The organism is Paracoccus methylovorus (assembly GCF_016919705.1).
Lineage (GTDB): Bacteria > Pseudomonadota > Alphaproteobacteria > Rhodobacterales > Rhodobacteraceae > Paracoccus > Paracoccus methylovorus.
The window spans coordinates 1,340,996-1,454,427 of record NZ_CP070368.1; the positions used below are offsets into that span (position 1 = coordinate 1,340,996).

A 113,432-nucleotide genomic window follows, 5' to 3' on the forward strand; every position below is an offset into this window, starting at 1 on the left:
TGGCGATCAGCACCGCCTTGCCCGAACGGTTCAGTTCGATCAACAGCTGCAAAAGCCGCATCGACATATCCCAGTCAAGGTTGCCAGTCGGCTCGTCGGCAAGGATCAGGTCAGGCGACATGATGACGGCACGGGCAAGCGCGGCACGTTGCCGCTCACCCCCCGACAGTTCGGGCGGCATGGCGCGGGCATGGCCCGACAACTGCACCCATGCCAGCAGATCCCCCAGCGCATCCATGTCCACCTGCTGCCCCGAAACCAGCAGCGGCAGGGCGATGTTTTCCGCCACCGGAAGATGGTCAAGGAACTGCGTGTCCTGATGCACCACGCCCACCCTGCGGCGCAGCACCGCGATGGCGTCGCGCGACAGCGACCGCACGTCCTGACCGAATGCCGTCATGCGACCCGCGCTTGGCAGCAGTTCGGCATAACACAGCCGCAGGAAGGTGGTCTTGCCCGCGCCCGAAGGTCCGGTCAGGAAATGGAACGAACCCGGCTGCAACGTCAGCGACATGTCGGCCAGCAGCGGATCGTTGCCGCTGTAACCGAAGGACAGGTTCTGCATCTCGATCACTGGTCGTCCCTTTCCGTGCGGGCTGCTTGGCGCGCGGTTCGTGGCTTGATAGAACAGTCGCGCGGCAAATGCGAGACGCCCGCGTGATCGAAACCGCCCCTGACCGGAGCCGAAAGACCAGCCCATGCGCCTGACCTGTCCCCGTTGCGCGGCCCAATACGAGATCGCGGAATCCGCCATTCCAGCCGCCGGGCGCGAGGTCGAATGCTCGTCCTGCGGCCATGTCTGGCGCCAGCCGGGCCCGGGAAATTCCGCCCCGCCAAGCCAGATGGGCCCCCGCAACCCCTATGATCCCGAGGCGCGTCCGGCCCTTAGCCGGCAATTGGACGAATCGGTGCTGGCCATCCTGCGCGACGAAGCCGCGCGCGAATTACGCGCCCGCGAAACAGAAACCCGCCGCGTCACCCCCGATCACATTCGCGCGACAGCAGATGCCCAGATGCTGGAAGCGCAGCCAGAGACCAAACCGGAATCTGTGGACAGAGATATTGATGCCACAGCCGGCTCGCAGGTCGACTGGCCGGCTCTGACCGTTACCGGCTCCTCGCCGGACGGGGCCGCTGACGCTGCCCCCCTCCAAAGAGGGGCGGAAGCAGAAACGCCCGACAGCGCGCCAGCGCTAGAAACCCCGATCGCAGAGGACATCACCAAAGACCCGGTGGCCAAGGCCGCGCCGCAGGATCAGGACTCCACGCCGCCGTCCGACTGGCAAGAGCCCCTCGCCCGCGCCCTGCCCGATGCCGAGGAACTGGCCGCAACCCTGACCCGCACCGGTCCGCCACAGCCCGGTCCAAATCCGCATGCGGGCGACGACGCAGGGGAGGAACCCCAGGCCGCGCCGCTGATCCGCCCCGCCGCGTCGGAAGATATGCCCGTTGAAACAGCCCCACCCGAAGCGCCCGTGCCCGCCATCGTGCCGGCGCCCCGGCGAACGGGCTATGCCTCGGGCTTCGGTCTTGCGGCCATGTTGGCGCTGGGGGTGGTGCTGCTCTATACGCTGGCGCCCAAGATCCCGGCCGAGGAAGGCGGCGGCTTGCTGGCCGGATGGCGTCAGCAGATCGATCACGGCCGGCTCTGGCTGCATGATCGCATCCTTGGCGAATAGCCCTCGTCAGTTCTCCAGCAGACGGCCCAGATAGTCGCGCTCATCCCGCGGCCGCTCGCGTTCGCCGCTGCGACGGCGGATCTCGTCCTGCAACTCGCGAGCCTTGCGCGAGGGATCGCCCCCTTCGGCCAGAGGGTCGCCCGAGGTAATCGAGCCGCCGTCGCCCGACAGCGCCCGACCCAGCGGATCGGTCGGCGGCTGGTGACTATAGGGCTGGGCCAGTCCGCGCTGGCCGCGTGGATCGCCCGAAGGCCCCTCGGGCCCGTTTTCCTGCCCGCCCTGCTGCGGTTGTCCGTCCTGTCCCGGCTGCTGGTTCTGGGCCATCATGTCACCCAGCGCCCGCATCCCCTCGCGCATGGACTGAATGGCCTGAGCCTGACGCTCCAACGCGCCGGCGGCATCACCCTCGCGCAGCGCCTGCTCGGCCTCTTCCATGGCGCGGCCGGCGTCATCAAGCTGCCGACCGGCCTCGTTGCCCTGCGGCGTGCCACGACCGGGCAATAAGCCGCGCTGGCGGCCCAGATCCTCGCGCAGCCCGCGCTGACGGTCGGCAAGCTGCTGGTTGTCCTGGCTGCCTTGCCCCTCCTGGCCCTGCTGCCACTGGCCGTATTGGTCCTGCATCTGGCGCATCGCCTCGTCCGCCAGCTTTTGCTGTTCGCGCAACGTCTCGGCCAGCCGGTCGGATGGACGTTGGCGTCCACCCTCGCCCCCTTCGGATTGCGTCACCTGCATGTTCTGCATCATGCGGTTGAACTGCTCCAACAGTTCCTGCGCCTCCGCCATGCGGCCCTCGTTCATGAGGCGCTGGATTTCATCCATCATCTGCTGGATCTGGTCGCCGGTGATCTGCTGACGATCCTGCGGCGAGCGGTCGAAACGCTGCGCCGGATCCTGCCCTTGTTGCTGGGCAAGCATATCCAGATAGTCGTCAGTGGCCTGCTTCAACTCGTCCATCAGGCGCTGGATCTCATCCGGGCTTGCGCCGTTGCGGATCGCCTCGGACAGACGCTCTTGCGCCTGCTGCATGCGTTCCAACGCATCGGCAAGACCGCCGTCCTCCAGCGCCACGGCGGCATCCCACAGCACCTGTGCCAGCTTGTTGCGCGCCTCCTCGCTGAGGTTGCCGGATTCCAGCGTGCCGATGGCGCCCTGCAAACCCGTGTAAAGCGCCTCGTCCATCAAGCCCTCGGGCTGCCAGCTGGCAGCGCGCAACACCTGTGCGCTGCGGGCGGCATTCCCGCGTGACCACAGCAGGTCACGCCGCACCTCGATCAAGGCCGCCGCCAAGGGATCGAAAAAACGCCGCCCGGGCAACACCATGCGCATAGCGTGCGACACCCCCTGCTGCGCAATCCCATCCTCGACCTTCAGCGAGATGGTCACCGGCAGGTTGGCCCAGGGGTGGCGCGCCAGATCACCGACCAGCCGACCCCGGACCTCCTTGCGGCTGCCGGTGGCGGGCAAGGGCAGGTCCAGTTCGACCGGCTCGCGCGGCTCGGGCTCCATCGCCAGACCAAAGCGCCTGTCCACGGCGGCAAGGTCCAGATGGATGACCGCCTGCCCCGCTGCAATGCCATTATCGTCGCTGGCGGTGAATTCCTGCACCAGCCGGCCGTCGGCGCGGCGCTCGGGCGCCTTGCCGGGCGCCACCACTGGTTCCGCATCTGGCAGCACGGTCACGTCGAAACGTCGCCCCGCGACTTCGATCACCCCATCGCGTTCAGCCATGAACTCCGGGGCCGAAGGCTCCCCGCCCGCAACCGCAGCGCCGATGTCCTGCGAGATTGCAGCACCTTCGCCATAAAGCCTGAAACTCAGCTTCGACCCCTTGGGCAGTTCCAGCAACTGCCCCTCGGGCAAGGCGTTCAGATACAGCGTCGGGCGCCGCGTATAGGCGGGGGGCTCGGCCCAGCCCTCCCACGAAGGCCCCGCCTCGGCACCGGGACGCACCTCGGGCAAAGGCCGGAAGGTTGCGCCCAGGGCGGCGATCCCCTGCCCCAACTGTCCGGTCGGGGCAAAGACCAGCGCCATGACCAGCGCCACCATCCCAACCAACCGCAACGCGACCGGATCACGCCAGCGCAACCGGGCATCCGGGGCAATCGGACGCGCCGCAGCCGCAGCCGCCTGCATCCGCGCCAGATGCGCCCGCCACAGCGCCGTCGAGCCATCGTCCTCCGCGCCCACCGCGACCCGGTCGCGCAAGGCCGAAAGCGGTCGGCCCGGCAGGTTCATATCCACCCGCACCCGCGCAGCCTCGGCCAAGGGGCGCCGGAAACGCCGCAGGCCCCAGCCCAAAGCCAGAATGCCCCCCAGAAACACCGCAGCCATGATCCAGAACAACAGGCGCGAAGACAGCAGGTCGGTCACGCCAAAGGCCAACGCCGCCAACACCAGTGCCGACAAGACACCCAAAGGCCAGAACGCACCGGCCAAGGCCTCCCACCACATGCCGGCGCGGGTCAGGCCGATTGCCCAGCGGATCTTGCGCGGCTCAGGTTGCCCCATGACCCCGTCCCATCATTCTTCCGTGGTCAAATATCCCACGGGGGTCCGGGGGTGTGAAACCCCCGGCAACCACGCAGCGGGAAACGATACCTAAAGCCATTCGGGGATGGTATCGCGTCCCAGCATTTCCTCAAGCGTCGGTCTTGCCCGAATGACGGCGAATTGATCGCCGCTGACCAGAACCTCTGGCACCAGTGGCCGCGAGTTGTATTCCGAGGCCATCACCGCGCCATAGGCTCCCGCCGAACGCAGCGCGACCAGATCGCCCGATGCCAACTCCGGCAGATCCACCGCCTTCTGGAAGGTATCGCCCGTTTCACACACGGGGCCCACCACGTCGAACGGGGCAACTTCAGCGCCCGGCACGGCCTCGCGCACGGACACGATGTCGTGATGCGCGGAATACATCGCCGGCCGGATCAGGTCGTTCATCGCCGCATCGAGGATCAGGAAGTCGCGCCCCTCGCCCTGTTTCAGATAGACCACCGAGGCAAGCAGGATCCCGGCATTGCCAGCGATATTGCGGCCCGGTTCGATCTCGATCTCGCAGCCCAGATCCCCAACGGCCTCGCGGATCACATGCCCATATTCGATGGGCAAGGGCGGCGCATTGTTGTCGCGCCGATAAGGGATGCCCAAGCCCCCGCCCATGTCGAGCCGGGTAATGTCGTGTCCCTCGGCGCGCAGGGCCCGGGTCAGCCCGGCCATCTTGGCATAGGCTTGGCGATAGGGGTCCAGATCGGTCAACTGGCTGCCGATATGCATGTCGATGCCCACGACCTTGATACCGGGCAGGCGCGCTGCATGGGCATAGACCCCGCGCGCACGGGCGATGGGAATGCCGAACTTGTTTTCCGACTTGCCGGTCGCGATCTTCTCATGCGTCTTGGCATCCACGTCCGGATTCACCCGGACGGCGATCGGCGCCTCGACCCCCATGGAAGAGGCCACGCGCGACAAAAGCTCCAGCTCCGGCTCGGATTCGACGTTGAACTGGCGGATACCGCCTTCCAAAGCCATGCGCATCTCGGATTCAAGCTTGCCGACGCCCGAAAAGACGATGCGGCTTCCGGGTACGCCAGCCGCCTTGGCCCGGGCATACTCCCCACCCGAAACGATATCCATGCCGGCGCCCAGATCGCCCAGCAATTTCAACACCGCCAGATTCGAATTGGCCTTGACCGCAAAGCAGACCAGATGATCGGTCCATTCCAATGCCTGCTGGAACAGCTTGAAATGCCGGGTCAGCGTCGCGGTGGAATAGACATAGACCGGGGTTCCGACCTGGGCCGCAATGCGGGTCAGTGGCACGTCTTCGGCATGAAGCCAGCCGTCGACATAGTTGAAGTGATCCATCAGGTGATCCTGCGAGAGCGGATGAACAGATAAAGCGGCAGCGCGCAACCAAGCCCGAACGCCAGCGCCGGAAGCGTCAGAAGCGCCGCCCAGTTGCGGCGCAGCATGGTCTCGATCAGGCACCATAACGCCAGCGTGGCCTGCGCCACCAGATCGGATCCGCCGACGCCCTGCCAGAACGCCTCGCCCCGCCACAGCGCCACGATCAGGCCGGTCAGGGCAAGCAAGGCCCAGACCAGCCGCAGCGGTGTCAGTTCAGAGTTCAGTGACGACACCGACAACTGCCTCACCGCTGATATGCACCCCGGGTTTGCGGGCAGGTTCGGGACGGGTCGGCGCACCATCGACACCGCAAGCCGCAAGGCTGGTCAGGATCAGGGCGAATACGGCAAAGATCAAATGCTGCGTCATGCGGATTTTTCCTCCAGTTTTTCTTTCCAGCGCGCGATCTGGGCGCGGACTTGTGTCGGGGCGGTGCCGCCGTAGCTCAGGCGCGAGGCAACCGAGTTATGCACGCCAAGCACCGTATAGACATCGGCGGTAATCGCTGGGTTGACCGATTGCATCTGCTCCAGCGTCAGTTCCGGCAGATCGATGCCCGCCTTCTCGGCCATGGCGACCAGCGCGCCGGTGACATGATGGGCGTCGCGGAAGGGCAACCCGGCCTTTCGCACCAGCCAGTCCGCCAGATCGGTCGCGGTCGAAAAGCCCGAGCCCGCGGCCGCCTCAAGCCGGTCGCGGTTGGCGGACAGGTCCGACAGCATCCCGGTCATCGCAGCCAAAGCCAGCATCAGGTTGTCGGCGGCATCGAAGACCTGTTCCTTGTCCTCCTGCATGTCCTTGGAATAGGCCAAGGGCAGGCCCTTCATGACGACGAACAGCGCGACCGTGGCGCCCAGGATGCGGCCGATCTTGGCGCGGATCAGTTCGGCCGCGTCGGGGTTTTTCTTTTGCGGCATGATCGACGAGCCGGTCGAAAACCGGTCCGACATGGTGACGAAACGGAACTGGGCCGAGGACCAGATCACCAGTTCCTCTGCCAGTCGCGACAGATGAACGGCACAGATCGCGGCACTCGACAGGAACTCCAGCGCGAAATCCCGGTCGCTGACCGCATCAAGGCTATTGGCCATCGGCCGGTCGAAGCCCAACTCCCGGGCAGTCGCCTCGCGATCGATGGGAAACCCTGTGCCCGCCAGCGCCGCCGCCCCAAGGGGTGATTCGTTCATGCGCTTTCGCGCGTCCTGAAAACGCGACAGGTCGCGGCCGAACATCTCGACATAGGCCATCATGTGATGACCCCAGGTTACCGGTTGCGCGGTTTGCAGATGCGTAAAGCCCGGCATGACCCAGTCCGCACCCTTTTCTGCCTGCGACAAAGCGACGCGGATCAGCGCACCCAAACCCTCGATGGCGGCATCGCATTGGTCGCGCACCCACAGCCGGAAATCCGTCGCAACCTGATCGTTGCGCGAACGCGCCGTATGCAGCCTGCCGGCGGGTTCGCCGATGATCTCTTTCAGCCGCGATTCCACGTTCATATGGATGTCTTCCAGCGCGGTCGAAAAGGGAAAGCCGCCCTTTTCGATCTCTGACAAGACCGTGAGCAGCCCTTCCCCGATGGCCTCGGCATCGCTAGTGCTGATGATACCTTGTGCGGCAAGCATCGCCGCATGGGCGCGGCTGCCCCGGATGTCCTGGGCATAGAGCCGTTGGTCGAAGCCGATCGAGGCATTGATCGCCTCCATGATCGCGTCAGGGCCTGCGGCGAAACGTCCACCCCACATCTGGTTGGCGGTGCGGCTGGGCTGCTCGGTCATAACTTGTCCTTCGGGGGGTGGAATGCGTTGGTTGGTTCTTTATACGGCGCTGCTGATCGGTGCAAATGCGGGTTTCAACCCGGCATTTTCCGGTGAAATCGACTGGCAGGCCGCACACGACGGCGGGCTGGCCAAGCTGGCGCAGACGGAACCGACGCCTGTGCCCGCGACGACCTTCACCGATCCTGACGGCGGCACGCACAGCCTTGCCGACTGGAAAGGCAAGGTGGTGCTGCTGAATTTCTGGGCCACATGGTGCGCCCCCTGTCGCGAGGAAATGCCCTCGCTCGACGCGCTGCAGGCGGAAATGGGTGGCGAGGATTTCGAAGTTCTGGCCATTGCAGCCGGCCACAATCCGCCGCCCGCAGTAAAGAAATTCCTGGATGAAGAGGGCATTACCCACCTGCCGGTGCGGCTGGACCCGCGTCAGCAACTGGCGCGCGAAATGGGGGTGATGGGCATGCCGGTGACCATCCTGATCGACCGCGACGGCAATGAGATCGCGCGGCTGATCGGCGGCGCCGACTGGTCCTCGGACACCGCGAAAGAGTTGATCAGACAGGCGACAGCGCCTTGATGCGCGCGTGACATGGGCAATGGGTCATGTGGTCGTTGACCAGCCCGCAAGCCTGCATGAAGGCATAGATGATCACCGGACCGCAAAAGTTGAACCCCCGTTTTTTCAAGGCTTTGGCCATTGCCTCGGATTCAGCGGTCTGGGTCGGCACCTGGCTTGGGCCCGAAAACTCGTTCTGAATCGTCCGGCCGTCGACAAAGGACCAGATAAAGGGCGAAAAACCCTCGCTCCCCTCGATGTCCAGAAACAGCCGTGCTCCCTTGACCGTCGCCTCGATCTTGCCGCGATGGCGGATGATACCGGGGTTTTGCAGGGCACGCGCGATCTCATCCTCGCCCCAGCGGGCGACGCGTTCGGGATCGAAACCTTCGAAAACCTCGCGAAAGGCGTCGCGTTTGCGCAGGATGGTGATCCAACTTAGCCCAGCTTGAAAGCCGTCCAGCACCAGCTTTTCCCAAAGCGCGCGGGAATCACGCTCTGGCACGCCCCATTCGTCGTCGTGATAGGCGACATAAAGCGGGTCGGAACCGCACCAGCCGCAGCGTTCGGTCATATTGGGCAAGGATCCATTAACCTCGAGTCGGGAAATCCTTCGCAGTTTACGCGATCTTAGGACCTGATCGCCAGAGTGCCCCCAATGACAGGAGGCTTGGCATGACCGACAATATTGATTCACAACCGGAAATGGGCTCTCCGCTGGATTTCGCCATGGATCAGCAGTCGCGAATGACCATGGCGACGGTGCGGCGCGCGGTGTCGCGCGGCGATGCGATTCTGGCCTATCAACCGGCGGTGCAGGCTGACCGCCCCGCACATGTGGCCTTTTACGAAGGGCTGATCCGAATCATCGACGAAACGGGGCGTATCGTGCCGCTACGCGATTTCCTGCCGCTTGCCGAGACGACAGAGCTGGGACGCCAGATCGACTGCCTTTCCCTGTCACTGGGCCTGAAAACACTGGCCGAGGAACCCTCGCTTCGGATTTCAGTCAACATGTCGGCGCGCTCGATCGGTTATCCGGCGTGGCTGCGCACATTGCACGATGGTATTGCCGGGGACGACAGTATTGGCGAACGGCTGATCCTTGAAATCACCGAAAGCTCTGCGATGGGCCTGCCCGAACTGGTGGGGCATTTCATGCAGGAATTGCAGGGCCGGGGTGTCAGCTTTGCGCTGGATGATTTCGGCGCGGGCTATACCTCTTTCCGTTATCTGCGCGACTTCTGCTTTGACATGATCAAGATCGACGGTCAGTTCATCCGTGAAATCGCCTTGCAGCGCGACAATCAGGTGCTGACGCGGGCGTTGCAATCCATCGCGCATCATTTCGACATGTTCACCGTCGCGGAATCGGTCGAGACGGCAGAGGACGCTGCCTTTCTGATCGACATGGGAATCGACTGCCTGCAGGGTTATTATTTCGGGGCGCCGACCATCGTGCCGCCGTGGAAATCGCCGGGCTCGACCGTCAGGCGCAACTGAACCGGTTCGCCCGAAGGCCGCATCTTGCCGGGATCTGCGCAGCATCATTTGAACCGCCTCGCGCAGCGCCTCAGCCAACCACGGTTCGCCGGGACAAGCCCGCCCGGGCGAGTCCACAAAGCCCTGCCACCCGCCTTCCTGCGTGACGCACCGCCGCCAAGTCCGCTTGACCTCGGGGAACGAAACAGCAAACAGTTCCCCTGTAACCGATATTCTCGGACATCTGGGAAGGAGCCCGTCATGACCAAAGCCGTAATCGTTTCTGCCGCACGCACACCCGTCGGCAGTTTTCTGGGGTCCTATGCGAACCTGCCAGCGCATGAACTTGGCGCCATCGTCCTGAAAGCCATCGTCGAGCGCGCCGGCATCGATCCTTCCGAAATCTCCGAAACCATCCTAGGCCAGGTATTGACAGCCGCTCAGGGCCAGAACCCCGGCCGGCAGGCGCATATCAAAGCCGGATATCCGCGGGAATCGGCGGCCTGGATCATCAATCAGGTCTGCGGCTCTGGCCTGCGCTCGGTCGCGCTGGCGGCGCAGCAGGTGCTTTTGGGCGACGCCACTGTGGTCGCCGCGGGTGGTCAGGAATCCATGTCGCTGTCTCCCCATGCCGCTTTTATCCGCAGCGGGCAGAAAATGGGCGACATGAAAATGCTCGACACCATGATCCGCGATGGACTTTGGGATGCCTTCCACGATTACCACATGGGCCAGACCGCCGAGAACGTCGCCGCGAAATGGGAAATTTCCCGGGCCGAACAGGATGAGTTCGCCGTCGCCTCGCAAAACAAGGCCGAGGAGGCGCAGAAAGCCGGGCGCTTCGCCGACGAAATCGTTCCGGTCACCATCAAGACCCGCAAGGGCGATACCGTGGTCGACGCCGACGAATACATCCGCCACGGCGCCACGCTGGAGGCGATGGCAAAGCTGCGGCCCGCATTCGCCAAAGAAGGCAGCGTGACCGCCGGCAACGCATCGGGCCTGAACGACGGTGCCGCAGCCGTGCTGGTGATGACCGAGGACGAGGCCGCGCGGCGCGGCCTGACCCCGCTGGCCCGGATCGCCTCTTACGCGACCGCAGGCGTCGATCCGCAGATCATGGGCACCGGCCCGATCCCTGCCAGCCGCAAGGCGTTGGAAAAGGCCGGTTGGACGGTGGGTGATCTGGACCTGGTCGAAGCCAACGAAGCCTTTGCGGCACAGGCCATCGCCGTCAATCGCGACATGGGCTGGGACCCTTCGATCGTCAATGTGAATGGCGGCGCCATCGCCATCGGCCACCCGATCGGGGCATCGGGCTGCCGCATCCTGAACACGCTGCTGTTCGAAATGCAGCGCCGCGACGCGAAAAAGGGCCTTGCCACGCTGTGCATCGGCGGCGGCATGGGTGTTGCCCTGTGTCTTGAACGCCCCTGACTAAAATGCGCGCGCAACTATCTTGCGCCCGCTACCTCTGTTCGGTAACACTATTTCACAACCATTTTTGAAGGGGGACGGAAAATGGCAAAAGTGGCTCTTGTGACCGGCGGCTCGCGCGGCATCGGCGCAGCGATCTCAAAAGCACTGCAGGCGGCCGGTTATACCGTCGCGGCGAATTATGCCGGCAATGACGACGCCGCGCGCGCCTTTACCGAAGAAACCGGCATCAAGACCTACAAGTGGTCGGTGGCGGATTACGACGCCTGCGCGGCAGGCATCAAGCAGGTCGAGGACGAGCTTGGCCCAATCGCGGTGCTGGTCAACAACGCCGGTATCACGCGCGATTCGATGTTCCACAAGATGACCCCGCAGCAGTGGAAAGAGGTGATCGACACCAACCTGACGGGCCTGTTCAACATGACCCATCCGGTCTGGTCGGGGATGCGCGACCGCAAGTATGGCCGTATCGTCAACATCAGCTCGATCAACGGGCAAAAGGGCCAGGCGGGTCAGGCGAACTATTCCGCGGCCAAGGCGGGCGATCTGGGCTTTACCAAGGCGCTGGCCCAGGAAGGCGCCCGCGCCGGTATCACCGTAAACGCCATCTGCCCCGGCTATATCGGTACCGAAATGGTCCGCGCCATCGACGAAAAAGTGCTGAATGAACGCATCATCCCGCAGATCCCCGTTGGACGCCTTGGCGAGCCCGAAGAGATCGCGCGCTGCGTGGTCTTCCTAGCTTCCGAGGATGCCGGCTTCATCACCGGTTCGACCATCAGCGCCAATGGCGGCCAGTTCTTCGTCTAAGGCGATACCCTGACAGACAACGGCCCGCGATATTTCGCGGGCCGTTTCTGATTGGTCGGCTTGTTGGGCGGGACCAGCCCGCCCATGCCGCAGATCAATGCGACAAGCGTGTGATCTCTTCCTTGAGGCGAAGTTTTTCCTTCTTCATCTGGGCGATGGCAAGGTCATCCATGCCGGGGCTGCGGTGCGCGGCCTCGATGGCGTTCGAAAGCGACAGATGTTTGCGGCGGAGCTCCTGCACATGGGATTCAACCGACATTACGTCCTCCTCTTGGATTGATCGAACCAAGGGATTGCAGCACAGAATCGTCACATTGTCACCGAAAATTCGGGCTTCCGAGCGAAAGTGCCGCACCCCCGCGCAAAACCGCCTGTGCGGCCTTCGTCAGGTCCTCCTGATCGGCGGAATGTGACGGTTTGGCATGCATGACAAAGGGGGAAAGCAGCCGCAGCGGCGCCCGCGCGCCCTTGCGGGCCAGGACGATGACACGCCCCGCCTCGCGCCCCTCGCGGGCGGCAATCGGCAGGATGGTGATCGCCCCTGCCGAGGCAGAAAGCGCCACCAGAATATCCGCCAGACGGTCGGCGCGCTGGATCAGCGTCATCCAGCCGCCCGGCCGCAGGCGGCGCAGCCCGGACGCGATCCACATCGGCAACGGCGTCGCCTCATGCCGGGCACGGCCGCGACCGGAATCGGGCGCCGGCATGCCTTGGGTGAAATAAGGCGGGTTGGCAATGACATGGTCGAAACTCTGCCCCCGCAACGCATCCGGCATCCGCGCCAGATCGCCCTGATACAACTCGGCGGGGATTGCGTTGGCGGCGGCATTGCGCTGCGCAAGCTGGGCATAGGTTGGCTGCAATTCCAGCCCGGTCAGCCGGACGCCCGGCACGCGCGCGCCCAGACAAAGCAGCGCCACCCCTGCCCCGCACCCCAGTTCCAGCACAGTGTCGCCGTCGCACGCCGGGCAGGCGGCTGCCAGCATCACCGCATCGGCGCCGGCGCGATAGCCGCGCATGGGCTGCAAAATCCGCAGCCGACCCCCGAGGAAAGCGTCCTCGCGCAACTCAGTCATGATGGATGCGATTATCCCGCAAAATGGCACGCGCCATGAAAAGGTCGCGATCCGCTACCATAAGCCGTCGCGGCAGAATACCCAATGAACCTTCGAGAACGCTCATGTGCTGGTCCAGCGGAAAAGATTGGATCCCCTCGGCCGCAAGCAGGTCGGTCGCGCGGGTGATGGTAAGCGGATCGGTGGTGCGAAGAAGCTCTTTCATGACTTGCGAAAGTACGCGGCTGTTGCGCATGTGTCCATGGCATGGCAATGGCTTGCGGCGAAAGGGGATCGGTGATGGGCATGAACGAAAACGTCTCCAAGCCACTCGACCGGCTGGCGGCCGAACTTGATGGGGATATGGACCGGGTCAATACGTTGATCCAACAGCGTATGGCCAGCCGCCACGCCCCACGCATTCCCGAAGTCACAGCGCATCTGGTCGAGGCGGGCGGCAAGCGTCTGCGGCCCATGCTGGTGTTGGCCGCCGCACGGCTTTGCGGCTATGCGGGCGAAAGCCATGTGCTGCTGGCGGCCGCCGTCGAGTTCATCCATACGGCCACGCTGTTGCATGACGACGTGGTCGATGAAAGCCAGCAACGGCGCGGCCGTCCGACAGCCAACCTGCTGTGGGACAACAAGTCCAGCGTTCTGGTCGGCGATTATCTGTTCGCCCGCAGCTTCCAGTTGATGGCGGACACGGAAAGCATGCAGGTCATGCGCATCCTGGCCAATGCCAGCGCCACGATTGCCGAGGGCGAGGTTCTGCAACTGACCGCGGCCCAGGACATCTCGACCACCGAGGACACCTATATCCAGATCGTGCGAGGCAAGACGGCGGCGCTGTTTTCTGCCGCGACCGAGGCGGGCGCGGTGGTTGCCGGTGCCGATACGGCCGTGCAACAGGCGTTGTTCGACTATGGCGACGCCTTGGGGATCGCCTTCCAGATCGTCGACGACCTGTTGGATTACGGCGGCTCGACCACCACCATCGGCAAGAATGTGGGCGACGATTTCCGCGAGCGCAAGCTGACGCTGCCGGTCATCAAAGCCATCGCCCGCGCCGACGCCGAAGAGAGCGATTTCTGGGAACGCACCATCGCTCAGGGCCAGCAACAGGACACCGACCTTGCCACCGCGCTGGAGATCCTGCACCGGCGCGAGGCCCTGGACGCCGCCCGCGCTGACGCAATCGCCTGGGCCGAGCGTGCCAAGTCGGCACTGTCGGCCACGCCCGACCGGCCTTTGCGCCGGATTCTGGCGGATCTGGCAGATTTCGTCGTCTCTCGCCTGTCCTGATCGCATAACGAAAAAGCCCGGCGCTGTGCCGGGCTTTTCCTTTTGCCTGAAACTCTGTCCTAGCTGTTATAGGCATTCTCGCCGTGGGTGGTGATGTCCAGACCCTGCCGCTCGTTATTACCCGCAACGCGCAGCCCGATCACCGCCTTGACGATCATCAGCGCGATGAACGAAACCACAGCCGACCAGACCACCGCCACGGCCACGCCCAGCACCTGGGTCATCACCTGACCGGCCATGTCATAGCCGGCCACGACCGACTCGGTCGCATAGTCGTAGAGGCCCGAACCGCCCAGCGACGGCGCCGCGAATACCCCGGTCAGAATGGCCCCGACGATGCCTCCGATCCCATGGATGCCGAACACGTCTAGGCTTTCGTCCACACCCAGCCGGACCTTCATGCTGATGACGAACCACATGCACAGGAAACCGGCGGCAAGACCGATCACGATGGCGCCCATCGGGCCCACGAAACCGGCAGCCGGAGTAATGCCGACAAGACCGGCAATCGCCCCCGAGATACCGCCCAGCAGCGAGGGATGACCCCGGAACAACCATTCGCCAAAAGCCCATGCCAGTGCGGCGGCGGAGGTGGCCACGGTAGTGTTCAGGATCGCCATGGCGGCGGTGCCGGTGGCCTCCATGTTCGAGCCGGCGTTGAAACCGAACCAGCCGATCCACAGCAGGCAGCCACCCAGGAAGGTAAAGGGCAGATTATGCGGTGCCATCAGCTCTTTGCCATAGCCAAGACGCGGACCGACGACCAGCGCGGCGACCAGACCGGCGATACCCGCGTTGATGTGGATGACCGTACCGCCGGCAAAGTCCAGAGCGCCATGGCCGAACAGAAAGCCGCCGGGCGCGTCATAGGCACTGGGACCGCCCCACCACCAGACCATATGCGCCATCGGCAGGTAAGAGAAAAAGAACCAGATCACCACAAAGAGCAGGACGGCCGAATATTTCATCCGCTCGACCGTAGCGCCGACGATCAGCGCCGGAGCGATGCAGGCGAAGGCCATCTGAAAGATGATAAAGGCATATTCGGGCACATAGACATTGGTCGTGAACGTCTCGGCCAGCGACGAGGTGTCCACCCCCGCCAGAAACGCCTTGGAAAAACCACCGATAAGCGGGGTAAGCCAGGTTGCCTCATCAGCCGAGCCGGCACCGGTGAAGGCAAGCGAATAGCCAAAGCAGACCCACAGGATCGACATGATGCAGAAGATGGAAAGGACCTGCATCAGCACCGAAAGCATGTTTTTGGCGCGGACAAGGCCGCCATAGAACAGCGCCAGTCCCGGGATGGTCATGGCCATGACCAGTATGGCCGAAATCATCATCCAGGTCGTGTCACCCTTGTCCACGATGGGCGCGACGGTTTCGACGATGGCTTCGACCGCGGCCCCGGGGGTCTCGGCATCCTGCGCAAGGGCCGGCACCGCCAGCCCGACAAGCGGGAGGGCGAAAGCCGGGATCATGGGTTTGATCGCGGTAGGTCTCATCATGTTTCCTGCACCTTCTTTCTGCGTTGCAGCAGTTCCATGTCCCGCTCAGAAAACCCGCCGTTCTCTGCCCGGCACAAGGTTTGTGCAGCTTTCGGCCAAGCCCACCCGTTGTCTGCCCGAAATAACGGCAAAGATGCCGGGTTTTGCGCCCTGTTGGGGCAGTTCACTGATAGGTCATCTCGGTTCTCAAGCCCGGGGCTTTGATGTATGTTGCGCGCCAAAGGGCCGGAGCACTCGGCCGGGCAGGAAAGCAGGCATGAAGAAACCGACCGGCACAGGCCGCATTGTCGCAGACAAGCGCAATTTCGACCAAGCCCCTCAGAAAAAGCAAAAACAATCCGGCACCCCGCCGCGCAAACCGGCAAAACGGCCCCGTCGCGGCAATGTCGTCACGCGGGGAATCGCCGGAATGGTCCTGCTGGCCTGGCGGGTAACTTGGGGCGCCTTCTGGCGGCTTGGGCTGACGGTGGCCCTGATTCTGTTTGCAGCCACCTTTTATTACTACACGACGCTGCCTGAACCTGCGGCGCTGTTCGACGGCCGTGCCCGCGGTTCGGTCACCATGCTGGATGCCGAGGACAGGGTTTTCGCCTGGCGTGGCGAAACTTTCGGCATGGTCAGCGCCGACAAGATCGCGCCTGTATTGAAAGACGCGGTGGTCGCGACCGAGGACAAGCGATTCTATCGCCATCTGGGGGTGGACCCTCAGGGCATCGCCAGCGCCATCAAGATCAACATGGCCGCAGGTCGCGGCCCGCTGGAGGGCAACGGCGGCTCGACCATCACCCAGCAGGTGGCGAAACTGCTGTGTCTGGGCGAGACCTTCGACCCGATCCGCTGGAAATCCGAGGCCGAGTTCGAGGCGGAATGCCGCGAGTCCTCGATTTGGCGCAAGGTCAAGGAAGTGCCCTATTCGCTGGCGATGGAAGCGAAATACTCCAAACAGGACGTGCTGAACATCTACATGAACCGCTCCTATCTGGGCGCAGGTGCGCGTGGGTTCGAGGCCGCGTCGCAGCGTTACTTCGATAAATCGGCGGCCGATGTGGACGCTGCCGAAGCCGCCATGCTGGCCGGGTTGCTCAAGGCGCCCAGCTATTTCGCCCCGACCTCGAACCTGCAGCGCGCACAGGACCGCGCCTCGGTTATCCTGAGGCTGATGCATGAGCAGGGCTATCTGGACGACAAGCAATTTGCCGAGGCCAAGGAACATCCCGCAGCACTGTCCAAGGCGGCTGCGGCGCGGGCCGGCGGCTATTTCGCCGATTGGGTGATGGAATCCGGCCCCGGTTTCCTGACCAGCGAAACGACCGAGGACGTCACCATCAAGACGACCTTCGACCAGCGCGTCCAGCGCGCCGCCGAACGGGCGCTGAAGCGGATATTCGACGAAAAGGTCGCCCCCGGCTCCAAGGCGCAGGCGGCGGTGGTCATCATGTCGCCGGACGGCGCGGTGCGCGCGATGATCGGCGGGCGCGACAATACCGCGACCGGCACCTTCAACCGCGCGACGCAGGCCAAGCGGCAGCCCGGTTCCAGCTTCAAGCCTTTCGTCTATGCCGCCGCACTGGATCAGGGCTACAGCCCGAACGACATGATCCTGGATGCGCCGCTGACGATCAATGTGCGCGGCTCTGGCCCTTGGTCGCCGCAAAACTATACCCGCCGCTACTCGGGCGAGGTCACATTGACCCGGGCGCTCACGCAATCGCTGAACACCGCCACGATCCGCCTGCAAGAGATCGCCGGACGCGATGCCGTGCGTCGCGTGGCGCAGGACTTCGGCTTTGCCAGCAATCTGGCCACGGGTCCCTCGCTGGGTCTGGGGGTGTCGGAATCGACGCTGCTGGCCATGACCGGCGCCTATGCCGGCATCCGCAACGGCGGCACCGCCGTCAGCCCCTATGGTCTGGTCGAATTGCGCATCAAAGGCGACGATCAGGCGCTGATCGGTCAGGCTGGCGGCATGGGCCAGCGTGTCATCTCGCAAAAGGCGGCCCGGGAATTGATCGGCATGATGGAGCAGGTGATCGAGCGCGGCACCGGCTCTCGTGCAAAACTGCCGGGCCGTCCGGCAGCGGGCAAGACCGGCACCACCTCCAGCTATCGCGATGCGTGGTTCATCGGCTTTACCGGCCAATATGTCACCGGCGTCTGGATGGGCTATGATGACAACACCCCACTGAAGGGCGTGACCGGCGGCGGGCTGCCGGCCGAAATCTGGCAGGCGGTCATGGCCGAAATCCACGAGGGCCTGCCAGTTGAATCGCTGGGTAGTTTCGCCTTTGATCCCGACAGCGCCGTGCCGCAGGTGGTCAGCTCTGGCGGCGAAGGCGCAGCCGATCCGCTGGCCGCGGCATTGTCCGAGGCGCTTGGCCAGCCCGCGCCCCAACAGGGTCAGGCGCAACCGGTCGAAGGCGGGCGCACCCTGCCCGATCCCGGCGTTCAGACCCCCGGAGGCCCGCCCACCTTCCCGGCCGAGACCATCACCAGCGGTCCCGAGGCCGAGATGCCGCCACCCGGTGCCGATGGCGGGACCGAAGATGCGCTGACCCAGGCGCTGCGCGGCATCCAGGGGGTCTATCAGGAATGACAAAGGCCGGTCTCGCGGGACCGGCCTTTCCTTATCTGCTGCGGGGGGCGGTTCAGCCGGCCTGTTGCAGATCGGCCGTCAGCGCCGTCAGATCGCCCTTGCGGCGCGCCAGCATCGCCCCAATCTCGGCCCGCTCCGAGGCAAGCATGTTCACCCCCTCGATAATGATGTTGAAATAGCGACTTTTCCCGGATTTGTCCGAGACGTGCCATTCCACCTCCATCGGGCTGCGCCCCTTGAGACGCGCGACCGAGGTTACGGCAAAGAAGGATTTCACCGGCTTGGCACCCGTCACCTCGATCTTCGAGCCGATGAATTCATGGAAACGCTTGCCGTATTTGCGCCCGATATAGCCTTGGAACGCCTGCCGGTAGGCGGCGAATTCCGCCGCCCCTGCCTGACGCGCCGCCGGACCCAACGCCGAGCGCGCGATGATGTCCACGTCGGCATAGCGGGCAAAGATCGCCTCGAAGGCGCGATACATCTGCGCAGGCGGCTGGCCGGAATTGATCACGGCATAGACTTCGGTCAGCGAGGTTTCGATCAGCGCCCGCGCCTCATTGGTGTCCAGCGCCCAGGCGGGCCGGGCGGCGACGGCAATGCCGGCTCCAATCAGGCCCAGAAATCCGCGGCGCGTCTCATTCGGCATAAGGGTCAATATGCTCTCCTTCTTCGCCAAGTTCGTGGCGGCGATGCTGCAGCCAGATCAGCCGCGTCTGGGCATAACTATCGGCACTTTCGTGCAGGATGGAATCGACAGAATCGCCAAAACGCCCCCGTTCACCGGCTTTTGAGGCCACGCGCGCGCCCATTCCGATCAGATATTGATCCCGGTTCAGCCAACTCCGCATCGGATCGATCACCAGATCGACAACGCGCCCCACCGCATCACGCTCGGTCGAGGGGCCGATCAGCGGCAGTTCCAGATAGGCGCCCTCGCCCACGCCCCAGACGGCAAGCGTCTGCCCGAAATCCGTATCCTCCTCGGGCAAGGCGAAACCTTCGGTGGCCGGATCCAGAAAACCCGCCAGCCCGACCGTCGTGTTCACCAGAAAGCGCAAGGTCGTGCGCGCGGCCGGACCCGGCTGGCCTTGCAAAAGATGGTTCGCCGCCTTGCCGGGCTGCGCAAGGTTCGAGCCGAAATTGCCAACCGCCGCAATGGCATGACTGCCAAAGCCGTCCCCGCCGCCAGACGACATGCCCGCCCCCAGCGGCTTGACCACATGCGCATCCAACCCTCGATTGAAGGCATGGGCTTTGCGGTTCATCGGCTCATAGGGGTCGTTGATACCATCCTCGCCATGCCCCGCCGCGCAGGCCGCCAGCAACATGGTCGCGAAAAGAAGGGTGGAAAAATTCCTCGCGGGCAAGCTTCTGATAACCTTCTATAGCTAAGTCTGTCGAACCGGCAGGGATTCGCCCAAGCAGCGGAAAATGGCGACCGCACTGTTGCGACGCTGTGCTTTGGGATATGCGCTGGGACGATTCCGGGCAAGCCCGGTCAGGTTGACGAGGAAGGAACCGGCATGGGCTTGCCGCCGATGCGACATGACGGCCAACGCGAACTGCAATCCGCGCGCGGCAGGGCGTGGCAGCTTTATGCCGCGGTCGGCCTGTTCTCTTTCGCAGTGAACCTGCTGATGCTGACCGGACCACTGTTCATGATGCAGGTTTATGACCGGGTCCTGTCCAGCCGCTCGGTCGAGACGCTGACGGCGCTGTTTCTGCTGGTGGTGTTCCTGTTCGCACTGATGGGGGTGATCGATCTGGCGCGCAACCGCGTCATGGCCCGAATCGCCGCCCGTTTCCAGGAACGGATGGAGGGGCGGGTGTTCACCGCCGCGCTGCAGGACGGACAGGCCGCAGGTTCGGACCTTGTGGCACGCGGCGGCATGCGCGATCTGGAGGCGGTGCAGCGGCTGATCGCCTCACCCGTCCTCATGGCACTGTTCGACCTGCCATGGGCGCCGTTCTTTCTGGCCGCAGTGTTCATCTTCCACCCGATTTTGGGGGCAGTGGCCCTCGCGGGAATGCTGGTTCTGGTGGCAGCAACGCTATTGAGCCAATGGCTTAGCCGCGAAACCCTGCAACGGGCCTCCATCGCCGGTCAGTCGGCCGAGCGCATGTCCGACCTCTACCGCGACGAGGGCGAAGTGATCGGTTCGCTTGGTATGCGGGCCTCGGCCTTTCGACGCTGGCAAGCGGCCCGAGATACGGCATCCGAGGCGACGGTGCGCGCCAGTGACCGCGCGACCGGCTTTACGGTATTTTCCCGCACCTTCCGGCTGTTCCTGCAAAGCGCACTTCTGGCTGCCGGCGCGTGGCTGGTGCTGCGACAAGAAGTGACGCCGGGCGCCATGATCGCCTCATCGATCCTGATGGGACGGGCGTTGGCCCCGGTCGAACAGGTCGTGGGGGGTTGGGCCGTCGTTCAACGCGCGCAGGACGGGTGGAAAAGGCTTTCCGAGTTGCTGTCGCGACGCCCGCCTGTGCAGCAGCGCACCCCGCTTCCCCGCCCCGAGGCCCAGCTTGAGGTGCGCAACCTGACCATCATACCCCCAAGCCAGCGGGCGGCAACGCTGCGCGGGGTCAGTTTCGATCTTGGCCCCGGTCAGGCGTTAGGGGTGATCGGCCCTTCGGGCGCCGGCAAGACCACACTGGCCCGAGCGCTGATCGGGGCATGGCCCATTGCCTCGGGTTCGATCCGGTTGGGCGGCGCGACGCTGGATCAATATGACCCGGACGTGTTTGGCGGGCTGATCGGATATCTGCCGCAGCAAGTCACGCTGTTCGACGGCACCATCGCCGAAAATATCGCCCGCCTCTTGCCCGAGCCCGATCCGCAACGCGTCGTCGCCGCCGCCATGGCCGCAGCCGCGCATCAGATGATCCTGGATCTGCCTCAGGGCTACGACACCCGCGTCAGCCAGACCGGCGGGCAGCTTTCGGGCGGCCAGATTCAACGCATCGGACTGGCGCGGGCGCTATACGCCGATCCGGTGATCTTCGTTCTCGACGAGCCCAACTCCAACCTCGACAACGAGGGCTCGACCGCATTGAACCTGGCGATCCGCAGCATCAAGGCGCGCGGCGGGGCTGTCATCATCATGGCCCATCGCCCCGCCGCCATCACCGAATGCGAGCTGCTGCTGGTGCTGGACATGGGCCAGCGGCGCGCATTTGGGCCACGCGACGACGTTTTGAAATCGCTGGTCAAGAACGCAGACCAGATTGCCCGTGCCCAGGGCCACGGCGGAGGCGTGACATGACCGAACCCACCCCGCTTGGCCGCGCACCGGTCGAAAAACTGCCCGCTGGTTCGGCAAAACGGTCGGCTGCATATAGTTCGCGCCGCACGCAGCAGTTGGCCGAGGTTTCTACGCCGTCCCCGCCCCTCCCGCCAAAACGGCCCGAATGGTCGGCACGCGGCCCGGTCCTGCTCGGTTTCATGGCGATGCTGGTATTGATTGGCGGTTTTGGACTATGGGCCGCAACCGCGCGGATTTCAGGCGCCGTCGTTGCCCCCGGTCAGGTCGAGGTCGAACAGCGCCGCCAGATCGTGCAGCATCCCGATGGCGGTGTCGTCGCGGAAATCGTGGTCCATGAAGGCGAAGACGTGTCGGCAGGCCAACCGCTGATCCGGCTTGATGGTGCGCTGCTGGACACTGAGCTTGCCATCGTCGAAGGACAGTATTTCGAAATACTCGCTCGTCGCGGCCGGCTCAACGCTGAGCGGGCAGACGTCAAGGACATCACATTCCCGCAGGAATTGACCGAGGCCGCAGCAAACCGACCCGAGCTTCTGGCCCTGATGGAGGGGCAAACCAGCCTGTTCCGAGCCCGGCTCGACACACTGGAACAATCCTTGGGCCAGTTGGCGAAACAGGTTGAACAGGTGCAATCGCAGATCGACGGCGTGGATGCGCAGACCGTGGCGCTGCAACAGCAACGCGGGTTTATTTCCCAGGAATTACGCGACCAGAGATCACTGTTGGAAAAGGGTCTGGCACAAGCGCCACGCGTGCTGGCGCTTGAACGCGAGGCGGCCCGGCTCGACGGTCTTCTGGGCGAGGCAACCTCCACCCGCGCCCGCGCCGTGACGCAGCTGGCCGAAATCGACCTGTCGCGGCTGGAGAAAACCGCCACCCGTCGCGAAGCCGCCGAGACAGAACTGCGTGAACTTGGCTATCGCGAGCTGGAACTGGCCGAACGCCGCCGCTCGCTGATCGAACGCATCACGCGGCTGGAAATCCGCGCACCCGTCTCGGGCGTGGTGCAGGAATTGCAGATCACCACGCCGCGCTCGGTGATTCGGCCGGCCGAACCGATCATGTTCATCATTCCTCAGGACCGGCCGCTGGTGGTGGCCGCGCGCATAGCACCGATCAATATCGACGAAGTTCACCCGGGGCAGGAAGTGGTGTTACGCTTCTCGTCCTTCTCGTCGCGCACCACACCCGAGATCGACGGGGTGCTGAGCCGCGTCACCCCCGACACGCTGACCGATCCAGTCACGCAGGCGCCCTATTACCGCGCCGAAGTAACGATCGCAGCGACCGAGGTGGAAAAGCTCAAGGGGCTGGAGCTGGTGCCCGGCATGCCGGTCGAAGTCTATGTCCAGACCGGAGAGCGCAGTCCGATGGCCTATCTGGTCAAACCGCTGTCGGATTACTTCACCCGCGCATTCCGCGAGAACTGAACCTCCCGCAGCCCGGCCGCAGCCCTCCCTTTTCCCAGAAGGGGCGGGCTGTAATGGCCCCTCCGATATTGGAGCACGCGGTATCACAGGTGAAAAAGCCGGGCGCGTCAGCGGCCCAGCTTACTTTGCAAATCACATTCATCAGGCGGAAAGCGGGGGAATCAATGCGTCCCGCATTTCCGAAACCGGGCCGCCCGCTGGTATCTTAAAGACCCAGACACCAGCGCATGACGGCCTTTTGCGCATGCAATCGGTTCTCGGCTTCATCGAAGATGACCGAATTCGGACCATCCATCACCGCGCTGGTCACCTCGTCGTCGCGATGCGCGGGCAGGCAATGCATGAACAGCGCGTCGGGTTTGGCCTGGGCCATCAGCGCCTCGTTCACCTGATAGGGGCGCAACTGATTGTGCCGACGCTCGCGGGCCGATTGCGGATCGTGCATCGAAACCCAGGTATCCGTTACCACCAGATCCGCGCCCTCGACGGCTTTTGCCGGATCGCGTTGGATCTGCGCCTGCACGCCCTGGGCACGGGCGAATTCCAGCGCCTCGCGCTCGGGATCCAGCGTCGGGGGGCCGGTAAAGGTAAAGTCATAGCCGAACTGGCCCGCGGCATGGATCATCGAGCAGCAGACGTTGTTGCCATCGCCCGACCAGACCACTTTCTTGCCGGCGATGGGACCGCGATGTTCCTCGAAGGTCATCACATCCGCCATGATCTGACAGGGATGCGTGCGGTTCGTCAGCCCGTTGATGACCGGAACGCTGGCATATTCCGCCATTTCCAGCAGGGTCGCCTCTTCAAAGGTGCGGATCATGATCAGATCGACATAGCGCGACAGCACCCGCGCGGTATCGGCTATGGTCTCGCCATGGCCAAGCTGCATCTCCTTGCCCGACAGCACCATGGTCTGGCCGCCCATCTGCCGTACGCCGAGGTCAAAGCTGACGCGGGTCCGGGTCGAGGGCTTTTCAAAGATCAGCGCCACCATGCGGTTCTTAAGGGGTGAATCGGCGTCCGGCGCACCCTTGGGCTGACCATCGCGTGCATCCTTCATCCGGCGCGCAGTGTCGATCATTCCGCGCAGATCTGCCTTGTCGGTGGTATGGATGTCGAGGAAACTGTTCATATGTGACTGTCTTTCGGATTGATCTGGCAAGCAAGCCGCGTTGCCGAAGGGAGGTCAAGGCCAAAGGCCCAGAGTCGTTGCGGAATTCGACATCCCTCATCGGTGCCGTGTCATGATGCGCGCAAGCGTTCCGTCCTCGGATGGCCGCAATTCCTCGCCCCGAAATCCCGCCTTTTCATAGGCGCGAATGGCGCGCAGGTTCCTGGGGTCCGGGTCGATAACCAATAGCGCCGCCTGCTCCAGCAGGCTGTCGGACAGCGCCCGCAACCAATCCCCGCCGCGGCCAAATCCTTCGGGGCCCGAGAAGCAGTCGACAGCGATGGCATCGGGGGCAAGATCGGCGAAATGCGGCGCCGACCAATGATGCGCGGGGTAATGCTGCGCATAGCCCAACGGGACATCATCGCCAAGCGCGATCACCTGGCGCATTGCGGGTTCGTCCAGATCTTGCTCGATCCCGGCCAACTCGTCAGACCCCGGCCACCAATGCGCGACCTCGGGCTGGCGCAGCCAATCCGCCAGCATGGGCAGATCGGCGCGCGTAACCGGCCGGAAACCGAACTCAGCCATCCAGCCTGCCGGCAGCCCGGTCCAGCCGGACAACCGCCTCGGCGATCTCGTCGTCGCTGATGGTCAGCGGGGGCAGCAGGCGCAAGGTGTTGTCCGCTGCGGCCACGGTCAGGATATGTTCGCCGTAACCGGCATTGACCAGTTCGCCGGGCGCGATTTTGCATTTCAGGCCCAGCATCAGGCCCTGACCGCGCACCGTTTCGAAGATATCGGGATGCGCGGCAACCAGCCCCTCCAGCTTTTGGCGGAACAGGGCGGCCTTGCGGTTGACCTCGGCCAGAAACTCAGGGCAGGCAATGATCTGCATGACCTTGGCGCCGATCGCGCAGGCCAGCGGATTGCCGCCATAGGTCGAGCCATGCGAACCCACCGCCATACCTGCAGCGGCCTTTTCCGTAGCCACCACCGCACCCAGCGGGAAGCCGCCGCCGATGCCCTTGGCGATCATCATGATATCGGGGGTGATGCCGGCATATTCATGCGCAAACAGCTTGCCGGTGCGGCCCATGCCGGACTGCACCTCGTCCAGAACCAAGAGCGCGCCGGTCTGGTCGCACAACTCGCGGATCAGGCGCAGGTCGGCGTCGGGCAGCGGACGAATGCCACCTTCGCCCTGCACCGGCTCCAGCATGACGGCGGCGGTGCGGTCGGAAATCGCAGCCTTCAGCGCCTCCATGTCGGCCCATGGCAACTGGCGGAAACCGGGCATCAGGGGGCCAAAGCCCTTGACCATCTTTTCCGAACCTGCCGCCGCGATGGCGCCGGTCGAACGGCCGTGGAAGGCCCCTTCGAAGGTCAGGATCTCATAGCGGTCGGGATCGCCCTGTTCGGCCCAGTATTTACGCACCATCTTGATCGCCAGTTCTGCGGCCTCGGTGCCAGAGTTGGTGATGAAGGCAGTGTCGGCAAAAGTGTGCTCGGTCAACAGATCCGCCAGCCTTTCCTGCTCGGGGATCTGATACAGGTTCGAAACATGCCAGATCCGGTTCGCCTGTTCGGTCAAGGTGGCGACCAGTTCGGGATTGGCGTGACCCAGTGCGTTCACGGCAATACCCGCCCCAAGGTCCAGATATCGCGTCCCATCCGTCGCGATGGCCCAAGAGCCCTCACCCCGCTCAAATGCAAGGGGTGCGCGGTTGTAAGTCGGCAGGACGTGCGAAATCATGGGGTTACCCTCTCTGGGAACGGCCGCTTGGCGGCACCATGGCTGACGGAAAGGCAGGGGGGATCGGACGTCGAAGCGTCAACGTCGGGGACGGGCGATATATGCGGTCCGGGCGATCATGGGCCGTCGCATAGCGCGGAATCGGGCCTTGCGCAACGGTCATTTCAGGGCTTCATCCGATAGCCCGAGGCCAGCCAGCGCCATGCGATGAACAGCACCAGCCCCACCGTCAGCATGCTGACCGCCAGCCCGCGCAGCACCGGCGCATCCGAAACCCCGACAAAGCCGTAACGCGCACCGTCGATCAGATAGAAGATCGGGTTCCAATGCGCCAGCGTCCGGAACGGCTGGGGCAGCGCCTCGACCGAATAGAAAGTGCCCGACAGAAACGAAAGCGGGGTGACGACAAAGTTGGTGATCGCCGCCATCTGGTCGAATTTCTGCGCCGCGATCCCGGCCAGCAGGCCCAGCCCGCCCATCAGCAGGGCCCCCAGCACGACGAAGGTCAGCACCCACAGCGGATGGGCCACGCCCTGCCCGATCACCAGCGCCATGCCGACGGCGATAGCGAATGCAACGATCAGGGCACGTGTCACCGAACCGATCAGATAGCCGGCCAGGATCTCGACCGCCGACAGGGGCGGCATCAGCGTATCGACGATATTGCCCTGCATCTTGGCCGAGATAAGGCTGGACGAGGTGTTGGCAAAGGCGTTCTGGATCACCGTCATCATCAGGATGCCGGGGCCAAGAAATGCCAGATAGGACAGGCCCATGATCTCGCCCCGGTTCCGGCCAAGCGCCAGGGCAAAGACGATCACGAACAGCGCCGAGGTCATCAGCGGCGCAAATATGGTCTGTTGCCAGACGCTGAGAAAGCGCATGATCTCGCGCCGGCACAGCGTATAGAGGCCCAGCCAGTTCACCCGGTCAAAGCGGCGCACGCCCATTTGACGGAATCCGGGGCGGTTCTGGACGGGCTGCATCGGTGCTCCTTGAACTTACGGGCGCGGACGAGTAAATCTGGCTATCCCCGGATTTAAGGCCGGATCTTGCGGAATTGAAGCCACTAGCACGAAGGGCACCGGGTTGCACCCCCGGTGCAGGAAAGGCAAACCATGTCCTGGACCGACGAGCGCGTCGAGACGTTGAAACGCATGTGGGCCGAGGGCCAGTCTGCCAGTCAGATCGCCAAGGAGCTGGGCGGCGTGACCCGCAACGCGGTGATCGGCAAGGTTCACCGGCTGGGCCTGTCGAATCGCAGCGAAGAGGGGGCGGAAGCCGCCCCGGAACCCGTGGCAAAACCCGCCGCCGCCGCGCCGGCGCCCGAGCCAAAGCCGGCACCCGAGCCGGCGCCCGCGCCGAAGCCCAAACCCGCTGTCGCAGCCGCCCCGGAACCGACCCCCGAGCCCGCGCCGCAAGTGGCCACCTTCAACCGCCGACCCATCGTTCCGGCGGGCCAGCCTCTGCCGCCGCAGCCCTCGGCCAACGAGATCAGCCCCGAGGCGCTGGCCTCGGTGCGCGAGGTCGAAAAGCGCGCCCGCAAGCTGACCCTGATGGAACTGACCGAGCGCACCTGCAAATGGCCCATCGGTGACCCGGCGACCGACAAGTTCTGGTTCTGCGGCCTGCCCTCGGTCCCCGGCAAGCCCTATTGCGAGGCGCATGTGGGCGTGGCCTTCCAACCGATGAGCTCGCGCAGGGATCGCAGGCGTTAGGTGCCCCGCTTTCCCCGGCTCGCTGCGCTGGCCGTCACGCTGGACGGCTCTGGCGACACGATGCGGGCGCTGCTGGTTCAGCGCCGCAATCCGCCGGATGCGGGCCTTTGGGGCTTTCCGGGCGGCCATGTCGAACCCGGCGAAACCGCGCTTGAGGCTGCCGCCCGTGAACTGGCCGAGGAAACCGGCATCATCGGCCAGCCGCGCGCCTATCTGGACAATGTCGACGTGATCGAACGCGATGCGAATGGCGCGCTGCGGTTTCATTTCCTGCTGGCAGCGGTGCTCTGCGACCATGTCGCGGGCGAGCCGGTCGCGGCGGATGACGCGCTGGACGCGCGTTGGGTGACGGTCGGGGACATTCTGGCCGGCCGCCTGCCGCTCAGCGCCTGCGTGGCCGACGTGATCCGCAAGGCGCTGGCCTGCCGGCAGGCCGGTTAAAACAAGCCCGCCGCCCTTGCGCCGTTGCGTCAGGCATCTCCCCCGCAGCGGTGACAGCCCCGAGGTGCTGGTCTTCGCCGCCCACGCTGGATAAAGAAGCGCAGTAACCCAACAGGACCCGATCATGGCGCGGCATCTCATCACTTCGGCGATCCCTTACATCAACGGGATCAAGCACCTCGGCAATCTCGTCGGCTCGCAACTGCCGGCGGATCTTTACGCCCGTTACCTGCGTGGCCGCGAGAATGAGGTGATGTTTATCTGCGCCACCGACGAACACGGCACCCCGGCCGAGCTTGCCGCCGCCAAGGCAGGCAAACCGGTCGCTGTCTATTGCGCCGAAATGCACGAGATACAGGCCGGGATCGCCCGCAACTTCGGCCTGTCCTTCGATCATTTCGGCCGTTCCTCGTCCGAGCGCAACCATGTGCTGACGCAGCATTTCGCCGGCAAGCTGGACGAGAACGGTTACATCTCCGAGGTCGAGGAACGGCAGGTCTACTCCATCGACGACGGCCGCTTTCTGCCCGACCGCTATATCGAGGGCACCTGCCCCAACTGCGGCTATGACAAGGCGCGCGGCGACCAGTGCGAGAATTGCACCAAGCAGCTTGATCCGACCGATCTGATCGAGCCGCGCTCGGCCATCTCTGGCTCGACCAATCTGGAAGTGCGGTCGACCAAGCACCTTTACCTGCGCCAGCGCACACTCAAGGACCAGATCGCCGCCTGGATCGACAGCAAGACCGACTGGCCGATCCTGACCACCTCTATCGCCCGCAAGTGGCTGAACGATGGCGACGGCTTGCAGGACCGCGGCATCACCCGCGATCTGGATTGGGGTATCCCGGTGAAAAAGGGCGACAGGCCCTGGCCCGGGATGGAGGGCAAGGTCTTTTACGTCTGGTTCGACGCGCCCATCGAATATATCGCCGCCACGGCCGAGGGCGCCGACAAGCGCGGTGCGCCCGACAGCGACTGGCGCCGCTGGTGGCGGCTGGACGAGGGCGCGGACGACGTGACCTATACCCAGTTCATGGGCAAGGATAACGTGCCCTTCCACACGCTGTCTTTCCCGGCGACGATCATCGGTTCGGGTGAGCCGTGGAAGCTGGTGGATTACATCAAAAGCTTCAACTACCTGACCTATGACGGCGGCCAGTTTTCGACCAGCCAGGGTCGCGGCGTATTCATGGATCAGGCCCTGTCGATCCTGCCCGCCGATTACTGGCGCTGGTGGCTTTTGTCGCACGCGCCCGAATCGGGCGACAGCGAGTTCACCTGGGACAATTTCCAGCAATCGGTAAACAAGGATCTGGCCGATGTGCTGGGCAATTTCGTCAGCCGCATCACCAAGTTCTGCCGCAGCAAGTTCGGCGAAACGATCCCCCAAGGCGGCAGCTACGGCCCAGAAGAGGAAGCCCTGCTTGAGGCCCTGACCACCCGCATCCGTGCCTATGAAGGCTTCATGGACCATGTCGAGGTCCGAAAATCCGCAGCCGAGCTGCGCGCAATCTGGGTTCTGGGCAACGAATACCTGCAATCGGCCGCCCCTTGGTCAACCTTCAAGACCGACCCGGAAAAGGCTGCGATGCAGGTGCGTCTGGGCCTGAACCTGATCCGGCTCTATGCGGTCTTGTCTGCACCCTTCATCCCCTTCGCGGCGGATGCGATGCTGGCTTCCATGCAAAGCGATAACCGTAACTGGCCCGATGACGTTCGCACCGCGCTGGAGGCCCTGCCCGCTGGACACGGTTTTTCCGTGCCCGACGTGCTTTTCGCCAAGATCACCGACGAACAGCGCGACGAATGGCAGGACCGCTTCAAGGGCATTCGCAGCTGATCAAATCAGCCTGATGGTAAAACACAATATATTTGTTGTATTTGCGCAACAAACCATACCACTGGCGGAACAGTCCCTTGCCCCTTCGGGCGGGGGCTGATTAATCGCCGCCAGTTACCCAGGTCACGGCGGCTCCCTCCCGCATCTCGGCCCAGGCAGAAATCTTGCTCCTGCTGTTCCGAGGTGACGATGCCGTCCTTTCATGTAATCCGCCCCACACATTCGCGTCATGGCCGCAGCATTCGCGCGGCTTCCCCCTCCGCCGGCCGACTTCCTGCCCTGCTTCTTGGCCTGACCGCCCTGACCGCGCCAACGATCGCACTGGCACAGGCCGAAGTGGTCGAACTGGACACCGTCATCGTAACCTCGGCCTCGTCCATCGCGACATCGATTCAGGATGCGCCCGCTTCGATCACCGTGATCGACCAAAGCGACATCCGGGCCAAAGGCGCACGCGACATCAAGGATGTGCTGCGCACGGTCCCCGGTCTCAACCTGACGCGCGGGAACGACGGCAATTCGCAAGTCTCGTTCCGCGGCCTGTCCTCCAGCCGCACGCTTACGCTGATCGACGGCAAGCGGGTCAGCACCCGCAACACCTTTGCCCGCCACTACGGGGGCGACCTGCAAATCGTGCCGTTGGATGCAATCGAACGTATCGAGGTCGTGCGCGGCCCGATGTCCACGCTTTACGGCTCGGACGCGATGGGTGGTGTCATCAACATCATCACCAAGAAAGCGACCGAGACCTGGTCGGGTTCGCTGACCACCGATTTCGCTTTCGCGGACGAAAACAGCACCGCCGACAGCCGTGCAATCTCGGGCTACATCTCTGGTCCGCTTGGCAACAACCTCAGCCTTTCGGCCTGGGGCAAGCTGGGTGAAACCGACGCGCCCGATGCACCCTATGCCTATTCCGAAGGCCGCGGCGGCGTGCTCACACCACTTTACACCTCGAACGGTATGCGCACCAAAACGCTCGGCACGCGCCTGACCTGGGCCCCGCAAGAGGGGATGGAATGGGGTGCCGAAGTCCAAGGCTCGGTCGACAATTATCTGGGCAACGTGGGCGAGCCCGATTCCAGAAAGGTGTCCAGGACAAGCTATGGCCTGACCAATGAGTTGCAGTTGGGTCAGGGTCACCTGTCCAGCTACCTGCGTCACGAAACATCCGGCAACGAGAGCTGGAACGCGACAACGGGGACGTGGGACGACCCCATCGACTATGACACGACCACACTGGAAAGCCGCTATACCTCGCAGACGACGCTGGGTGGCCGTCAGTTCGATTACACCATCGGCGGCCTTGTGGCGCATGAAAAGCTGAGCGACCCGCAGACCTCGGCCGAACTCATCGAAGGTTCGGTCGACACCGCGGCAATCTATGCCGAAGGCCGCTGGCAGGCGACCGACATGCTGAGCCTGACCACCGGCCTGCGTGTGGACCATCACGAGCGGTTCGGCACCCATGTCACCCCGCGCATCTATGCCAACTACGACTTCGGCAACGGGCTGATGCTGAAGGGCGGCTATTCGCAGGCCTTCGTGGCGCCCGACCTGCGCAACCTGAACCCGAATTACGAGATGGGCTCGCGCGGCAACGGGTGCAAACCCTACCAAGGCCCCTGCACCATCGTCGGCAATCCCGATCTTAAGCCCGAGACCTCGGACAACTACGAGATCGGCCTGAACTACCAGGGTGAACGCAGCAGCTGGGAGGTCACCGCCTTCTACAACGACGTTCAGGACATGATTAGCGCCCGCAGGATCCGGCCTGCCACGCCCACGGAATCGGCACTGTTCCAGCGTGACAACTTCGACTACGGCAAGACTGCGGGTATCGAGTTCGGACTGGATTACCAGATCAACGACGATCTGACCTGGACCACCTCGGGCACCTATATTGCCAAGTCCGAGTTCAAATACGGCGACTTCGACACCGCCTATCCGATGGCCACGACGCCCAAGTGGAATATCACCACCGGTCTGGGCTGGCAGGCAAACGACAAGCTGAACCTGTCGGGTGAGGTGACCTATGTCGGCAAGCAGGCGGGCTATGTCGTCGAAGACGGCCTCGTGGTCGGCGGTGACGAGCAGGCCTCAGTGCCGGCCGGTCAGAACAGCAAAGCCTATTATCTGGTCAACGTGGCCGCCGCCTATGACCTGAACGATATGGCGACGCTGAATGTCGGCATCGACAACCTGTTCAACGGTCAGCCCGAATCCGATGTCTCTTATCGCGAGAACGGCCGGCTGTTCACGCTGGGCATCACCACCCGCTTCTGATCCCGTTCAAGCTGGAAAACGAAAGGCCGTCCCAATCAGGGGCGGCCTTTTTTGGTAACGGGCATATGGAACCTGCCGGCCGCGCAGCGCATGGTTGTTCAGGACAGGCAGAATAACGGAGATGGCCCCATGACCCATTGCATCCTGATCGGCGCCCCGGTGGACGAGGGGCAGCGCCGCCCCGGCTGCCTGATGGGTCCCGCCGCCTATCGCGTAGCAGGGCTGGCCCATACCCTGAACCAACTGGGCCACACGGTCGAGGACCGCGGTGATCTTCGTCCCACCCCGGGCCGCAGCCAGGTTTGCGCCAACCCTGCCGTGCATCACCTGTCAGAGATCATCGCCTGGACCGAGGTGCTGCGCGCCGCCGGCACCACGGCGATGGAAGAAGGAATGCCCATCTTTCTGGGCGGCGATCATTCGCTGGCGCTTGGGTCGCTGGCCGGCGTGACGGCCCATGCCCATGCCTTGGGGCGGCCGCAATTCGTGTTGTGGCTGGACGCGCACAGCGACTTCCACACTGTCGAGACCACAGCCTCGGGGAACCTGCATGGCACGCCGCTGGCCTATGCCTCGGGTCGGGCGGGTTTTGGTCCCTTTCCCGCCTTTCCGGCACCGATCCCGCCCCGAAACATCTGCATGTTCGGCATACGCAGCGTGGATGGCCCCGAACTGGCCGCGCTGCGCGAAACCGACATCGTCGTGAACGACATGCGCGTTCTGGACGAGCGCGGCATCATTGCGCCCTTGCGCGAATTCCTTGACCGGGTGCAGGCCGAAAACGGCTTGCTGCATGTCAGTCTGGACGTGGATTTCCTCGATCCGTCGATCGCCCCCGCCGTCGGCACCACCGTTCCCGGCGGTGCCACTTTCCGCGAGGCGCATCTGGTCTGCGAACTGCTGCATGAAAGCGGGCTGATGACCTCGCTGGACCTGGTCGAGTTGAACCCGTTTCTGGACGACCGTGGCCGCACGGCAATGCTGATGGTCGATCTGGTCGGCTCGCTGATGGGGCGCAAGGTATTTGACCGGCCCACACGCAGCTACTGAGGCTTGCCAATTCCCGCCCGGCCCGCTAGCCAATTCCCGGCGCGGGCGTGGCGGAATGGTAGACGCATGGGACTTAAACTCCCTGGGGCGCAAGCCTGTGCGGGTTCGAGTCCCGCCGCCCGCACCAGATAACCTCATTTCGTGTATTTCCGACGACAAGGGCAACGACCCTGCAAGCCCCTCAGTCAGGGCGACGGGTTGCCATAAAGCTGACCGCCCTTATTTCCGCCGCAGATTTTCCAGTTCCGGGAACGGCTGCCACTGCACGTCCGGACGGTCGCAGATCGGATGGTCCAGACTGCCGCCGGCAACCTTGCCGTCGCGGATTGGAACTCCGATGCTGTGCACCCCAAGGTAATTGCCCGATACATCCTTGCTGTCCCCGCGCACGCAAACCCCTTGCAAACCATCCGGCAGGGTCGCCACGTTGGAAATCTCGGCATCCCTGATCGAGGACGGATCATAGATCAACTCTTGGGCGGCGGCGACAATCTGCGCCTTCAAGGCGGCATCCGGCGGCGTGGCCCGCGCGATGACATCGCCGTAATTGTCGGTCGCGGCGCAGGCGGTCAGAAGCAAAGTGCCGGTGATCAGAACAAGTCTTTGGCGCATAATCATTTCCCCATCAGGCTTACAGCCATCGTAGGTAGCATCCATCGGGAATGGAAGGCCCGCGCACCGGCAAAGAGAAGAACCCGCACCAGAGGTCGAACCGCCACGAGGCGCTGAACGCTTCTGCGATTTCCCTTGATCCCTTGAAATTGTCTCATCGTCGCGCTGTCTGCACATCCCATTACCCATGAGGCAGGATCGACCGGTATTTGCAGAAGGAAACCGATGGTGGTCGATGACAAAAGGACCGATGCGCTCAGGGCGTTCCTGATGGACTTGTTGCTCAGTTCGCCGCTGCTGCGACCGGGCCGCGAACATGAAACCGCCCGCGCTTATCAGGATAAGGCGGCCGTTTCCCATCCCGAGGTGGCAAGCATCCTTCACGAAGCGGCCGACCGCCTGCTTCACGGCTGATATCGGCGGCTCAGGGCGGCAGGTCCATTTGCACCAGCGCCACCAGATAGAGCAGCCAAGGGGTCAGCACCGCACCGCCCAGCAGAAAAAGCACGTCTCTGCGCCATCCATGACGGACCAGAGCCATCGAGATGGCGACCGCTGCGGCGATGGGTAATAGCATCAGAATCGGCATGCAGCCATGATAGCCAGCCCCTGCGCCCGAGACTTCGCAAAACGAAACATTCTCAAAGCGATGGCCAAAATCTGCCGGAACCTTGCAGGCAGTTCGGCAACCACCCGCCACCCAAGGGTCGAAACGGTCCGGCAAACCGCTGCTGTTCCGGCGTCACTTCCGGTTGCCTCCACCGCGGCACAGGCATACAGGGGGCGGGCTCAATTCACCAAGTTACCAGGCATTATGATGAAGCAGATTCTGTTCCCGATCCTCGCCGCCCTTGTGGTCGGTTTTGGCCTCATGGCCTATGACAAGTCGCGCGGCGCGGAATGGGTGGTATCCCCGGAAGAAATCGCCCAAGCTCAAGCTGCCGGCAAACCGGGCGTAGACTCTCGGCCCGGCACGGTGACCGTCCTGCCGATCCGCAGCGAGACCGCCGACGCGTTGCCTTTCAAATGGGCGATGGCTGGCATTGCCGCTGGTTTGGTCGCTTTCAGTTCCATGCGCCGCAAGAAAAAGGCAGCGTAGGGTCGCCATTCTGCGAAAGGATATCTATCCTTCCCTGAACCGAATGAAACCGCAGGCACTCTCCGCCAGACAAATGAGATCTGCGCGGATGCGGCCAGATGCCTCGATTTCACTTTACTTTCATCATATAAGCATATCGTTTATAATAAACTTTCCTCTGTCGCAGATTGCAATTAACCCCGAAGACCATCTGCTGGTGAATTTGAATGAATCGGCTTGGTTCCCCCGCAAGGCTCGGTTAGTTTCGCGCCGAAATCCGAACCTTAGGAGAATAGGATGGCACAGCGCCTTCACCTCGTTTTCGGTGGTGAGCTTACCGATCCCACCCGCACCGAGTTCCGTGATACCAAGGACATCCATATCGTCGGCATCTACCCCAACTATGCCGAAGCCCATTCCGCTTGGAAGGCCGAGGCGCAGCGCACCGTGGACAGCGCCCATACCCGTTATTTCATCGCCCACCTGCACCGGCTGCGCGACGAAGAACGCGAGGTCAGCCCGACCGAGGAACTGGGCAGCTAAGCCGCCGCCAAGCGCGATGCCCCCCCCTGACGCGACCGCATCCCTCGCCCTGTGGCTTCATCTGCGGCGCGCGGCGCTGTCGAGCGGGCCGGTGCCGCCTATTGCTACGCCATCGGGCGACGGGCCGCTGGTCTTGGTACATCTTTCAGAGCAGGCCGAGGACCCGCCGCAACCCGCCGCGCTGATCAAGGCGTTGCTGGCGCGGCGACCGGGGCTGCGCTTTGCCTTTTCCGGCGCGCCCCTGCCGTCCGACCATCTGCCCGCGGGGCTGCGCTCCGTCGCCCTGCCGCCCTGCCACGATCCGGCAGTCGCGCACGAGGCGATCCAGACGCTCAGGCCACGGGTGGCGTTGATCCTTGGTGATCAGCTTCCGGCCTCGCTGATCTCGGCCATGGCCGAGCAGCACCTGCCGGTCATCCTGTGCGAAGCGAGGCTGGTGGCCTATACCCGACGCGGATCGTGGCGTGGGGCCGTCAATCGCGGGCTGATCGGCAAGATCACCCGCATCCTTGCCCCCGACCCGACCGCCGCCGCCGCCGCCCGTCAACTTGGTGCCGCGCCGGATCGGGTCGAGCTGACCGGCCCGATCACCGAGACGCGGCCTCCCTTGGCTGCAAACGAGGCAGAGCGCCGCGCGCTGGCCCAGATTCTGGCCGGTCGCCACACCTTGCTGGCTGCCTGCCCCACCCTGCCCGAGGCCAAGGCGGTGCTGGCCGCCCATCAGGCGGCGCTGCATCATAATCATCGCGCGCTGCTGATCCTGGCCGGCCTGTCAGAGGAGATCCTTCCCCAGATCCGCGCCGAGGTCGAGGCGCTTGGCCTTGCCGCCGTGCTGCGCTCGGACGACGAGGATCCTTCGCCGGACGATCACGTTCTGATCGCCGAGGATACGCAAGAGATGGGTCTGTGGTATCGTCTGGCTCCGGTCAGTTTCATGGGAGGCACCCTTTTGCCCGGTCCCGGGCTTGCGCCCCGTCATCCGTTCGAGCCGGCTGCCCTTGGCTCGGCCATCATCCACGGTCCCATTGCAGGCCCGCATGGGCCGGAATGGGTGCAACTTGACGGCGCCTCGGCCGCGCGGCTGGTTACGGATGCGGTTGGCCTGACCCGTGCGGTCACAGATCTGTCTGCGGCGGATCAGGCAGCGATGCTGGCCGGCAACGCCTGGTCGGTCAGCACCGGCGGCGCCGCCGTGCTGGGCCGCATCGCCGATACCGTCATCGAAGCCATGGAGACCGCACAATGAGCCGGCGCGCACCCGCCTTCTGGTTCCAGCCGCCGGGGCTGCAGGCACGTTTACTGTCCCCGCTTGGCGCGCTTTACGCCGCGGCCACCGCCCGCCGCCTGGCCCGGGGCGGGCGCACAAAGCCGGGTGTCCCGGTAATCTGCGTTGGCAACCTGAACGCCGGCGGCACCGGCAAGACACCCACCACGATCATGCTGGCCCAGCTTTTGCAGGCGCGCGGCGTCGAGGTGCATATCGTCTCGCGCGGGTATGGCGGCAGTGAAAAGGGCCCGCTGCGGGTCGAGGAATCGCGTCATAAGGCAAGTCGCGTCGGCGATGAGCCGTTGCTGATGGCGGCTTTTGCGCCGGTCTGGGTCGCGGATGATCGCCGCGCAGGTGCGAAAGCTGCGGTGGATGCTGGTGCTCGGGCGATCCTGCTGGACGACGGCTTTCAGGACCCGGCCTTGGCGCATGATCTGTCGCTGATCGTGGTGGACACGGCCAAGGGCTTTGGCAACGGGCTTTGCCTGCCTGCCGGGCCGCTGCGCGAGCCGGTGGACCGCGGACTTGCCCGCGCCGACCTGCTTTTGTCGATCGGCGATGCCCCGGCTCAGGCGCAATTCGCGACTGCCTGGGATAAGCGCCTGCCCCTGCCGCATCTGACCGGCCACCTCGCCCCGTTACAGACTGGCATGGATTGGCAGGGGCAGCCCGTGCTGGCCTTTGCCGGCATCGGCCATCCCGAGAAATTCTTTGCCACCCTGCGCAGCCTTGGCGCCAAGGTGCTGCGGGCCGAGGCGCTGGAGGATCATCAGCCCTTCACCCCGCAACTCCTGACGCGGCTGGAGACCGAATCGCGGCTGATCGGTGCGCAATTGGTAACGACGGAAAAGGATGCCGTGCGGCTGCCGCGCAGCTTCCGTCCCAAGGTGTTGGCCCTGCCGGTCCGGCTGCAATTGGACGATGCCGCACCGCTTACCGGACGGCTGGCCGCTTTGGGCCTGTAAGACCCCGGCCGCCGCCGGCCGGAGTCGCTGGGCAGGGGCGCTCAGCCCTTGTTTTCGGCCTCGACCAGTTTGGCGTCGATGATCTTTTTCAGATCGTCCCAAGGCTGGTTTTGCACCTTCTCGCCGGCGATGATGAAGGTCGGCGTGCCCTCGATACCGTCGGCACTGGCGTTGGTCTGGAATGTGGCAACCAGATCGGCGACCTTTTGCTTGTCGTTCCAGCAAGCATCCATCTGCTCGGTGGTCATGCCGGCCTTGGCGCCAATTTTGCGCAGGTTAGCGGCAATCTCATCGCCAGATTTCGCATCCAGCCAGTTCTTTTGGTCCGAGAAGACCAAGTCCGAAACAGCGTAATATTTCTCATCCCCGCCACAACGGGCCAGGATGCCGGCCCAAAGCCCGACCGCGTCGAAATAAACATCGCGCTGGATGAACCGGACCTTGCCGGTATCGATATATTCCGCCTTCAGCTTGGGCAGGTTCTGGTCGTGGAACGCCGCGCAATGGCTGCAGGTAAAGCTGGCGTATTCGATGATCGTGACCGGCGCGTCTTCTTGACCCAGCGCAATATCGGGCAGGACATTGCCCTCAAGCGATTGCTCGGCGGCATTGTCGGCGGATTCCGCCTCTTGCGCCAGTGCGGGCAGCGCAGATGCGGTCAGCGCAGCCACGGCGGCGGCAATCAGGGAACGGCGAAGCAGCATCATGGATTGGCCTTTCGGTCGTTAGCGTCCCGGCGGGACAGGATGTTCAGCGCCAGCCGCCGCATGGCTGCGGAAAGCGCGGGATTGTCGAACTCCGAGGCGATATCCTCGGCCTGGGCTATCTTTTGCGGATCGGGGGGGGCGTCGCGGCGTGGCGCGGCGACGAATTCGGCCTGCCCTTCGGAAAAACCAATGGGCGCGGTCTGGGTCAGCACGATGCGCGAAACGGCGTTAAAGCCATAGCAGGCATTCACCTTGTCCCGGATCTGTTCAAGCTGCATGCCGATCAGCGGGGCCTGCGCGCCCGGAACCAGCAAGGTCAGCGTGGCGCCAAAACCCTTGCCGTGATTGATCCTGACCGGGCGGGTACGGGCGGCAAGTTCAGGCCCTACCACGTCCTGCCAATGGGTCAGCAGGCGCGCGACGGCAAACCCCCGGCCTTCGCTCACGGTCTTTACCCGTTGCGCGACCAGTTGCGCCGCGGCCTCAAAGCCGCGCATACGGCGGCGGGGCTGGGTCTCGGGTTTCTTCTGGGCCATCGGGCAACCATATGGTTTATCTGGCGCACAGTCTGGACCGCGACGCGTCCGGATGCCAGAGAAACGAGGCTGAAAATTGCGTGACCTGACGGTGATCCCGACCCAATTGCTGGCATGGTACGACCGCCACGCCCGGGTCTTGCCATGGCGGGTCCCCGCGGGTCACGGTCCGGCCGATCCATATCGCGTCTGGTTGTCCGAGGTCATGCTGCAACAGACAACCGTCGCGGCGGTCAAATCCTATTTCCAGCGGTTCACCAGCCTGTGGCCCACCGTCCACGATCTTGCCGCGGCCGAGGATGCGCAGGTCATGGCGGAATGGGCCGGGCTTGGCTATTACGCCCGCGCCCGCAACCTGATCGCCTGCGCCCGTGCGGTATCCGCGATGGGCGCGTTCCCCACCACGCGCGAGGGGCTGGCGGCGTTGCCCGGCATCGGCCCCTATACCTCGGCCGCCATCGCCGCCATCGCCTTCGACCAACCCGAGACCGTGGTGGACGGCAATGTCGAACGTGTCGTGGCGCGGCTCTTCGCGGTCCAGACGGCACTGCCCGCCGCCAAGCCGGAATTGGTCACGCTGGCCACCAGCCTGACCCCGTCCCAGCGACCCGGAGATTTCGCGCAGGCCATGATGGATCTGGGTGCGACAATATGCTCGCCTCGGAATCCCGCCTGTGGCATCTGCCCGATCAACGACGACTGCGCGGCCCGTGCCCAAGGTATCGCCGCCGATCTGCCGCGCAAGGCGCCCAAGAAGCCCAAACCCCTGCGTCACGGCACCGTCTGGATCGGTTTTGCCGATGAGAGGGTTCTGGTCGAAACCCGGCCTGAAAAAGGTCTGCTGGGCGGCACGCTGGCTTTCCCCTCGACAGGTTGGGACGGCTCGGCGCTGCCACCGCCTGCACCCGCCGACTGGCAGGCAATCGGGCTGGTCCGCCATGTCTTTACCCATTTCGCGCTGGACCTGACGGTCATGACCGCCTGGTTGACCGCCGCGCCCGAACGAGGAAGCCTGACGCCGCTAAGCAAGTTCAGACCAACCGCTCTGCCGGGGCTGATGCGCAAGGCATGGGTGCTTGCCCGCCCCGCGACCACAGTCGTACCGGACCAGCAACGCTAACCGTCGCCCGGCAGGGCAGCGCGGCCCATGCCGACCCAACCTCCGGCGACACCACAAACGCCGATCCATTCACACAGACAGATCGCAAAAGGCCCCGCCCGGCGGCGGAACCGCAGGACGGGGCTAGGCGGTCCCGGCCGCGCCAGAGCTCGCGGAGCCTCGGGACTTGGCGAAACCGGGAATCAGTGGGTGCGGCCCTCGTCCGCCTCCATTTCAGCGCGGATCTGCTGGCGCAGGATATCGATGGGCACCATCCGCCCCTCGCGCCGGAAATGCCAATAGGTCCAGCCATTGCAACTGGGTGCGCCCTCCAGCGCGGCCCCGACCTGATGGATCGAACCTTTGACGTCATTGCCGATCAGGCTGCCGTCGGCGCGCACCTTGGCCTTGTGGCGGTTGTTCATCGAGAAAAGCTCTTCGCCCGGACGCAGCATGCCACGCTCAACCACCTGTCCAAAGGGAACGCGCGGCTCGGCGCGCTTGGGTTTGATGGTGGCGATGGCGTCGCTGTCGAATTTGCGGATGCGGCTGATGCGCTTTTCGGCAACCGCGCGATAGGCTTCCTCGCGTTCGATCCCGATAAAGTCGCGGCCCAGCATCTTGGCCACAGCCCCGGTGGTGCCGGTGCCAAAGAACGGGTCCAGCACCACATCACCCGGGCTGGTCGAACCGACAAGGATACGGTGCAAAAGCGCCTCGGGCTTTTGAGTCGGATGCGCCTTGGCGCCGCCGTCGTCCTTCAGCCGCTCGCCGCCGGTGCAGATCGGCAGCACCCAGTCGCTGCGCATCTGCACGCCTTCGTTCAGCGATTTCAGCGCCTCGTAGTTGAAGGTGTATTTCGCACCCTCGGATTTGCTGGCCCAGATCATCGTCTCATGCGCATTGGTCAGCCGCTTGCCGCGGAAGTTCGGCATCGGATTGGCCTTGCGCCACACCACGTCGTTCAGGATCCAGTAGCCTTGGTTCTGCAGCTCTGCCCCGACCCGGAAAATGTTGTGATAGGACCCGATGACCCAGATCGCCCCGTCCGGCTTCAGAATGCGGCGCGCGGCGGCCAACCAGTCGCGGGTAAACTTGTCATAGGCGGCAAAGCCCGAGAACTGGTCCCAATGGTCGTCCACCGCATCGACACGAGAGTTGTCGGGCCGGTGCAGCTCGCCTTTCAATTGCAGGTTATAGGGCGGATCAGCAAAGATCAGATCGACGCTGGCCTCGGGCAGCGCGTTCATGATCTCGATACAATCACCGGCCAGAATCTGGTTGAGCGGAAGGGTTCGCGCCGCAGCGCGGGATTTCATGTCAAGTTTGGTCATCACTGCCTCGGGTTTCGGCTATTTGGTTGCCGATTTGATGAAGCGATAATGAGTCAGACATGATTCGCCGTCAAATTGTTTTTCGAATCAATATGTTGCGGTTTGTTCTTTACACAATATGTTGTGGACGGGGGCGAAGCTGCGCCTATGATGTGGGGTTACGCCCAAATCTAGCAGCGCCTGACGATGCGCGGGCGTCGGATAACCGGCGTTCGCTTCCCACCCGTATCCGGGATGCTGTTGCGCCAAATCCACCATGATGCGATCGCGCAACAGTTTCGCCAGGATCGAGGCCGCCGCGATGGACAGGCTTCGCGCATCGCCCCCGACCACCGCCTGCCCCGGCAAGTCCATATCGCGGGGCAGCATATTGCCGTCGACCAACACCAGGCAGGGCCGCTGTCGCAGCCCGGCGATCGCCCGCAACATCGCCAGATGCGAGGCACGCAGGATGTTAAGCCGATCGATCTCTTCGACACTGGCATGGCCCACGGCCCAGTCGCAGCGCGCCATGATCAGCTCCGACAGCATCTCGCGACGCTTCGCCGTCAGCTTCTTGGAATCGTTCAGCCCCTCAGGAATGCAGGTGACATCCAGAATCACCGCTGCCGCCGTAACCGGCCCCGCCAAAGGCCCACGGCCCACCTCATCGACACCCGCGACAAAGCGCGCGCCCGACCGCAGGGCAGCCTCTTCGAAAGAATAGTCCGGCAGGCTCATGCCTCGATGGTGACGGGGGCGATCTGGACCTCTTCCAGGTTCACGCCCGCACCCTCGCGGTCCACCACCAGAAAATCGGCCGGATGATCCAGCGGCGTCAGGACCCCATGCCAGACCCCTGCGCGCAGGTTCACCCCCACGCCGGCAGGCACCAGAAAGGCAATCGGCGCGCCCGGCCGGCCGGCCTCATCCGGCGCCACGACCGACAGCCAGGGATCCGGCCCCAGCGGCATGAAAGCCTGGCTGCCCAGCGGATGCCGCTCCAGCAGCGTGCAATCATAAGGCAGACTGACGGCTTGCGAACGAAAGATCGAGATAATCGCCTCGCCGCCGCTCCGCTCGACCATGGCCAGCGCATGATGCCGCTCGCAACGGCCGGCGTTGATCATCTTGCTGGGCGTTTCGCGGGGGGTCAGCAACTCGCCGTATGGGGCGAACTCCTCGGCCGCAATGGGCCTTGCCTTGATCCTGTTCATGTTTCTTCCGTGTTCAAATATCCCGGGGGTCCGGGGGCGGCGCCCCCGGTCCGGCAGCTACAGCCGCTCCATCCGCGGCAGAAAGATGGTCAACAGCCCCATCAGCGGCAGATAAGAGCAGATCTGGTAAACGAATTCGATCCCCCTCGCATCCGCGATTATTCCCAGCACCGCAGCGGCGATCCCGCCCATGCCGAAGGCGAAGCCGAAAAAGATGCCGGCGATCATTCCGGTCCGCCCCGGCACCAACTCTTGCGCGAATACCACGATGGCCGGAAAGGCCGAGGCCAGAATGATCCCGATCACCACGGTCAAAAATCCGGTCGCGACCAGTCCCACATGCGGCAGCATCAGCGTGAACGGCAGGATACCCAGGATCGAGAACCAGATCACCTTCAGTGGCCCCACACGGTCCCCGATCAGCCCGCCCAGCATGACGCCTGCGGCCATGCCGCCCAGAAACAGGAACAGCATCAGCTGCGCCTGCTGGGTGCCAAGCCCGAATTTCTCGATCAGGAAGAAGGTGTAATAGCTCGAAATGCTCGCCGTATAAATGTTCTTGGTAAATGTCAGCAGCGCCAGTACCACGATGGCGACCGTGACCCGCCGACGCGAAAACGGCAAGGCCGTTGTCGGCCGCGCACCTGCCGCCTTGCGCCGCCCCTCGGCCCAATTGCCGATACGCGACAAGACCACCGAACCGACCATGGCCGCGATCGAGAAAATCGCCACCGAGGGCCGGCCCAGCGGCACCACGATAAAGGCGGCCAGCAAGGGCCCCAAGGCGGTGCCGAAGTTTCCGCCCAGTTGGAACACCGACTGCGCGGTTCCAAATCGTCCGCCCGAGGCGATTCGCGCCACGCGCGAGCTTTCGGGATGAAATACCGCCGAACCGATCCCGATCAGCATCGCGCCCGACAACAGCACCCAATACTCATGCGCCAACGCCAGCAGCAGGACACCGACAAAGGTCGAGCCCATGCCAAGAGCCAGCGAACGCGGCATCGGATTGCGATCCGTCACCATCCCCACCACCGGTTGCAACAGCGATGCCGTGACCTGGAAGGCAAAGGTCATCATGCCGATCTGCCAATAGGACAGCGAGAATTCCTCGCGCAGCAAGGGATAGATCGCGGCCAGCATGGACTGCATGATGTCATTGATCATGTGGCACAGGCTGATTGCGATCAGCACCGTCCAGGCCGTGGTGGAAACACCCTGGCCGCGGAACAAGGAAGCTTCCGACACGGCATCACCTCTTGAGAATCGCCCGATTTCTCCTGCCCGGTCGGCGGAATGTCAACCTGGACAGGCGGAACATGGCCGGTCGCGGCAATTGACCTTGACCCCCGCGGAAATTTGCAATCAAAAACTAAACCGATGAGTTTACCGAAGTTCCCCCGGTCAGGCAGTCCTGCCGCTTGCCTTCATCGTCGCCGGGGCGACACAGACCCGTTTGATCGAACGTATCGAGTTTCGCCGCAACATCGACGCAAAGACATATTTTAGACATGATTGAACTTCCCCGCCCCTTGGCACAGGCCCTTTCGGTGGAATCGCAGCAGCGCAGGCGCCGGAACATGACCTGGCAGGCCGTCCAGGAAGAGGTTCTGACCCGCATCCACAACGGCGATTGGCCCGAGGGAGAGTTGATTCCGACCGAAGCGGAACTGGCTACCGAGTTCGGCTGCGCCCGCGCGACGGTGAACCGTGCCTTGCAGACTCTGGCGCAAAGCGGCGTGCTGGAACGCCGGCGCAAGGTCGGCACCCGCGTGGCGCAACATCCCCGGGTGCAGATGGTGCGGTTTCTGTTGCGCCGCGATATCGAGGCCGCAGGCAAGGTCTATGGCTATACGCTGCTGGACTACAAGGAATGCCCGCCCCCCGCTGATGTTGCGCAATCGATGCTGCTGCGGACCGACGACAGCCTGCTGCGGGTCAAGACCCGGTTCACGGCCGATGACGCGCCCTATTGCTGCGAGGAACGCTGGATCAACAATTACGCCGCCCCCGGCCTGACGCAGCAGGCATTGGAGCAATTAAGCCCGTGCGAGTGGCTGCTGGGCCATGTGCCGATCAACCGCGCCAGCATGGCCATCGGCGCGGCGCTGGCCGGCTCGGGGTTCGTGCCCGAAGCGCTGGGTCTGGCGCCGGAAGATCCCGTCCTGCTGGTCGAGCGGATCGACTGGCTGAACAACATGCCGGTGTCCCTGACGCGGCGCTATTTCCCACAGCATCACCGCTTCGCCGCGACGATCTGAGGGCTGCGTTCAAGCCGAGTTGACCGCGTCTTGCTTGCTTTGGTCGGCATATTTGGCCAAATGTGCCGATAACCAGAACACTACAGGCAAACAAACCGGATCCGAGCATGTTTTTGACCCGATTCCGTACGGGCCTTTCGTCGCGTCTCGCGCTGGCGGCCGCGATCGTTGCGCTTCCGCTTTCGCCCGGCTGGGCACAAGCCGCCCCTCCGGCTCAGGGTGCCGGCGTGCAGGCCGCAGCGCCAAAGCCCAAGGCGCTCATCTCGATCACGCCCACCGAAATCGAGACGGCCAGTTATGACGGCGGCGATCTGCCTGCAGGACAATCCGCACTGACCGCCAAGGTGCAGATCCTGCTGGACCGCGCAGGCATCTCGCCCGGCGTAGTGGACGGCTGGCGCGGCGGCATGAGCGAAAGCGCCATCATGGCCTTTCAACGCCGGTCCGGCCTGCCGATGAACGGTCGCATGGATCATGCGGTCTGGGATCTGTTGCAGGGCTATGCCCCCGCGCCCCTGACCATGGCCTATACCATCACCGAAGAGGACGCGGTCGGGCTGGTGGACAGCATCCCCAAGGACTACGCCGAAAAGGCCGCCATGACCTCGCAGGGCTATACCAGCGTGCTGGAAAAGCTGGCCGAGCGTTTCCACATGGACGAAAAATTTCTGGCCAAGCTGAACCCCGGCGCCGCCTTCCAGCCCGGCGAGACCATCCATGCCACCGTCCCTGCCAAGCCGATCCGCGCCACCGTCACCCGCATCATCGTGGACAAGGAAACCCGCCGCGTCGCGGCCTATGACGCCAAGGGGAATATGGTCGCGGACTATCCGGCGACCGTCGGTTCGTCCGACACCCCCTCGCCGCATGGCAATCACGTCGTGGATGCCGTGGCGCTGAACCCGACCTATACCTATAACCCGCACCGGAATTTCAAGCAGGGCGAGAACGACAGGGTGCTCATCATCCCGCCGGGGCCGAACGGGCCGGTCGGCAATGTCTGGATCGACCTGTCCGAACCGACCTATGGCCTCCACGGAACCGCGACGCCTTCGCAGTTGTTCCTGCACCAGTCGCATGGTTGCGTGCGGTTGACGAACTGGGACGCTTGGGAGCTGGCGCATATGGTCAAGCCAAAGGTGACGACGGTCGAATTCCTGCCACCCGGAGTGCGCATCGCCGATGTGACCGGCATCTCGCCCATGGCCGCGGCAACGCAAACGGCGGCGGTCGCGACCATCGCCAGCACACGCCCCCCGGCCCGTGGTGACAGGATGCCGCCGCAAGTGGCCACAGCCGAGGCGGCACCCGTCATGGCTGGGACCGCACCGGCCGCCGCAGCATCGGCACTGACCAATGCCGCAGCGACGGCAACCGCGACGACTGTGGTGACGACGCCCGAACCGTTGGTCGTTACCCCGGCCGTTTCCACCTCGTCCGAGCCGTTGGTGCCTGACACCCCGCTGCCTCTGGCAGAGGATGAAGAGCCGGAATACCCCTCTGACGTGGGACTTCCCGAAAGCTTGCCGGGACAGGAACCGGGCAGCGTGACGCTTTATCCCAACGCCGGGCAACCCTGAGATGCGCGCATTGGCGCTGGTCCTGATCGCGGGGCTGATGGTTCTGCCGGGGCAGACACCGGCCCAGGACGCGCCCGCGCCGCGTCCCGACCACCCCAACGACGAACGCCCGGCGCCGCGCCCGGAGGACAAGGCCGCAACCGAGATCACCCCGGCCAAGCCCGACGCCGCAAGCGAACCCGCATCGGAATCGGCAGAAAACCCAGACGATGCGCCTTTGCCCGAGGTTCCCGTCCCTTCCGGTCCCCCGGTTCACACGACCCTGCGAGAAAGCGATTTCGACTATTCCGCCTGCCTGCTGGAACTGACGTTGCTGGGGGCCGATTACAGCGAGACCCCGTCCATTCTGGATGCCGAACAGCGTGATTGCGGCATCGACCGCCCGATCCTGCTGCACCAACCCCTGCCCGGCATCGAGATCGCGGGCGACGCGCCGATGCGCTGCGACACCGCACGCCACCTTGCGCATTGGCTGCGCGATTTCATCCGCCCCGCCGCCGCGCTTTTGCCGGGGCAGCCCCGGCTGGTCGCGCTGGAGCCGGGCTCGACCTATCAATGTCGGGCAACCGTCGGAGACAAGAGCGAGACTCTGTCGGAACACGCTTTCGGCAATGCTTTCGATATCGCCGCCGTCCACTTCGATGACGGCACCCGGCTTTCGGTCGAGCCGCGCCAGGACAGCGGCGACCTGCAAGAGTCCTTTCAGCGTGCGGCGCGCGGCACCGCCTGCCTGCATTTCACCACGGTTCTTGGCCCCGGCACCAATGCGGCACATGAGGACCACTTGCATCTGGACATCAAGGCACGTCGCGGCGGCTTTCGGCTGTGCCAATAGGGTTCAACGCCGAACCCTGCCCAAATCCAGATATTCCGGATCGAACCGAGCCAGCCGCGCCAGCCTTTGCCAGTCAAGGATCTCGACCTCGCTGCCGGTCCAGCGGATCAGCCCATCCGCGCGCAGGTCGCGCACGGCGCGATTCACATGGATGGGGGTATAGCCAAGGATATCGGCCAGCTCTTTTTGCAGCAGCGGCAGGGTAAAGCGATGGTCCTGCGCAGCACCCACGCTGGAAAGCCGGGTGTAGAGTTCGCACAGAAGGTGGGCCAGATGCCCGCTGGAACGCAAAGTGGCAGCCGCCACCAGCCATTGCCGATGAATTGCCGCATCGATGACCGTGGACATCCATAAAAGCCGGGTCAGATGCGGGAAATCATACGTAACCTGCCGCAGATCATCGTGATCGACGAACTCCACCTCGGATACACCCACCGAGATCACGTCATGCTCCAGCCCGGCCAGCACGAAACCGTGCAGATCGACGAAATCCCCCGGCACATGCAGGGCAGTGATGACACGTTCACCCGGACGGTCGCACAGCTCATGCTGCCGCGCAGCCATACCGCGTAGCATCAGGCAACTGCGCGTGGCCAAACGCCCCCGGGGAACGATCACCTCGCCAGGGCGAAAGCAGACATGCGTGCTGGGCAGCGCGCGCAGGCCTGCAATATCGGTTTCGGTAAGCACATCTCTTCGTTGCAGGTAACGGACAAAATATTCGGTAATGGCCATGATGCTCCTCGGCTCGCCTGCAGAAGATGCGGGCGCGCCGTCTGCCGTGCAATCGCCCCGAAACGCCAGTTAACATTCATCAATCATGCCATAACCCCGTCGTATTCATAGGCTTCTTTGGCGCTTAGCCCGGTTTTGGGGGCGGAACCCCCAAAGCCTCGGCCAAATACGCGTAGCTTTGCCGCGCATCCGGGCTTTGCCGGGTAAAGAACCCGTCCAGGGCCGGATAAAGCCGCACCGCTTCGTCCACACGAGGGTCCGTGCCTTGCGCATACAGCCCGGCTCGGATCATCAGTTCGGATTCTGCATAGGTCCCCAGCAGCCCGCGCGCCCGCGCGATCAGCGCGTTCTCGGCCTCGCTCGCCGCCTGCGGCAATGAACGCGAAACCGAGCGCAATACGTCCACCGCCGGGAACCTTCCCCGCTCGGCAATGGCGCGGTCCAGAACGACATGGCCATCCAGCACGCCCCGCAAAATATCGGCCACCGGTTCTTCCATATCCGAACCGGCCACCAGCACGCTGAAGATCGCGGTGATATCGCCCGCCCCTTCGGGTCCGGGTCCTGATCGTTCGGCCAGCGACATGATCAGATGCGAGGTCGAGGGCGGAAAGCCACGATAACTGGGGTTTTCTCCCGCCGCCAGCGCGATTTCCCGATGCGCTTCGGCAAAGCGGGTGATCGAATCGGCCAGAAACAGAACCTGCCGCCCCTGATCGCGGAAATGCTCGGCCACCGTCATCGCTGCCCAGGCGCAGCGCCGGCGCATCAGCGGCGACTGGTCCGAAGTGGCCGCCACCACGACCGAGCGCGCCATACCCTCCTCGCCCAGCGTTTCCTCGACGAATTCGCGCAGTTCGCGCCCACGTTCGCCCACCAGCGCGATCACGACCACATCGGCCGAAACCCCCTTGGCCAGCATCGAAAGCAGCGTGGACTTGCCGACGCCCGAGCCCGCGAACAGCCCCAACCGCTGGCCGCGCACCAAAGGCAAAAGCGTGTCGAACACCGCAAGCCCGGTATCAAGCCGCCCGCCCAGCCGGTTGCGCAAGGCGGCGGGCGGCGGCGGCGGACGAAAGCCCCTCTCCTCGCCCCCGGCGACCAGAGGGCGACCGTCGAGCGGCCTGCCGAATGGATCGATGATGCGCCCGATCCAGGAATCGGCCGGTGCCAGCCAAGGCGCAAAAACCAACTCAACCCGAGTGCCGATCGACAGCCCCTCCATCGGCCCTTCGGGCAGGATCGCTGCCTGATCGGAATGCAGCGCGACGATCTCACCACTCAAATCCTTGCCGTAATCCATTGAAAAAACAACGCGATCACCCAAGGATGCATAGGCATTCAATCCACCCGCCTGGATCAGACCCGCCTGGATCGCACTGACTTGACCGAAATAGCGGGTCATGCGGACCCGACGCATCCGCGCAGCGATAGAGTGCATTTTATCCATTCCGACCTCGTCTTTTCCCGCGGCATCGCTCGCCTCGAAAGGGTTTCTAAACCTATTGAGGTTAAGACCGGGTTTATCGGAACCTGAGGGGACACCTTGATGTTTGACCAGATCGGTACATTGCGAATGGCCAGTTCGCTGACCGCCCACGCGGCCGAGCGGCAAAAATTGATTGCACGGAACGTCGCCAACGCCGACACGCCTGGCTTCCGCTCGCGTGATCTGGCGAGCTTTGCCGAAACCTATCAAAATCAAGTCGCCACGGGCATGCGTGCTACTCGCCCCGGTCACCTGACGGGCGCCGGATGGGGTAGCGACACCGCCCGCATCAAAGACGCGGGGGGCGAGCCAGCCCCCAACGGCAATACCGTTTCATTAGAAGAGGAAGTGTTTCGCAGCGCGGCAGCCAAGCGACAGTTCGATCTGTCGCTGGCAGTAACCAAGTCCTCGCTGTCGCTGGTCCGCGCCAGCATCGGGCGCGGCAGGTAAAGGGATCGAACATGACCGAGACACTTTCCGCAACCGATCTTGCCGTTTCCGGGATGAAGGCACAGGCCGTGCGCCTGCGCCACATTTCGGAAAACATCGCCAACGCAGATACGCCCGGCTATCGCCGCAAGCTCGTGGCCTTCCGTGAACAGGTGGATTTCGGACGCCCCAACGGTGCCGTGACTGCAGGACCGACCCGTCTGGATCGACGCGAACTGCCGCTCATCTTCGACCCGGCCCATCCGATGGCTGATGTCGAGGGATATTATTCGGGTTCCAACGTGGACCTGATCATCGAAATCGCCGACGCGAAAGAGGCCAGCCGCAGCTACGAAGCCAATTTGCGCGTCTTTGAACAATCTCGCCAGATGGGCAGTTCGCTGCTGGATCTGATCCGCCGCTAAAGAGGAAACACCATGATTTCTCCGACATCTGCCGCAGCCGCCTATGGGCGCGCACGCCCTGAGATCTCGCCTGCCGACACCCTGCCGCAGGGTGTAACCAACGCCGCTACGGATTTCGCCCGGGCGTTGGAGCAGGTCGATCTGACCGCGACCGGCGCCATGGCCGGAATGACTGATACGCATGATCTGGTCCACAGCATTGCGCAGGCCGAGATTGCGCTCGAAACCGTGGTCGCAGTTCGCGACAAGGTGGTCGAGGCCTATCAGGAAATCCTTCGTATGCCGGTCTAAGGACAAGACGATGGATGAGAACCTGATCTTCGACCTAACACGGCAGGCACTTTGGATCGCGGTGCGCATGGCAGCCCCCTTGCTGATCGTGGCATTGGTGACCGGTGTAGCGATCGGCCTGGTTCAGGCGCTGACTTCAGTGCAGGAAATGACGCTGACCTTCGTCCCAAAAATCGGCCTGATGCTGGTCGTATTCTGGGTCAGCATGAGCTTCATGACCGCGACACTGACCAGCTTCTTCACCGATCAGATCCTGCCACAAATTGCGGGGTCATAAGCCATGGATAATGCAATTTATGCCGCTTTGACCCGACAATCGGGCCTGATGCGAGAAATGCGCGTCGTCGCCAATAATATCGCCAACGCCAATACCACTGGCTTCCGGCGAGAGGGCGTGGTGTTCTCGGAGTATATGGTCCCGCTCGACGGACGCGGCGAAACGCTTGCCATGGCCAATGGCCGCGGCCGCAGGATCGATCTTGGGCCCGGCGGCATGACCCAGACCAACGGCCAGTATGACCTCGCGATTGACGGCGAGGGATTCTTGATGGTTCAGACGCCGCAGGGCAGTCGCCTGACCCGCGCCGGCGCCTTTATGACCAACGCCGAAGGCGAGTTGGTCAACCCCGACGGCTATCAACTGCTTGATGACGGGCAGGCGCCGATCATCATCCCGGCCGGGGTGGGCAATGTTGGGATTGGCACGGATGGTACGATTTCCGCCGACGACAACCCCGTCGGGCGTATCGGCGTTTTTACCAGCCCCGATCCCGCAAACTTGCAACACGAGGCCGGCACACTTTTTGATCCCGGCGGCGCTGTTGAACCCATTGAAGAGGCGGTACTGCGCCAAGGTTTCCTTGAGGATTCAAACGTCGACCCGGTGCTGGAGATTGCGCGTATGATCGAAGTTCAGCGCGCATATCAGCTGGGCCAAAGTTTTCTTGACCAAGAAGACCAGCGCATTCGCCAGACCATCACCTCACTGACCCGGTGAAAGGATAAATCATGAGAGCCCTTCAAATTGCAGCATCCGGAATGAGCGCGCAGCAGATGCGTGTCGATGTCATCTCTAACAACCTCGCCAACATGTCCACCACGGGCTACAACCCCCGGCGTGCGGAATTCGCCGACCTCCAATATCAGCAGGTCACCCGGCCCGGCACATTGACGGCCACTAATGGCACCATGGTTCCGGCGGGTGTGCAGCTTGGTTTAGGCGTGCGCCCCGCCAGCGTGACAGTCATGCTGGCACAGGGAACACCGATCCAGACCAACGGTGATCTGGATATCGCAATCGACGGGAACGGTTATCTCGAGGTCACGCTACCCTCGGGCATCTCGGCTTATACACGTGACGGCAGCCTGAAACGCTCGGCCGAAGGGCAGGTCGTCACATCTGAAGGTTATCCACTGGTTCCCGACATCACCATCCCAGAGGACGCCCGCAGCATTGCCATCAACGCAGATGGCGAAGTCTTTGCCTATTTCGATGATCGCGTCGAGCCGGAAAATCTGGGCCAGATCACTCTGGCCAATTTTGTAAACGAAAAGGGACTCGAGGCAATCGGTTCGAACATGTTCCTGGAAACTATCGCATCCGGCGCACCACAAGTCGCCAACCCCGGTCAAGAGGGGTTGGGCACGATCCGCGCCGGTTTTCTTGAAGAAAGCTCTGTCGATCCGGTGCGCGAAATCGCCGAACTGATCAAGGCGCAACGCGGCTATGAGCTGAATTCCAAAGTGATCACCGCCGCAGACCAGATGCTCGGCACAACCGTACAGGTGCGCTAATGCGGGGGCTGATCTTCCTGCTCCTGATGCTGCCGCAACCGATGCTCGCCGGATCGGTAGTCGCTAATCGGACGCTGCCGGCCGGAACGGTAATCTCGGCAGGGGACGTTTCTCTGGTCGATAATCAGCAGGAAGGTGGTGAAATCCTCGAGAAAATATTGGGCCAGCAGTTGCGGGTCATGGTTTATCAAGGGCGGCGCATCGACCCTTCGACCCTGACTCCCCCCACGCTGGTCGGGCGCAATCAGATCGTCACCATCGCATATGAAAGAGACGCTCTTCGGATCGAGGCTGAAGGCCGGGCGCTTTCGGCTGGAAGTGCGGGGCAAATCATCCGCGTCATGAATAACGCTTCGCGCGTGACCGTCTCGGGCCGCGTTGCCCCAGGCGGAACGATCGTCGTCCAACAGAACTGAAGGTTGTTTTGATGCTCAAGCACACACCACTCAGCCGCGCCATTCTGTCCGGCGCCATCACTTTGACCTTCTCGCTTGCCGCTTGTGGCCGGGTTTCCCAGATCGGACAGGTCCCCAACATGACCTCACCGGAAAGCAGTGTCGAATTTCAAGCCATGACCTCATCGGGTCACGGCCTGCAGGAGTTGCCCAACCGGCTCGACAGCACGGCCTCGCTCTGGACCGTATCGCAAAACTCGCTGGTTGCAGACCGGCGAGCCTCGAATCGAGGTGACATCCTGACCGTGGTTATCGAGATCGACGACCGTGCAGAAATCCAAAACAGCTCTGGGCGTAGTCGGAGTTCGACCGACAAGGTCAGCATCCCTTCCATGATGGGTTTGCCGCAGCGCATCGACGAGACACTGCCGGAAGGTGCCAGTATGGACGAATTGGTCGAAGCCAAGGCGTCTTCCAGTTTCAAGGGAAGCGGCAATATTTCGCGCCGCGACAAGCTGACGCTCCGTGTTGCAGCTACGGTTGTTGATCGCCTGCCCAATGGAGTGTTGCGTATTCAGGGCACGCAGGAGGTGCGAGTAAATTACGAAGTACGCGAACTGACTGTCAGCGGCTTCGTACGTCCTTCCGATATCGGGCGGCGTAACGAGATCGCCTATGACCGGATAGCGGGTGCGCGCATTTCCTATGGCGGGAGGGGGCAGATCAGCGATGTTCAGCAACCACGTTACGGCCAGCAGATCGCCGATATCATCCTGCCTTACTGAAGAAAGGGCGCTTCGTGAAAAAGATCACGCCTCTCTTGATTATCTTGCTGGCATTTCTTGCGGGGACCGTCGGCGGCGACATACTTGGCCACAATAAGACCCTTGAGCAAACCGATCAAGTCATCGACTCCATAGCACAGGAAGGCCAAGAGACCTCAGATATTCCCACCAACCCGGCAGATATCAATGGTGACCTAGGCAAGGGTTCGGACATCGAAGCAAATCTGGACTGGTTCACATTTCCAAATCAATTTTTCGTACCGGTTCTGCGCAATGGCACGCCTTTTGCAGTCATGATCTTATCACTGAGTATCGAGATGCCTGCATCTGCCCGCGCCGATATTGAGGCAAAAAAGCATAGACTACGGGACGCCTTGCTGAATGCTCTGTTGGTCGAGGCGAATACTGGGGCGTTTGACGGCAATTTCACAGCAGAACCCACCCTGCAACGCCTACGCACGACCCTGCTTGCTGCCGGCCAGAAGGCTGCAGGACCAGATATACGACGCATTCTGATCGAGGATATTAACAGACAGGTTCAATGAAAGCGCCCACGAGGTCATAGGCACCGCCCCCCTTCTAAGCGATAGATTGGCCGTGGACCCTGTCGGTCCCCGTCCGGCGGGATTGTTGCGCCCCATCGGGCATGGGCTTTGTTCGTGCAGCACCCATAAAACTCGGTGGGTAATGCTGCCGAATGGGGACGCGTCGAACCCGTCGCCTTGGCTCTCTGGTCCAGCTTGATTGCAAAGTTGGAACGGCCCCGAAACCCCGCCGCTGGCACCATGCGGCGCGCATCCCGCCTCGAAATGCTTCTGAACCCAGCCCCTCGAGATGGAGAAAACCGACTTTTTCATCTGACCCACAGCCGATCAGGATGGATAATACTCGCACCGCCTGCAATCCCTCACAATTTCGGCTTCATGCAAATGCTCTAACTTAGCTGTTACTGTCAGAGGGGGCTGGCCCGGTCCCGGCCCCACCGCGCTTGAGTGTAGTGTCTCCGGCTCCATTGGCGCGGACCAGAATTTCGGCATGACTCCGACCAAGGTGACCACGAAAGGCGTCAGCCACTGCCAAGCGAATCAGCTGGCGGCATATGCGTCGATCATTTGGGGGCAAGAGACGCCCCTTGCTCAGCCATTTCGGCAACATCAAGGTCATCAGCGGGAGGAAAAATAACCGCCCTGCAACTCGACGATAGACGAACCAAGCGTTGCGATGCAGATAATATACTTTCCAAAGCGGTCGCGGCATTGCCCCAACCGTCTGAGTTTCGCAATCATGTTCAAAACCCAGATCCTGGGCAAAAAGCAACCGTCCACCGGCCTGCGTCAACCCTAGGGAATAAAGTACGTCATCGCCATAGATGAACAACCGGCCGTCGGGATAGCCGGCGCGGGCCACCCCTGCCCGCGACACAAAGAAGCCCACAAAAGAGGTGCCGTCCAACCGCCGTGGGACTTGCGCATCATAATCACCGTCAGGGATGTGAAAGGCCGCACGCCCGCCCCCTGCCAATACTCGCAAGAAAACCGATAGTTTGCTGAACGGGTTGACCCAAGGTCGGTTCATCTCGCAGATTCGGCCGTCGGGAAAACGAACTGCCGCCGCCAGCGCCTCGGCGCCACGCCAACGACCCGCCACCAATCCTTGGCGAAACCGGACGATCGCGCCGACAGCCGGGCGGGCATCGTCATCCATCAACACCAGCCAGTCGGGATCAAGTCGCAGGCCGGTCTCGCGCATCCCGACCTCGAATCCCAAGGCGCCACCACCATTACCGGGCATTTCAATGACAAGAAGCCGCGGATCGCTTTGACCGGCAAGCCAGTCGCGCGTGCCATCGGTCGAGCCATTCTCGACCACCACGACATGATCCAATGGCTCGGACAACAGGCGCGCCAAGGTTTTCTGCAGATGCGACAACCGGTTGAAGGTTACGACGACGGCCGCGATGACCGGAGAGTTGGATTGGCTCAAATGGGGCTCACGGGATTGGCTGGCAGACGGGACGCAAAACCGATGGGTTCTTACAAAAGCCTCTTAACAGGCTAGGCGCACGGGATAAAGCAGCACCCCCGGTCTTGGGCGGAATGGTGCATCGGCAAACCCAGACACAAGCTTATCCGGCGCGATCACCGGTCCGGCGTGACTGCGTATAGACGCCAAGCGAAGTGAAAGCTGATTTCGCCCTTCATCGCGGCAACGAAGGCAGCTATTCCGTCTCACCCAAAAGTTGCAGCAGATAGCGGCCATAGGCGTTTTTCGAGAATTTCCCTGCCGTTGCTCGCAATTCATCAGCGCCGATCCATTTTTTTTCGAAAGCGATTTCTTCTGGTGATCCTGTTTGCTGTCCCTGGCGTTCCTCGAGGGTGCGCACGAAGTTTCCGGCATCCAGCAGGCTCGCGTGGGTTCCGGTGTCCAGCCAGGCGAAACCGCGGCCCATCTTCTCGACGCTCAGCAGCCCTTCGGCGAGATAGCTTTCCAGAAGCGTGGTGATCTCCAGCTCGCCCCGCTCGGACGGACGGACCTCGGCCGCGCGGCGCGGCGCCGTGCCGTCCAGGAAGTAAAGCCCGGTGACCGCGAAGTTCGACGGCGGCCGGGCCGGTTTTTCGATGATCGCCCGCGCCCGGCCCGCCGCGTCGAAATCGACCACGCCGTATCGCTCGGGGTCGGACACCCGGTATCCGAACACCGTTCCGCCGATCTCGCGGCGATCGGCCGCCTCGAGCAGCAGCGGCAGGCCATGCCCGAAGAAGATATTGTCGCCCAGCACCATGGCCGAAGGCGCGCCGCCCAGAAAATCCTCGGCCAGAAGATAGGCCTGCGCCAGCCCGTCGGGCGAGGGCTGCACCAGATATTCGAAGTCGAGGCCCCATTGGCTGCCATCGCCCAGCAGCCGGCGGAACTGCTCCTGGTCCTCGGGCGTGGTGATGATGGCGATCTCGCGGATGCCCGACAGCATCAGCACGGTGATCGGGTAATAGATCATCGGCTTGTCATAGATCGGCAGAAGCTGCTTGGAGACCCCCATGGTGATCGGGTAAAGCCGCGTGCCCGAGCCGCCGGCCAGGATGATGCCCTTGCGGCTGCGGGGTTCTTCAACGGATCGGGTCATGGCTTCAGCTCCTGCAAGACCTGGGCGAGACCGGCACGCCAGTCGGGGCGACTGATGCCGAAGTCCCGCAGAATGGCGGCGCAGTTCAGACGCGAATTCGCCGGGCGCCGGGCTGGGGTGGGGTAATCGGTGGTGGGAATGTCGGTGATGCGGCAGGACAGGCCCGCCTGCGCCATGATCTCGCGCGCGAAACCGGCCCAGCTGGTGTCGGGCGCACCCGAGAAATGGTAAAGCCCGCCCAGCCCGCCATCGGCACGCATCGCCCCCAGCATGGCAAGGCCGGCGGCGGCGATCCCGGCCGCCGGGGTCGGGCCGCCGTGCTGGTCGGCGACGACGCGCAACGCCTCGCGTCCCGCGCCAAGCCGCAGCATGGTCCGGACGAAATTCGCGCCATGCGCCGAAAACACCCAGGAGGTCCGCAGAACCGCCCATTGCCCACCGGCCGCGGCGATGCCCCGCTCTCCGGCCAGTTTGGTGGCGCCATAAACGCCCAGCGGGCCGGTCGGATCGCCCTCGGCCCAGGGCCGTTCACCCGAGCCGTCAAAGACATAGTCGGTCGAGACATGCAGGAAGGGCACGCCCAGTTCCGCCGCGGCCCGGGCCATGGCGGCCGGCGCCTCGGCATTGACGACCCGCGCCAGGTCGGGGTCGGTTTCGGCGCGGTCCACGGCGGTATAGGCGGCGGCGTTCAGCACCGCCTTGCAACCCGATGCGCGGATCGCCGCGGCGCAGGCGGCGGGATCGGACAGATCGGCCTGATCCCGGCCGAGAAACCGCGCCTCGGGCGCCAGCCGCCCAAGCTCGGTCGCCACCTGTCCCGTGCGGCCAAAGACCAAAAGGCCCTTCATGCCTTGCCGAGCCTTTCGCCCACGCCCTGCCGCGCCAGAAGCGGCCGCCACCAGTCCTCGTTCTCCAGATACCATTCGACGGTGCGCCGCAGCCCCTCCTCCACCGTGACCGAGGGGCGCCAGCCCAGCTCATTGCGCACCCGGCCCGGGTCGATGGCATAGCGGCGATCATGGCCGGGCCGGTCGGTGACAAAGCTGATCAGCCGGTCATGCGGTGCGGCATCGGGGCGCAGCCGGTCCATATGGCCGCAGATGCTGCGCACCAGGTCGATGTTTGTCGCCTCGTTCTCGCCGCCGATATTATAGCTGCGGCCGATGCGGCCCTTTTCCAGCACCAGCAGCAGCGCGTCGGCGTGATCCTCGACATAGAGCCAGTCGCGGATATTGCCGCCGTCGCCGTAAACCGGGATCGGACGGCCGTGCAGCGCGTTCAGGATCACCACCGGCACCAGCTTTTCCGGAAAGTGGAAAGGTCCGTAATTGTTCGAGCAGTTGGTCAGCACGACCGGCAGGCCATAGGTCTCGTGCCAGGCGCGCACCAGATGGTCCGAGGCCGCCTTGCTGGCCGAATAGGGGCTGCGCGGGTCATAGGGCGTGGCTTCGGTAAACTGGCCGGTCTCGCCCAGCGAACCGAACACCTCGTCGGTCGAGATGTGGTGAAAGCGGAACCCCGCGGGCCGGCCGCGCGCGTTCCAATACGCCCGCGCCGCCTCGAGCAGGTTATAGGTGCCGGTGACATTGGTGTCGATGAAACTGCCCGGCCCGTCGATCGAGCGGTCCACATGGCTTTCTGCGGCCAGATGCATGATCGCATCGGGCTGATGCCCTGCCAGCACCCGATCCAGCGCCGCGCGGTCGCGGATATCGGCCTGCTCAAAGGCGTAAAGCGGACTGCCCGAGACCGCGGCGACGTTTTCCAGATTGGCGGCATAGGTCAGCGAATCGAGGTTCACCACCCCGTGCCCCCGCGCCACCGCCAGCCGCACCACCGCCGAGCCGATGAACCCCGCGCCGCCCGTAACCAGAATCTTCATAATCCCGCCTCGTAACCAAAGGGCCCCTCATAGGTGAAAGGGCTGTCGAACTCGTTCCATGACGGGGCCTGCGCGTCCTTGGCCGACAGGATCGGCTGGCCGGCGACGCCCCAGTCGATGCCGATACTGTCCCAGGCCACCGCCCCATCGCAATCGGGCGCGTAATAATCCGTGCATTTGTAAAGAATTTCCGTATCCGGCTCTCGCGTGACGAAGCCATGCAGAAAGCCGGGCGGGATCCAAAGCTGGCGGCCGTTCTCAAAGGAAAGCTCGACCCCGGTCCATTGGCCATAGCTGGGGCTGCCTTTGCGGATATCGACCGCCACGTCGAAAAGCCGCCCCCGCCCGCAGCGCACCAGCTTGCCCTGGGCATGGGGCGGCGCCTGGAAATGCAAGCCCCGCAAAGTCCCCGCCGCCGCCGATAACGAATGGTTATCCTGAACGAATTCCGGAAGATCGAGCCCAGCATCCAGAAGCGTCCGGCCGCTCCAGCTCTCGCAAAAAAAACCCCGCACATCCCCAAACCGACGGGGAACAAGCACCAATACACCACCAAGAAATGTCGGTTCAATCTGCATCTGTCTCTACCAGATTTGCTTTACGCAGAGATGCGTATGGAGGAACTCCCAAATGCACGCAAGCGGTGCGTCCTGCGCCGAACCTATGCCTGTGGATATTAAAATGCACGGGGAATTATGCGTGACTTCAGGGGCGGTTAGACACCTTGTTGGGACATCACCCTGACCTTCACGAACGAACCTCGCGATGCGCTATCGTCACGTTGCAACCTATATCGGCTCACAGGCACCCTTTGTGACCAATATCGCGCACCTGCAGACCTATGCGGGGCCGGAGGGCTGCGCGCTTTACAGCATCACCCATGTCGGCGGGGGCATCGCCGCCTATCGGATCACCTCGGCCGACAAGCCGATCGAAATGACCGCCACCCGCCCCCATGCCGCTTCGCTTGGCTATGCCGGGACCCCGAACGCCAGCATCGTCACGCTGGGCGACGCCCCGGTGCTGTTCGGCACAGGGCTGCGCAACGCGCTCAGTTCTGGCATCCGTCTGGATGATGAGGGCGGGTTTCGCGATGGCGTGCGACTGACGGGTCCGGGTGCGCTGCCCGCCGATGTGATCCGGCTGGGCCAGTTTCAAACGGCACAGGGCGATTTCCTTTATTCGGCACGCAATGGACAGACCGCTTTTGACATCTGGCGGTTGGCAGACGACGGCACGGTCCGGCACGTCACGCGGGCGGTGCTGCCGCTGGGCTCGGGCACCCAGGGGACAGAGATCGACGACACGCTGGTCGCCACACTGGGGGACCGCAGCTTTATCGTTTCGGCCTCTGGCACGGGAAATTACGTCGCCGTGCAGATGATCCATGCCGATGGTTCGGTGGGCGCGGCGCAGATGCTGTGGTCGGATCGAGGTCTTGGCATGGATCAGCCCAGCCATTTGGGCACGGTCACCGTCAGCGGCGTGACCTATCTGGTGGTTGCCGCAAGTCAAAGCTCGTCGCTGACCACCATGCGGCTGACCTATGCGGGCGAGCTTTTGCCCGCCGATCATGTCATCGACGAACGCAGCACGCGCTTTGCCGGCGCCACCGCGCTGGAAACCGTGGAGGTGGACGGCCGGGCCTATGTTTTTGTCGGTGGTGGCGATGACGGCATCAGCGTCTTTACCGTGCTGCCGGAAGGGCGGCTTATGCATGTGGCCACCCTCGCCGATACCAACGACCGGACCCTTGCCGATGTCTCGGCACTTTCCGCCATGGTGATCGACGGCAGGATCGCGCTTTTCGTCGCGTCCCGGACGGAGCGCGGCATCACGCAATTCGTCTTTGAGCCGGGAGTGATCGGCCGTACGGGCGTCGTCGGCGCGGGCTGGCAGAGCGGCACCGAGGGCAGCGACATGATGCAGGCCAGCGCCGGGACAACCGTGCTGAATGGCGGGGCGGGCGACGACATCCTGATCGCCACAAGCAAGCCGGTGCAGATGACCGGCGGTGCGGGAACCGACGTCTTTGTGCCGATGGAGGTCAACGGCCAGATCACCATCACCGATTTCGAGCCGGGGGTGGACCGGCTGGACCTGTCCTTCCTGGGGATGATCCGCAGCACGGCACAACTGCGCTTCAACCCACAATCCAATGGAATCAAGATATTTTATGGGAATTCGGTTATCTGGGTCATGACACGCGACAACACGATGCTCCAGGCGAGCGCATTCGACAATTCGCTTTTCCCCATCGCCCATTACGCGCCACCGCAGATGCGCACCAAGGTGGTCGGGACGTCCCGCAACGATACGCTGACAGCGTCGCGCTATGGCTCGGACATCCACGGCCAAGCTGGAAATGACCTGCTTTTGGGTGGTGCGGGTAATGATAGCCTTTATGGCCAGGCCGGCAACGACACGCTGAACGGGGCCAACGGCAATGACCGGCTGTTCGGGGGGCCCGGCAACGACAGCCTCGTCGGCGGAGCAGGTGCAGATACCCTCCAAGGCGATGCGGGCAACGACACGCTGAAAGGAGGAAACGGAAACGACCGGCTGTTCGGCGGTACCGGAAACGATCGGCTGTTCGGGGGTAGCGGCAATGACAGTCTTGTCGGTGGAGCGGGCGCAGATACCCTGTGGGGCGACGCCGGCAACGATACGCTGACCGGAGACGGCGGCAACGACCGGCTATTCGGGGGCGCAGGCAACGACAGGTTGCTTGGTGGCGTCGGCGATGACAGCCTCGTCGGTGGGGCCGGCGCAGATACCCTGCGGGGTGACGGCGGCAACGACACGCTGACCGGCGAGGCCGGCAATGACCGGCTGTTCGGCGGCGCGGGCAACGACCGGCTGTTGGGGGGCAGCGGTAATGACAGCCTTGTCGGCGGAGCGGGCGCAGACACCCTGCAAGGCGACGCCGGCAACGACACGCTGTTTGGCGACGCCGGCAACGACCGGCTGTTCGGCGGCTCGGGCAATGACCGGCTGTTGGGGGGCACCGGAAATGACAGCCTCGTCGGCGGAACAGGCGCCGACACCCTGCAAGGCGATGCGGGGAACGACACCTTGGAAGGCGGCACTGGCAACGACAACCTGTCCGGGGGCGCAGGGAACGACCTGCTGCGGGGTGGCGACGGCGCCGACACGATAAGCGGCGGCAGCGGCCACGACACGCTTTACGGCCACGCAGGCGCGGATGTGCTGCAGGACGACGAGGGCCACGACCTATTATATGGCGGCGCTGGCAACGACAGGCTTTACGGGGGGGCCGACAACGACACGCTATATGGCCAGGCTGGCAACGATTCGCTTTCCGGCGGGGCGGGCAATGATATGTTGTTCGGTGACATCGGCAACGACACGCTGCATGGCGATGACGGCCACGACCTGATCCATGGCGGCACAGGGAACGACGTGCTGGACGGCGGTGCTGGCCATGACACCCTGCTCGGCAATGCCGGCAACGACCGGCTTCACGGAGGCGTAGGCCATGACCTGATCGAGGGTGGCGATGGCTACGACACGCTGGCCGGCGGTCGCGGCGCCGACACGCTGATCGGAGGGTTGGGGGCGGACGTGTTCGTGTTCTCGGGCGACGATCTGGACGGCAGCACCGATGTCATCGTGGATTTCCAGGCGGGCGAGGATAGGATCGACTTCTCGGACCTCGACCTGACCTTTATCGGCACCAAGGGTTTCTCCGGGCCGGGGCAGGTCCGCGCCGACTGGTCCCAAAAGGGTGCTCATCGGCTGCTGATCGATCTGGACGGCGATGGCAGAGCCGAGTTGACGATCGAACTGGGCGATCTGAAAAACCTGTCCGCATCCGATTTTCTTCTTTAACGTTCGAGCATTTTTTTATGGTATTTTTTGAGGAGAGCGAGACCTGCGAGGAGGAGGGCGAGGGCGATGGTGACGACATATGTCCGGCTGACATATGTCGCCTCGTATGTGGGGTAGAAGCCGCTGCGCATCAGGCCGACGCAATGGATCAGCGGGTTGTACCACAGCAGGTCCTGGGCCCTGGCGGGCATCTGGTCGTAGAGAAAGAACACCCCCGAGATCAGGAACAGCGGCCGGGTCAGGATATGCCAGACCCGCTCCCAGATCGGGAAGGCGGTCATCAGATAGCAGTTCAGCGTCCCCACCCCGGTGGCCAGCAGCGCCACCAGCAGCAGCGCCTCGAAGACCAGGGCCATGTCGACCGGACCGGGCAGCTGGAAGGCGACGAAAATGCCGCCGATCACGATGGCGATGACCGCGATATGGGTCAGCACGTTCAGAATCACCCGCGCCAGCAGCGCATCGATAAAGGTCACGCTGGGATAGGCCAGGAACGGCCGCGAGTAGCGGATCGAACTGGCGACCTTGTTGGTCAGGTTGTTGAACATGGCAAAGGGCAGGTAGCCGGTGGCATAGAACAGCGGAAAGTTCGACCCCAGCGCCGGGCTGCGCAGCGCCAGGCTGAACAACACCGTCAACAGCGCCACGCCCAGCACCGGCTCGAGCACCGCCCAGATATAGCCGCCGGCCGAGCGGCCATAAGTGGTGGCCATCTCGCGCAGCATCAGCGCCATCACGGTGCGCGGCATCCGCATCCGGGGGCCATTGCGGGCCGGCCGCAGCGGTGGGCGGATTTCAGGGGCGGTAATTTCAGGGGCGGTATCGGACATGTGAACGCAAACACTGGTCGGGACGGCTGGCAATATGTAACAACTGCGCCCGAAAGGTAAACCAGCGAAAGCGCACCTGCCCGTGAACACTCCCTCCACACCGGTCGGCGGCAAGGCCGGCCAGCCGGCCCAGCCGGTCGGCGGGCAGCAAAGCCAAGCCGCCCCGACATCCGACGCAACCCCCGCCCCCGCCCCGCAGGCGGCTGCTAGCGCATCGAAGCCGCAGGCTGCCGCGCCGCAAGCCGCGCCGGCCGCAGCACAAGCAACCCCTACGGCGTCCCCGCAGCCACCCGCCGGCGCGCAGCGCCCGTTCCAGGGCCAGCAGGGACTGGGCGCCAGGCCGCCCGCGGCCGGGCAGGAAAAACCCCCGGAGCCGCAGCAGGCCCCCCAGAAAGATCCGTTGCCGAAAGACCCGCCGAAAGACCCGCTGCCGCAAGGCCCCGGGCCGCAAGACCCCGGGCCGCAGGACGCGCAGCCGGATCAGGCCGCGCCCCCGCCCCGCCCGGCGGACAGCGCCAAGCCGCCGGCGCTGCGCCCGCAGGGCCAGCCGATCCCGGTCCGGCCCCTGAGCCCGCCCGCAATAAAACCCGCGGCAAAACCCACGGCGAAAGCCGTAGCGAAGCCGGCGGCAAAAGCCGGCGGCAAGGCGCTGGCCCGTCCCCGGGTCGTCCCCGCCCAGCCGCTGCGCCCGCCCGCCGCCATCGCCGAGCCAAAGCCCCGGCACTGGCTGATCCTGGGCTCTTTCCTGGTCCTGGTGATGCTGCCCAGCCTGATCTGGGCCGGCTACCTGTGGCTGCGCGCCAGCGACCAATATGTCTCGAGCGTCGGCTTTTCGGTGCGCCAGGAACAATCCACCCCCTCGATCGACCTTCTGGGCGGGCTGTCGCCGCTGACCGGCGGCGGCGGGGCATCGGACACCGATATCCTTTATGAATACATCCGCAGCCAGGACATGGTCGAAAAGATCGACGACCGGCTGGACCTGCGCACGCGCTTTTCGCGCGACTGGCCGCATGACTTCGTCTTTGCCTTCAACCCCGAGGCCCATATCGAGGACCTGACCGATTACTGGCAGCGCCAGGTCAAGGTGCTTTACGACAGCACCACCCAGCTGATCACGCTGAAGGTCAGCGCCTTTACCCCCCAGGACGCCCAGGCCATCGCCGCCGCCGTGTTCCAGGAAAGCTCGGACAAGATCAATGAGCTGTCGACCATCGCCCAGGGCGATGCCACGCGGCTGGCCAAGGGCGAGCTGGACAAGGCCCGCACCGAACTGACCGAGACGCGCCAGGCCATGACCGCATTCCGCATGCGCTCGCAGATCGTCGACCCGCAGGCGGACCTTGCCGGGCAGATGGGGGTGCTGAGCGGGTTGCAGGCGCAGCTGGCCGAGGTGCTGGTCGCCCACGACCTACTTTTGGACAACGCCCAGCCCACCGACCACCGCGTGACCCAGTCCCAGCAAAAGATCGACGCGCTGCGCCGGCTGATCGACGCCGAGCGCTCCAAGTTCGGCGCCGAGGGCCAGGGGCCGGCGGGCGAAAGCTATGCCCAGTTGATGGCGGAATACGAAAAGCTGGCCGTGGACCGCGAATTCGCCGAGGGCGCCTATCGCTCGGCCCGCATCGCCTATGAAACGGCGCTGGCCGATGCGCAGCGCCAGGCGCGCTATCTGGCCGCCCATATCGAGCCCAAGGTGGCGCAAAGCGCGACCCAGCCGAATCGGGCCTGGCTGTGGGCGATGATCACCGGCATGCTGCTGGCGGGCTGGTCGATCATGGTGCTGATCTATTACAGCGTCCGCGACCGCCGCTAGATCCATGATCGTGCTGGAAAACCTGACCAAGGTCTATCGGCTGAAGGGGCGCGAGACGCGGGTGGCGGACCGCATCGACGCGGTGTTCCCGACCGGCGCCTCGGTCGGGCTTCTGGGCCGCAACGGCGCGGGGAAATCGACGCTCTTGCGGATGATCGCCGGCACCGTCTCGCCGACCTCGGGGCGGGTGCTCTCGGATGGCACCATCTCCTGGCCCGTGGGCTTCGCCGGCAGTTTCCATGGCGAGCTGACCGGGGCGCAGAACGTGCGTTTCGTGGCGCGCATCTATGGCGTCGATACCGCCGAGCTGGTCGATTACGTCGAGGACTTCGCCGAGCTTGGCCAGCATTACCACCAGCCCTTCGGCAGCTATTCCTCGGGGATGCGATCCCGGCTGGCGATGGGCACCTCCATGGGCATCCATTTCGACACCTATCTGGTCGACGAGGTGACCAGCGTCGGCGACGCCAATTTCCGCGCCAAGTCGCAGCGCGTCTTTGCCGAGCGCATGGCCCGCTCCAGCGCCGTCGTCGTCAGCCACTCGATGGGAATGATCCGCAAAATGTGCAACATGGGCGCCGTCCTCGACCGCGGAAACCTCTACACATTCGAAAACATCGAAGACGCAATCAAAATGCACGAATATATCCTTAAAGTCCCAGAAGGGGGGGCATCCCAGGCCGACGGCCCGGTCGAGGGGGAGCAGCAGGCTTTGTCCACGTCATAGAATGGCAAGAATGCGTCAGGTTCGAGGCACGGTCGCGCCCTCCGCCAAAGGGCCGAGGTGACGCGGTCCCCGGCACGCGCTAGACGGAGCCAAACAAGGAGGTTTCCGATGGAAAGCAAAGCCCTGATCGCCGCCTATTACGACGCATTCAACGACGGTCGCACCGACGAGATGCTGAACTATCTGCATGACGAAGTCGAGCATCACGTCAACGAAGGCGGCATCCGGCGCGGCAAGCAGACATTCGCCGAGTTCAACGCCCATATGACCCACTGCTACAAGGAAGAGCTGACCGATATGGTGATCTTCGCCAATGATGCGGGGGACCGGGCGGCGGCGGAATTCGTGGTGAACGGCAGCTATCTGGAGACCGATGAGGGCCTGCCGGAAGCGAAGGGCCAGAAATATGTCCTGCCCGCCGGCGCCTTTTTCACCATCAGGGACGGCAAGATCGCCCGCGTGACCACCTATTACAACCTTGCCGACTGGATGCGGCAGGTTTCTGCGTGATCCGCACCGAAAGCCTGACCGGGACTGCCGTGGCCGCCGTGCTGGACGATCTGGCACGGTTGCGCATCGCGGTATTCCGCGACTGGCCCTATCTCTATGACGGCGATCTGGAATACGAACGCGATTATCTGCGGGCCTATCAATCGCCCGGCGCGGTGGTGGTCGCGGCCTGGGACGGCGACCGTATGGTCGGCGCCGCGACCGGGGCCCCGATGGAGGACCACGCCGACGACTTCGCCGCAGCCTTCGCAGACCGGCCCGAGCGTCTGGGTGAGATATTTTACTGCGCGGAATCGGTGCTTTTGCCGGAATATCGCGGCCACGGCCTTGGCCACGTCTTTTTCGACGGGCGCGAGGCACAGGGCCGCTTGCTTGGTCGCCGCTACAGCGTCTTTTGCAGCGTGATCCGCCCCCAAACGCACCCTATGCGGCCTAGCGATTACCGTCCGCTGGACGGGTTCTGGCGTAAGCGCGGCTATGCGCCCTTGCCCGGTGTTACTGCCGAATTCGACTGGAAAGACATCGGTGCAACCGCGTCCACCCGCAAACCGCTGCAATTCTGGATGAAAGAACTGTGACCCGAATCGTCAAGATCGCCGCCGCCGCCTATCCCTTTGATTGGCTTTCGGATTTCGCGGCCTATCGCACCAAGATCACCCGCTGGGTGGAAGAGGCCGCCGATTGCGACCTGTTGGTCTTTCCCGAATATGGCGCGATGGAACTGGCCTCGCTGGGCGGGCCACAAGTGGCGGGCGATCTGGAGGCATCACTGCACGAGGTCGCCCGGCATGAACCAGCCCGCGACGCACTGCATGCGGAACTGGCGGCGCGGCACGGGCTGCATATCCTTGCCGCCTCGGGGCCGTTTTTCGACGGAACCCGCCCGGTCAACCGTGCCGTATTGTTCGGACCGCAGGGACGGATCGGTCATCAGGACAAGCAGATCATGACCCGGTTCGAGCGCGAGGATTGGGATATTGTCGCCGCGCCCGGTCTGCGGATTTTCGACACTCCGGTGGGCCGGTTGGGCGTGCTGATCTGTTATGACTGCGAATTCCCCCTGCTGGGCCGCGTGCTGGCCGAGGCTGGGGTCGAAATCGTCCTGACCCCCTCCTGCACGGACACGGTGGCGGGGTTCAACCGGGTCAGGATCGGCGCCATGGCGCGGGCGCTGGAGGGCCAATGCGTCGTCGTGCAGGCACCCACCGTCGGCGATGTGGATTGGAGCCCGGCCATTGACGAGAACCGCGGCGCGGCAGCGATCTATGCGCCTTCGGACGGGTTCTGGCCGGAAAGCGGCATCGTGGCCGAGGGGCTGATGGACGTGCCCGGCTGGGTCAAGGCCGAGGTCGTTCTGGATCTGGTCGCGCAAAGCCGCCGGGACGGACGCGTGCTGCCCTTTGCGCATTGGCCGGAAAGCGCGGCGGCGCGGCTGGTGGATTAGACAGGCGACACGCAACGCTTGGACTCATTAACCGACTCTTGTCAATTTCTGTTGAAGGATCACTGGGCGGCACAAGGGGCGCTCTGGCAAGAACATGATCCCCCCGGAAGTGTGCCGAACAGCATTCGACGCTTATCTCTGCAAGGATACGCCGATCCGATTGTCCCTGAAACGGGGGCTATTCATGGGACGGCTATTATATCGGTATCCTGGGGCTGTTTTTATGCTCGATGGTCAAGGAAACCCGTTCCTGCCCCCTGCGAATGGCGGAACTTCGATAATCCGGCGCTGAAAAACCGCGAATGTTTCACGTCACCCTGCCAAGAACTCAGATATTGGAGGCCGACCGCCGCATCCGACGCAGGGGAGGCAGCCGAGGATCGCCCAACTGCCCAATAACCCTTAGGGCCGCAGCCCGCTACTGTGCCGCTGGCTCGTCAGGCACCACCCCCTCGGGGGTCTCGGCACCTTCGGGGGCCTCGCCTTCGGAAGGCACGGCCAGCCGGTTGTCCTCCCACTCGCCCGAGGCGACCTGGCCGGTGGCATAGCGCATCACCCCTGCGCCCTGACGTTTGCCCATGACGAAGTGGCCGGTATAAACGTCACCGTTGGCATAGGTCGCCACGCCTTCGCCGTCGATCTCGCCCTCTTTCCAGCTTCCCTCATAGCGAAAGCCGTCGGGCGCGATCAGCCGGCCCTTGCCATGGCGCAACCCATTCACGAACGAGCCGTCATAGGTCGTGCCGTCGGCATAGGTCGCCTGCCCCTGTCCGTGGCGCTGGCCATCGCGCCAGGCGCCGTTATAGACATAGCCGTCGGGATAGGTCATGCGGCCCTGCCCCTCGTTACGACCGCGTTTGAAGCCGCCCTCATAGACCAACCCGTTGGCATATCGGGCGACGCCCTGCCCCTCGATCACGCCGGCCAGCCATTCGCCGTCATAGCTGGCGCCGTCGGGATAGGTGATCAGACCGCGCCCATGCGGCAGGTCGGCCTCAAGCGCGCCTTCATAGACCGAGCCGTCGGGATATGTGATGCGACCCAGCCCCTCCATCCGGCCCTCGACCCAGTCGCCGGTATAGATATAGCCGTCGGTCCCGGTAAAGACGCCGGCACCCCAACGCTTGTCGGCGCGGAAATCGCCCTCATAGCGGTCGCCGTTGGTATAGGTGGCAATCCCCTTGCCCTCTCGCTTGCCATTGGCAAAGCGTCCCTCATAGGCGTCGCCCGACGGCTGGGTCAGTTTGCCTTCCCCGGCCATCTGCCCGGCCGACCAGCCGCCCTGATAAACCAGCCCGTCCGACATGGTGAGTTTGCCCTGACCAGAGCGCTGGTTCGCCCGCATCTCGCCTTCATAGCTGGCGCCGTCGGGATAGGTGATCTTGCCGATGCCCTCTTTGACGCCCTGCTTCCAGTCGCCTTCATACCGATAACCATTGGGCTGGGTCAGCACGCCCTTGCCATGATGCAGCGCGTTCTGGAACCCGCCCTCATAGACCGAGCCGTTGGCGTAATTCGCCACGCCTTGCCCGGTGATCTGGCCGTCCAGCCAGTCGCCCTCATAGGTGCCACCATCTGCATAGGTGATCTTACCCTTGCCCTGCGGCTTGCCGCCGGCGAAAGCGCCCTCATAGACCGAGCCGTTGGGAAATCTGGCCGTACCTTGGCCCAGAATCTCGCCCTCGACCCAATCGCCGGTATATTCGTAGCCCGAGGGCAGCTTATAGGTGCCGCGCCCATGCTGTTTGCCGTTGCGGAACGTGCCTTCATAGACGCCGCCATCGTCGTAATGTTTGCTGATGACCGCCTGCGCGCTGGCCATGCCCGCGCCGGCAAGAATTACCGCGCAAGCGACAAGGGCTGCCTTCATGGGTGCTGCACTCCGCCTCATTGCTGCTTTTGCCATCGGTTTATCGCAATGGACCTGCAGGCGCAAAGCCCGACTTTTCCTTTGCCGCGCCCTCGCCTATCAACGGGTGCAAGATACGGTAAGGAAGCGCCATGACCGACACGTTCCGCATCACCCTTGGACAGCTGAACCCGACCGTGGGCGATCTGCCCGGAAACGCCGCCATGGCCCGCGAGGCTTGGGAAAAGGCCCGTGAGGCCGGAGCCGATATGCTGGCCCTGCCAGAGATGTTCATCACCGGCTACCAGACGCAGGACCTGGTGCTGAAGGCCGGCTTTACGCAAGACGCCATGGCCCGGATCATCGAACTGGCGCGCGACTGCGCGGACGGCCCAACCATCGGCATCGGCGGCCCCTATGCAGAAGAGGACCGGCTTTACAACGCCTATTGGATCCTGCGGGGCGGCAAGGTGGTCGCGCGGGTGCCCAAGCACGAATTGCCGCATAAGCAGCTTTTCGACGAATGGCGGCTGTTCAACGTCGGGCCGATCTCGGGACCTTACAGCTTGAACGGGCTGCGGATCGGCAGCCCGATCTGCGAGGACGCATGGTGGCCCGAGGTCTGCGAAACGCTGGCCGAAACCGGGGCCGAGGTTCTGCTGGTTCCGAACGGCAGCCCCTATCACCGCAACAAGCTGGACCTGCGCATGGGTCATATGGTTGCCCGCGTGGTCGAAACCGGCCTGCCGCTGATCTATCTGAACTCGGTCGGCGGGCAGGACGACCAGATCTATGACGGTGCCAGTTTCGTGCTGAACCCCGGTGAGGACGGCGGCGCGGTCAAGGTCATGCAGCTTGCCCCCTTTGACCAGATGCTGGTGCATGTGGATTTCCAGCGCACCCCGGCCGGTTGGCGCGCGGTGCCGGGCCGGATGGATCACCAGCCCGACGAATGGGAACAGGACTATCGCGCGATGACCGAAGGCTTGCGCGATTACATGCGCAAATCGGGCTTTCGCAAGGTCGTGCTGGGTCTTTCGGGCGGGATCGATTCGGCGCTGGTCGCGACCATCGCCAGCGACGCCATCAGCCCGCAGAATGTGCGCTGCGTCATGCTGCCCAGCGAATACACCTCGCAGGCCAGCCTGGACGATGCGGCCGATTGCGCGGCCCGGCTGGGCGTGCGGCTGGACACGGTTCATATCGAGGGTGCCCGAGACGCGGTTACACAGGCGCTTGCCCATCTGATGGAGGGCACAAACCCCGACACGACCGAGGAAAACATCCAGTCCCGCCTGCGCGGGGTGATGCTGATGGCGCTGTCGAACAAGTTTGGCGAGTTGCTGCTGACCACCGGCAACAAATCCGAGGTCGCGGTCGGTTACGCCACGATCTATGGCGATATGGCCGGCGGCTATAACCCGATCAAGGATCTCTACAAGACGCGGGTTTTCGAAACCTGCCGCTGGCGCAACAGCAATCACCGCCCGTGGATGCTGGCCCCGGCGGGTGAGATCGTGCCGCCGCAGATCATCACCAAGCCCCCCTCGGCCGAGTTACGCCCGAACCAGAAGGATCAGGACAGCCTGCCCCCCTATGAGGTGCTGGACGCGATTCTCGAGGGGCTGATCGAAAAGGATCTGGCGCTCAAGGATCTGGTCGCCCAAGGCTTCGAGCCCGAGACGGTCAAGAAGGTCGAGACGCTGCTTTATGGTAGCGAATGGAAACGCTATCAGGCCGCGCCGGGGCCGCGCATCTCGACCAAGGCCTTTTGGCTTGATCGCCGCTATCCGCTGGTGAACCGCTGGCGCGACCGGCTGTAAAAGGAAAGTGACCTTACGTCACAATCATATCGCACCCGGTTATCCCCACCCCGGCAGCGGTATGCAAGTATCTGAAATAATCTGATACTATTTTGCGGCTGCGAAAAAACTTGTCCATTTGGACAAGTTAATCGGCGGCGATTTATTTACTAGCAAGGAAGTGAGGGGCGGGAATTTGTTTGTCCGCTTCTCGTCCATGTTTCGGTCCGTGTTGCCGGTCCGGCATGGCGCTGTGGTTAAATGTTTCCTTTGTGCCCCCATGTGCGGGGGTTCGTTAACGATTAGGGGCTGCCATGCCGATAACACTCAATTTCATTTTTATAAGCAATTACAATCTGTTCGATCTTGATCCGAATGAAGCCGTAGATGGCGCCGAAAACGCGGGTTTTCTGATCGGCCAAACCTTCGGCGATGCTGACAATCCGCTTGTAGATCGGATCGACCAAGTAGATCTGCACGACGGCAACGGCAACCATCAGATCGCGCTTGACGGCCCTGAGGGGGGACCTGCTGAGGAATATGTAACCTACCAAGGTTATAATTATTACTTGGATAGCTGCATTATCTATACCGGCACCGTCACCTATGCAGATGGAACAACGGATGAGGGTGTCACCCTACGCATAGTCCAGGCAATAGATAGCGAGGGCAGGCGTACACTGACGGTCGCCCCGCCGCGGCCCGGGATCGACCAGTATGCCATCGACCCCGACGCAGCCAATCCGATCCAATCGATCACCATTACCGGACTGGTTGACGACACCCTCACCTATTTTGACTTTGAAGCGTATGTAGATCCCACCTGCTTCCGAAACGGCACGTTGATCCTGACCGAGCGCGGCGATGTCGCGGTTGAGGATCTGCGCGTAGGCGATATGGTCATCACCCGCGACCACGGGCCACAGCCCTTGCGCTGGATCGGCGGCAAGCAGCTTGGCACCGAGCTGCTGGGGCTTTTCGACAAGCTGCGGCCGGTCCGCATCCGCGCGGGCGCGTTGGGTCACGGCCTGCCCCGGCGCGACCTTTATGTCTCGCAACAGCACCGCATCCTCGTCAGTTCAAAGATCGCCGAGCGCATGTTCGGCGCGCCCGAGGTATTGGTGGCCGCCAAGCACCTGACCGAGATCGAGGGAATTGAAATCGACGACAGCGTCCAGCCGCTGACCTATTACCACCTGCTTTTCGACCGCCACGAAATCGTCTGCTCGGAAGGGGCACAGACGGAATCGCTGTTCACCGGGACCGAGGCGCTGAAAACGCTGGATCCGGCCGCACGGGCGGAAATCATGGCGCTTTTCCCCGAACTCGTGGCCGAGGGCCACATGCCCCAGCCCGCGCGGCGGATTGGCAACGGGCGCGAAGGCCGCCGCCTTGCCCAACGCCACTCGGCCAACCGCCGCGAACTGCAGCAGGCGCTGATAGGCTGACGGGGCGCGGACTGCCCTTACGCAAGGCGGGGTTTGTTCCGCCCTGCGTCGGCGTGTCAGACGGTGACCGCCATTCGGTGCTGCGGGCCGACGCCGAAGACGCGCTTGTAACGCTCGATCTCATCCTGGGGGCCGGTGGCTTTTTCAGGGTTGTCGGAAAGCTTGACGGTCGGCCGACCCTCGGCCGCCACCGCCTTGCAGACCAGCGAAAACGGCGCCAACCCGTCCCCCGGCACCAGCCCGCGGAAGTCATTGGTCAACAGCGTGCCCCAGCCAAAGCTGATCTTGACCCGGCCGTGGAACCGCTGGAACAGATCCTTGATCTTGTCCACGTCCAGCCCGTCCGAAAAGATGATCAGCTTTTCACGCGGATCCTCGCCCCGGCTTTGCCACCAGCGAATCGCAGCCTCGGCGCCCTCGGCCGGATCACCGCTGTCGACGCGGATGCCAGTCCAGCTTGCCAGCCAATCCGGCGCATGTTCCAGAAAACCTTGGGTGCCATAGGTGTCGGGTAGGATGATGCGCAGCATCCCGTCATGTTCCTCGTGCCAGTCGGCCAGCACGCGATAGGGGGCCTGGCGCAACTCATCATCGCTGTCGGCCAGCGCGGCAAGGACCATGGGCAGTTCATGGGCGTTGGTGCCGATGGCCTCGATATCGCGGCGCATGGCGATCAGGCAATTCGAGGTGCCGATGAACCGCTCGTCCCCCAGTCCCTCGACCATGGCCTGCACGCACCAGTCCTGCCACAGAAAGCTGTGCCGCCGCCGGGTGCCAAAATCGGCGATGCGCAGGTCTGGGCCAAGCTTGCGCAATTCCTCGATCTTTTCCCAAAGCCGGGCCATGGCGCGGGCATAGAGCACCTGCAACTCGAACCGGCCCATGTCCTTGAGCACGGCGCGACTGCGCAATTCCATGATAATGGCCAGCGCCGGGATTTCCCACAGCATGACCTCGGGCCATTTGCCCTCGAAAACCAGCTCATACTGGCCGTCGCGCTTTTCCAGATGATAGGCCGGCAAACGCAGGTTCTCGAGAAACTCCATGAAATCCGGGCGGAACATCTGGCGCTTGCCATAAAACGTGTTGCCACGCAGCCAGGTGCTTTCTCCCCGCGTCAGCGACAGGCCGCGCACGTGGTCCAACTGTTCGCGCAACTCGCCCTCGTCGATCCACTCGGCCAAGCGGATACGGCTGGTGCGGTTGATCAGGCTGAAGGTGACATCCGTGTCGGGCCGGTTGCGAAACACCGATTGGCACATCAGAAGCTTGTAGAAGTCGTCGTCGATCAGCGAGCGGACAATCGGGTCGATCTTCCATTTATGGTTATAGACGCGGGTCGCGATATCGACCGTCGGGATCATCATGCCGGTGTCACCCCTGCCTTGCGCATGTCCTCGCGCGCTGCCTCGCGCGAACCGTTCAGGTCGATGGCGCGGGTGGCACCTTCGATCACGGTGGCGCGGAAACCCAGTTTCACAGCGTCGATGGCGGACCACGCAACGCAAAAATCATAAGCCAGACCGACAAAGCTAAGATCGGTCAGCCCGCGTTCGCGCAGATAGCCGGCCAGCCCGGTGGGTGTGCGGCGGTCGTTTTCGAAAAATGCCGAATAGCTGTCGATCTGCGGCCGAAAGCCCTTGCGGATCACCAGATCGGCGCAATCCGCGGCCAGCGTAGGGTGAAAACCTGCACCCTCGCTGCCGATCACGCAATGTGCCGGCCACAGGACCTGCGGCCCATAGGGCATGTCGATAACCGAAAAAGCCGCCGCGCCGGGATGATTGTCGGCAAAGCTGGTGTGGTCGCGCGGGTGCCAGTCCTGCGTCAGCACCACGGCGTCGAAATCGGCCATCAGGTCGTTGATCGGCGCGATAATCTCGTCCCCGCCGGCGACGGCAAGCCGGCCGCCCGGGCAGAAATCCAACTGGATGTCGATGACGATCAGGGCTTTTGTCATCCTGCCCCCCTTGCTTATTCACAAAACTGGTAGGCGGCGGCGGCGGGGTCGTCAATGCCGCAACTTGATCCGGCAGGGCCACGGCGCTATTGCCAGCCCATGCTGACCGTAGCCGCACTGTATCATTTCACCCGCTTTTCCGACCCCGAGGCGCTGAAGGCGCCCCTGGCGAAATGCGCCTGCTCACATGGCGTCAGGGGCACGCTGTTGCTGGCACGCGAAGGGATCAACGGCACCATCGCCGGCACACGGGCGGGCATCGACGCCGTGCTGGCGCATATCCGCGCCCTGCCCGGCTGCGCGGATCTGGAATGGAAGGAAAGCCCCGCGCAGACCATGCCCTTTGGCCGCATGAAGGTGCGCCTGAAGCGCGAGATCGTCACTATGGGCCAGCCCGACGTCGATCCGACCGCCGCAGTCGGCCGCTATGTCGAGCCGGGCGACTGGAACGCCCTCATCAGCGCCCCGGACGTGGCAGTCATCGACACGCGCAACGATTACGAGGTCGAGATCGGCACTTTCACCGGAGCCGTGGATCCGGGCACGAAAAGCTTTCGCGACTTTCCCGCCTGGTGGCGCGAAAATGCGCATCGTTTTCACAACAAGCGCATCGCCATGTTCTGCACCGGCGGCATCCGTTGCGAAAAATCGACCAATTTCCTGCTGGGCGAGGGTATGCCCGAGGTTTTTCATCTCAAGGGCGGTATCCTGAAGTATCTGGAAGAGGTCCCGGAAGAGGAAAGCCTGTGGCATGGCGAATGCTTTGTTTTTGACAAGCGGGTCAGCCTGGGCCACGGGCTGCGACAGGGGCGCTATGATCTTTGCCACGCCTGCCGCCGACCTTTGGCACCCGAGGACCGCACACGCCCGGAATACGAACAAGGCGTCTGCTGCCATCGCTGCATAGGCGAATATACTGACGCAGACCGCGCCCGTTTCCGCGAACGCCAGCGGCAGGCCGAACAGGGCGAATGCTTTGACGACAGCCCTGCGCCGCAAGGCCGGACAAGCGTCGCTTAAAACTGAATATTTATAATATTCAATTAGTTGCCGGAATTTTCAACCGCAATATCACGGCCCCTCACGCCGCCTTGATCTCCAACCCCCTGTCTGGGCGGGGTTATTGCATCACCCAGCGCGGGCGCTGTTAACGAGTTCTCACTTGTCCGTGCCGCGCGTCCGCAAAACCTTTCATTCCGGGGCCCGGGTGTTAGGCATGCGGTCCGAGTTAAATGGAGAACTCATCATGAAGATAGTCGGATACGCAGCTTTGGTTTCGCTTGTTGCCGGTGGCGCCTATGCAGGTGGCTATGTCGCCCCCGTGGTCGAACAGCCGGTCATCGCGCCGGCGCCCGTAACGACCGTTTCGGACAGCGACTGGACCGGATTCTATGCCGGTCTGCAATACGGCAAGGGCAGCGGCGATCTTTCCAATCGCGGTGCGCTGGCCGATTTTGGCGATTTTGACGGATATGGCCTGCATGCGGGCTATCAGCGCGATCTCGGCAGGTTCGTCCTGGGCGGCGAACTGGATTACAACCGCGTCTCGCCGGACGAGAATTACGATGACGGCAACCTGACCCGGCTGCGACTGCGGGCTGGTGCGGACATGGGCCGGTTCCTGCCCTATGTCACGCTGGGCGCAGCCAAGCTTTCGGTCGATGATTTTTCGGAAAACGGGATGACCTATGGGATCGGCGCCGACTTCAAGGTGACCGAGCGTTTCACCGTCGGTGCGGAATACAGCCGCAACGATTTCAACGACGTGCTGGACAATGAAACCGGCGTAAGCGGCCGCGATCTGGACACCGATCTGGTGCAGTTGCGCGCCTCGTTCCGGTTCTGATCGCAAGGCAACAAGACAAGCGCCCCCGCATTAAGGGGGCGCTTTTTCGTTTCGGAGCAGGGCTTACTTGACCTGCCCCAGCCTGCCTGCCGCGATGGCGGCCATGTTCAGGATGTCGCTGACCGTGGAACTGGTCGAACAGATCTGGATCGGCTGCGGCACGCCGGTCAAGATCGGACCGACAACAGTCGCCCCTGCCATCTCTTGCAGCAACTTGACCGAGATCGAGGCCGAGTGCCGCGCCGGCACCACCAGCACGTTGGCCGGCCCCGTCAGCCGCGAGAACGGGTATTTCGCCGCCTGCGTCGGGTTGAGCGCCACGTCCACGGTCATCTCGCCCTCGTATTCGAAATCGACCTTGCGCGCGTCCAACACCTCGGTCGCGTGGGCCATCTTGACCGCCCGCTCGCTGATCGGATAGCCGAAGTTCGAGAATGACAGGAAGGCGATCCGTGGGTCCAGCCCCAGCCCCCGCGCGACATGCGCGCCACGGGTGGCGATATCGGCAAGATCCTCGGCCTCGGGCCACTCATGGACCAACGTATCGCCCATCAGGACAATCCGGCCGTTGTGCAGCACGGCGGTAATGCCAACAGCTCCATCCGCCGGGGTGACGTCGAAAACCATGCCGATCTGGGCCAGAACATGGGCATTCTTGCGCGTGGTCCCGGTAACCAGCCCATCGCCATGGCCGTGCGCCAGCATCAGCGAGGCAAAGACATGGCGGTCGCGGTTGGCCAGCTTGACCGCATCCTCGCGGTCATAGCCCTGACGCTGCAACCGGGTGTAAAGCGTTTCGTGATACTGTTCGAGATAGCGAGAATTCCCGGCGTTGACGACGGTGATTTCGCGCGCGGCATCGCCCAGCCCCGCGGCCTCAAGCTTATCCTTGACGTCGCTTTCACGACCAACAACCAGCGCCTGCCCCATCCCGCCGCGCTGCCAGGCCACGGCGGCGCGCAACACGCGCGGATCGTCGCCTTCGGCAAAGATCATCCGGGCCTGAGCCTGACGGGCCCGCGCGTGAATGCCCTGCAAGATCGCCGCGGTCGGGTCCATGCGCGCTTTCAGCGACTGGACATAGCCCTCCATGTCGATGATCGGGCGACGGGCGACGCCGGTATCCATGCCGGCTTTGGCCACCGCAGGCGGCACGACATGGATCAGCCGCGGGTCAAAGGGCGTCGGGATGATATAGTCACGGCCGAACTGCAGCTTGCGACCATAGGCGACGGCGACCTCGTCGGGCACATCCTCGCGCGCCAGTTCGGCCAGCGCCCGGGCGCAGGCGATCTTCATCTCGTCGTTGATGGCGCGGGCGTGAATGTCCAGCGCGCCCCGGAACAGATAGGGAAAGCCCAGAACGTTGTTCACCTGATTGGGGTAATCCGAACGCCCGGTGGCGACGATGGCATCGGCACGGACGGCATGCGCCTCTTCCGGGGTGATTTCGGGATCGGGGTTGGCCATCGCAAAGATGACCGGGTTTTCGGCCATGCCCTGCACCATTTCCGGTGTCACGGCACCCTTGGCCGAAACCCCCAGGAACACATCGGCGCCCCTCATCGCCTCTTCCAGCGTGCGGGCCTCGGTCACGACGGCATGGGCCGATTTCCACTGGTTCATACCCTCGGTGCGGCCTTGGTAGATGACCCCCTTGGTGTCGCACATGATGCAGTTTTCGTGACGCGCACCCATGCGTTTCACCAGTTCGAGGCAGGCGATACCGGCGGCTCCGGCACCATTCAGCACGATCCGCACGTCCTCGATTTTTTTGCCGGACAGTTCCAGCGCGTTGATCAGCCCTGCCGCGCAGATCACCGCCGTGCCGTGCTGATCGTCATGAAAGACCGGAATATCCATCAGTTCCTTGAGCCGTTGCTCAATGATGAAACATTCCGGCGCCTTGATATCCTCAAGGTTGATGCCGCCGAAGGTCGGGCCCATCAGGCGGACGGCATTGATGATCTCGTCCGGGTCTTCGGTATCCAGTTCGATGTCGATGGCGTTCACGTCGGCAAAGCGCTTGAACAGCACCGCCTTGCCCTCCATCACCGGTTTCGAGGCCAGCGCGCCCAGATTGCCCAAGCCAAGGATCGAAGTCCCGTTCGAGATCACCGCGACCATGTTGCCCTTGACGGTATAGTCATAGGCAGTCTCGGGGCGCTCGGCGATCGCCTGCACGGGCACGGCAACACCGGGAGAGTAAGCCAGCGACAGATCGCGCTGCGTCGCCATGGGGGTCGAGGCCACGATGTCGTATTTGCCCGGACGGGGCTCAAGGTGATAGGCCAGAGCCTCTTCCCGCGTGATGCGGGACTTGCGCGGGGTGTTGTCGTCGCTCATCCGGTCCTCCTCGTGACGTGGTGCAGCAATAGCGTCAGGAGACGCGGAACCGAAGGGGTAAAATGCCGCCTGACAACGCCTTAGGGCGACATGGCGGCCACCACCGCGCCGTAATGTCCGCTAAGCGCGGCCCCCGCCGCAACCACGGCGATCATCCCCGCGATCAGGTCATGGCGCGGGTCCCACGCGCCATGGCGACGCGCCAGCCAGACCGTCACCGGATAACACAGGACTTGCGACAGCGCCTGCCCGATCAGCAGACCCGGCAGGCCGTGCAGCAACGCCCCCACGACGACCAGCGTGAAATAGATCCCGGCTCGCGAGGATTGCATGATAAAGAAGCCGCGCGAATCCCCGGCCGCCAGAGCCGCATATTCATAGCTGATCGGAATGACCTGCAACATCTGAATGCAGGCGATGGCGACCAGAATACCGCCCGCCGCCACATAGCGCGGGTCATACAGCAGTTCGACCAGCGGCGGACCAACCCAGGCCAGCACCGCCGCCGCCGCCAGCAACAGTGCGGACAGACCAGCGCGGGTGCGCGCCAGAATCCGGATGTTCTGGGCACTTTCGGCCGGCGGATGCTGGCGATACATCGGGATGAACAACCGTCCGGAGATCGCGGAACCCAGCATGGTCGGCACGGTCGCCAGGAACAGGCCGATGTTGTAGATGCCCAGCTGGTTCAGCGTCAGCACCCGCCCCAGAATGATGCGGTCGCCCTGAAACAGCAGGAAGCCGCAGATGGTGCTGAAAAAGATCCATTTGCCGAATTTCATCACCTCGGCGCGGGCCTCGGGCTCCATCCGCAGGCGGTTGCGATGTCCGGGCAGGAAAAACCGGAACATCAGAATCTGGGCAAAGGCGCCCAGCACATTGCCCCAGACCAAGGCCCAGACCGATTGCAGGATCAGCGCGGCAGCGATGGTCAGCAGCACGCCGATAAGCTGGTTGCACAGCTCGATCACCGTCAGCCGGCCCAGTTGCAGGTGACGGGCGGCCGTGTCGATCCGGGTGGGCAGGAAGCCCCCAACGATCATCGAGCTGGCCGCCACCGGGAACACCCAGCCGAACAGCGGCGCGTCGTAAAAGACCGCCAGCGGCCATGCCATGGCAATCGCGGCAAGGAAGATCAAAAAGCCCCGGATGATCTTGAGCGTCCAGATTGTGTCAAGGAAGTCCGGGTCATCGCCGCGCTTGCTTTGCATGATCGAGGGACCGAAGCCCATGTCGCTGAACATGGTCAGGCCGATCAGAAAGCTGGTCACCAGCGCCATCAGACCGAAATCGTCGGGGCTGAGGATCCGGGTCAGGATAAGGTTCGACGCCAGCCGCATAATCTGGCCGATGCCGAAATTGGCCATGGTCCATGCACCGCTGCCCAAGGCGCGTGAGGCAAAACTCTTGCCCGGCGGCGCGGCGCCGGTGGTTTCCGTCCCCCCCTGCTGAGCCATCAGCCCAGCCCGTCGGTCGGCATGCTGACGACGCCGGGCGAAGGCAGGCCCGGAATCCTGCCGATCAGCCACAAGGCGACAAAGGCGCCCACAACCAAAAGCACGATCATATAGATATTGCGCTGCCGGCGATGGCGCAGATCAGCCGCCGTCAGCCGATAGGGCAGCGACATCACCGGACGGGTTCCGGTGGCGCGGGCGAACTGCTCGGTGCGCCGCAGGACCGGGTTCAGCAGCTCCAATACAAAGGCCACGGCAAAAGCCAAGCCCATGCTGCCACCCACGCCCATCACCGCACTTTTCTTGCGGTTCGACATAGCGGGATATTCAGGCGGCAGGGCGCGTTCCAGCAGGACGAACCGCTCGGTCTGGTCGTTTTCCATCAGCATCTGCTGGGTTTCGACCTGGGCCAATTGGCGGGAAATCTCGTTATAGCGGTCCTGCATCCGGCGTTGCTGGCGGGTCATCGCCTCAAGCTCGCGCGTGACTTCGGGCGAGCGGGCGCGCGCGGCGTCGATCTCGGTCCGGCGCAATCCGATCCCGGCCTTCTGCTCGTTCAGCTTGGTCAGTTGGGCTTCGATCAGTTCGGCCTGCCGGCGGATCACGTCCGAGCCGCCGCTGCCGCCGCCGCTGTTCAGCCGCTCCAAAGCCTCTTCCAGCCGTTTGATCTCGGGGTGGTCGGCAGACAGCGTCCGGCGCGCCTGCGCAAGCTCCACCTCGGCCGAGCGGATCTGCTGCACCAGCGAAGCCGAGGGCCGGGTTTCGGCCGCCACACCGCCCGCCTCCAGCGAAAGACGCTCGCGTTGCAAGGTCATGATGTCGCGATCCAGCGCCGTCTCCATCTCGTTCAACTGGGCCATCTCGGTTTGCAGGAACTCCTGCGAGCTGGGCAGCGAATCCTCGTTGCGGGCGCTGTATTCGACCACTTTCCGTTCCTGTTCGGAAAGCTGCTCGTTCAAACGGCGTTCTTCGTTGCGCAGATATTCCTGCGATTCAAGAATACGCACCTGGCGGTTTTCACGGTCGCGGTTGACGACGCTGTTGGCAAAGTCATTGGCAATGGCTGCGGCCGTAACCGGCGTCTCGGCCTGAGAGGTGATGACGATTGCCGCCAGCGACATGCGGGAATCGACCGAAACACCCGGGGCGGTGATGCTTTCGATCCGGGTGGAACTGCGCAGCGCCACCAGCTTTTCAGACTCGCTAAGCGGAGTATCCGTGAACAGGTCGAGCCGGTCGATCACCTCGCGCAGACTGGCCCGAGCCATCAGGCGCTGTTCGATCAACTGCACCCGGCGAGAGGCCGGCAGCGAACTGTCGGTGCCCTGATCTATGGCCGCCGGCATGTCCAGCTGGATGACCGCCGCTGCCTGATAGACGCGAGGCGAAGAAACGATCAGATAAAAGGAAATCAGCACGCCCAGAACGATGATCGTCAGCATTAGCGGCAAGCGCCGCCAGATCATCGAGATCACGTCTTGCAAGGATTGTATCGGTCCCAAATCTTGAACCCTGTCTCTCTTTAATCAGTCTTCCGACTTGTTCAGGACCACGCCCATCACCGGCGGCATGCCGACAAGGAACCGTTCACATTCCGCCATATCGGCAGCGGTGCCCCGGCGACCGTCGGCAACCAGCAACAGCGCATCGGCCAGCGGCAGGGCCGCCAGCGCCGCATCCTCGCCCAACAAGGCGGCTGTGTCGATGACGGCGATCTCGGCCGGGTGGCTGTCGTGCAGCCGCCGCATGGCCTTGGCCAGCGCCTCATCCTGCAACAGTTCGGCCGCGCCTGCCTCGGCCCGCTCCGGCGCCAGCACCGACAGGTTCGGCGCCTCTTCCACCCGCGAAACAAGTGCGTCCAGATCGCCGCCGGCCCGCAACGCTGTGGCAACGGATGCACAGCCCGGAATGCCAAGCTGACCGGCAACGCCGGGACTGCCCAGGTCCAGGTCGATAAGCGCCACCTGCGTATGCGGCTGCCGGGCCAATGCCAACGCCAGGTTCACCGCAACGAAGGTGCCGCCAGCGCCCGGTGTGACCGGAACCACGGCCAGCCTGCTCCAACCACGGTTGCGCATCTCGCGCAGGATACGGGTGCGCAGCAGCGAAAAACGCTGCGCGCTGATCTTGGCATGTTTCGCATCCGAGGCGGTCAGCGCCGCCTCGCGCCGGATGAACTTGCTGGACACATGACCGCGCGCCGCATCGGGCGCAGCCTGTCCTGCCGGCGTCCTGTCCGGGTCGTTCCCTTTCGCAGGAGTCAAACCTGTGGCTCCTCTGCCTCTGATGAACGGCGCCATCCCCCGGACAGCGGCCTGCCGATGACTTTCCCGGCAGCGGCATGGTAGCGTCCCGGCCATGAACGCGACAACCGAAAACACGCAAGATCACGACAATGCGCCGTATTTCCTGACGTCGCGTGACCGATTCCCCATGGTGCGGCAAACAGAGCCTGATATGCGACCCTTGGCACACCGCCAGCAAATCGCGAAATCCGGCGGAGGCCGTCAAGAAAGCCCGGTTTTCACCCCATGACGCCCTGCACGATCATCCTGCCCGCCCATGACGAGGCCGGCTATATAGACACCTGCCTGCATCACGTTCTGGCCCAGGACCACGTCGGCTCGGTCCAACTTATCCTTGTGGCCAACGGTTGCAGCGATGATACCGCCGCCCGGGCACGCTCTCATGAGCCGGGCTTTGCCGCGCGTGGCTGGCGGCTGCAGGTCGAGGAACTGACGCAGGGCGGCAAGATCGGCGCACTGAACCACGGCGATGCCTTCGCGGGGCCCGGCGTGCGACTGTATCTGGACGCCGACATCCGCATGGGGCCGCGGCTTCTGGCGGGCATCATGCGCGTGCTGAACGTGCCCGAGCCCCGCTATGCCGGAGGACGGCTGGTGGTTGCCCCGTCCCGCAGCGCCGTATCTCGCGCCTATGCCCGGTTCTGGCAAAAACTGCCCTTCGTGGCGCAAGGTGTCACCGGCGCGGGGCTTTTCGCAGTCAATGAGGCCGGGCGCGCACGCTGGGGGAGCTTTCCGCAGATCATCTCGGATGATACCTTCACCCGGCTGCAATTTGCGGAATCCGAGCGGTTTCTTGTGGATGAGCCCTATGAATGGCCGCTGGTCGAGGGATTTTCAACGCTGGTGCGCGTGCGCCGTCGCCAAGATATGGGCGTGGCCGAGATCGCCCGGCTGTTCCCGGAACTGCCGCCGAGACAGGGCCATGTTCGACCTGGCAGGGCAGAGCTCGCCCGCCTTGCGCTTGCCGATCCTTTGGGCTTTTCCGCCTATGTGGCAGTCGCGTTGGCCGTGCGGCTGGGGCGCAACCGGCAGGGTTGGGCGCGGGGACGCTAGCTGAGGTCAAAGGCCCACACGGACCCGCCAACCCGCCGGGTCCGTCCCGGTCAACGCCGCTGAAATCCACCACCCTCGGTCGGGCGGATCGCCACAGGGAAAAGCAGCCATTCGCACCCGCTGTCGCCCTGCAGACAGTACGTGATCCCATTGCTCTTCTGGCAAAGCTTTATTTATGAACTGCATCTTGGCCGGCGCACCCAGTATCAACTGCGATCAATTTAGAATGCCGTGAGGATTTCAATTAAAAATTGTATATTTCCGCGGATATTAACAACCCGTGATTGTGAATTATCATACTCAAATTGACGCTAAGTCACTTCAAAATCCCCATAACTCAACCAATGGTTGCGAATTTAAATATGGATCAACCGAATTTCTTGCGTCGCCTGTCTGATCAGCGGTTTTCTCCATTAAGGTTACCCGCGAAAACACCATTTCCCCTAACCCAGAACTTTCTATAAGCTATTGTTTTCAAACAAACCTATACTTTTCGTCAGTGTCAACTTTCGTTCTAGTTTTATTCAAATGCAAAGCTATACTGCCGTGGTGTGGTTAGGGGGTAGGTTTCAAAATGCGGCATACGACGGATTTCGATATCGAGACGATTGACTCGGTGTTGCATTCTCACCCGGACGAAATCAGCAGTGAGCCTGTCGGGGTCCAATCTTTTTACGCCCGATATATCAAGCGCCCGATGGACATCGCATTCGTCGTGCTGGCCGCACCGATCATCCTGCCCGTAGTGTTGATTCTTGCACTCATCATCTACTTCCACGGAGACAGGCCCTTCTACACCCAACAGCGGGTCGGGCGCTCGGGGCGCAGCTTCCGGTTGTGGAAACTGCGCACGATGGTCGAAGATGCCGATATCCGGCTGAAAGAGTATCTGGACGCCAATCCCGAGGCCAAGGCTGAATGGGAACTGACGCAGAAACTGAAAAATGATCCGCGCATCACCTCGACCGGACACTTTATGCGCAAGACCTCGTTGGACGAATTGCCGCAGCTATGGAACGTGCTGCGCGGCGACATGAGCATGGTGGGTCCGCGGCCGATGATGCTGGAACAAGCGCAGCTTTATCCGGGGGCCGATTACTATCACCTGCGGCCGGGCGTGACGGGTCTGTGGCAGATCTCGGATCGCAACGACAGCACCTTTGCCGCCCGCGCCACCTTCGACGCGCAATATGTGGCCGGGCTGAGCTTCAAGGGCGACATCAGCATCATCGCCAAGACCGTCGGCGTCGTCCTGCGCTGCACCGGTTACTGAGCAGCGCCACCGCGCCGGGTTTGCACCTCATGCCGCTCGATACATCTGAAGCGCCGCAATGCAACAAAAAGCGTGGCGGCTGTTCCGCTGACGACATAGATCAGCAGCGCGGCCCAGAACGACAGATCAAAGGCGACAACCCCGATCAATACGCTGGCCAACGCGACTGCGACACCAATGGTCAGGATGCCAGTCAGAGGCTTTCTCCTCAAATGCACAAGCTTCAGATCAATAGTGCCAAATAAATTTAAAATCGCTAGACAAACTTTAGTGCGTTAATCCGTGATACTGGATATCCGCCCATTGTTAAGCGAAATCGGCGCCAACCGGCCGACATGGCGGGGCGAAATCACGGCGCATCGGCTTTTTTTCTGGATGGGGACCCATCGCCTTGCGAATCGGTTATTTGATCAATACATATCCGCGCCCCTCGCACAGCTTCATCCGGCGCGAAATCGCGGCGCTTGAGAGTGAAGGTCTCGAAATCCACCGATTCGCCATGCGCGGGGACCGGGATGCCCTGACCGATCCTGCCGATCTGGCCGAGCACACCCGGACCGAGCGCATTCTTGAAGCGGGGGCTGGCGCACTGCTGAAGGGCCTTTTCCGACAGTCCCTTGCAAAACCTGCCCAATTCGCCACCGCCTTGCGGTTGGCGCACCGCCGGGCGCAAGCCGGAGAATCCAGCCTGATGCGGCAGATAATTTATCTGGCCGAGGGCGCGCGCGTCGCTGCCCGCGCACAGGACTTGGGGCTGACACATATTCACGCGCATTTCGGCACGAACTCGGCGCGGGTCGCCGCTTATGCCCGCTTGCTGGGTGGCCCCACCTTCAGTTTTACGGTCCACGGCCCAGAGGAATTTGACAATATCCTGGCGCTGGATCTGGGCGGAAAGCTGGCGCTGGCCGAGTTCTGCGTGGCTGTCAGCAGCTATGGCCGCTCGCAAATTTGTCGCTGGGCCGCAGCCGCGGATTGGGAAAAGATTCAGGTCGTCCATTGCGGGCTGGATCTGAGCCGCTGGGCCGGGCCCTTGCCTTTGCCTCAGGGCCCTTTTCACATGGTCTCTGTCGGTCGTTTTGCCGAGCAAAAGGGCTTTGGCCTGCTGATCCGCGCTTTTGCGCTGGCTTGGCGACACAACCCACGGCTGCATCTGTCGCTGGTCGGCGACGGCGAGCTGCGCGCCCAGATCGAGGCGCTGATTGAGGCAGAGGGCATGGGTGATGCCGTCCGACTGCTGGGTTGGCAGGATGAGGCCGGTGTCCGTGCGGCCATGGAGGCTGCCCATGCACTGGTCACGCCCAGTTTCGCCGAGGGCCTGCCGGTGGTCATCATGGAGGCCATGGCCTGCGCCCGGCCGGTCATCGCCACCTATATCGCCGGTATCCCCGAACTCGTCCGGCCGGAACAAGAAGGCTGGCTGGTTCCCGCAGGCGACCCCAAGGCGCTGGCCGAGTGCATGCTGCAAGCCGCCGACACCGCACCCGAGACATTGGCCGCAATGGGCGCGTCAGCCCGCGCCCGCGTCATCGCCCGCCACGACATCCGCGCATCGGCCCGCAGATTGGCCGCGCTGTTCAGCCGCGCCACAGGCTGATCGCCAGCCAACATTCTGCCGCCTGCCCCCAGCGACCGCCAATCAACCGGTCCCCCATGCAAGCACGAAACCGTGTCGGGCCGATTACGGCGGGAACCTCGCGAAAGTCCAGCATCCGTCCGGTCAGCGGATATTGCGCCTTGAACATCGCCTCTTTGGCACAAAAAGGCAGCAAGGGCGCGAAGGGGGAGCCGTTCAGGCGAAAGGGCATCACGGCCTCGGCCAACCCCTCGGGAAGCGAGCGGGCGCAGGGCTCCAGATCGATACCCACGCTTGCTCCGCCTGGCGGCGCGGCAATGGCGATGCAGTAATCGCCGCTATGTGACAGGCTGGCACGGATACCCTGCGGCAAGTCGGGCTGACGATCCGGCCGCGCCACGATGGGCAGATCGGCGGGCAGGTCATGCCCCGCCGCACGGATCGCCGCCCGCAATGCCATGCGCCCCAAGGCAAACTCGCGCCGTCGTTTCGGGACGGCACGGGTGACGGCCTCAGCCTCCTCGGGCCGAAGCGGCGCGGGCTCCGCCGTCAGCGGCAGCACCGCGCAGCCATAGCCGGACGGCAGCAGGCGTCGCGCCAGCGCATCAAGCGCGGCGACTCCGCTCACCGCCCGCCGCGCAATTGTGCCCGCAAGGCCCGACGCCGGGCCATGGCATCATCACCGGCTTCGGCTGGCTCGGGTGGCGCCACGGGCGCGACTGGGCTCGGTGCAACGGCAGCCGGGGCAGCGCTGTTCGCCGGCATCAGCGAGGCGACGTGCTTCAGGAAATCCGCCATTACCGGAAAACGGAAAATATCCGTCACGCCCAGACGCGGCAGCGATAGCCGGTCACGGATCGTCCGATGCAGTTGGATCGCCAGCAGCGAATGCCCGCCCAAGGCAAAGAAATTGTCGCGCGGGCCGATCTGCGGCACCCCCAGAACCTCGGACCACAGCGCCTGCACCGACTGTGCCAGATCCTCGGTCGGCGCAGCGACCGATGCGGCGGAGGTGGTCTCGATGACCGCCGACGGCGCAGCCCCGACCCGAACCGGCGCGGCACTGCCCGGCACCGGCAGGTGCTTGCGGTCGATCTTGCGGTTCGGGGTCAGCGGCATCTTGTCCAAACGCACGATCCGCCCCGGCACCATGTGAGAGGGCAGATTCGCCACCAACGCCTCGCGCAGCGGCTTCTCGGACAGATCATCGGCCCCGGTGACATAGGCAACCAGCCGTTTGTCGCCGGGCGTATCCTCGCGCACCAGCACCACCGCTTCGCGCACGCCGGGCAGCGCAGCCAAGGCCGCCTCTATCTCGCCCAACTCGATGCGGAACCCACGCAGCTTGATCTGGTGATCGGCCCGGCCGATATAGTCCAGCCCGCCCTCTTCACGCCAGCGGACCAGATCGCCGGTGCGATACATGCGCGCGCCCCAAGGCGCCGCACGTTCCGCAGGCACGAACGGATCCGGGCGGAAGGCCGCCTCCGTCAGATCATCGCGTTGCCAATAGCCGCGCGTCACACCATGACCGCCGATCCACAACTCGCCCTGCGCCCCCGGAGGCACCGGCACGCCATCGCCGTCCAGCACGTAGACCTGAGTATTGGCGATCGGTCGGCCCAGCGTCACCTCGCCGCCACCGGTCAGGTCGGCCACCGTAGACCAGATCGTCGTTTCGGTGGGGCCATACATATTCAGCACCCGCGCGCGGGTGACCGATCTGATCTCGGCCAGCAGCGACGGCGGCAGCGCCTCGCCACCCACCATCACGCATTTCAGGCCGGCCATCGCCCCAGCGACCTGCGGGTCCGAAACCAGAATCCGCGCCATGCTGGGGGTGCATTGCAGATGCGTCACCTTCCAGCGACGTATCTGCGCCGCGATCGAGAAATCGCCGTCCTCTGGCGCTTCGGCCTGCGGGTTCACCGCAGCTCGCAACTGCGCCAGCAACGGAAAGCCGGCCACGACCTGCTCGGGCGCGATGCCATAGTCGATCAGGCAGGCCACCTCGTTCACGCCGATCTTCTTCAGTTGCTCGATGCGGGCGATGCCGTCCTCAAGCGAGCCGAACAGGCCCGAATCGTCGAAATAGCGCAGGAAGGCGAATTCCAGGATGCCGTCCACCTCCTCGGCAGACAGCGAATCAAGGTCGATGGCCATCGGGCTGGTCATGCCGGCCGGGCGCCGGAAGGCCGGGAAATCCCAGGCGCATTGCTTGACCAGCGCGGTGGCGCTGGCCAGGTAATTCTTCATCGGCTGGCGGGCGATCTCGCGCGCCGTCTCGCGATCCTCGGCCAGATAGGTGTGCAGCATCAGCGTGACGGTAAAATCCGCCGGATCATACCCGGCCGCGCGCAGCGCCGCGTGATAGTCCTTGATGCGGCTTTCCACCGTGTCGATGCTCTGGCCCAGCAGGTGGGTCAGCACGTTCATGCCCAGCCGGCCGGCCTCGACCCAAGTCTCGGGATTGCCGGCGACAGTCATCCACAGCGGCAGTTCGTTCTGCACCGGACGCGGCTGTGTGACCACGCCAAAGCTGCGACCGTTGGCATGAGGGAAATCGACTTTTTCGCCGCGCCATAGCCGACGCAACTGATCCACACCGTCGGCCAGCGCTTTCTTGTTGTTCGGCGGCGCATTCTCGGGACGCAGCACGAAATCATCGGGTTGCCAGCCAGAGGCGATGGCCAAGCCGACTCGCCCGGCGGTCAGGTTGTCGATCATCGCCCATTCCTCGGCGACACGGGCGGGATGGTGCAGCGGCAGCACTACGCTGCCGGCGCGCACCGACAGGTTCTTCGTCACCGCCGCCACGGCAGCGCCCGAAACCGAGGGGTTCGGATAGGGTCCGCCGAAGGCATGGAAATGCCGCTCGGGCGTATAGACCGCAACAAAGCCGTTCTGGTCGGCAAAGCGCGCACCATCCAGCAGCAACTGGTATTTCTTCGGGCCGGGACCGTCGTCGTTGCCCCAATAGAACAGGCTGAAATCCATCCCGCCCTGCACCTCGCGGCGCGGCTGTGCAGGCGCGCTGGACACCGCCAGCCGCGATTCCTCGCCCGCGATCACCAGCCGCAGACCGCGCGCCAGCGACCAGAAAATCTCCAGCACCGAGATGTCAAAGGAAAGGCTGGTCACCGCCAGCCAGGCATCGCCCGGGGCATGGGGAATGGCCGCATCCATACCGGCAAAGAAATTCGCCACATTGCGATGCTCGACCATCACGCCCTTCGGCCGCCCGGTCGAACCCGATGTATAAATCAGGTAGGCTAGGTTTTCCGGCTGGACCTGAGTGACAGGCGCCGCCACCATGCCCTGCGGCAGAGTATTGGGGATGGTCACCACCTGCGCATTATTTTGCGGCAGCCTGTCGGCAAGACCGTCCTGAACCAGCACCACCGCAGCGCCGCTATCCTGGATATAAAGCTCGATACGGTCGGCGGGGTAATCCGGGTCAAGCGGCACATAGGCCCCGCCCGCCTTCCAGATCGCCAGCGCCCCTATCACCAGTTCAGGCGAGCGTTTTGCAAACAATCCGACCGGCTGGTCCGGGCCGACGCCCAGTTGCACCAGTTTTGCCGCCAACACATTGGCCGCGCGGTCAAGCTGGCCACGGGTCAGTGTTCGGTCCTCGAATGCCAGCGCCACCGCATCGGGGTCGGCGGCCGCCGTCTCGGTAATCAGGTCATGGATGCAGGCAAGCCGCACATCAAGCTGCGTGGCGTTGCGGGCGATCAGCAGGTCGTCGCGCTCGGCCGCATCCATCAGGGGGATATCGCGCAGCATAACCGTTCCGGGCAGCGCGAGACCCGCATCCAGCGCACGGGCCAGCCGTTGCGCCTGCGCGGAGGACACACGGGCGGGATCATGGTCCAGCCGGGCCACGGCTTCGGTCAGCGTCACCGTCAGCGCCGCGCCCTGAACCGGGCCGCTTTCGGACAGGTTGAGCGCCAGATCCGGCGTCGCCATATCGCGCAACTCGGGCGCGCGGTGCAACAGATCGGCCATGAAGAAGCCTCGCTTGGCCTGCTCGCCGATTTGCGAGGCCAGCGCCTGCCCCAGATCGGCCAGCCTGCGGTCCCCCTGCACCTCGACAGCCAAAGGCTGCCAATCCGCCACGATCCCGGCGGCCTCCGGCTGACCTGCGGGTCGCAGCGCCAGATCGAACGCGGTCTGCCCAGCCAGCCGCGCCAGCAGCGAGGCCGCAAGCGCGATCCGTTCAGGCGAAGCACCGGGCATCAGTTGCACAGACTGGGTTGCGCCGGACCCCTCGCCCGGCAGCACCGCCGGATTCATCCGGGCCAACCGCGCGCGCCACCAAGCGTCATGTTTGGCCGCCTGCTGGCCAAACGTCGTCAACCGCGCGGTCTCGTCAGGGAAAAGCGGCGGGATCACCGTTCCGACCGAAGGCGATTCACCGGCAAATCGCAGCTTAACCGCAGCCTTGGCGGTCGCGATGGTCGCGATCGAGCCCTCTTGCGCCAGTACGGTGCCGGGGGGTGCATTGGTGGGCTCTGTCCCTTCGAAAGCCGCGACCAGCAATACGCGGTCAGCCAGCCGCACCTTGGGCAGGGCCAGCGGATTCCAGTAGTCGCCATGGTCGAGGCCGCGCACAAGCGCACAGATCCGGGCGGCGGGCAGCGAGAAATCCAGCACGGCGGCCGCATCCGGACGCTTGTCCTTGCCGACATAGCTGCGCTGCGACAGATCCTGCCGCACCCGCTGCGGGCCACCTGACTCAAGCTGCGCCACCACGTCGGCAAAGCTTTCGGCACCGCGGGCAAAGCAGCGCGCATTCAGCGTCAACGCCGTATCGTCGCGGCCGATCTCGAACCGGCGCTGGGTCAGGATGTCACCTTCATCCACGCCACCCTCGATCATGTGCCAGGTGACGCCATGCTCGGGCTCGCCGCCGATGATCGCCCAGACCGGCGCGTTCAGGCCGGCCAGCTTCGGCAGGGGGCCATCATGAAAGTTGATCGCGCCAAGGCGCCCGCGCGCCAGCATCTCGGGGCGCAGGATGGACAGGTTGGACACACTGAAAAGCCAGTCGGCGGACATGGCATCCGGGGGCACCGGCGCGTCCTGATCCTCGACCGCCAGCCCCGCCTCTTGCGCCCAATCGCGCAAGTCGGGATTGCGTGTCACCACCGCGGTTATGTCATGCCCGCGCGCCAGCAGCGTTTCGGCCGCATGGCGCAACAGAGATTCGTTACCCACCAGAATCGCGGAAAAATGCGTCATGGTTTACCCTTTTTAACATGAACGGGCTTTGGTTGCGAACGAAAGGCGTGACGCATCAACTGGATCAGGTGGCCCTGCGGACCATCCGGCTTGCGCCCCGTCAAAAGGCAGCGCAGGCGAAATACCCCTGCACCGCCCAAATGCGCGACTGTGGCCCAAAGCGCGCCCAGACGCCCATGATGTTTTTCGAAATAACGCCGCCGCGAATCGTACCAGTAATCCGGCGCGCGCTTCCATTCCCTCATCCCAGTGCTGACTGAACCAATATGCAGAACCAAACTTTCAACGACGTAATGGGTTTGCCAGCCTGCCTGCGCGGCACGGCGGCACAGGTCGGTTTCTTCGTAGTAGAGGAAGAATCCCTCGTCGAAGAGACCGATTCGATCCAGCACATCCATGCGGATCATCATTGACGCTCCGGCCGACCAGTCCACGCGACCAGATGTCTCGGGCTGCGGCAGCGCCACAATCTTGCGCCGCAACAGGCGCGAGATCGGTCCGGTGCGGCTCATCGCCTCGAACTCGCTGGCGGCGCTGGGAAAGCGGAACGCCGTCGGATGGGGCACGTCATCGGTGCCGCGCAGGCGCGAACAGGCAATCGCGGCCTTGGGATGCGCCACCAGATAATCGACCAGCGCCCGGATCGAGCCCGGCTGCGGGATGGCGTCCGAGTTCAGCAGATAGACCAGATCGGCCCGGCGCCCATCCGGCAGCCCTTGGCGGATGCCATGGTTATTGCCCGCACCATAGCCGCCGTTCCAGCCCGATTGCACCACCGCAACCCGGCCGGAACTCAGCCAGCCGCGCGCCTCGGCCTCGGCCAGCATCTTGTCGAAACTGCCATCGCCGGAATCGTTGTCCACGATGGTCAGCCCGCCGTCGATACCCTGCATTTCGCGTAACGCGGCCGCTGCGGCATCCAAGGACATCTCTGGCGTGCGCCAATTCAGCACGATGACGTGAAGGCTGGGCGTGTTTGCGCTTTGCTGCATGGTTACTCTGCCGCCTTGATCGCCGCCGAAGTGTCCACATCGGCTTCACGCAGGGTTTCACGCAGGACCGAGGCCAAGCGGCGCACGTTCGGCTCCAGCACCATGGAATCATGGTCGCCCGGCACCTCGATCACACGCAGGTTCGGCATCCACGGTGTCCAGCCGTTATCCTCGGTCACATAATCGCGGCCCGAGTTGATCCAGAGGCCACCCGTGACTTTCCAACGCCGATCAAGCGGCGGCCGGAACATTGCCACCGGCCCGTCCCAGACCGAAAGCTGCATCTTCGGCAGCGCCGCAAGGAACGCGGCCTCGATAGCCAGATCGTGGAAGGTCCCCGTGGCCTCGGTCGCGACTTCCGCCTCAACCGCCTTGGCCTTGCTGCGACGTTGGAACTCATACGAGATACGGTCTCGCAGCCATTTCCAGACAAAGCCCGCGCCACCTTCGCGCAACTCGCCCAAGCGGATCATCAGCCGGTCCTGCCGGCTGACCGGCTCGCGCGACGGCAGCGGCGTGTCGAGCATGACCAGCATCGCCACCTCTTCGCCCGCCGCGCGAAGCTGGCGCGCCATCTCATAGGCTGTCAGCCCGCCGCCTGAAAAACCACCCAGCAGATAGGGCCCCTCGGGCTGCACCTGACGCAGTTCCTGAATATAATCCCGGGCAGCTTCGGCAAAGGTTTCATGCGGCTTGTCGTCGCCCAACAGCCCACGCGCCTGAACGCCGTAAAAGCGGCGATCCGATCCCAGCCGTTGCGCCAGTTGCCGCAGGTTCATGATATTGCCGAACATGCCGGCGACCATGAAGAAGGGCGTGCCCTCGCCCCGCCCGCCCATATCGACGAGGAAGCGATATTTGGGCCGGGCCGAAACCGGCAACTCGCGGACATTGTCCGGCGAGACCAGTTCGCGCGGGCCGGTGCGTTCCTCGATCAGCGCGGCAAGCGCGGCAATGGTCGGCGCCTCGAACAGGGTCGAGATCGGCAGATCCACTCCGAATGCCTTGCGCAACTGCCCGAACATGCGCACCGCGATCAGCGAATGGCCGCCAAGGTCAAAGAAACTGTCCGCCGCACCGACCTGGGCAATGCCCAGCAGTTCGGACCAGATCGCAGCCAGTTCCGCCTGAATGCCCGGTGCCGGTTCAACGAAATCGCTATCGAGGTCGGGGCGCTCGAACCCGCCCTCGGCGGGCGCCGCATCCTCGGTCACGCCAGCCTCGGCGATCAGCGCGTTCAGGTCCAGCGATGAGACATAGACCTGCGACAGGCCGGTCGAGATGGCACGGCTGAGCATTGCGGGACCGATCGCCGCCGGAATGCCCTGGCTGATGTTGTGCTGCAGGCGACGCTCGGCCGCGGACAGGCTGCGCGCGGGCTGCGCCCGTGTTTGCGGTGTGGCCGAAATGGCCGCCGCCAGCTTGCGCAGCGCAAAGCCCCGGATCTCGGCGCAGACCGTCCCGTCCGGCGCGGCCAGCGTGATGTCGAATTGCGCCATGCCCTGCGCATCCAAATTCTCGCCCGAATTGCGGATCCTACTGATCACCTGCGCCGGCAGCGGCCGGTAAAGCCGGATGGAACGATAGCCCATCGGCACCCACAGGTTCTCGGGCGTCCAGCCCTTGATCAACTGCATCGCCCAGCCGGTAGCAATGTCCAGCAGGGCCGGATGCGCCAGCCAGCCTTGCTCCAGATCGCCGGTGAATTCGGGCGAAAGCGACAGTTCCGCCACCCCCTCATCACCAGTGATGCGGAAACGGCGCAGCACCTTCCAGCGCGGGCCAAAGGCCATCTGGCGTTCCTGAGCCGAGGGGATCGGCACGCCCTGCCCGTCCTGATCCCAGTGGCCGCCCTGCACCGACAGCGCCTCGGGCGTGGGTTCCTGAACCGGGCTGACCAGAGCCGACACGTTCGGCTCGCCCTGCGGATCCTCAAGGATCTCGATGCGCATGGCATCGCCTTCGGGCAAGACGCGAGTGCTGACCAGCGCGGTATCCAGAACCAGCAACGGACGGCGGAATTCCAGATCGCGGATCGCCAGCGGCAGGCTCAGCCCGCATTCCTGCGCCGCCTCGGCAATCAGCTCGATCCAGCCGGTGCCGGGCATCAGCGCCTGACCGGCGGTGGTCTTGTGACCGCCGATGATCCAGTCGTCCAGCTTCAAAGCGGTGCGGAACTCTCGCCCGCCGGGCAGCGGCAGGCTTTTGTCCAGCAGCGGCCGCCCTTGCGGCGCGACAACGGCCGAGGCGGTGTCCAGTCCCATGGCCCGCGCGGCCATGCCGGTATCTGCCCAAACGCCCCAGTTGACCGCCACCACGCGACCCAGCGCCGCCGGTGTCGAACGGGCCACCGCGTTCAGATATTCGTTGGCGGCGACGTAATCCGCCTGACCCACCGAGGCGATCACCGACGAGGTCGAGGAAAACAGCACCGTCAGCTTGGCCGGATCGGCCGAAAGCGCCTGAACCAGCGCACGCGTGCCCAGCAGTTTTGGGGCCAGCACGTCCCAGGCCTCGTCATCGGTCTTGGCCGCGATCAGCCCGTCGCGGATCACGCCGGCCGCATGCAGCACCACATCAAGACTGCCGAAGCGCGCCTTGGTTTCGGCGACGGCGCGGGCCATGTCCTCGGGGCTGGTCACATCGGCGCGGATCGCCAGAACCTCGGCACCCAGCGCCTGCAACTGACGGACCAAGGCGGTGACGGCGGGCGAATCCACCCTGCCGCGCGTGGTCAGGGCCAGCTTCGCCCCACCCCGCTGCGCAAGTTCGCGCGCGATGGTCTGACCAAGGCCGCCGAAACCGCCGGTGATCAGGCAGGTCGCACCTTGCGCAATCGCGGCCATGCCATCATCGGCCAGAGCCACGCGTTCAAGGCTTTGCTCAAAGCGGCGCCCGTCGCGCCAAGCCGCCACAGCCGCACCCGAGGGGGCCAGCGCCTCTTCCAGCAGGTTCGTGGCCAGCGCATCCAGACCACCCTTGGCCGGCACGCGGATATCCACCAGCCGGGCCGAGACACCCGGCATCTCGTTCGGCATGACCCGGATCGGCCCGGCAGCCGTTGCCTTTTCGGGCGCGGGCACCTGCTCATCCGCCACGCGCAGCGCGTCGTTGCAGACCGCGATCACCTCCAGTTTCGTCTCGGGCAGTTCCACGCCAATGGCCTGCGCCAGATGCAAAAGACCGAAGAAGCCACGCTCCAACTGGCTGTTGAGCAAGCTGGAGCCGGGCCGGAATTTCGCCCCTTGCGTCACCGACCACAGATGCAGGATGCGGTCCGGCGCCATATCCTGCCCGACCAGCGCGGCCAGCAGCATCTCATAGCCCTCGCGGTCGGATTCGACCGGCAAGGTAAAGCGGCCCTCTCCCTTGTCGGCAAAGGTATCGCCCACCTGGACCACTGCGACACGTTGACCCCGCGCCCGCAAGCCGCCCACCACGCGGTCGGCAAGGCCAAGATCGTCGGCAAAGATCAACCAGTTCTGCACATCCTGTGCCACCGGCCCTTGCGGTCCGATTTCGATGGCGGGCGAGGCCAGCTTCCACGCCGGCCGCCAGCCCCAGTCCGCGGGCTCGTCAATCCGGGCCAATTCCGCCACCGCTTCGGTCGAGGTATTTGCAGCGCGTTCGATGAAATAACGTTTGCGTTGAAAAGCATAGCCGGGCAACGACAGGCGCTGACGCCGCGCGCCACCCCAGATCTGATCCCAGTCGATCTGCCCGCCGCAGGCCCAGAACCGCGCCAGCGCGCCCATGAAATAGCTGTCGTCGCTGGTCGTATGATCGCGATGGCGCAGGGTCGAGATGACCTGATTGGCGGCGACGGCCGGATGCGCCTTGGCCATGGCCTGCATGGCGCGACCCGGACCCACCTCGAGGAAAACCCGCCCCGGCACCTGCGCCAGATGCGAGATCCCGTCGGCAAAGCGCACGGTGCCGCGCAGATGCGCCACCCAATAATCGGGGCTGGTCGCCTCGGCCACCGTCAGCGGTTGGCCGCTGCGGTTCGAGATGATCGGGATTTGCGGCGGGTTCAGCGCAATGCCGGCCAGATAGGCGCGGAATTCCGCCAAAATCCCGTCCAGCATCCGCGAATGCGCGGCGATGGAGATGGCAATGCGCTGGCATTCCACCTCGCGCGCCGCCATCTTTTCGGCAAAGCGGTCCAGCATCGCGTCCGGCCCGGACACGACCGACAGGCCCGGCGCATTCACCGCAGCCAGATCCAATCCCAGTTCCGCCAGTTCGGCCGCAAAGTCCTCGGGCGCGAGGGGCACCGACAGCATGCCGCCGGCGGGGACACGGTCGAACAACTGCCCGCGCAGGCGCACCAGACCGATGCAATCCTCGAACGACATTACCCCGGCGATGCAGGCGGCGGTATTTTCGCCCATCGAATGGCCGATCAGCGCCGTGGGACGCACCCCCCAGCTGATCCACAGTTGCGCCAGCGCATATTCGATGATCATCAGCAGTGGCAGTTGCAACGAGGGCTGCAAAAGGCGGCGGTCCGCCTCGGCCTCGGCGCCCGGTTCGGGCAACCACAGGGCGCGCAGATCGGCGCCATGCGCGTTCGTCATGTGGTCCAGGCCCCGGTCCATCCATTCGCGGAACACCGGTTCGGTTTCGTAAATTCCCCGGGCCATGCCGGCATATTGCACCCCGCCGCCGGGCAGCATGAACACAGGCTCTGCCGGATCGCCCACCGCCTGATGGTCGAAAACCAGCAGCGGATCGGGATTGGCCAGCAGCGCCGCCGCCTCGGCCGCGTCCCGCGCGACCAGCACGCGGCGGCGGTCGAACTGCCGCCGGCCTTGGGTCAGGGTAAAGGACAGGTCGGCCATGTCCACGTCTTGATTGGCGCTCAGCCAGTCCGCCAACCTCGTCGTATTCGCATCCAGCCCCGCCTTGCCGCGGCCCGAAACCGCAATGATGTGGAATGGCCAGTCGGACTCGCCCGAAACCTCGGCCACAGGCGGCTCTTGCACGATGACATGGGCGTTGGTGCCGCCGACGCCCAGTGAGTTCACACCGGCGCGGCGCGGACCCGGGACCGGCCAGTCGGAGAGCCGGTCATTGACCTGAAACGGCCCGCTTTCAAAGTCGATGGCAGGGTTGGGCGCCTCATAGCCAAGCGTGGCGGGGATCTGGCCGTGATGCACCGCCAGCGCCGATTTGATAAGCCCGGCGCTGCCCGCCGCCGTATCGAGATGGCCGATATTGGTCTTGACCGAGCCGATGCGGCACGGCCCCTGCCGCGTCCCTTCGGAAACCCGTTCATAAGCCTGGGTCAGCGCCGCGACCTCGATCGGATCGCCCAGCGCTGTGCCGGTTCCGTGGCATTCGACATAGCCGATGCTGTCCGAGGAAACCCCGGCCATGACCAGCGCCTCGGCCACGGCCTGTGCCTGACCCTCGACACTAGGGGCCAGATAGCCTGCCTTGGCCGCGCCGTCGTTATTGATGGCCGAGCCCTTGACGACCGCCCAGATATGATCGCCATCCGCAATCGCATCCTTCAGCCGCCGCAGCGCCACCACTGCCGCACCGCTGCCGAAGACGGTACCCTGCGCGCGATGGTCGAATGCGTGGCAATGGCCGTCGGGCGACAGGATTTCGTTTTCCTTGTACAGATACCCCAATCCATGCGGCAGCTCGATGGTCACGCCGCCGGCCAGCGCCATGTCGCATTCACCCGACTGCAGCGCCTGGCAGGCCATGTGGATCGCCACCAGAGAGCTCGAGCAGGCGGTCTGCACGCTGATGCTGGGCCCCTTGAGGTCGAAAATATGGCTGACGCGCGTGGACAGGAAATCCTTGTCGTTGCCGGTGTGGCGCAGCAGGAAATGCCCCACCCCATCCACCAGATCGCGGTTCGAGCACACGTTCCAATAAAAATAGCTGCCCATGCCGCAGCCCGCCCAGACGCCGATATTGCCGGCGAAGTTCTCGGGCATATGCGCGGCATCCTCCAGCGCATGCCAGCAGGTTTCCAGAAACTTGCGGTGCTGGGGATCCATGATTGCCGCTTCCTTGGGCGAAAGCCCGAAGAACTCGGCATCGAATTCGTCGAAATGTTCCAATATGGCGGCAGTGGGGACGTAGTTCGGATCCGACATCCGCACCCGCGATTCCCCCCGCGCGATCAGATCGGCTTCGGACCAGCGGCGGATCGATTCGACCCCGCGGCAAAGATTGTCCCAGTACTCCGCCACTCCGGCAGCGCCCGGTAATTGGGCGGCCATGCCGACGATTGCGATATCACTGTCCTCAACGGCGGTCTTATCAAAGGCCATATGGTGCCTCATGTAACTCGTGGAATGCCCTTGCGGGCGGTAATGACTTAACAACTGACGCGCGTGTCCGGCATAGCGAATCCAGCGCGCCGCACCAACCTTTAAAACCATCCGGATGCCTGCCTTTTTAGGCAGAATCCGCTTGCCAACCGACAAATCCGAAATAAGCGATATTGACGTCGCACCGGGGATCAGGTCCAGCATGTTCGTCGGCCGCACCCGCGGAAACACCCCTGCCCGCCCCATAAGGCGAAGGGCGTTGCAATCCCGCCCCCGCCAACTCATCTTGCGCTTAACTCCGGCCGGACCGAGGCTTATCATGCATTTCAGCTTTCCCGACGGCAAAGCCGTCCGCATAAATTGCCGGGATTCTTCCGCTTTGCTTGCCACGGTGGGGCAGCGGCTGGCCGAGGGGCGCGGTTTTGCCCTTGCCACGATCAACGTCGATCACCTGCAAAGGCTGGGCGAAGATACGGGTTTTCGCCAGGCATACGCCGCGCATGATCTGGTCTGCGCCGACGGCAACCCCATCGTCTGGCTATCGCGGATCGCCGGCCGGCCAGTGGCGCTGGCGCCGGGTTCGGATCTGGTGCTGCCGCTGGCGGCCCGCGCAGCGCAAGCCGGCCTGCCCGTGGCGCTGATCGGCAGCAGCGACGAATCGCTGACGCTTGCCGCACAAAGCATGCAGGCAGCCGTGCCGGGACTGCGGGTCGCGCTGACCCATGCGCCGGGGTTTCCCTTTGATCCCATTGGCGAGGAAGGGGCCGAAATCATCGCCCGCATCCGCGAATCGGGCGCGCGGCTGTGCTTTCTGGCGCTTGGCGCGCCACGGCAAGAAATTTTCGCCATCCGCGCCCGCGATGCGCTTGGCGACGTGGGCTTCGCCTCGATCGGGGCCGGGCTGGACTTTCTGTCCGGCCATCAGCGCCGCGCCCCGCAACTGGTGCGGCGGTTGAAGCTGGAGTGGTTGTGGCGCATGCTGTCCAACCCGCGCCGGCTGTTTTTGCGCTATGCCAAGGGCTTTGCCATCCTGCCCGGACATCTGCGTCAGGCGCTGGCCATCCGCACCCAGGGTGACAGGACGCAGGAATAGAACAGGCCGGTCGGATACGCCCTAGGCGGTCAGCACCAGCCAACCCGCCTGTTGTGCGGCAAGATGCACCTGCGCGCCGGGGGCCGGCAGTTCAGTGCCCGGTTCGTTGAAACGGTCCAGCACCACCTCTTGTCCCGCCGCCCGCGCCCTGAGCCGCTGGACCGAGCCCAGAAACTCGGCACCGGTAATCTCGGCCGGGATGCCCTCGGGGGCGATGCGCAAGCTTTCCGGTCGTGCGGCCAAAATGATGCGGCCGGCGGGCAAGGGACGATCCAGCGCGATCTGCGCCCCTTCGACCCGGACAAGTCCGCGCGCCGCGTCCAGCACTTCGGCATCAAAGCGGTTCAGCGTACCGACGAAGCCGGCGACGAATTCGGTGGCGGGTTGGTTGTAGATCTGCGCCGGCGTGCCGGTCTGGTCGGCAATGCCCTTGTGCATGACCACGATGCGATCAGAGATCGACAGTGCTTCTTCCTGATCGTGGGTGACGAAGATGGTGGTGATGCCCAGTTGCTGCTGGATCTCGCGGATCTGGTTGCGGAGGGACACCCGGATCTTGGCGTCCAGCGCCGAAAGCGGCTCGTCCAGCAGCAGCACCCGTGGCCGAGGCGCAAGCGCGCGGGCCAGCGCCACCCGCTGTTGCTGGCCACCCGACAATTGCCAGGGATAGCGCGCGCCCAGATCGGGCAGCCCGATCAGCTCCAGCATCTGGGTCACCCGACCGCTGCGCTCAGCCCGCGCAACTCCGGCGACGCGCAGGCCGAAGCCGACATTTTCAGCCACGGTAAGGTTGGGGAACAGCGCATAGGACTGGAACACCATACCGATCTGGCGCTGGTTCGGACGCGCCCTTGTCACATCTTGCCCGTCAATGACGATACGGCCCGCGGTCGGCGTCTCGAACCCCGCGACCATGCGCAGCACTGTCGTCTTGCCGCATCCCGACGGGCCAAGGAACGAAACGAACTCGCCCTTTGCGATGGCCAGGTCGAAATCATGCACCACCTTGGTCACGCCAAAGGATTTCTGCAAATGGTCCAGGGTCAGAAAGCTCATTTCGCAGGTATCCTTGTGCCGAACAGGCGAGACAGCAGTTGCATCAGCCCCATGCAGCCCCAGGTGACGGCAAAGGCGATCACCGCCAGTGCCGCCGGCTCATAGGCGCGATTGGCGCCCAGAAGCTGCATGTAAGGACCGAAGGCCGGGCGGTTCAGCAGCGCCGCCATGGTGAATTCGCCAATGACGATGGCAAAGGACAGGAAAGCGCCCGACATCACTGCCCCCATCACATTGGGCAGGATCAGCCGGCCGATGATCCGCACCCAGCCGGCGCCCAGCGATTGCGCCGCCTCGGTCAGGCTGCGCACGTCCAGCGTGGAAAGCCCGGTGTCGACGGCGCGATACATGTAAGGCAGCGCCAGCGTGGCATAGCCGCAAAGCAGCAGCAGGTTGGTGCCCGAAGCGGTGCCGGTCAGCGGCAGGATCGACGAGGTGTTGAAAAGCCGGATATAGCCGAAAACGATGACGATGGCAGGGATGACCAGCGGCAGCAGGGTGATGAACTCGATCACCGGGCGCAGGCGCGGCAGGCGCAGGCGCACCCAATAGGCGGTCGGCACCACGATCAGCACGCCCAGCGCGATGGTCAGCAGCGCCATCACCACAGAATAGCTGAAGGTGGCGCGGAAATTCGGATCCGCCAGCACCGAACGATAGGCGTCCAGCGAATACTCCCCCCGCCGCATGCGCAACGAGAACTCGACCGTGCCGATCAGCGGCAGCAGGAAATACAGGCTGCCGACGATCAGCGCGGCCCAGGACCAGAACCGCTTCATCGCATCCACCTTTCGGCGCGGGTGCGCATGATGACATAGGCCAGGTTCGCAAGCCCGGTGACGACGATCATGCCGAAGGCCATGGCATAGCCCAGATGCGGGTCCTGCAACACATCGCCCCGGATCTGCGCGAACAACATGATCGGCACGATAGACAGCGACGACCCGGTCAGCGCATAGGCCGTGGCAACCGCGCCGAAACTGTTGGCGAACAGCAGCGCAAACGTGCCCAGAAGCGAGGGGAACAGGATCGGCAGCGCCACCATACGCCAATACTGGCCGGTGCTGGCGCCCAACACCTCGGCCGCCTCGCGCCATTCGCGCTTCAACCCATCCAGCGCCGGGGTGATAATCAGGATCATCAGCGGGATCTGAAAGAACAGATAGGTCAGCGTCAGGCCCCAGAAGCTCAGCAGATTGAAGCCCATGGCATAGATGTTGATGCCGAACCACTGCCGCAGCAGCAAGGTGACCAGACCCACCCGCCCCAGCGTGGCGATAAAGGCAAAGGCCAGCGGCACGCCGGCAAAGTTCGAGGCGACACCGGAAAATGTCATCAGGGGACCGCGGATCCAGCGCGGCACCCCGCCCATGACCACCGCAGCCGCCATGGCAAAGCCGATCAGGCAGCCCAAAACCGCCGAGGCCAGCGAAATCTTGATCGAGATGACAAAGCTCGACACGATGCGTGGCGAGGCCAGGCCGGCCAGATTGGCCAGGGTGAATTCGCCCTGAGGGTTCTGGAAGGCGCCGATGACGATGTTCATCGTCGGAAGCACGAGGAACAGGGCCGCAAAGGCAAAGAAGGGCACGACACCCAGCCAGTTCCAGCCGATATTTCTCATTCCGCCTCGCCTGCTGTCAAAGCGGCCCCGCCGGTTCAGGCGGGGCCGTTGCGTTTTATTCCTGGACGGCCGCGCCGACTGCGCTGTCCCAGCCCTCGGTCACGACCTTCTTGTTCGCCTCTTGCTGCTCGAGCGTCGGGAAGATCGCCTTTTCATAGGCTGCGGCAGGCGGCAGCGCATCCAGCAGTTCCTGCGAAACCTTGCCGTTCTGGACCAGATCGTTGAAGCGGATCGGGTGGCAGTATCCCTTGAGCCAGGCAAGCTGCCCCTCATCCGAATACAGGTATTCCATCCACAGCTTGGCGGCGTTCGGATGCGGCGCATAGGCCGAGATGGCCTGAACATAAACGCCCGCAACTACGCCATCTTCGGGAATGATAACCTCGACCGGCGGGTTGCCGTTCAGGCTGTCGCGCCATGAAAGCAGGTTATAGTCCCAGGCGGTGACGATCGGCGTCGCGCCCTGCGCGATGGTGGCGGACTTGCCGATGACGGGAACGAAATTGCCGGCCTTGTGGACCTCGGCCATCAGTTCCATGCCCTTCTGGCCGGATGCCTCGCCCGGCTCACCACCGTTCGCAAGCCCCGCGGCCATGACCGAGATGATCGCTTGGGCCGAGGCGCGCGGATCGCCCGCCAGCGCAAATGCGTTCGCATATTCCGGCTTGCTGAGATCCTTCCAGCTTGTCGGGGCCTCGTCGATCAGGTCGGTGTTCACGCCAAAGGCCATCACGCCGTAATAGTCGCCATACCAATAGCCCTCGGCGTCCTTGGCGTCGTCCGGGATCGTATCCCAGGCGGCGACCTTATAGGGCTGGATAAGCCCCTCGGCCTTGGCTTGCGGGCCAAAGGACAGGCCCACGTCGATCACGTCGGGCGCCTGCGGGCCCTTGTTGTCCTTGTTGGCGCGGATCGCCTCCAGCTCATCGGCCGATCCCGCGTCGGGGTTCAGCTCATTGACCTTGATCTCTGGGTATTTGGTCTTGAAGCCCTCGATCACGCCGCCATAGTTGCACCAGTCATGCGGCAAGGCGATGGTGGTCAGCATACCCTCGGCCTTGGCGGCCTCTTCCAGCGCGGCAAGATCCTGAGCCAAGGCCGCCCCCGAACTCGCCAACAGGGTCAGCGCGGCCAGCCCTGCCGCGGTCGATTGAATGGTCATTCGTCAACTCCGTTCCAGAACACGCCACATCGGCGGTTGGATGCCACCTAGCGGCCCCCCATCACAGTCTTGCGACACAAGACCCATGTTGGCAAAGCTTTTTTCCGCAACTGTCGAAAAGGCCAAGCCCGATCCCGCGCAGGCCAACGGGGACCGATCAGGGCACCAGTACCAGCCCCACCTTCATGGACTTGCGGCCAATGCGATAGTCGGCCTCGACCCGGTGGCCGGGCAATGCGGGGTGCAGCGTGCCCAGCGACCCCAGCGAGATCACCGAACCGGGCTTCAACTCATATCCGCCCTGTCCGACCAGCCACAGCACGACGTCCAGCGGATGGCCCAGCAGCATCTCGCCCGAGCCCGAGCCGATGCTCTTGCCGTCAAGCTTCAGGTTCACCGTCAGCGCCGCCAGATCGGCGACCGGATCGTCCAGTTCCGACATCGGGACGCCGCGTCCCAGCACCCCGCGCCAGGGCGTCACGCCATAGGCCACCATCAGCGGCCCGGTCGGCTCCACATCCTTTTGCAGCGCCAGATCGGGCAGCTCAATAAAGGGCCGGACATCCTTGAGCGCCGCCGCCACCTCTTCGCGGGTGCGGGCGTGCATGATGGCAGAGCTGCCCACGGTCACGACCAGATCGGCCTCGAAAAACGGCGTGCGGCTGCCGGCAAGGCTAAGGCGCGTCCCGTCCGGCAGCAACATCGGCGCAAACAGCGCCCCGGCAGCCGGCTCGGTCACGCCAAACCGCTCTTGCACCGGTTTCGAGGTGAAGCCGACCTTCACCCCCACCGGCGCGCCCAGTTCCGTCTCAAGCACACCACGGAAGCTGGCATAGGCGCAGGCCCCCTCTTCGACCGTGCGCACCAGCGGGTCGGGCAGGCGCTGGCCGGCCATCCAGCCGCGCGCCGCGTTCTGCATCAATGAGACGTCCGGACAGGCCGCGACGGCGACACCCGCCAGCGGCAGCATGACTGCGCCCAGAATCAACGATCTCATCACCCTTGCCCCACGACTGTATTCCCGCAAACGATGCCGCAACAAAAGGCGGCTGTCACCGGGATTTTTCACGCCACCCCCGTAACTTGCCCGCATCCTGTTTGCATCGGCCCTTGCATCCCCTAGAAGAACGGGGACCGCAGGCGACAAGGCAGGACATGAGCGATCAACCCACCCCGATGATGGTGCAGTATCTGGCGATCCGCGAGGCCAACCCCGGCGCGCTGCTGTTTTATCGCATGGGCGATTTCTACGAGATGTTCTTTGACGACGCAGTGGCCGCCGCCGCCGCGCTGGACATCGCGCTGACCAAGCGCGGCACGCATCAGGGACAGCCGATCCCAATGTGCGGTGTGCCGGTCCATGCCGCCGAAAGCTATCTGCTGGCGCTGATCCGCAAGGGGTTCCGCGTCGCCATCGCCGAGCAGATGGAGGACCCGGCCGAGGCCAGGAAACGCGGCTCGAAATCCGTGGTCGCCCGCGACGTGGTGCGCCTTGTCACCCCCGGCACGCTGACCGAGGAATCGCTGCTCGAGGCCCGGCGCCACAACTTTCTGGCCAGTTTCGCCAATGTGCGCGAAGAGTCGGCGCTGGCTTGGGTCGATATCTCGACCGGCGCCTTTCGCGTCATGCCCTGCCCCCCCGCACGTCTGGCGCCGGAACTGGCACGGCATGCCCCACGCGAGCTTTTGGCCGCCGAAGGCTCGCGCCTTGACGAATTCGCGGCCGAGGCGGGGGCGGCACTGACCGAACTGCCGGCGGGCAGTTTCGACAGCGGCGCGGCCACGCGCCGGCTTTGCGCGATGTTCGGGGTTGAAACGCTGGACGGGTTCGGCAACTTTTCCCGTGCCGAGCTGGCCGCCATGGGCGCCATCGCCGATTATCTGGAACTGACGCAAAAGGGCCGGATGCCGCTGATCCGCCCCCCGGTGCGCGAGGCCCTTGGCGGCGCAATGCAGATAGATGCGGCAACCCGGCGCAACCTAGAACTGACGCAGGCGTTGTCAGGCGGGCGCGAAGGGTCGCTGCTGGCCGCCATCGACCGCACCGTGACGGCGGGCGGGGCGCGGCTGCTGGAACGGCGCATCAGCGCACCCTCGCGCGATCTGGAGGAAATCCACGCCCGGCAGGCGGCAGTGGCGCATCTGGCCGCTGACCCGCGCCTGACCGCCGATCTGCGCGAGGCGCTGTCGCGCGCACCCGACATGGACCGTGCCCTGTCGCGTCTGGCGCTGGAGCGGGGCGGTCCGCGCGATCTGGCCGCGATCCGCGCCGGACTGACACAAGGCACTGCGATCGCCGCCATGCTGGGCGACGACGACATCGCCGTGCTTGCCCAGGCCGCCCGCGACCTGACCGGCCATGACGAACTGATCGATCTGCTGGACGAGGCGCTGGTGGCCGAGCCACCGCTGCTGGCCCGCGACGGCGGCTTTGTCGCACCGGGCTTCGACGACGATCTGGACGAGACCCGCCGCCTGCGCGACGAGGGCCGCGGCGTGATCGCCCGCATGCAGGCCGATTACATCGCCGAGGCCGGGGTGCCGAGCCTGAAGATCAAGCACAACAACGTGCTGGGTTATTTCATCGAGACCACCTCGACCCATGCCGAAAAGATGCTGGCGCCGCCGCTCAATCAGCGGTTCATCCACCGCCAGACCACCGCCAACCAGATCCGCTTTACCACGGTCGAGCTTTCCGAGCTGGAAACCCGCATCCTCAACGCCCGCGACCGCGCGCTGGAGATCGAGCGCGGGATATTTGCCCGGCTGACCCGCGCCATATTGGACCGCGCCGGTCCCATCGGGCAGGCGGCGCGGGCGCTGGCGGAAATCGACCTGACCGCCGGCTTTGCCGACCTCGCATCGGGCGAGGGCTGGGTGCGCCCCGAAGTGGACGACAGCCGCGCCTTCGTGATCGAGGGGGGGCGGCATCCGGTCGTGGAACGTGCGCTCAGGCGCAAGGGCGAAGCTTTCGTCGCCAACGACTGCGAACTGACGCAGGGCGAAACCCCGGCCATCTGGCTGCTGACCGGCCCGAACATGGCCGGTAAGTCGACATTCCTGCGCCAGAACGCGCTGATTTCGATCCTAGCGCAGGCCGGGGCGTTCGTGCCCGCACGCCGCGCCCATGTCGGGCTGGTCAGCCAGTTGTTCAGCCGCGTGGGTGCCGCGGACGATCTGGCGCGGGGCCGGTCGACCTTCATGGTCGAGATGGTCGAGACGGCGGCGATCCTGAATCAGGCCGACGATCATGCGCTGGTGATCCTGGACGAGATCGGGCGCGGCACCGCCACCTGGGACGGGCTGTCGATCGCCTGGGCGGTGATGGAGCATCTGCACGCCACGAACCGCTGCCGCGCGCTGTTTGCCACGCATTATCACGAGATGACCTCGCTTTCCGCACGGCTGGAGGGCGTCGAGAACGCCACTGTCGCCGTTCGCGAATGGGAAGGCGAGGTGATCTTTCTGCACGAAGTCAGGAAAGGCGCTGCCGACCGCTCCTATGGGGTGCAGGTGGCGCGGCTTGCGGGCCTGCCGCCCTCGGTCGTGGAACGCGCGCGCGACATCCTTCACCAGTTGGAAAGCGGCGAACGGCAGGGCACCGGCAAGCCGCAGGCGCTGCTGGACGACTTGCCGTTGTTTCGCACGGTCCCCACGCCCGCGCCGACAGCCAAGCCGAAGCCCTCGCAGGTCGAGGAGCGGCTGCGGACCCTCAACCCCGATACGATCAGCGCACGCGAGGCGCTGGATCTGGTCTATGAACTGCGGGGAATGCTGGGGTCAGAGGGCTGAAGGCCGGCACGCGCACCCGCTGACCGAAACGCCGACCGCGCGGAAACCCAAGGCCGCTGGCCGTCGCGGCCTAGATCTTTACGTTGACAAAGCTGTCGCGTAACGCGGCGGACCATGCGGCCGACATGGCCATGAAGCCCGGGTCGCCCTCAAGGATGCGGCGGTGGTGGGCGACCTTGCAATCGTCCTTGCGGATCACTGCCAGATCCAGCGGCATACCCACCGACAGATTCGAGCGCAGGGTGGAATCCATCGACAACAACACCGCTTTTTGCGCATCGGCCAGCGAAGTGTCTGGCCGCACCACCCGGTCAAGGATCGGCTTGCCGTATTTATGTTCGCCGATTTGCAGAAAAGGCGTGTCTTCGGTCGCCTCGATGAAATTGCCCTCGGGATAGATCAGGAACAGCCGCATCTCACCGCCCCGGCGTTGGCCGCCCACGATCATGCTGGCGCTGGCCTGCGGGCTCAGGTCCTGGCACTGCCCCACGATCTCGCGCCGTATCTGGCTGAGCGTGTGGCCGATCAGCGTCGCCACCTGCAGCATGGTCGGGGCGCACATGATCGAGCTGTTCTCATCGGCGTCAGGGTGTTCGATGGCCTCTTGCAGCCGGCCAAGGGCGGTCTGGGTCACGGACAGGCTTCCGGCGGTCATGATGGCAATGACCCGCTCGCCCGGCTGTTCAAAGAAGAACATCTTTCGATAGGTCGAGATATGATCCATGCCGGCGTTGGTTCGGGTGTCCGAAAGCAGCACCAACCCTTCGTTGAGCTTCAGGCCGACGCAGTAGGTCATGATTGTTCCATGCTGGAGATCGCCTTTCGAGAATACGCCGGCCTTGTCGCCCCCGCAATCGGCCGAAGTTATTGCCCCATCTCCTCGACCTGCACGCGCACGTCCAGGCTTTCTTCGCCCAGCCCAAAGGTCGTGCCGCTTACCGGCGCCGCATCCTGCGCATCCAATCCCGAGCCCAGCCGCACATAGCGGTCGTCCGGGCAACAGGCATTGGCGGCATCGAACCCGACCCAGCCCAGCGTGCCCACGTGGATCTCGGCCCAGGCATGGGCGGCGTCATGCGGCTCGCCCCCGGCATTGGAATGCAGATAGCCCGAGACATAGCGCGCCGGCAGGCCGCATTCGCGGGCGCAGGCGATCAGCGCATGGGCATGATCCTGACAGACGCCCTGCCCCAAGGCCAGCGCTTCGGCGGCCGAGGTATGCGACCCGGTCGCGCCCGGCACGAAGGCGATGGCCTGCGAAACCGCTGCGGCCAGTCGGTGCGACAACTCCAGCGCATCCTCGCCCCGCCCGGAATGGGCCAGTTCGCGCAGCCCGCTATCCGGGGCGGTCGCCAGCGTCTGGCGCAGATAGACCAGCGGGTTCACCGTCTCGCGGTGACCGCGCAGGACGCCTGCGGTGTCGCGGGTTTCGACCTGACCCGAGATCGACACCACGACCTCATGCACAGGGCCGCGCACCGTCCACCCCTCGATCCAGTCGCCCGCGCCATCGCGAAATGCCGCCCCGCGTTGCCCACCCGACACCGTAATGGCCCAGTCCGTAACCCGCTGCCCTTCGTGGACCGAGGGGGTCAGCCGCAGGCTCTGCACCAGCCCCTGTGCCGGGGGATCATATACATAGCTGGTTTCATGGGTGATTTTCAGCCGCATATCCGCCCCCTACATCCGTCCGCTCAGGTAATCGTCATGCACGGCGACCGAGATATTGGCCACCTCATGGATGAACCAGGACAGGAATTCATGCAGCCCCTCGTCAAAGATCGCCTCGACATCGCGTGCCATCAGCGAATTCAGCGTCGCATGCGCCCGAACCGAGGCGCTGGCCGGTGCGTCGCTACCATAGCGGCGCAGCAAGCCGTCCAGATGCCAGACGGCCTCGTACAGTGAACTCAGCAGCGAACGCGGGCTTTCGCCGTTCAGGATCAGGAAATCCGCAACCTTGCTTGCCGTCACCTCGCCGCCATAGGCCCAGTGAAACGCCCGATGCGCCGACAGCGCGCGCAGGATCACCTGCCATTGGTAATTGTCCAGACCCGAGCCCACGAACTCTACCCGCGGCAGCAGCACGAAATATTTTACGTCCAGCAGCCGTGCAGTGGCGTCCGCACGTTCCAGAGAATAGCCCAGATGGATGAAGTGCCAGCCGTCGTTACGCAATTGCGTCGCATTGATGGCACCGCGCACAGTCGAACTGTGCCGCGTGGTGAAATCGGTCAGCATCGCGGTGTCAAGCCGGCTGCGCGGCTGGCGCTCCAGCACCCGCAACTCCTGATAGGCCATGTTCAGCGCGTCCCAGACCTGACTGGTCAGCGCCGTGCGCACGATCCGCCCGCCCTCGCGCGCCTTTTCGATGCAGGAAACCACCGAAGACGGGTTGGTCCGGTCGAAGAACAGCCAGCCCTCGATATTCTCCTGCGTAATGTCGTCGCCGTAATGCTCGGCAAAAGCGGCCTGAGCCCCCGAAGCACGCAGCAGCGATTCCCATTCGTTGCGATAACCCTCGGCGGTGTTCGGCAGCAGGGTGATGCGCGCGCCCACATCCAGCAGGCGTGCGGCGGTTTCGGCGCGCTCAAGATTGCGGCCCATCCAGAACAGGTTGGCGGCGGTGCGGCTGAGCATGGCTGACCCTTTCCTATTCCGACAGAACCCAGGTGTCCTTGACCCCGCCGCCCTGCGACGAGTTCACCACCAGCGAACCCTCGCGCAGCGCAACGCGGGTCAGCCCGCCCGGCACCAGCTCGATCCGGTCGCCACACAGGCAAAAGGGGCGCAGATCGACATGCCGGGGCGCCACCCCCTCATCGACAAAGGTGGGGCTGGTGGACAGCGCCAGGGTCGGCTGGGCGATGTAATTGCCGGGATTGGCCTTGATGCATTGGGCGAATGCCTCGATCTCGGCCTTGCTCGCACAGGGGCCGATCAGCATGCCGTAACCGCCCGAGCCATGCACCTCTTTGACCACCAGATCCTTGAGGTTGGCCATGACGTATCGGTAATCCTCGTCCTTCCACAGCGACCATGTCTGAACGTTGCGCAGGATCGGCTCCTCGCCCAGATAAAAGCGCACCATCTCGGGCACGAAGGTATAGACCGCCTTGTCATCGGCCACGCCCGCACCCGGGGCCGAGGCGATCGAAACCCCGCCTGAACGCCAGACATCCATCAGCCCCGGCACGCCCAGCATGGAATCGCGGCGAAAACACAGGGGATCCAGGAACTGGTCGTCGATGCGGCGATAGATCACGTCCACGCGCTTTGGTCCCTGCGTCGTGCGCATATAGACAAAGCCGGCATCGACGAACAGATCGCTGCCCTCAACCAGTTCCACGCCCATCAGGTTGGCGAGGAAGCTGTGTTCGTAATAGGCGCTGTTGTAATGGCCCGGCGTCAGGATCACGACAGTCGGCGTGCCCTCGCATTTCGCAGGTGCGACCGAGGCCAGCGTGCGGCGCAGCAGTTCGGGATACTGGTCCACCGGCTCAATACGGTTGTTGCGAAACAGGCCGGGAAACATGCGCATCATGATCTCGCGGTTTTCCAGCATGTAGCTGACCCCCGAGGGCGTGCGGCAGTTATCCTCGAGTACATAGAATTCGTCCCGCCCGGTGCGCACGATGTCGACACCGATGATATGGGAAAATATGCCGCGCGGTGGCACGAAGCCCACGACCGCCTTTTCATAGGCCGCATTCTGATAGACCAGCCGCGCCGGGATGCGGCCGGCGCGCACGATCTCTCCCCTGCTATAGACGTCACGCAGAAAGGCGTTCAGCGCCCGTGCGCGTTGCTTGATACCGCGTTCAAGCCGACGCCATTCGCTTTGCAGGAACACCCTTGGCATCATGTCAAAGGGGATCAGCCGGTCCGGGTCGCCGCCTTCGCCATAGACCGCAAATGTGATGCCGATACGGCGAAACAGCGCCTCTGCCTCGGCCTGCTTCATCTGGCGGATCTCGGCAGGCATGGCCTCGATCCAGTCCGAGAGCATGGCATAAGGCTCGCGGACCGACCCGCCGTCGACCATTTCGTTGTAGCACATCGTCATCGCCACCACCCCTTACCTCTGTCCACGATCTTCGCACCTGCGCCGGCACTGTCCACAGCGGGACTACCTGCAGCCCAGGCGAAATCTGGATTTGACAAGGGTTGGGCCTTCGCTGCCGGAATAAAAGGCAGAACGCAAAGCCCCGGTTCCGGCAGGGCCGGGAAAAAGCGCAAAAGCGCCCTTCCCACCTTGCCGGTTTTACAGGCAGCGCCTTAGATGACGATCAGATCGTCCTGCAACGCAGCAATATTGGCAAAGCCGTTCAGGGTCAGCACATTCCCGTTGCCAAAGTCGAAAACGGTATTGCCGCCCGAGACATGGGCAAATTTCAGAACCTCTGCCACGCTAAGCCGACTGCCGCCCCAAAGCGCATCGTCAATATGCAAGGTGTCCTGATTGTCCTTGAAATCACGCACGACGTCCCGCCCGCGATGAAAGACGAAATGATCGGCACCGGCCCCACCGTGCATGGTGTCGTTGCCACTCCCGCCGATCAGCATATCGGCCCCGACACCGCCCTCCAGCCAGTCATGGCCATTGCCGCCGTTCAGCGTGTCGTTGCCCTGACGACCCAACAGCGTGTCATTGCCCTGAAAGCCATCCAGACGATTGGCATGGGCGTTGCCGGTCAAGCGGTTTGCCAGCGCATTCCCGCCGCCGTCCTGCGCCTTGTTCGAAACCAGCACCAGATTTTCCAGATTGGCGCCCAGCTTCAGCGTGACCGAGGATCGCACCGTATCGATACCCTGCCCCGCAGCCTCGACGATCTGGTCACGACCGTCGGTGACATAGGTGTCGTTGCCCCGGCCGCCAACCAGCCTGTCGGCGCCGGCGCCGCCGTCCAGCCAGTCATGGCCATTGCCACCATTCAGCGTGTCATTGCCGTTGTTGCCCCGCAGCGTGTCATCGCCCTGAAAGCCGTCCAGACGATTGGCATGGGCGTTGCCGGTCAGGCGGTTCGCCAGCGCATTCCCGCTGCCGTCCTGCGCCTTATTCGAAACCAGCACCAGATTTTCCAGATTGGCGCCCAGCTTCAGCGTGACCGAGGATCGCACCGTATCGATCCCCTGACCGGCGGCCTCGACGATCTGGTCGCGCCCGTCGGTGACGTAAGTGTCATTGCCCGAGCCGCCGACCAGGCTGTCGGCCCCGGCGCCCCCCTCCAGCCGGTCATGACCGTTGCCGCCGATCAGCGTATCGTTGCCGTTGTTGCCGCGCAGCGTGTCGTTGCCACCCCCGCCGCGCAGGATATTGTTGGCTCCGTTGCCGACGACCAGATCATGGCCACGCCCGGCCTGCATGTTCTCGATAAGCGTGCCTTGCGCGATCGAGATATTGCCGACCAGCCCATAGGCGTCCGACACGGTCCCCGGCGCCAGCGAGATGCGCTGGTTATGTGTATCGGTTCCCAAGTTCAGCGTATCCACGCCGCCCTGATCGAAAATGGTAAAGGTGATATCGTCGCGCATCTGCGGGTCGCGCAGCATGCCGGCGATGGTGGCATAGCTTGGGCCGGCGTTGGTAGTCTCGCCATAGGTGTTGTTGCCGGTGCGGATCGAGGTCGGGCCATAAAGCTGCTGTATCGCCAGGATGTCCGCCATCATGGCCGAGGTGGCAAAGGCAAAACTGGCATCGACCGC

At 63.8% G+C, this 113,432-nt stretch carries 103 protein-coding genes and 1 tRNA gene (2 of these 104 running past the window's edge); 48 read left to right on the forward strand and 56 right to left on the reverse strand.

The window, feature by feature from the left end; genetic code table 11:
- On the reverse strand, nt 1-574 hold the 5' portion of the coding sequence (locus JWJ88_RS06700; protein ID WP_205293340.1) for a cell division ATP-binding protein FtsE. 101 nt of this gene lie to the left of the window's left edge; the window shows 574 of its 675 coding nt (coding positions 1-574); it begins with the start codon at nt 572-574; its stop codon lies off the left edge, out of view.
- A gap of 124 nt (nt 575-698) precedes the next feature.
- Here JWJ88_RS06700 and JWJ88_RS06705 point away from each other — a divergent pair, with 124 nt between their 5' ends.
- Complete coding sequence (locus JWJ88_RS06705; RefSeq protein WP_205293342.1) at nt 699-1,679, forward strand: zinc-ribbon domain-containing protein; 981 nt, start codon at nt 699-701, stop codon at nt 1,677-1,679.
- Between the two features lie 6 nt (nt 1,680-1,685).
- Here the strand turns inward: JWJ88_RS06705 and JWJ88_RS06710 are convergent, their stop codons facing one another.
- The 5 genes from JWJ88_RS06710 to argH all read right to left on the reverse strand — a co-directional run bounded on the left by JWJ88_RS06710 (nt 1,686) and on the right by argH (nt 7,363).
- Complete coding sequence (locus JWJ88_RS06710) at nt 1,686-4,187, reverse strand: DUF4175 domain-containing protein (protein ID WP_205293343.1); 2,502 nt, start codon at nt 4,185-4,187, stop codon at nt 1,686-1,688.
- A gap of 90 nt (nt 4,188-4,277) precedes the next feature.
- A complete protein-coding gene (gene lysA / locus JWJ88_RS06715; RefSeq protein WP_205293344.1) occupies nt 4,278-5,543 on the reverse strand; it encodes a diaminopimelate decarboxylase in 1,266 nt (421 codons plus the stop codon).
- A complete protein-coding gene (locus JWJ88_RS06720) occupies nt 5,543-5,818 on the reverse strand; it encodes a DUF2834 domain-containing protein (protein WP_205293345.1) in 276 nt (91 codons plus the stop codon). The genes lysA and JWJ88_RS06720 overlap by 1 nt, the downstream gene beginning before the upstream one ends.
- The gene (locus tag JWJ88_RS06725) at nt 5,799-5,954 is read right to left on the reverse strand and encodes a hypothetical protein (RefSeq protein WP_205293346.1); all 156 of its coding nucleotides are present in this window, start codon (nt 5,952-5,954) and stop codon (nt 5,799-5,801) included. The genes JWJ88_RS06720 and JWJ88_RS06725 overlap by 20 nt, the downstream gene beginning before the upstream one ends.
- Nucleotides 5,951-7,363 (reverse strand): argininosuccinate lyase, encoded by a 1,413-nt coding sequence (argH, locus tag JWJ88_RS06730; RefSeq protein WP_205293347.1) that lies wholly within the window; start codon nt 7,361-7,363, stop codon nt 5,951-5,953. The genes JWJ88_RS06725 and argH overlap by 4 nt, the downstream gene beginning before the upstream one ends.
- Nucleotides 7,364-7,385: 22 nt before the next feature.
- On the opposite strand from argH, the gene JWJ88_RS06735 reads away from it, so the two are divergent.
- Nucleotides 7,386-7,940 (forward strand): TlpA family protein disulfide reductase, encoded by a 555-nt coding sequence (locus tag JWJ88_RS06735; RefSeq protein ID WP_205293348.1) that lies wholly within the window; start codon nt 7,386-7,388, stop codon nt 7,938-7,940.
- Here the strand turns inward: JWJ88_RS06735 and JWJ88_RS06740 are convergent.
- Nucleotides 7,918-8,493, reverse strand: coding sequence for a DNA-3-methyladenine glycosylase I (locus tag JWJ88_RS06740; RefSeq protein WP_205293349.1), 576 nt, complete (start codon nt 8,491-8,493; stop codon nt 7,918-7,920). The two genes, JWJ88_RS06735 and JWJ88_RS06740, sit on opposite strands and share 23 nt — an antisense overlap.
- A gap of 101 nt (nt 8,494-8,594) precedes the next feature.
- Here JWJ88_RS06740 and JWJ88_RS06745 point away from each other — a divergent pair, with 101 nt between their 5' ends.
- From JWJ88_RS06745 to phbB, 3 genes are all read left to right on the forward strand, one after another.
- On the forward strand, nt 8,595-9,422 hold the full coding sequence (locus JWJ88_RS06745) for an EAL domain-containing protein (RefSeq protein WP_205293350.1): 828 nt from the start codon (nt 8,595-8,597) through the stop codon (nt 9,420-9,422).
- A gap of 240 nt (nt 9,423-9,662) precedes the next feature.
- Nucleotides 9,663-10,838 carry an acetyl-CoA C-acetyltransferase gene (locus JWJ88_RS06750; RefSeq protein WP_205293351.1) on the forward strand — a complete coding sequence of 392 codons (1,176 nt, stop codon included), beginning with the start codon at nt 9,663-9,665 and terminating at the stop codon, nt 10,836-10,838.
- An 84-nt stretch (nt 10,839-10,922) separates the two neighbouring features.
- Nucleotides 10,923-11,648 carry a beta-ketoacyl-ACP reductase gene (gene phbB / locus JWJ88_RS06755; protein WP_205293352.1) on the forward strand — a complete coding sequence of 242 codons (726 nt, stop codon included), beginning with the start codon at nt 10,923-10,925 and terminating at the stop codon, nt 11,646-11,648.
- A 94-nt stretch (nt 11,649-11,742) separates the two neighbouring features.
- Here phbB and JWJ88_RS06760 read toward each other — a convergent pair whose 3' ends face one another.
- Genes JWJ88_RS06760 through JWJ88_RS06770 form a run of 3 tightly spaced genes read right to left on the reverse strand, consistent with a single transcriptional unit; the run spans nt 11,743 to nt 12,929 of the window.
- Nucleotides 11,743-11,907 (reverse strand): YdcH family protein, encoded by a 165-nt coding sequence (locus JWJ88_RS06760; protein ID WP_205293353.1) that lies wholly within the window; start codon nt 11,905-11,907, stop codon nt 11,743-11,745.
- Between the two features lie 58 nt (nt 11,908-11,965).
- The gene (locus JWJ88_RS06765; protein ID WP_205293354.1) at nt 11,966-12,724 is read right to left on the reverse strand and encodes a tRNA1(Val) (adenine(37)-N6)-methyltransferase; all 759 of its coding nucleotides are present in this window, start codon (nt 12,722-12,724) and stop codon (nt 11,966-11,968) included.
- A complete protein-coding gene (locus JWJ88_RS06770) occupies nt 12,717-12,929 on the reverse strand; it encodes a putative signal transducing protein (RefSeq protein ID WP_205295145.1) in 213 nt (70 codons plus the stop codon). The genes JWJ88_RS06765 and JWJ88_RS06770 overlap by 8 nt, the downstream gene beginning before the upstream one ends.
- A gap of 74 nt (nt 12,930-13,003) precedes the next feature.
- Between JWJ88_RS06770 and JWJ88_RS06775 the strand changes: the two genes are divergently transcribed.
- Entirely contained in the window at nt 13,004-14,005 is a 1,002-nt protein-coding gene (locus JWJ88_RS06775; RefSeq protein WP_205293355.1) for a polyprenyl synthetase family protein, read from the forward strand.
- 59 nt (nt 14,006-14,064) lie between these two features.
- Here the strand turns inward: JWJ88_RS06775 and JWJ88_RS06780 are convergent, their stop codons facing one another.
- Nucleotides 14,065-15,510 (reverse strand): ammonium transporter, encoded by a 1,446-nt coding sequence (locus JWJ88_RS06780; RefSeq protein WP_205295146.1) that lies wholly within the window; start codon nt 15,508-15,510, stop codon nt 14,065-14,067.
- A gap of 259 nt (nt 15,511-15,769) precedes the next feature.
- Between JWJ88_RS06780 and JWJ88_RS06785 the strand changes: the two genes are divergently transcribed.
- On the forward strand, nt 15,770-18,106 hold the full coding sequence (locus JWJ88_RS06785; protein WP_205293356.1) for a transglycosylase domain-containing protein: 2,337 nt from the start codon (nt 15,770-15,772) through the stop codon (nt 18,104-18,106).
- A gap of 52 nt (nt 18,107-18,158) precedes the next feature.
- Here JWJ88_RS06785 and JWJ88_RS06790 read toward each other — a convergent pair whose 3' ends face one another.
- On the reverse strand, nt 18,159-18,755 hold the full coding sequence (locus tag JWJ88_RS06790) for an MlaC/ttg2D family ABC transporter substrate-binding protein (protein WP_205295147.1): 597 nt from the start codon (nt 18,753-18,755) through the stop codon (nt 18,159-18,161).
- Nucleotides 18,745-19,476 carry an MlaA family lipoprotein gene (locus JWJ88_RS06795; RefSeq protein ID WP_240200118.1) on the reverse strand — a complete coding sequence of 244 codons (732 nt, stop codon included), beginning with the start codon at nt 19,474-19,476 and terminating at the stop codon, nt 18,745-18,747. Before JWJ88_RS06795 ends, JWJ88_RS06790 begins: the two co-directional genes overlap by 11 nt.
- Nucleotides 19,477-19,632: 156 nt before the next feature.
- Between JWJ88_RS06795 and JWJ88_RS06800 the strand changes: the two genes are divergently transcribed.
- Together JWJ88_RS06800 and JWJ88_RS06805 are read left to right on the forward strand one after the other, a co-directional pair.
- Nucleotides 19,633-21,375, forward strand: coding sequence for a type I secretion system permease/ATPase (locus tag JWJ88_RS06800; protein WP_205293358.1), 1,743 nt, complete (start codon nt 19,633-19,635; stop codon nt 21,373-21,375).
- A 185-nt stretch (nt 21,376-21,560) separates the two neighbouring features.
- Nucleotides 21,561-22,805 (forward strand): HlyD family type I secretion periplasmic adaptor subunit, encoded by a 1,245-nt coding sequence (locus JWJ88_RS06805; protein WP_456095322.1) that lies wholly within the window; start codon nt 21,561-21,563, stop codon nt 22,803-22,805.
- Between the two features lie 205 nt (nt 22,806-23,010).
- Here the strand turns inward: JWJ88_RS06805 and argF are convergent, their stop codons facing one another.
- From argF to JWJ88_RS06825, 4 genes are all read right to left on the reverse strand, one after another.
- Complete coding sequence (gene argF, locus JWJ88_RS06810) at nt 23,011-23,937, reverse strand: ornithine carbamoyltransferase (protein ID WP_205293360.1); 927 nt, start codon at nt 23,935-23,937, stop codon at nt 23,011-23,013.
- 96 nt (nt 23,938-24,033) lie between these two features.
- Entirely contained in the window at nt 24,034-24,507 is a 474-nt protein-coding gene (locus JWJ88_RS06815) for a GNAT family N-acetyltransferase (RefSeq protein WP_205293361.1), read from the reverse strand.
- Nucleotides 24,500-25,672: an aspartate aminotransferase family protein gene (locus tag JWJ88_RS06820; protein ID WP_205293363.1), complete on the reverse strand. Its 1,173-nt coding sequence runs from the start codon at nt 25,670-25,672 to the stop codon at nt 24,500-24,502. The genes JWJ88_RS06815 and JWJ88_RS06820 overlap by 8 nt, the downstream gene beginning before the upstream one ends.
- A 164-nt stretch (nt 25,673-25,836) precedes the next feature.
- Nucleotides 25,837-26,658, reverse strand: coding sequence for an ABC transporter permease (locus JWJ88_RS06825; protein WP_205293365.1), 822 nt, complete (start codon nt 26,656-26,658; stop codon nt 25,837-25,839).
- A 132-nt stretch (nt 26,659-26,790) separates the two neighbouring features.
- On the opposite strand from JWJ88_RS06825, the gene JWJ88_RS06830 reads away from it, so the two are divergent.
- From JWJ88_RS06830 to JWJ88_RS06855, 6 genes are all read left to right on the forward strand, one after another.
- On the forward strand, nt 26,791-27,390 hold the full coding sequence (locus JWJ88_RS06830) for a GcrA family cell cycle regulator (protein WP_205293366.1): 600 nt from the start codon (nt 26,791-26,793) through the stop codon (nt 27,388-27,390).
- Complete coding sequence (locus JWJ88_RS06835; protein WP_205293368.1) at nt 27,391-27,831, forward strand: NUDIX hydrolase; 441 nt, start codon at nt 27,391-27,393, stop codon at nt 27,829-27,831.
- A gap of 124 nt (nt 27,832-27,955) precedes the next feature.
- Entirely contained in the window at nt 27,956-29,674 is a 1,719-nt protein-coding gene (metG, locus tag JWJ88_RS06840) for a methionine--tRNA ligase (protein ID WP_205293370.1), read from the forward strand.
- Between the two features lie 189 nt (nt 29,675-29,863).
- The gene (locus tag JWJ88_RS06845) at nt 29,864-31,960 is read left to right on the forward strand and encodes a TonB-dependent receptor plug domain-containing protein (protein WP_205293371.1); all 2,097 of its coding nucleotides are present in this window, start codon (nt 29,864-29,866) and stop codon (nt 31,958-31,960) included.
- A 129-nt stretch (nt 31,961-32,089) separates the two neighbouring features.
- Nucleotides 32,090-33,010 carry an arginase gene (rocF, locus tag JWJ88_RS06850; protein ID WP_205293373.1) on the forward strand — a complete coding sequence of 307 codons (921 nt, stop codon included), beginning with the start codon at nt 32,090-32,092 and terminating at the stop codon, nt 33,008-33,010.
- 41 nt (nt 33,011-33,051) lie between these two features.
- A tRNA-Leu gene (locus JWJ88_RS06855) sits at nt 33,052-33,137 on the forward strand.
- A 92-nt stretch (nt 33,138-33,229) separates the two neighbouring features.
- Here the strand turns inward: JWJ88_RS06855 and JWJ88_RS06860 are convergent.
- Nucleotides 33,230-33,622: a hypothetical protein gene (locus JWJ88_RS06860; protein WP_205293374.1), complete on the reverse strand. Its 393-nt coding sequence runs from the start codon at nt 33,620-33,622 to the stop codon at nt 33,230-33,232.
- Nucleotides 33,623-33,847: 225 nt separating this feature from the next.
- Here JWJ88_RS06860 and JWJ88_RS06865 point away from each other — a divergent pair, with 225 nt between their 5' ends.
- Nucleotides 33,848-34,036 (forward strand): hypothetical protein, encoded by a 189-nt coding sequence (locus JWJ88_RS06865; protein ID WP_205293376.1) that lies wholly within the window; start codon nt 33,848-33,850, stop codon nt 34,034-34,036.
- A gap of 10 nt (nt 34,037-34,046) precedes the next feature.
- Here the strand turns inward: JWJ88_RS06865 and JWJ88_RS06870 are convergent, their stop codons facing one another.
- Complete coding sequence (locus tag JWJ88_RS06870; protein WP_205293377.1) at nt 34,047-34,211, reverse strand: hypothetical protein; 165 nt, start codon at nt 34,209-34,211, stop codon at nt 34,047-34,049.
- Between the two features lie 6 nt (nt 34,212-34,217).
- Between JWJ88_RS06870 and JWJ88_RS06875 the strand changes: the two genes are divergently transcribed.
- The 4 genes from JWJ88_RS06875 to lpxK all read left to right on the forward strand — a co-directional run bounded on the left by JWJ88_RS06875 (nt 34,218) and on the right by lpxK (nt 37,475).
- Nucleotides 34,218-34,721, forward strand: coding sequence for a hypothetical protein (locus tag JWJ88_RS06875; RefSeq protein ID WP_205293379.1), 504 nt, complete (start codon nt 34,218-34,220; stop codon nt 34,719-34,721).
- A 276-nt stretch (nt 34,722-34,997) separates the two neighbouring features.
- Entirely contained in the window at nt 34,998-35,243 is a 246-nt protein-coding gene (locus JWJ88_RS06880; RefSeq protein WP_205293381.1) for a DUF4170 domain-containing protein, read from the forward strand.
- Nucleotides 35,244-35,376: 133 nt separating this feature from the next.
- On the forward strand, nt 35,377-36,489 hold the full coding sequence (locus tag JWJ88_RS06885; RefSeq protein WP_240200119.1) for a 3-deoxy-D-manno-octulosonic acid transferase: 1,113 nt from the start codon (nt 35,377-35,379) through the stop codon (nt 36,487-36,489).
- Nucleotides 36,486-37,475 carry a tetraacyldisaccharide 4'-kinase gene (gene lpxK / locus JWJ88_RS06890; protein ID WP_205293384.1) on the forward strand — a complete coding sequence of 330 codons (990 nt, stop codon included), beginning with the start codon at nt 36,486-36,488 and terminating at the stop codon, nt 37,473-37,475. The genes JWJ88_RS06885 and lpxK overlap by 4 nt, the downstream gene beginning before the upstream one ends.
- Before the next feature lie 41 nt (nt 37,476-37,516).
- Here lpxK and JWJ88_RS06895 read toward each other — a convergent pair whose 3' ends face one another.
- Together JWJ88_RS06895 and JWJ88_RS06900 are read right to left on the reverse strand one after the other, a co-directional pair.
- Entirely contained in the window at nt 37,517-38,182 is a 666-nt protein-coding gene (locus JWJ88_RS06895) for a DsbA family protein (protein WP_205293385.1), read from the reverse strand.
- Entirely contained in the window at nt 38,179-38,718 is a 540-nt protein-coding gene (locus JWJ88_RS06900) for a DUF721 domain-containing protein (RefSeq protein WP_240200120.1), read from the reverse strand. Before JWJ88_RS06900 ends, JWJ88_RS06895 begins: the two co-directional genes overlap by 4 nt.
- Nucleotides 38,719-38,794: 76 nt before the next feature.
- On the opposite strand from JWJ88_RS06900, the gene mutY reads away from it, so the two are divergent.
- The gene (gene mutY, locus JWJ88_RS06905) at nt 38,795-39,838 is read left to right on the forward strand and encodes an A/G-specific adenine glycosylase (RefSeq protein WP_205293386.1); all 1,044 of its coding nucleotides are present in this window, start codon (nt 38,795-38,797) and stop codon (nt 39,836-39,838) included.
- A gap of 182 nt (nt 39,839-40,020) precedes the next feature.
- Here the strand turns inward: mutY and JWJ88_RS06910 are convergent, their stop codons facing one another.
- The 4 genes from JWJ88_RS06910 to JWJ88_RS06925 all read right to left on the reverse strand — a co-directional run bounded on the left by JWJ88_RS06910 (nt 40,021) and on the right by JWJ88_RS06925 (nt 43,595).
- Nucleotides 40,021-41,151, reverse strand: a complete 1,131-nt coding sequence (locus tag JWJ88_RS06910; protein ID WP_205293387.1) for a site-specific DNA-methyltransferase — start codon at nt 41,149-41,151, stop codon at nt 40,021-40,023.
- Nucleotides 41,152-41,238: 87 nt separating this feature from the next.
- The gene (locus JWJ88_RS06915; protein ID WP_205293388.1) at nt 41,239-41,871 is read right to left on the reverse strand and encodes a ribonuclease HII; all 633 of its coding nucleotides are present in this window, start codon (nt 41,869-41,871) and stop codon (nt 41,239-41,241) included.
- On the reverse strand, nt 41,868-42,347 hold the full coding sequence (locus JWJ88_RS06920; RefSeq protein ID WP_205293389.1) for an ureidoglycolate lyase: 480 nt from the start codon (nt 42,345-42,347) through the stop codon (nt 41,868-41,870). Before JWJ88_RS06920 ends, JWJ88_RS06915 begins: the two co-directional genes overlap by 4 nt.
- Nucleotides 42,348-42,404: 57 nt before the next feature.
- Nucleotides 42,405-43,595, reverse strand: coding sequence for an MFS transporter (locus JWJ88_RS06925; RefSeq protein ID WP_240200121.1), 1,191 nt, complete (start codon nt 43,593-43,595; stop codon nt 42,405-42,407).
- A 332-nt stretch (nt 43,596-43,927) separates the two neighbouring features.
- Between JWJ88_RS06925 and JWJ88_RS06930 the strand changes: the two genes are divergently transcribed.
- From JWJ88_RS06930 to JWJ88_RS06940, 3 genes are all read left to right on the forward strand, one after another.
- Nucleotides 43,928-44,608 (forward strand): GntR family transcriptional regulator, encoded by a 681-nt coding sequence (locus JWJ88_RS06930; RefSeq protein WP_240200122.1) that lies wholly within the window; start codon nt 43,928-43,930, stop codon nt 44,606-44,608.
- Nucleotides 44,609-44,715: 107 nt separating this feature from the next.
- Complete coding sequence (locus JWJ88_RS06935) at nt 44,716-46,188, forward strand: L,D-transpeptidase family protein (protein ID WP_205293391.1); 1,473 nt, start codon at nt 44,716-44,718, stop codon at nt 46,186-46,188.
- A 1-nt stretch (nt 46,189) separates the two neighbouring features.
- On the forward strand, nt 46,190-47,023 hold the full coding sequence (locus JWJ88_RS06940; protein WP_205293392.1) for an extensin-like domain-containing protein: 834 nt from the start codon (nt 46,190-46,192) through the stop codon (nt 47,021-47,023).
- A gap of 3 nt (nt 47,024-47,026) precedes the next feature.
- Here JWJ88_RS06940 and JWJ88_RS06945 read toward each other — a convergent pair whose 3' ends face one another.
- On the reverse strand, nt 47,027-47,758 hold the full coding sequence (locus JWJ88_RS06945) for a Crp/Fnr family transcriptional regulator (RefSeq protein WP_205293393.1): 732 nt from the start codon (nt 47,756-47,758) through the stop codon (nt 47,027-47,029).
- Nucleotides 47,759-47,882: 124 nt separating this feature from the next.
- A complete protein-coding gene (locus JWJ88_RS06950; protein ID WP_205295151.1) occupies nt 47,883-49,199 on the reverse strand; it encodes a FliI/YscN family ATPase in 1,317 nt (438 codons plus the stop codon).
- A 108-nt stretch (nt 49,200-49,307) separates the two neighbouring features.
- Here JWJ88_RS06950 and JWJ88_RS06955 point away from each other — a divergent pair, with 108 nt between their 5' ends.
- The 9 genes from JWJ88_RS06955 to JWJ88_RS06995 are packed head-to-tail and all read left to right on the forward strand — an operon-like array spanning nt 49,308 to nt 53,911.
- The gene (locus tag JWJ88_RS06955) at nt 49,308-49,697 is read left to right on the forward strand and encodes a FlgB family protein (RefSeq protein ID WP_205293394.1); all 390 of its coding nucleotides are present in this window, start codon (nt 49,308-49,310) and stop codon (nt 49,695-49,697) included.
- Nucleotides 49,698-49,708: 11 nt separating this feature from the next.
- Entirely contained in the window at nt 49,709-50,101 is a 393-nt protein-coding gene (gene flgC / locus JWJ88_RS06960) for a flagellar basal body rod protein FlgC (RefSeq protein WP_205293395.1), read from the forward strand.
- 12 nt (nt 50,102-50,113) lie between these two features.
- Entirely contained in the window at nt 50,114-50,392 is a 279-nt protein-coding gene (locus JWJ88_RS06965; RefSeq protein ID WP_205293396.1) for a flagellar hook-basal body complex protein FliE, read from the forward strand.
- A 10-nt stretch (nt 50,393-50,402) separates the two neighbouring features.
- A complete protein-coding gene (locus tag JWJ88_RS06970; protein ID WP_205293397.1) occupies nt 50,403-50,669 on the forward strand; it encodes a flagellar biosynthetic protein FliQ in 267 nt (88 codons plus the stop codon).
- 3 nt (nt 50,670-50,672) lie between these two features.
- On the forward strand, nt 50,673-51,389 hold the full coding sequence (locus JWJ88_RS06975; protein WP_205293398.1) for a flagellar hook-basal body complex protein: 717 nt from the start codon (nt 50,673-50,675) through the stop codon (nt 51,387-51,389).
- An 11-nt stretch (nt 51,390-51,400) separates the two neighbouring features.
- A complete protein-coding gene (flgG, locus tag JWJ88_RS06980; RefSeq protein WP_205293399.1) occupies nt 51,401-52,186 on the forward strand; it encodes a flagellar basal-body rod protein FlgG in 786 nt (261 codons plus the stop codon).
- A complete protein-coding gene (gene flgA, locus JWJ88_RS06985) occupies nt 52,186-52,602 on the forward strand; it encodes a flagellar basal body P-ring formation chaperone FlgA (protein ID WP_205293400.1) in 417 nt (138 codons plus the stop codon). The genes flgG and flgA overlap by 1 nt, the downstream gene beginning before the upstream one ends.
- An 11-nt stretch (nt 52,603-52,613) precedes the next feature.
- The gene (gene flgH / locus JWJ88_RS06990) at nt 52,614-53,366 is read left to right on the forward strand and encodes a flagellar basal body L-ring protein FlgH (RefSeq protein ID WP_205293401.1); all 753 of its coding nucleotides are present in this window, start codon (nt 52,614-52,616) and stop codon (nt 53,364-53,366) included.
- A gap of 14 nt (nt 53,367-53,380) precedes the next feature.
- A complete protein-coding gene (locus JWJ88_RS06995) occupies nt 53,381-53,911 on the forward strand; it encodes a hypothetical protein (protein WP_205293402.1) in 531 nt (176 codons plus the stop codon).
- Nucleotides 53,912-54,305: 394 nt separating this feature from the next.
- On the opposite strand, the gene JWJ88_RS07000 is transcribed toward JWJ88_RS06995, so the two are convergent.
- From JWJ88_RS07000 to rfbC, 5 genes are all read right to left on the reverse strand, one after another.
- The gene (locus tag JWJ88_RS07000) at nt 54,306-55,349 is read right to left on the reverse strand and encodes a glycosyltransferase (RefSeq protein WP_205293403.1); all 1,044 of its coding nucleotides are present in this window, start codon (nt 55,347-55,349) and stop codon (nt 54,306-54,308) included.
- 235 nt (nt 55,350-55,584) lie between these two features.
- Nucleotides 55,585-56,487, reverse strand: coding sequence for a glucose-1-phosphate thymidylyltransferase RfbA (rfbA, locus tag JWJ88_RS07005; protein ID WP_205293404.1), 903 nt, complete (start codon nt 56,485-56,487; stop codon nt 55,585-55,587).
- Nucleotides 56,484-57,335, reverse strand: a complete 852-nt coding sequence (gene rfbD / locus JWJ88_RS07010) for a dTDP-4-dehydrorhamnose reductase (protein ID WP_205293405.1) — start codon at nt 57,333-57,335, stop codon at nt 56,484-56,486. Before rfbD ends, rfbA begins: the two co-directional genes overlap by 4 nt.
- Nucleotides 57,332-58,369 (reverse strand): dTDP-glucose 4,6-dehydratase, encoded by a 1,038-nt coding sequence (rfbB, locus tag JWJ88_RS07015; protein ID WP_205293406.1) that lies wholly within the window; start codon nt 58,367-58,369, stop codon nt 57,332-57,334. Before rfbB ends, rfbD begins: the two co-directional genes overlap by 4 nt.
- The gene (gene rfbC / locus JWJ88_RS07020; protein WP_205293407.1) at nt 58,366-58,947 is read right to left on the reverse strand and encodes a dTDP-4-dehydrorhamnose 3,5-epimerase; all 582 of its coding nucleotides are present in this window, start codon (nt 58,945-58,947) and stop codon (nt 58,366-58,368) included. Before rfbC ends, rfbB begins: the two co-directional genes overlap by 4 nt.
- Before the next feature lie 187 nt (nt 58,948-59,134).
- Between rfbC and JWJ88_RS07025 the strand changes: the two genes are divergently transcribed.
- Nucleotides 59,135-62,221: a calcium-binding protein gene (locus JWJ88_RS07025; RefSeq protein WP_205293408.1), complete on the forward strand. Its 3,087-nt coding sequence runs from the start codon at nt 59,135-59,137 to the stop codon at nt 62,219-62,221.
- Here the strand turns inward: JWJ88_RS07025 and JWJ88_RS07030 are convergent.
- On the reverse strand, nt 62,218-62,970 hold the full coding sequence (locus tag JWJ88_RS07030) for an ABC transporter permease (RefSeq protein ID WP_205295152.1): 753 nt from the start codon (nt 62,968-62,970) through the stop codon (nt 62,218-62,220). The two genes, JWJ88_RS07025 and JWJ88_RS07030, sit on opposite strands and share 4 nt — an antisense overlap.
- Nucleotides 62,971-63,133: 163 nt before the next feature.
- Between JWJ88_RS07030 and JWJ88_RS07035 the strand changes: the two genes are divergently transcribed.
- The 5 genes from JWJ88_RS07035 (at nt 63,134) to JWJ88_RS07055 (ending at nt 67,548) form a co-directional block, all read left to right on the forward strand.
- Nucleotides 63,134-64,867 carry a capsule biosynthesis protein gene (locus tag JWJ88_RS07035; RefSeq protein ID WP_240200123.1) on the forward strand — a complete coding sequence of 578 codons (1,734 nt, stop codon included), beginning with the start codon at nt 63,134-63,136 and terminating at the stop codon, nt 64,865-64,867.
- Between the two features lie 4 nt (nt 64,868-64,871).
- Entirely contained in the window at nt 64,872-65,594 is a 723-nt protein-coding gene (locus tag JWJ88_RS07040; protein WP_205293409.1) for an ABC transporter ATP-binding protein, read from the forward strand.
- A gap of 108 nt (nt 65,595-65,702) precedes the next feature.
- On the forward strand, nt 65,703-66,104 hold the full coding sequence (locus JWJ88_RS07045; protein ID WP_205293410.1) for a ketosteroid isomerase-related protein: 402 nt from the start codon (nt 65,703-65,705) through the stop codon (nt 66,102-66,104).
- Nucleotides 66,101-66,682, forward strand: a complete 582-nt coding sequence (locus tag JWJ88_RS07050) for a GNAT family N-acetyltransferase (protein ID WP_205293411.1) — start codon at nt 66,101-66,103, stop codon at nt 66,680-66,682. The genes JWJ88_RS07045 and JWJ88_RS07050 overlap by 4 nt, the downstream gene beginning before the upstream one ends.
- Nucleotides 66,679-67,548, forward strand: a complete 870-nt coding sequence (locus JWJ88_RS07055) for a carbon-nitrogen hydrolase family protein (protein ID WP_205293412.1) — start codon at nt 66,679-66,681, stop codon at nt 67,546-67,548. The genes JWJ88_RS07050 and JWJ88_RS07055 overlap by 4 nt, the downstream gene beginning before the upstream one ends.
- A 418-nt stretch (nt 67,549-67,966) precedes the next feature.
- Here JWJ88_RS07055 and JWJ88_RS07060 read toward each other — a convergent pair whose 3' ends face one another.
- Nucleotides 67,967-69,418: an MORN repeat-containing protein gene (locus tag JWJ88_RS07060; protein WP_205293413.1), complete on the reverse strand. Its 1,452-nt coding sequence runs from the start codon at nt 69,416-69,418 to the stop codon at nt 67,967-67,969.
- A gap of 131 nt (nt 69,419-69,549) precedes the next feature.
- Between JWJ88_RS07060 and JWJ88_RS07065 the strand changes: the two genes are divergently transcribed.
- Complete coding sequence (locus tag JWJ88_RS07065; RefSeq protein ID WP_205293414.1) at nt 69,550-71,220, forward strand: NAD+ synthase; 1,671 nt, start codon at nt 69,550-69,552, stop codon at nt 71,218-71,220.
- Between the two features lie 281 nt (nt 71,221-71,501).
- Here JWJ88_RS07065 and JWJ88_RS21730 read toward each other — a convergent pair whose 3' ends face one another.
- The gene (locus tag JWJ88_RS21730) at nt 71,502-71,696 is read right to left on the reverse strand and encodes a hypothetical protein (protein ID WP_240200124.1); all 195 of its coding nucleotides are present in this window, start codon (nt 71,694-71,696) and stop codon (nt 71,502-71,504) included.
- 72 nt (nt 71,697-71,768) lie between these two features.
- Between JWJ88_RS21730 and JWJ88_RS07070 the strand changes: the two genes are divergently transcribed.
- On the forward strand, nt 71,769-72,647 hold the full coding sequence (locus JWJ88_RS07070; protein WP_240200125.1) for a Hint domain-containing protein: 879 nt from the start codon (nt 71,769-71,771) through the stop codon (nt 72,645-72,647).
- A 56-nt stretch (nt 72,648-72,703) separates the two neighbouring features.
- On the opposite strand, the gene pncB is transcribed toward JWJ88_RS07070, so the two are convergent.
- Together pncB and pncA are read right to left on the reverse strand one after the other, a co-directional pair.
- Nucleotides 72,704-74,014 carry a nicotinate phosphoribosyltransferase gene (gene pncB / locus JWJ88_RS07075; protein ID WP_205293416.1) on the reverse strand — a complete coding sequence of 437 codons (1,311 nt, stop codon included), beginning with the start codon at nt 74,012-74,014 and terminating at the stop codon, nt 72,704-72,706.
- Nucleotides 74,011-74,607, reverse strand: a complete 597-nt coding sequence (gene pncA, locus JWJ88_RS07080) for a bifunctional nicotinamidase/pyrazinamidase (RefSeq protein WP_205293417.1) — start codon at nt 74,605-74,607, stop codon at nt 74,011-74,013. The genes pncB and pncA overlap by 4 nt, the downstream gene beginning before the upstream one ends.
- Nucleotides 74,608-74,706: 99 nt before the next feature.
- Here pncA and trhO point away from each other — a divergent pair, with 99 nt between their 5' ends.
- Nucleotides 74,707-75,627 carry an oxygen-dependent tRNA uridine(34) hydroxylase TrhO gene (gene trhO, locus JWJ88_RS07085; RefSeq protein ID WP_205295154.1) on the forward strand — a complete coding sequence of 307 codons (921 nt, stop codon included), beginning with the start codon at nt 74,707-74,709 and terminating at the stop codon, nt 75,625-75,627.
- Between the two features lie 226 nt (nt 75,628-75,853).
- Nucleotides 75,854-76,453: an outer membrane protein gene (locus JWJ88_RS07090; RefSeq protein WP_205293418.1), complete on the forward strand. Its 600-nt coding sequence runs from the start codon at nt 75,854-75,856 to the stop codon at nt 76,451-76,453.
- Nucleotides 76,454-76,516: 63 nt separating this feature from the next.
- On the opposite strand, the gene JWJ88_RS07095 is transcribed toward JWJ88_RS07090, so the two are convergent.
- From JWJ88_RS07095 to JWJ88_RS07110, 4 genes are all read right to left on the reverse strand, one after another.
- On the reverse strand, nt 76,517-78,799 hold the full coding sequence (locus tag JWJ88_RS07095) for an NADP-dependent malic enzyme (protein WP_205293419.1): 2,283 nt from the start codon (nt 78,797-78,799) through the stop codon (nt 76,517-76,519).
- Between the two features lie 80 nt (nt 78,800-78,879).
- Complete coding sequence (locus JWJ88_RS07100; RefSeq protein ID WP_205293420.1) at nt 78,880-80,256, reverse strand: oligosaccharide flippase family protein; 1,377 nt, start codon at nt 80,254-80,256, stop codon at nt 78,880-78,882.
- On the reverse strand, nt 80,256-81,731 hold the full coding sequence (locus tag JWJ88_RS07105) for a GumC family protein (RefSeq protein ID WP_240200219.1): 1,476 nt from the start codon (nt 81,729-81,731) through the stop codon (nt 80,256-80,258). The genes JWJ88_RS07100 and JWJ88_RS07105 overlap by 1 nt, the downstream gene beginning before the upstream one ends.
- 51 nt (nt 81,732-81,782) lie before the next feature.
- Nucleotides 81,783-82,520, reverse strand: coding sequence for a P-loop NTPase family protein (locus tag JWJ88_RS07110; RefSeq protein ID WP_205293422.1), 738 nt, complete (start codon nt 82,518-82,520; stop codon nt 81,783-81,785).
- A 267-nt stretch (nt 82,521-82,787) separates the two neighbouring features.
- Between JWJ88_RS07110 and JWJ88_RS07115 the strand changes: the two genes are divergently transcribed.
- Together JWJ88_RS07115 and JWJ88_RS07120 are read left to right on the forward strand one after the other, a co-directional pair.
- The gene (locus JWJ88_RS07115; RefSeq protein ID WP_205293423.1) at nt 82,788-83,615 is read left to right on the forward strand and encodes a glycosyltransferase; all 828 of its coding nucleotides are present in this window, start codon (nt 82,788-82,790) and stop codon (nt 83,613-83,615) included.
- Between the two features lie 574 nt (nt 83,616-84,189).
- Entirely contained in the window at nt 84,190-84,888 is a 699-nt protein-coding gene (locus JWJ88_RS07120; RefSeq protein WP_205293424.1) for a sugar transferase, read from the forward strand.
- Here JWJ88_RS07120 and JWJ88_RS07125 read toward each other — a convergent pair.
- Nucleotides 84,882-85,100 (reverse strand): hypothetical protein, encoded by a 219-nt coding sequence (locus tag JWJ88_RS07125; protein ID WP_205293425.1) that lies wholly within the window; start codon nt 85,098-85,100, stop codon nt 84,882-84,884. The genes JWJ88_RS07120 and JWJ88_RS07125 overlap by 7 nt on opposite strands.
- A 179-nt stretch (nt 85,101-85,279) precedes the next feature.
- On the opposite strand from JWJ88_RS07125, the gene JWJ88_RS07130 reads away from it, so the two are divergent.
- Nucleotides 85,280-86,485, forward strand: coding sequence for a glycosyltransferase (locus JWJ88_RS07130; protein WP_205293426.1), 1,206 nt, complete (start codon nt 85,280-85,282; stop codon nt 86,483-86,485).
- Here JWJ88_RS07130 and JWJ88_RS07135 read toward each other — a convergent pair.
- Genes JWJ88_RS07135 through JWJ88_RS07150 form a run of 4 tightly spaced genes read right to left on the reverse strand, consistent with a single transcriptional unit; the run spans nt 86,466 to nt 98,999 of the window.
- A complete protein-coding gene (locus JWJ88_RS07135; protein WP_205293427.1) occupies nt 86,466-87,092 on the reverse strand; it encodes a 4'-phosphopantetheinyl transferase family protein in 627 nt (208 codons plus the stop codon). The genes JWJ88_RS07130 and JWJ88_RS07135 overlap by 20 nt on opposite strands.
- Nucleotides 87,089-91,711, reverse strand: a complete 4,623-nt coding sequence (locus tag JWJ88_RS07140; RefSeq protein ID WP_205293428.1) for a MupA/Atu3671 family FMN-dependent luciferase-like monooxygenase — start codon at nt 91,709-91,711, stop codon at nt 87,089-87,091. The genes JWJ88_RS07135 and JWJ88_RS07140 overlap by 4 nt, the downstream gene beginning before the upstream one ends.
- Nucleotides 91,708-92,703, reverse strand: coding sequence for a glycosyltransferase family 2 protein (locus tag JWJ88_RS07145; RefSeq protein ID WP_205293429.1), 996 nt, complete (start codon nt 92,701-92,703; stop codon nt 91,708-91,710). The genes JWJ88_RS07140 and JWJ88_RS07145 overlap by 4 nt, the downstream gene beginning before the upstream one ends.
- 2 nt (nt 92,704-92,705) lie before the next feature.
- Nucleotides 92,706-98,999 (reverse strand): type I polyketide synthase, encoded by a 6,294-nt coding sequence (locus tag JWJ88_RS07150; protein ID WP_205293430.1) that lies wholly within the window; start codon nt 98,997-98,999, stop codon nt 92,706-92,708.
- Nucleotides 99,000-99,318: 319 nt separating this feature from the next.
- Between JWJ88_RS07150 and JWJ88_RS07155 the strand changes: the two genes are divergently transcribed.
- Nucleotides 99,319-100,092, forward strand: a complete 774-nt coding sequence (locus JWJ88_RS07155; protein WP_205293431.1) for a WecB/TagA/CpsF family glycosyltransferase — start codon at nt 99,319-99,321, stop codon at nt 100,090-100,092.
- A gap of 21 nt (nt 100,093-100,113) precedes the next feature.
- Here JWJ88_RS07155 and JWJ88_RS07160 read toward each other — a convergent pair whose 3' ends face one another.
- The 5 genes from JWJ88_RS07160 to JWJ88_RS07180 form a co-directional block, all read right to left on the reverse strand.
- A complete protein-coding gene (locus JWJ88_RS07160; protein WP_205293432.1) occupies nt 100,114-101,148 on the reverse strand; it encodes an ABC transporter ATP-binding protein in 1,035 nt (344 codons plus the stop codon).
- Nucleotides 101,145-101,927 carry an ABC transporter permease gene (locus JWJ88_RS07165; protein WP_205293433.1) on the reverse strand — a complete coding sequence of 261 codons (783 nt, stop codon included), beginning with the start codon at nt 101,925-101,927 and terminating at the stop codon, nt 101,145-101,147. Before JWJ88_RS07165 ends, JWJ88_RS07160 begins: the two co-directional genes overlap by 4 nt.
- Nucleotides 101,924-102,772: an ABC transporter permease gene (locus JWJ88_RS07170; RefSeq protein ID WP_205293434.1), complete on the reverse strand. Its 849-nt coding sequence runs from the start codon at nt 102,770-102,772 to the stop codon at nt 101,924-101,926. The genes JWJ88_RS07165 and JWJ88_RS07170 overlap by 4 nt, the downstream gene beginning before the upstream one ends.
- Nucleotides 102,773-102,827: 55 nt before the next feature.
- A complete protein-coding gene (locus JWJ88_RS07175) occupies nt 102,828-103,934 on the reverse strand; it encodes an ABC transporter substrate-binding protein (protein ID WP_205293435.1) in 1,107 nt (368 codons plus the stop codon).
- Between the two features lie 157 nt (nt 103,935-104,091).
- Nucleotides 104,092-104,931, reverse strand: a complete 840-nt coding sequence (locus tag JWJ88_RS07180; protein ID WP_205293436.1) for a 2-keto-4-pentenoate hydratase — start codon at nt 104,929-104,931, stop codon at nt 104,092-104,094.
- Nucleotides 104,932-105,089: 158 nt separating this feature from the next.
- Between JWJ88_RS07180 and mutS the strand changes: the two genes are divergently transcribed.
- Nucleotides 105,090-107,726: a DNA mismatch repair protein MutS gene (gene mutS, locus JWJ88_RS07185; protein WP_205293437.1), complete on the forward strand. Its 2,637-nt coding sequence runs from the start codon at nt 105,090-105,092 to the stop codon at nt 107,724-107,726.
- A gap of 70 nt (nt 107,727-107,796) precedes the next feature.
- Here mutS and JWJ88_RS07190 read toward each other — a convergent pair whose 3' ends face one another.
- The 5 genes from JWJ88_RS07190 to JWJ88_RS07210 all read right to left on the reverse strand — a co-directional run.
- Nucleotides 107,797-108,522, reverse strand: a complete 726-nt coding sequence (locus JWJ88_RS07190) for a proteasome-type protease (protein WP_205293438.1) — start codon at nt 108,520-108,522, stop codon at nt 107,797-107,799.
- A 68-nt stretch (nt 108,523-108,590) separates the two neighbouring features.
- Nucleotides 108,591-109,397, reverse strand: coding sequence for a transglutaminase family protein (locus JWJ88_RS07195; protein ID WP_205293439.1), 807 nt, complete (start codon nt 109,395-109,397; stop codon nt 108,591-108,593).
- 9 nt (nt 109,398-109,406) lie between these two features.
- Nucleotides 109,407-110,366 carry an alpha-E domain-containing protein gene (locus tag JWJ88_RS07200; RefSeq protein WP_205293440.1) on the reverse strand — a complete coding sequence of 320 codons (960 nt, stop codon included), beginning with the start codon at nt 110,364-110,366 and terminating at the stop codon, nt 109,407-109,409.
- Nucleotides 110,367-110,379: 13 nt separating this feature from the next.
- Nucleotides 110,380-111,792, reverse strand: coding sequence for a circularly permuted type 2 ATP-grasp protein (locus JWJ88_RS07205; RefSeq protein ID WP_205293441.1), 1,413 nt, complete (start codon nt 111,790-111,792; stop codon nt 110,380-110,382).
- 212 nt (nt 111,793-112,004) lie between these two features.
- On the reverse strand, nt 112,005-113,432 hold the 3' portion of the coding sequence (locus JWJ88_RS07210) for a M10 family metallopeptidase (protein ID WP_205293442.1). It continues 954 nt past the right edge of the window; only the last 1,428 of its 2,382 coding nucleotides appear in the window; the start codon falls outside the window, past its right edge — the gene reads right to left on this strand; its stop codon occupies nt 112,005-112,007.

Excerpts from the sequence above, each read along its gene's own strand:
- JWJ88_RS07155 (WP_205293431.1), top strand. The coding sequence starts at position 99,319 with ATGCATTTCAGCTTTCCCGACGGCAAAGCCGTCCGCATAAATTGCCGG.
- JWJ88_RS07115 (WP_205293423.1), top strand. The coding sequence starts at position 82,788 with ATGACGCCCTGCACGATCATCCTGCCCGCCCATGACGAGGCCGGCTAT.
- JWJ88_RS06955 (WP_205293394.1), top strand. The coding sequence starts at position 49,308 with ATGTTTGACCAGATCGGTACATTGCGAATGGCCAGTTCGCTGACCGCC.
- rfbB (WP_205293406.1), bottom strand. The coding sequence starts at position 58,369 with ATGAAGATTCTGGTTACGGGCGGCGCGGGGTTCATCGGCTCGGCGGTG.
- JWJ88_RS07145 (WP_205293429.1), bottom strand. The coding sequence starts at position 92,703 with ATGCAGCAAAGCGCAAACACGCCCAGCCTTCACGTCATCGTGCTGAAT.
- argF (WP_205293360.1), bottom strand. The coding sequence starts at position 23,937 with ATGAACAGTTTCCTCGACATCCATACCACCGACAAGGCAGATCTGCGC.
- JWJ88_RS06940 (WP_205293392.1), top strand. The coding sequence starts at position 46,190 with ATGCGCGCATTGGCGCTGGTCCTGATCGCGGGGCTGATGGTTCTGCCG.
- JWJ88_RS06860 (WP_205293374.1), bottom strand. The coding sequence starts at position 33,622 with ATGCGCCAAAGACTTGTTCTGATCACCGGCACTTTGCTTCTGACCGCC.
- JWJ88_RS06825 (WP_205293365.1), bottom strand. The coding sequence starts at position 26,658 with ATGCAGCCCGTCCAGAACCGCCCCGGATTCCGTCAAATGGGCGTGCGC.
- JWJ88_RS07205 (WP_205293441.1), bottom strand. The coding sequence starts at position 111,792 with ATGACGATGTGCTACAACGAAATGGTCGACGGCGGGTCGGTCCGCGAG.
- JWJ88_RS07065 (WP_205293414.1), top strand. The coding sequence starts at position 69,550 with ATGACCGACACGTTCCGCATCACCCTTGGACAGCTGAACCCGACCGTG.
- JWJ88_RS06875 (WP_205293379.1), top strand. The coding sequence starts at position 34,218 with ATGATAGCCAGCCCCTGCGCCCGAGACTTCGCAAAACGAAACATTCTC.
- JWJ88_RS07030 (WP_205295152.1), bottom strand. The coding sequence starts at position 62,970 with ATGCCGCGCACCGTGATGGCGCTGATGCTGCGCGAGATGGCCACCACT.
- JWJ88_RS07195 (WP_205293439.1), bottom strand. The coding sequence starts at position 109,397 with ATGCGGCTGAAAATCACCCATGAAACCAGCTATGTATATGATCCCCCG.
- flgG (WP_205293399.1), top strand. The coding sequence starts at position 51,401 with ATGAGAGCCCTTCAAATTGCAGCATCCGGAATGAGCGCGCAGCAGATG.
- JWJ88_RS07090 (WP_205293418.1), top strand. The coding sequence starts at position 75,854 with ATGAAGATAGTCGGATACGCAGCTTTGGTTTCGCTTGTTGCCGGTGGC.
- rocF (WP_205293373.1), top strand. The coding sequence starts at position 32,090 with ATGACCCATTGCATCCTGATCGGCGCCCCGGTGGACGAGGGGCAGCGC.
- JWJ88_RS06935 (WP_205293391.1), top strand. The coding sequence starts at position 44,716 with ATGTTTTTGACCCGATTCCGTACGGGCCTTTCGTCGCGTCTCGCGCTG.
- JWJ88_RS06920 (WP_205293389.1), bottom strand. The coding sequence starts at position 42,347 with ATGAACAGGATCAAGGCAAGGCCCATTGCGGCCGAGGAGTTCGCCCCA.
- JWJ88_RS06735 (WP_205293348.1), top strand. The coding sequence starts at position 7,386 with ATGCGTTGGTTGGTTCTTTATACGGCGCTGCTGATCGGTGCAAATGCG.
- JWJ88_RS07190 (WP_205293438.1), bottom strand. The coding sequence starts at position 108,522 with ATGACCTACTGCGTCGGCCTGAAGCTCAACGAAGGGTTGGTGCTGCTT.
- JWJ88_RS06895 (WP_205293385.1), bottom strand. The coding sequence starts at position 38,182 with ATGATGCTGCTTCGCCGTTCCCTGATTGCCGCCGCCGTGGCTGCGCTG.
- JWJ88_RS06830 (WP_205293366.1), top strand. The coding sequence starts at position 26,791 with ATGTCCTGGACCGACGAGCGCGTCGAGACGTTGAAACGCATGTGGGCC.
- JWJ88_RS06915 (WP_205293388.1), bottom strand. The coding sequence starts at position 41,871 with ATGAGCCTGCCGGACTATTCTTTCGAAGAGGCTGCCCTGCGGTCGGGC.
- JWJ88_RS07150 (WP_205293430.1), bottom strand. The coding sequence starts at position 98,999 with ATGGCCTTTGATAAGACCGCCGTTGAGGACAGTGATATCGCAATCGTC.
- JWJ88_RS07175 (WP_205293435.1), bottom strand. The coding sequence starts at position 103,934 with ATGACCATTCAATCGACCGCGGCAGGGCTGGCCGCGCTGACCCTGTTG.
- JWJ88_RS06910 (WP_205293387.1), bottom strand. The coding sequence starts at position 41,151 with ATGACCAAACTTGACATGAAATCCCGCGCTGCGGCGCGAACCCTTCCG.
- lysA (WP_205293344.1), bottom strand. The coding sequence starts at position 5,543 with ATGGATCACTTCAACTATGTCGACGGCTGGCTTCATGCCGAAGACGTG.
- mutS (WP_205293437.1), top strand. The coding sequence starts at position 105,090 with ATGAGCGATCAACCCACCCCGATGATGGTGCAGTATCTGGCGATCCGC.
- pncA (WP_205293417.1), bottom strand. The coding sequence starts at position 74,607 with ATGACAAAAGCCCTGATCGTCATCGACATCCAGTTGGATTTCTGCCCG.
- JWJ88_RS07160 (WP_205293432.1), bottom strand. The coding sequence starts at position 101,148 with ATGAGCTTTCTGACCCTGGACCATTTGCAGAAATCCTTTGGCGTGACC.
- JWJ88_RS07165 (WP_205293433.1), bottom strand. The coding sequence starts at position 101,927 with ATGAAGCGGTTCTGGTCCTGGGCCGCGCTGATCGTCGGCAGCCTGTAT.
- JWJ88_RS06965 (WP_205293396.1), top strand. The coding sequence starts at position 50,114 with ATGATTTCTCCGACATCTGCCGCAGCCGCCTATGGGCGCGCACGCCCT.
- JWJ88_RS07060 (WP_205293413.1), bottom strand. The coding sequence starts at position 69,418 with ATGAAGGCAGCCCTTGTCGCTTGCGCGGTAATTCTTGCCGGCGCGGGC.
- JWJ88_RS06750 (WP_205293351.1), top strand. The coding sequence starts at position 9,663 with ATGACCAAAGCCGTAATCGTTTCTGCCGCACGCACACCCGTCGGCAGT.
- JWJ88_RS07170 (WP_205293434.1), bottom strand. The coding sequence starts at position 102,772 with ATGAGAAATATCGGCTGGAACTGGCTGGGTGTCGTGCCCTTCTTTGCC.
- JWJ88_RS06770 (WP_205295145.1), bottom strand. The coding sequence starts at position 12,929 with ATGAAAGAGCTTCTTCGCACCACCGATCCGCTTACCATCACCCGCGCG.
- JWJ88_RS06775 (WP_205293355.1), top strand. The coding sequence starts at position 13,004 with ATGGGCATGAACGAAAACGTCTCCAAGCCACTCGACCGGCTGGCGGCC.
- metG (WP_205293370.1), top strand. The coding sequence starts at position 27,956 with ATGGCGCGGCATCTCATCACTTCGGCGATCCCTTACATCAACGGGATC.
- JWJ88_RS06945 (WP_205293393.1), bottom strand. The coding sequence starts at position 47,758 with ATGGCCATTACCGAATATTTTGTCCGTTACCTGCAACGAAGAGATGTG.
- pncB (WP_205293416.1), bottom strand. The coding sequence starts at position 74,014 with ATGATGATCCCGACGGTCGATATCGCGACCCGCGTCTATAACCATAAA.
- JWJ88_RS06765 (WP_205293354.1), bottom strand. The coding sequence starts at position 12,724 with ATGACTGAGTTGCGCGAGGACGCTTTCCTCGGGGGTCGGCTGCGGATT.
- JWJ88_RS06725 (WP_205293346.1), bottom strand. The coding sequence starts at position 5,954 with ATGACGCAGCATTTGATCTTTGCCGTATTCGCCCTGATCCTGACCAGC.
- JWJ88_RS06845 (WP_205293371.1), top strand. The coding sequence starts at position 29,864 with ATGCCGTCCTTTCATGTAATCCGCCCCACACATTCGCGTCATGGCCGC.
- JWJ88_RS21730 (WP_240200124.1), bottom strand. The coding sequence starts at position 71,696 with ATGGTTGCCGTTGCCGTCGTGCAGATCTACTTGGTCGATCCGATCTAC.
- JWJ88_RS06975 (WP_205293398.1), top strand. The coding sequence starts at position 50,673 with ATGGATAATGCAATTTATGCCGCTTTGACCCGACAATCGGGCCTGATG.
- JWJ88_RS07025 (WP_205293408.1), top strand. The coding sequence starts at position 59,135 with ATGCGCTATCGTCACGTTGCAACCTATATCGGCTCACAGGCACCCTTT.
- JWJ88_RS06780 (WP_205295146.1), bottom strand. The coding sequence starts at position 15,510 with ATGAGACCTACCGCGATCAAACCCATGATCCCGGCTTTCGCCCTCCCG.
- rfbA (WP_205293404.1), bottom strand. The coding sequence starts at position 56,487 with ATGACCCGATCCGTTGAAGAACCCCGCAGCCGCAAGGGCATCATCCTG.
- JWJ88_RS06740 (WP_205293349.1), bottom strand. The coding sequence starts at position 8,493 with ATGACCGAACGCTGCGGCTGGTGCGGTTCCGACCCGCTTTATGTCGCC.
- JWJ88_RS06930 (WP_240200122.1), top strand. The coding sequence starts at position 43,928 with ATGACCTGGCAGGCCGTCCAGGAAGAGGTTCTGACCCGCATCCACAAC.
- JWJ88_RS06865 (WP_205293376.1), top strand. The coding sequence starts at position 33,848 with ATGGTGGTCGATGACAAAAGGACCGATGCGCTCAGGGCGTTCCTGATG.
- JWJ88_RS07120 (WP_205293424.1), top strand. The coding sequence starts at position 84,190 with ATGCGGCATACGACGGATTTCGATATCGAGACGATTGACTCGGTGTTG.
- JWJ88_RS06900 (WP_240200120.1), bottom strand. The coding sequence starts at position 38,718 with ATGGCCCAGAAGAAACCCGAGACCCAGCCCCGCCGCCGTATGCGCGGC.
- JWJ88_RS06790 (WP_205295147.1), bottom strand. The coding sequence starts at position 18,755 with ATGCCGAATGAGACGCGCCGCGGATTTCTGGGCCTGATTGGAGCCGGC.
- JWJ88_RS06785 (WP_205293356.1), top strand. The coding sequence starts at position 15,770 with ATGAAGAAACCGACCGGCACAGGCCGCATTGTCGCAGACAAGCGCAAT.
- trhO (WP_205295154.1), top strand. The coding sequence starts at position 74,707 with ATGCTGACCGTAGCCGCACTGTATCATTTCACCCGCTTTTCCGACCCC.
- flgH (WP_205293401.1), top strand. The coding sequence starts at position 52,614 with ATGCTCAAGCACACACCACTCAGCCGCGCCATTCTGTCCGGCGCCATC.
- JWJ88_RS06820 (WP_205293363.1), bottom strand. The coding sequence starts at position 25,672 with ATGATTTCGCACGTCCTGCCGACTTACAACCGCGCACCCCTTGCATTT.
- flgA (WP_205293400.1), top strand. The coding sequence starts at position 52,186 with ATGCGGGGGCTGATCTTCCTGCTCCTGATGCTGCCGCAACCGATGCTC.
- JWJ88_RS07140 (WP_205293428.1), bottom strand. The coding sequence starts at position 91,711 with ATGACGCATTTTTCCGCGATTCTGGTGGGTAACGAATCTCTGTTGCGC.
- lpxK (WP_205293384.1), top strand. The coding sequence starts at position 36,486 with ATGAGCCGGCGCGCACCCGCCTTCTGGTTCCAGCCGCCGGGGCTGCAG.
- JWJ88_RS06950 (WP_205295151.1), bottom strand. The coding sequence starts at position 49,199 with ATGCACTCTATCGCTGCGCGGATGCGTCGGGTCCGCATGACCCGCTAT.
- JWJ88_RS06760 (WP_205293353.1), bottom strand. The coding sequence starts at position 11,907 with ATGTCGGTTGAATCCCATGTGCAGGAGCTCCGCCGCAAACATCTGTCG.
- JWJ88_RS07100 (WP_205293420.1), bottom strand. The coding sequence starts at position 80,256 with ATGGCTCAGCAGGGGGGGACGGAAACCACCGGCGCCGCGCCGCCGGGC.
- JWJ88_RS06800 (WP_205293358.1), top strand. The coding sequence starts at position 19,633 with ATGGGCTTGCCGCCGATGCGACATGACGGCCAACGCGAACTGCAATCC.
- JWJ88_RS07095 (WP_205293419.1), bottom strand. The coding sequence starts at position 78,799 with ATGAGCGACGACAACACCCCGCGCAAGTCCCGCATCACGCGGGAAGAG.
- phbB (WP_205293352.1), top strand. The coding sequence starts at position 10,923 with ATGGCAAAAGTGGCTCTTGTGACCGGCGGCTCGCGCGGCATCGGCGCA.
- JWJ88_RS06705 (WP_205293342.1), top strand. The coding sequence starts at position 699 with ATGCGCCTGACCTGTCCCCGTTGCGCGGCCCAATACGAGATCGCGGAA.
- JWJ88_RS06870 (WP_205293377.1), bottom strand. The coding sequence starts at position 34,211 with ATGCCGATTCTGATGCTATTACCCATCGCCGCAGCGGTCGCCATCTCG.
- argH (WP_205293347.1), bottom strand. The coding sequence starts at position 7,363 with ATGACCGAGCAGCCCAGCCGCACCGCCAACCAGATGTGGGGTGGACGT.
- JWJ88_RS07045 (WP_205293410.1), top strand. The coding sequence starts at position 65,703 with ATGGAAAGCAAAGCCCTGATCGCCGCCTATTACGACGCATTCAACGAC.
- JWJ88_RS06805 (WP_456095322.1), top strand. The coding sequence starts at position 21,561 with ATGCTGGTATTGATTGGCGGTTTTGGACTATGGGCCGCAACCGCGCGG.
- JWJ88_RS06815 (WP_205293361.1), bottom strand. The coding sequence starts at position 24,507 with ATGGCTGAGTTCGGTTTCCGGCCGGTTACGCGCGCCGATCTGCCCATG.
- JWJ88_RS06710 (WP_205293343.1), bottom strand. The coding sequence starts at position 4,187 with ATGGGGCAACCTGAGCCGCGCAAGATCCGCTGGGCAATCGGCCTGACC.
- JWJ88_RS07180 (WP_205293436.1), bottom strand. The coding sequence starts at position 104,931 with ATGAGATCGTTGATTCTGGGCGCAGTCATGCTGCCGCTGGCGGGTGTC.
- JWJ88_RS07040 (WP_205293409.1), top strand. The coding sequence starts at position 64,872 with ATGATCGTGCTGGAAAACCTGACCAAGGTCTATCGGCTGAAGGGGCGC.
- flgC (WP_205293395.1), top strand. The coding sequence starts at position 49,709 with ATGACCGAGACACTTTCCGCAACCGATCTTGCCGTTTCCGGGATGAAG.
- rfbD (WP_205293405.1), bottom strand. The coding sequence starts at position 57,335 with ATGAAGGGCCTTTTGGTCTTTGGCCGCACGGGACAGGTGGCGACCGAG.
- JWJ88_RS06880 (WP_205293381.1), top strand. The coding sequence starts at position 34,998 with ATGGCACAGCGCCTTCACCTCGTTTTCGGTGGTGAGCTTACCGATCCC.
- rfbC (WP_205293407.1), bottom strand. The coding sequence starts at position 58,947 with ATGCAGATTGAACCGACATTTCTTGGTGGTGTATTGGTGCTTGTTCCC.
- JWJ88_RS07200 (WP_205293440.1), bottom strand. The coding sequence starts at position 110,366 with ATGCTCAGCCGCACCGCCGCCAACCTGTTCTGGATGGGCCGCAATCTT.
- JWJ88_RS06745 (WP_205293350.1), top strand. The coding sequence starts at position 8,595 with ATGACCGACAATATTGATTCACAACCGGAAATGGGCTCTCCGCTGGAT.
- JWJ88_RS06970 (WP_205293397.1), top strand. The coding sequence starts at position 50,403 with ATGGATGAGAACCTGATCTTCGACCTAACACGGCAGGCACTTTGGATC.